Source organism: Mycolicibacterium neoaurum (assembly GCF_036946495.1).
GTDB classification, from domain to species: Bacteria; Actinomycetota; Actinomycetes; order Mycobacteriales; family Mycobacteriaceae; genus Mycobacterium; species Mycobacterium neoaurum_B.
Genome location: NZ_JAQIIX010000002.1, coordinates 1,268,518 through 1,380,339 on the forward strand (window position 1 = coordinate 1,268,518; position 111,822 = coordinate 1,380,339).

At 67.3% G+C, this 111,822-nt stretch carries 114 protein-coding genes and 1 pseudogene (2 of these 115 cut by a window edge); 42 read left to right on the forward strand and 73 right to left on the reverse strand.

Going from position 1 to position 111,822, the window contains the following annotated elements; genetic code table 11:
• A protein-coding gene (gene ipdE1 / locus PGN27_RS11475) for an acyl-CoA dehydrogenase IpdE1 (RefSeq protein ID WP_335326231.1) crosses the window boundary here: on the reverse strand, positions 1–320 show its start. The gene continues 844 nt to the left of window position 1, outside the view; the window shows 320 of its 1,164 coding nt (coding positions 1–320); its start codon is at positions 318–320; its stop codon lies beyond the left edge, outside the window.
• Between the two features lie 47 nt (positions 321–367).
• Here ipdE1 and fadD3 point away from each other — a divergent pair, with 47 nt between their 5' ends.
• From fadD3 to ipdE2, 4 genes are read left to right on the forward strand one after another with little or no spacing between them, the layout of a single operon-like run.
• Entirely contained in the window at positions 368–1,942 is a 1,575-nt protein-coding gene (gene fadD3, locus PGN27_RS11480) for a 3-((3aS,4S,7aS)-7a-methyl-1,5-dioxo-octahydro-1H-inden-4-yl)propanoate--CoA ligase FadD3 (RefSeq protein WP_335326232.1), read from the forward strand.
• Position 1,943: 1 nt separating this feature from the next.
• Positions 1,944–3,092 carry an acyl-CoA dehydrogenase family protein gene (locus PGN27_RS11485; RefSeq protein WP_335326233.1) on the forward strand — a complete coding sequence of 383 codons (1,149 nt, stop codon included), beginning with the start codon at positions 1,944–1,946 and terminating at the stop codon, positions 3,090–3,092.
• Complete coding sequence (locus tag PGN27_RS11490; protein ID WP_335326234.1) at positions 3,089–4,045, forward strand: acyl-CoA dehydrogenase family protein; 957 nt, start codon at positions 3,089–3,091, stop codon at positions 4,043–4,045. Before PGN27_RS11485 ends, PGN27_RS11490 begins: the two co-directional genes overlap by 4 nt.
• Positions 4,042–4,977: an acyl-CoA dehydrogenase IpdE2 gene (ipdE2, locus tag PGN27_RS11495; RefSeq protein WP_335326235.1), complete on the forward strand. Its 936-nt coding sequence runs from the start codon at positions 4,042–4,044 to the stop codon at positions 4,975–4,977. Before PGN27_RS11490 ends, ipdE2 begins: the two co-directional genes overlap by 4 nt.
• 10 nt (positions 4,978–4,987) lie before the next feature.
• Here the strand turns inward: ipdE2 and PGN27_RS11500 are convergent, their stop codons facing one another.
• The gene (locus tag PGN27_RS11500; protein WP_335326236.1) at positions 4,988–5,539 is read right to left on the reverse strand and encodes an isochorismatase family protein; all 552 of its coding nucleotides are present in this window, start codon (positions 5,537–5,539) and stop codon (positions 4,988–4,990) included.
• Positions 5,540–5,565: 26 nt separating this feature from the next.
• Here PGN27_RS11500 and PGN27_RS11505 point away from each other — a divergent pair, with 26 nt between their 5' ends.
• On the forward strand, positions 5,566–6,738 hold the full coding sequence (locus PGN27_RS11505) for a pyridoxal phosphate-dependent aminotransferase (protein ID WP_335326237.1): 1,173 nt from the start codon (positions 5,566–5,568) through the stop codon (positions 6,736–6,738).
• On the opposite strand, the gene PGN27_RS11510 is transcribed toward PGN27_RS11505, so the two are convergent.
• Together PGN27_RS11510 and PGN27_RS11515 are read right to left on the reverse strand one after the other, a co-directional pair.
• Positions 6,739–8,343 carry an HNH endonuclease signature motif containing protein gene (locus tag PGN27_RS11510; RefSeq protein ID WP_335326238.1) on the reverse strand — a complete coding sequence of 535 codons (1,605 nt, stop codon included), beginning with the start codon at positions 8,341–8,343 and terminating at the stop codon, positions 6,739–6,741.
• A 162-nt stretch (positions 8,344–8,505) separates the two neighbouring features.
• Positions 8,506–9,330 (reverse strand): alpha/beta fold hydrolase, encoded by an 825-nt coding sequence (locus PGN27_RS11515; RefSeq protein ID WP_335326239.1) that lies wholly within the window; start codon positions 9,328–9,330, stop codon positions 8,506–8,508.
• Between the two features lie 196 nt (positions 9,331–9,526).
• On the opposite strand from PGN27_RS11515, the gene xylB reads away from it, so the two are divergent.
• Entirely contained in the window at positions 9,527–10,921 is a 1,395-nt protein-coding gene (gene xylB / locus PGN27_RS11520; protein WP_335326240.1) for a xylulokinase, read from the forward strand.
• Here xylB and PGN27_RS11525 read toward each other — a convergent pair.
• Genes PGN27_RS11525 through PGN27_RS11535 form a run of 3 tightly spaced genes read right to left on the reverse strand, consistent with a single transcriptional unit; the run spans position 10,918 to position 14,929 of the window.
• Positions 10,918–12,834 (reverse strand): acetoacetate--CoA ligase, encoded by a 1,917-nt coding sequence (locus PGN27_RS11525; protein ID WP_418888586.1) that lies wholly within the window; start codon positions 12,832–12,834, stop codon positions 10,918–10,920. The two genes, xylB and PGN27_RS11525, sit on opposite strands and share 4 nt — an antisense overlap.
• Positions 12,831–13,577 carry a 3-hydroxybutyrate dehydrogenase gene (locus PGN27_RS11530; RefSeq protein ID WP_335326242.1) on the reverse strand — a complete coding sequence of 249 codons (747 nt, stop codon included), beginning with the start codon at positions 13,575–13,577 and terminating at the stop codon, positions 12,831–12,833. The genes PGN27_RS11525 and PGN27_RS11530 overlap by 4 nt, the downstream gene beginning before the upstream one ends.
• The gene (locus PGN27_RS11535; RefSeq protein ID WP_335326243.1) at positions 13,574–14,929 is read right to left on the reverse strand and encodes an MFS transporter; all 1,356 of its coding nucleotides are present in this window, start codon (positions 14,927–14,929) and stop codon (positions 13,574–13,576) included. Before PGN27_RS11535 ends, PGN27_RS11530 begins: the two co-directional genes overlap by 4 nt.
• 35 nt (positions 14,930–14,964) lie before the next feature.
• Between PGN27_RS11535 and PGN27_RS11540 the strand changes: the two genes are divergently transcribed.
• Together PGN27_RS11540 and PGN27_RS11545 are read left to right on the forward strand one after the other, a co-directional pair.
• Positions 14,965–15,903: a LysR family transcriptional regulator gene (locus PGN27_RS11540; protein WP_335326244.1), complete on the forward strand. Its 939-nt coding sequence runs from the start codon at positions 14,965–14,967 to the stop codon at positions 15,901–15,903.
• Positions 15,904–15,970: 67 nt separating this feature from the next.
• The gene (locus tag PGN27_RS11545; RefSeq protein WP_030137097.1) at positions 15,971–16,960 is read left to right on the forward strand and encodes a hypothetical protein; all 990 of its coding nucleotides are present in this window, start codon (positions 15,971–15,973) and stop codon (positions 16,958–16,960) included.
• 29 nt (positions 16,961–16,989) lie between these two features.
• Here PGN27_RS11545 and hsaB read toward each other — a convergent pair whose 3' ends face one another.
• From hsaB to hsaA, 4 genes are read right to left on the reverse strand one after another with little or no spacing between them, the layout of a single operon-like run.
• Entirely contained in the window at positions 16,990–17,556 is a 567-nt protein-coding gene (gene hsaB, locus PGN27_RS11550) for a 3-hydroxy-9,10-secoandrosta-1,3,5(10)-triene-9,17-dione monooxygenase reductase subunit (protein WP_335326245.1), read from the reverse strand.
• A 7-nt stretch (positions 17,557–17,563) separates the two neighbouring features.
• On the reverse strand, positions 17,564–18,463 hold the full coding sequence (gene hsaC, locus PGN27_RS11555; protein ID WP_141866502.1) for an iron-dependent extradiol dioxygenase HsaC: 900 nt from the start codon (positions 18,461–18,463) through the stop codon (positions 17,564–17,566).
• Positions 18,464–18,475: 12 nt separating this feature from the next.
• Complete coding sequence (gene hsaD / locus PGN27_RS11560) at positions 18,476–19,348, reverse strand: 4,5:9,10-diseco-3-hydroxy-5,9,17-trioxoandrosta-1(10),2-diene-4-oate hydrolase (protein WP_335326246.1); 873 nt, start codon at positions 19,346–19,348, stop codon at positions 18,476–18,478.
• Positions 19,348–20,532 carry a 3-hydroxy-9,10-secoandrosta-1,3,5(10)-triene-9,17-dione monooxygenase oxygenase subunit gene (gene hsaA / locus PGN27_RS11565; protein ID WP_141866506.1) on the reverse strand — a complete coding sequence of 395 codons (1,185 nt, stop codon included), beginning with the start codon at positions 20,530–20,532 and terminating at the stop codon, positions 19,348–19,350. Before hsaA ends, hsaD begins: the two co-directional genes overlap by 1 nt.
• A gap of 149 nt (positions 20,533–20,681) precedes the next feature.
• Here hsaA and PGN27_RS11570 point away from each other — a divergent pair, with 149 nt between their 5' ends.
• Entirely contained in the window at positions 20,682–21,737 is a 1,056-nt protein-coding gene (locus PGN27_RS11570; protein WP_335326247.1) for a 2Fe-2S iron-sulfur cluster-binding protein, read from the forward strand.
• Between the two features lie 31 nt (positions 21,738–21,768).
• Positions 21,769–22,350, forward strand: a complete 582-nt coding sequence (locus PGN27_RS11575; protein WP_335326248.1) for a hypothetical protein — start codon at positions 21,769–21,771, stop codon at positions 22,348–22,350.
• A 13-nt stretch (positions 22,351–22,363) separates the two neighbouring features.
• Here the strand turns inward: PGN27_RS11575 and PGN27_RS11580 are convergent, their stop codons facing one another.
• The gene (locus PGN27_RS11580; protein ID WP_335326249.1) at positions 22,364–22,813 is read right to left on the reverse strand and encodes an Rv1443c family protein; all 450 of its coding nucleotides are present in this window, start codon (positions 22,811–22,813) and stop codon (positions 22,364–22,366) included.
• Positions 22,814–22,874: 61 nt separating this feature from the next.
• On the opposite strand from PGN27_RS11580, the gene PGN27_RS11585 reads away from it, so the two are divergent.
• Positions 22,875–23,516 (forward strand): TetR/AcrR family transcriptional regulator, encoded by a 642-nt coding sequence (locus PGN27_RS11585; protein ID WP_335326250.1) that lies wholly within the window; start codon positions 22,875–22,877, stop codon positions 23,514–23,516.
• Here PGN27_RS11585 and PGN27_RS11590 read toward each other — a convergent pair.
• A complete protein-coding gene (locus tag PGN27_RS11590) occupies positions 23,476–25,605 on the reverse strand; it encodes an acyl-CoA dehydrogenase family protein (protein WP_335326251.1) in 2,130 nt (709 codons plus the stop codon). The genes PGN27_RS11585 and PGN27_RS11590 overlap by 41 nt on opposite strands.
• Before the next feature lie 194 nt (positions 25,606–25,799).
• Between PGN27_RS11590 and kstR the strand changes: the two genes are divergently transcribed.
• The 3 genes from kstR to PGN27_RS11605 are packed head-to-tail and all read left to right on the forward strand — an operon-like array spanning position 25,800 to position 27,924.
• Positions 25,800–26,462, forward strand: a complete 663-nt coding sequence (gene kstR / locus PGN27_RS11595; RefSeq protein WP_030137087.1) for a cholesterol catabolism transcriptional regulator KstR — start codon at positions 25,800–25,802, stop codon at positions 26,460–26,462.
• Between the two features lie 3 nt (positions 26,463–26,465).
• Positions 26,466–27,218 carry a trehalose-phosphatase gene (gene otsB / locus PGN27_RS11600; protein WP_335326252.1) on the forward strand — a complete coding sequence of 251 codons (753 nt, stop codon included), beginning with the start codon at positions 26,466–26,468 and terminating at the stop codon, positions 27,216–27,218.
• A 49-nt stretch (positions 27,219–27,267) separates the two neighbouring features.
• Positions 27,268–27,924 carry a class I SAM-dependent methyltransferase gene (locus PGN27_RS11605; RefSeq protein WP_335326253.1) on the forward strand — a complete coding sequence of 219 codons (657 nt, stop codon included), beginning with the start codon at positions 27,268–27,270 and terminating at the stop codon, positions 27,922–27,924.
• Here the strand turns inward: PGN27_RS11605 and PGN27_RS11610 are convergent.
• From PGN27_RS11610 to PGN27_RS11625, 4 genes are all read right to left on the reverse strand, one after another.
• On the reverse strand, positions 27,890–28,990 hold the full coding sequence (locus tag PGN27_RS11610) for an Rv3575c family transcriptional regulator (RefSeq protein ID WP_335326254.1): 1,101 nt from the start codon (positions 28,988–28,990) through the stop codon (positions 27,890–27,892). The two genes, PGN27_RS11605 and PGN27_RS11610, sit on opposite strands and share 35 nt — an antisense overlap.
• Positions 28,991–29,054: 64 nt before the next feature.
• A complete protein-coding gene (locus PGN27_RS11615) occupies positions 29,055–29,912 on the reverse strand; it encodes a metal ABC transporter permease (protein ID WP_335326255.1) in 858 nt (285 codons plus the stop codon).
• A complete protein-coding gene (locus PGN27_RS11620) occupies positions 29,909–30,676 on the reverse strand; it encodes a metal ABC transporter ATP-binding protein (protein ID WP_335326256.1) in 768 nt (255 codons plus the stop codon). The genes PGN27_RS11615 and PGN27_RS11620 overlap by 4 nt, the downstream gene beginning before the upstream one ends.
• Before the next feature lie 14 nt (positions 30,677–30,690).
• The gene (locus tag PGN27_RS11625) at positions 30,691–31,710 is read right to left on the reverse strand and encodes a metal ABC transporter solute-binding protein, Zn/Mn family (RefSeq protein WP_335326257.1); all 1,020 of its coding nucleotides are present in this window, start codon (positions 31,708–31,710) and stop codon (positions 30,691–30,693) included.
• Between the two features lie 57 nt (positions 31,711–31,767).
• Here PGN27_RS11625 and PGN27_RS11630 point away from each other — a divergent pair, with 57 nt between their 5' ends.
• Positions 31,768–32,904, forward strand: coding sequence for a GTP-binding protein (locus PGN27_RS11630; RefSeq protein ID WP_335326258.1), 1,137 nt, complete (start codon positions 31,768–31,770; stop codon positions 32,902–32,904).
• Between the two features lie 72 nt (positions 32,905–32,976).
• Here the strand turns inward: PGN27_RS11630 and aztD are convergent, their stop codons facing one another.
• From aztD to aztB, 3 genes are read right to left on the reverse strand one after another with little or no spacing between them, the layout of a single operon-like run.
• Entirely contained in the window at positions 32,977–34,182 is a 1,206-nt protein-coding gene (gene aztD / locus PGN27_RS11635; protein WP_335326259.1) for a zinc metallochaperone AztD, read from the reverse strand.
• Positions 34,183–34,202: 20 nt separating this feature from the next.
• Entirely contained in the window at positions 34,203–35,108 is a 906-nt protein-coding gene (gene aztC / locus PGN27_RS11640; protein ID WP_335326260.1) for a zinc ABC transporter substrate-binding protein AztC, read from the reverse strand.
• Complete coding sequence (aztB, locus tag PGN27_RS11645; RefSeq protein ID WP_335326261.1) at positions 35,105–37,093, reverse strand: zinc ABC transporter permease AztB; 1,989 nt, start codon at positions 37,091–37,093, stop codon at positions 35,105–35,107. The genes aztC and aztB overlap by 4 nt, the downstream gene beginning before the upstream one ends.
• 77 nt (positions 37,094–37,170) lie before the next feature.
• Between aztB and aztA the strand changes: the two genes are divergently transcribed.
• Together aztA and PGN27_RS11655 are read left to right on the forward strand one after the other, a co-directional pair.
• A complete protein-coding gene (gene aztA / locus PGN27_RS11650) occupies positions 37,171–37,776 on the forward strand; it encodes a zinc ABC transporter ATP-binding protein AztA (RefSeq protein WP_335326262.1) in 606 nt (201 codons plus the stop codon).
• An 11-nt stretch (positions 37,777–37,787) separates the two neighbouring features.
• On the forward strand, positions 37,788–38,546 hold the full coding sequence (locus PGN27_RS11655) for a LamB/YcsF family protein (protein WP_335328710.1): 759 nt from the start codon (positions 37,788–37,790) through the stop codon (positions 38,544–38,546).
• On the opposite strand, the gene PGN27_RS11660 is transcribed toward PGN27_RS11655, so the two are convergent.
• Both PGN27_RS11660 and PGN27_RS11665 read right to left on the reverse strand, forming a co-directional pair.
• Entirely contained in the window at positions 38,539–40,692 is a 2,154-nt protein-coding gene (locus tag PGN27_RS11660; RefSeq protein ID WP_335326263.1) for a heavy metal translocating P-type ATPase, read from the reverse strand. The genes PGN27_RS11655 and PGN27_RS11660 overlap by 8 nt on opposite strands.
• Positions 40,693–40,711: 19 nt before the next feature.
• Complete coding sequence (locus tag PGN27_RS11665; protein WP_030137073.1) at positions 40,712–40,996, reverse strand: DUF1490 family protein; 285 nt, start codon at positions 40,994–40,996, stop codon at positions 40,712–40,714.
• A gap of 104 nt (positions 40,997–41,100) precedes the next feature.
• Between PGN27_RS11665 and PGN27_RS11670 the strand changes: the two genes are divergently transcribed.
• Positions 41,101–42,054, forward strand: a complete 954-nt coding sequence (locus PGN27_RS11670) for a permease (RefSeq protein WP_335328711.1) — start codon at positions 41,101–41,103, stop codon at positions 42,052–42,054.
• Entirely contained in the window at positions 42,051–42,749 is a 699-nt protein-coding gene (locus PGN27_RS11675; protein ID WP_335326264.1) for a TIGR03943 family putative permease subunit, read from the forward strand. The genes PGN27_RS11670 and PGN27_RS11675 overlap by 4 nt, the downstream gene beginning before the upstream one ends.
• Positions 42,750–42,768: 19 nt before the next feature.
• Here PGN27_RS11675 and PGN27_RS11680 read toward each other — a convergent pair whose 3' ends face one another.
• A complete protein-coding gene (locus PGN27_RS11680; RefSeq protein WP_335326265.1) occupies positions 42,769–43,101 on the reverse strand; it encodes an ArsR/SmtB family transcription factor in 333 nt (110 codons plus the stop codon).
• Positions 43,102–43,200: 99 nt separating this feature from the next.
• Here PGN27_RS11680 and PGN27_RS11685 point away from each other — a divergent pair, with 99 nt between their 5' ends.
• Positions 43,201–44,406 carry an MFS transporter gene (locus PGN27_RS11685; RefSeq protein ID WP_335326266.1) on the forward strand — a complete coding sequence of 402 codons (1,206 nt, stop codon included), beginning with the start codon at positions 43,201–43,203 and terminating at the stop codon, positions 44,404–44,406.
• Between the two features lie 9 nt (positions 44,407–44,415).
• The gene (bluB, locus tag PGN27_RS11690) at positions 44,416–45,081 is read left to right on the forward strand and encodes a 5,6-dimethylbenzimidazole synthase (protein ID WP_335326267.1); all 666 of its coding nucleotides are present in this window, start codon (positions 44,416–44,418) and stop codon (positions 45,079–45,081) included.
• Here the strand turns inward: bluB and rpsR are convergent.
• The 4 genes from rpsR to rpmB are packed head-to-tail and all read right to left on the reverse strand — an operon-like array spanning position 45,078 to position 46,037.
• The gene (gene rpsR, locus PGN27_RS11695) at positions 45,078–45,329 is read right to left on the reverse strand and encodes a 30S ribosomal protein S18 (protein ID WP_335326268.1); all 252 of its coding nucleotides are present in this window, start codon (positions 45,327–45,329) and stop codon (positions 45,078–45,080) included. The two genes, bluB and rpsR, sit on opposite strands and share 4 nt — an antisense overlap.
• Positions 45,329–45,634: a 30S ribosomal protein S14 gene (rpsN, locus tag PGN27_RS11700; protein WP_335326269.1), complete on the reverse strand. Its 306-nt coding sequence runs from the start codon at positions 45,632–45,634 to the stop codon at positions 45,329–45,331. The genes rpsR and rpsN overlap by 1 nt, the downstream gene beginning before the upstream one ends.
• Complete coding sequence (gene rpmG, locus PGN27_RS11705) at positions 45,634–45,801, reverse strand: 50S ribosomal protein L33 (RefSeq protein ID WP_418888587.1); 168 nt, start codon at positions 45,799–45,801, stop codon at positions 45,634–45,636. The genes rpsN and rpmG overlap by 1 nt, the downstream gene beginning before the upstream one ends.
• A complete protein-coding gene (gene rpmB, locus PGN27_RS11710) occupies positions 45,801–46,037 on the reverse strand; it encodes a 50S ribosomal protein L28 (RefSeq protein WP_019512585.1) in 237 nt (78 codons plus the stop codon). The genes rpmG and rpmB overlap by 1 nt, the downstream gene beginning before the upstream one ends.
• A gap of 114 nt (positions 46,038–46,151) precedes the next feature.
• On the opposite strand from rpmB, the gene mrf reads away from it, so the two are divergent.
• Genes mrf through PGN27_RS11730 form a run of 4 tightly spaced genes read left to right on the forward strand, consistent with a single transcriptional unit; the run spans position 46,152 to position 49,753 of the window.
• The gene (gene mrf / locus PGN27_RS11715; RefSeq protein ID WP_335326270.1) at positions 46,152–47,348 is read left to right on the forward strand and encodes a ribosome hibernation factor-recruiting GTPase MRF; all 1,197 of its coding nucleotides are present in this window, start codon (positions 46,152–46,154) and stop codon (positions 47,346–47,348) included.
• The gene (locus PGN27_RS11720; protein ID WP_335326271.1) at positions 47,345–47,587 is read left to right on the forward strand and encodes a type B 50S ribosomal protein L31; all 243 of its coding nucleotides are present in this window, start codon (positions 47,345–47,347) and stop codon (positions 47,585–47,587) included. The genes mrf and PGN27_RS11720 overlap by 4 nt, the downstream gene beginning before the upstream one ends.
• 25 nt (positions 47,588–47,612) lie before the next feature.
• On the forward strand, positions 47,613–48,527 hold the full coding sequence (locus PGN27_RS11725) for an MBL fold metallo-hydrolase (protein WP_335326272.1): 915 nt from the start codon (positions 47,613–47,615) through the stop codon (positions 48,525–48,527).
• A complete protein-coding gene (locus PGN27_RS11730) occupies positions 48,518–49,753 on the forward strand; it encodes an SLC13 family permease (protein WP_335326273.1) in 1,236 nt (411 codons plus the stop codon). Before PGN27_RS11725 ends, PGN27_RS11730 begins: the two co-directional genes overlap by 10 nt.
• Here the strand turns inward: PGN27_RS11730 and rlmB are convergent.
• The 4 genes from rlmB to carD are packed head-to-tail and all read right to left on the reverse strand — an operon-like array spanning position 49,750 to position 53,107.
• Positions 49,750–50,691, reverse strand: a complete 942-nt coding sequence (gene rlmB / locus PGN27_RS11735; protein WP_335326274.1) for a 23S rRNA (guanosine(2251)-2'-O)-methyltransferase RlmB — start codon at positions 50,689–50,691, stop codon at positions 49,750–49,752. The genes PGN27_RS11730 and rlmB overlap by 4 nt on opposite strands.
• A complete protein-coding gene (cysS, locus tag PGN27_RS11740; RefSeq protein WP_335326275.1) occupies positions 50,681–52,090 on the reverse strand; it encodes a cysteine--tRNA ligase in 1,410 nt (469 codons plus the stop codon). The genes rlmB and cysS overlap by 11 nt, the downstream gene beginning before the upstream one ends.
• Positions 52,091–52,145: 55 nt before the next feature.
• A complete protein-coding gene (gene ispF, locus PGN27_RS11745) occupies positions 52,146–52,616 on the reverse strand; it encodes a 2-C-methyl-D-erythritol 2,4-cyclodiphosphate synthase (protein ID WP_335326276.1) in 471 nt (156 codons plus the stop codon).
• A gap of 2 nt (positions 52,617–52,618) precedes the next feature.
• Entirely contained in the window at positions 52,619–53,107 is a 489-nt protein-coding gene (carD, locus tag PGN27_RS11750; protein WP_019512593.1) for an RNA polymerase-binding transcription factor CarD, read from the reverse strand.
• Positions 53,108–53,343: 236 nt separating this feature from the next.
• Here carD and PGN27_RS11755 point away from each other — a divergent pair, with 236 nt between their 5' ends.
• The 3 genes from PGN27_RS11755 to disA are packed head-to-tail and all read left to right on the forward strand — an operon-like array spanning position 53,344 to position 56,489.
• Entirely contained in the window at positions 53,344–53,934 is a 591-nt protein-coding gene (locus tag PGN27_RS11755; protein WP_335326277.1) for a copper chaperone PCu(A)C domain-containing protein, read from the forward strand.
• A 39-nt stretch (positions 53,935–53,973) separates the two neighbouring features.
• A complete protein-coding gene (radA, locus tag PGN27_RS11760) occupies positions 53,974–55,386 on the forward strand; it encodes a DNA repair protein RadA (protein WP_335326278.1) in 1,413 nt (470 codons plus the stop codon).
• A complete protein-coding gene (gene disA, locus PGN27_RS11765) occupies positions 55,377–56,489 on the forward strand; it encodes a DNA integrity scanning diadenylate cyclase DisA (protein WP_030137057.1) in 1,113 nt (370 codons plus the stop codon). Before radA ends, disA begins: the two co-directional genes overlap by 10 nt.
• Before the next feature lies 1 nt (position 56,490).
• Here the strand turns inward: disA and PGN27_RS11770 are convergent, their stop codons facing one another.
• Positions 56,491–57,273: a hypothetical protein gene (locus PGN27_RS11770; protein WP_335326280.1), complete on the reverse strand. Its 783-nt coding sequence runs from the start codon at positions 57,271–57,273 to the stop codon at positions 56,491–56,493.
• 112 nt (positions 57,274–57,385) lie between these two features.
• Entirely contained in the window at positions 57,386–58,006 is a 621-nt protein-coding gene (locus PGN27_RS11775) for a carbonic anhydrase (RefSeq protein ID WP_030137055.1), read from the reverse strand.
• A 10-nt stretch (positions 58,007–58,016) separates the two neighbouring features.
• On the opposite strand from PGN27_RS11775, the gene PGN27_RS11780 reads away from it, so the two are divergent.
• The gene (locus tag PGN27_RS11780; protein ID WP_335328713.1) at positions 58,017–58,952 is read left to right on the forward strand and encodes an iron-sulfur binding domain-containing protein; all 936 of its coding nucleotides are present in this window, start codon (positions 58,017–58,019) and stop codon (positions 58,950–58,952) included.
• Positions 58,953–58,971: 19 nt separating this feature from the next.
• Here the strand turns inward: PGN27_RS11780 and PGN27_RS11785 are convergent, their stop codons facing one another.
• On the reverse strand, positions 58,972–59,943 hold the full coding sequence (locus PGN27_RS11785) for a GlxA family transcriptional regulator (protein WP_335326281.1): 972 nt from the start codon (positions 59,941–59,943) through the stop codon (positions 58,972–58,974).
• A gap of 71 nt (positions 59,944–60,014) precedes the next feature.
• On the opposite strand from PGN27_RS11785, the gene PGN27_RS11790 reads away from it, so the two are divergent.
• Positions 60,015–60,281, forward strand: a complete 267-nt coding sequence (locus tag PGN27_RS11790) for a hypothetical protein (protein ID WP_335326282.1) — start codon at positions 60,015–60,017, stop codon at positions 60,279–60,281.
• Here PGN27_RS11790 and PGN27_RS11795 read toward each other — a convergent pair.
• Positions 60,264–61,025 carry an alpha/beta fold hydrolase gene (locus PGN27_RS11795; RefSeq protein WP_335326283.1) on the reverse strand — a complete coding sequence of 254 codons (762 nt, stop codon included), beginning with the start codon at positions 61,023–61,025 and terminating at the stop codon, positions 60,264–60,266. The two genes, PGN27_RS11790 and PGN27_RS11795, sit on opposite strands and share 18 nt — an antisense overlap.
• Before the next feature lie 41 nt (positions 61,026–61,066).
• Here PGN27_RS11795 and mhuD point away from each other — a divergent pair, with 41 nt between their 5' ends.
• Positions 61,067–61,378: a mycobilin-forming heme oxygenase MhuD gene (mhuD, locus tag PGN27_RS11800; protein WP_019512603.1), complete on the forward strand. Its 312-nt coding sequence runs from the start codon at positions 61,067–61,069 to the stop codon at positions 61,376–61,378.
• A complete protein-coding gene (locus PGN27_RS11805) occupies positions 61,359–62,705 on the forward strand; it encodes a serine hydrolase (protein WP_418888588.1) in 1,347 nt (448 codons plus the stop codon). The genes mhuD and PGN27_RS11805 overlap by 20 nt, the downstream gene beginning before the upstream one ends.
• 7 nt (positions 62,706–62,712) lie before the next feature.
• On the opposite strand, the gene PGN27_RS11810 is transcribed toward PGN27_RS11805, so the two are convergent.
• The 17 genes from PGN27_RS11810 to ftsH all read right to left on the reverse strand — a co-directional run bounded on the left by PGN27_RS11810 (position 62,713) and on the right by ftsH (position 78,794).
• Positions 62,713–63,252: a histidine phosphatase family protein gene (locus PGN27_RS11810; RefSeq protein ID WP_335326284.1), complete on the reverse strand. Its 540-nt coding sequence runs from the start codon at positions 63,250–63,252 to the stop codon at positions 62,713–62,715.
• Positions 63,249–64,046 (reverse strand): CbtA family protein, encoded by a 798-nt coding sequence (locus tag PGN27_RS11815; RefSeq protein ID WP_335326285.1) that lies wholly within the window; start codon positions 64,044–64,046, stop codon positions 63,249–63,251. Before PGN27_RS11815 ends, PGN27_RS11810 begins: the two co-directional genes overlap by 4 nt.
• A gap of 24 nt (positions 64,047–64,070) precedes the next feature.
• Positions 64,071–64,286: a CbtB domain-containing protein gene (locus PGN27_RS11820; protein ID WP_335326286.1), complete on the reverse strand. Its 216-nt coding sequence runs from the start codon at positions 64,284–64,286 to the stop codon at positions 64,071–64,073.
• A gap of 209 nt (positions 64,287–64,495) precedes the next feature.
• Complete coding sequence (clpC1, locus tag PGN27_RS11825) at positions 64,496–67,021, reverse strand: ATP-dependent protease ATP-binding subunit ClpC (RefSeq protein ID WP_335326287.1); 2,526 nt, start codon at positions 67,019–67,021, stop codon at positions 64,496–64,498.
• A 231-nt stretch (positions 67,022–67,252) separates the two neighbouring features.
• A complete protein-coding gene (lsr2, locus tag PGN27_RS11830; RefSeq protein WP_019512609.1) occupies positions 67,253–67,594 on the reverse strand; it encodes a histone-like nucleoid-structuring protein Lsr2 in 342 nt (113 codons plus the stop codon).
• Positions 67,595–67,701: 107 nt separating this feature from the next.
• Positions 67,702–69,201 (reverse strand): lysine--tRNA ligase, encoded by a 1,500-nt coding sequence (lysS, locus tag PGN27_RS11835; RefSeq protein ID WP_335326288.1) that lies wholly within the window; start codon positions 69,199–69,201, stop codon positions 67,702–67,704.
• Between the two features lie 15 nt (positions 69,202–69,216).
• Entirely contained in the window at positions 69,217–70,020 is an 804-nt protein-coding gene (locus tag PGN27_RS11840) for a type III pantothenate kinase (RefSeq protein WP_030137043.1), read from the reverse strand.
• Positions 70,021–70,022: 2 nt separating this feature from the next.
• Positions 70,023–70,430 (reverse strand): aspartate 1-decarboxylase, encoded by a 408-nt coding sequence (panD, locus tag PGN27_RS11845; RefSeq protein WP_335326289.1) that lies wholly within the window; start codon positions 70,428–70,430, stop codon positions 70,023–70,025.
• Positions 70,430–71,365, reverse strand: coding sequence for a pantoate--beta-alanine ligase (gene panC / locus PGN27_RS11850; protein WP_335326290.1), 936 nt, complete (start codon positions 71,363–71,365; stop codon positions 70,430–70,432). Before panC ends, panD begins: the two co-directional genes overlap by 1 nt.
• Entirely contained in the window at positions 71,362–72,291 is a 930-nt protein-coding gene (locus tag PGN27_RS11855; RefSeq protein WP_335326291.1) for a Rossmann-like and DUF2520 domain-containing protein, read from the reverse strand. The genes panC and PGN27_RS11855 overlap by 4 nt, the downstream gene beginning before the upstream one ends.
• A gap of 84 nt (positions 72,292–72,375) precedes the next feature.
• Positions 72,376–73,569, reverse strand: coding sequence for a DUF6779 domain-containing protein (locus PGN27_RS11860; protein ID WP_335326292.1), 1,194 nt, complete (start codon positions 73,567–73,569; stop codon positions 72,376–72,378).
• A gap of 59 nt (positions 73,570–73,628) precedes the next feature.
• A complete protein-coding gene (locus PGN27_RS11865) occupies positions 73,629–74,114 on the reverse strand; it encodes a DUF3180 domain-containing protein (protein ID WP_335326293.1) in 486 nt (161 codons plus the stop codon).
• On the reverse strand, positions 74,114–74,614 hold the full coding sequence (folK, locus tag PGN27_RS11870; RefSeq protein ID WP_335326294.1) for a 2-amino-4-hydroxy-6-hydroxymethyldihydropteridine diphosphokinase: 501 nt from the start codon (positions 74,612–74,614) through the stop codon (positions 74,114–74,116). The genes PGN27_RS11865 and folK overlap by 1 nt, the downstream gene beginning before the upstream one ends.
• The gene (gene folB / locus PGN27_RS11875; protein ID WP_335326295.1) at positions 74,611–74,982 is read right to left on the reverse strand and encodes a dihydroneopterin aldolase; all 372 of its coding nucleotides are present in this window, start codon (positions 74,980–74,982) and stop codon (positions 74,611–74,613) included. The genes folK and folB overlap by 4 nt, the downstream gene beginning before the upstream one ends.
• Entirely contained in the window at positions 74,975–75,799 is an 825-nt protein-coding gene (gene folP, locus PGN27_RS11880; protein ID WP_335328715.1) for a dihydropteroate synthase, read from the reverse strand. Before folP ends, folB begins: the two co-directional genes overlap by 8 nt.
• A gap of 11 nt (positions 75,800–75,810) precedes the next feature.
• Positions 75,811–76,428, reverse strand: coding sequence for a GTP cyclohydrolase I FolE (gene folE, locus PGN27_RS11885; RefSeq protein ID WP_335326296.1), 618 nt, complete (start codon positions 76,426–76,428; stop codon positions 75,811–75,813).
• 17 nt (positions 76,429–76,445) lie between these two features.
• Positions 76,446–78,794 (reverse strand): ATP-dependent zinc metalloprotease FtsH, encoded by a 2,349-nt coding sequence (ftsH, locus tag PGN27_RS11890; protein WP_335326297.1) that lies wholly within the window; start codon positions 78,792–78,794, stop codon positions 76,446–76,448.
• A gap of 164 nt (positions 78,795–78,958) precedes the next feature.
• Here ftsH and PGN27_RS11895 point away from each other — a divergent pair, with 164 nt between their 5' ends.
• The 4 genes from PGN27_RS11895 to PGN27_RS11910 all read left to right on the forward strand — a co-directional run bounded on the left by PGN27_RS11895 (position 78,959) and on the right by PGN27_RS11910 (position 82,859).
• The gene (locus PGN27_RS11895) at positions 78,959–79,894 is read left to right on the forward strand and encodes an alpha/beta fold hydrolase (protein WP_335326298.1); all 936 of its coding nucleotides are present in this window, start codon (positions 78,959–78,961) and stop codon (positions 79,892–79,894) included.
• A complete protein-coding gene (locus tag PGN27_RS11900) occupies positions 79,891–81,084 on the forward strand; it encodes an LLM class flavin-dependent oxidoreductase (protein ID WP_335326299.1) in 1,194 nt (397 codons plus the stop codon). Before PGN27_RS11895 ends, PGN27_RS11900 begins: the two co-directional genes overlap by 4 nt.
• The gene (locus tag PGN27_RS11905) at positions 81,084–82,100 is read left to right on the forward strand and encodes a zinc-binding dehydrogenase (RefSeq protein WP_335326300.1); all 1,017 of its coding nucleotides are present in this window, start codon (positions 81,084–81,086) and stop codon (positions 82,098–82,100) included. The genes PGN27_RS11900 and PGN27_RS11905 overlap by 1 nt, the downstream gene beginning before the upstream one ends.
• Before the next feature lie 87 nt (positions 82,101–82,187).
• Entirely contained in the window at positions 82,188–82,859 is a 672-nt protein-coding gene (locus PGN27_RS11910) for an SIMPL domain-containing protein (protein WP_418888653.1), read from the forward strand.
• A 101-nt stretch (positions 82,860–82,960) separates the two neighbouring features.
• Here the strand turns inward: PGN27_RS11910 and PGN27_RS11915 are convergent, their stop codons facing one another.
• From PGN27_RS11915 to dacB, 5 genes are all read right to left on the reverse strand, one after another.
• Positions 82,961–84,283 carry an HNH endonuclease signature motif containing protein gene (locus PGN27_RS11915; protein WP_335326302.1) on the reverse strand — a complete coding sequence of 441 codons (1,323 nt, stop codon included), beginning with the start codon at positions 84,281–84,283 and terminating at the stop codon, positions 82,961–82,963.
• A gap of 317 nt (positions 84,284–84,600) precedes the next feature.
• Positions 84,601–85,176, reverse strand: a complete 576-nt coding sequence (gene hpt, locus PGN27_RS11920; protein ID WP_335326303.1) for a hypoxanthine phosphoribosyltransferase — start codon at positions 85,174–85,176, stop codon at positions 84,601–84,603.
• Positions 85,177–85,189: 13 nt separating this feature from the next.
• Complete coding sequence (tilS, locus tag PGN27_RS11925; RefSeq protein WP_335326304.1) at positions 85,190–86,146, reverse strand: tRNA lysidine(34) synthetase TilS; 957 nt, start codon at positions 86,144–86,146, stop codon at positions 85,190–85,192.
• On the reverse strand, positions 86,125–87,168 hold the full coding sequence (locus PGN27_RS11930; protein ID WP_335326305.1) for an Rv3626c family coenzyme F420 biosynthesis-associated protein: 1,044 nt from the start codon (positions 87,166–87,168) through the stop codon (positions 86,125–86,127). The genes tilS and PGN27_RS11930 overlap by 22 nt, the downstream gene beginning before the upstream one ends.
• Positions 87,165–88,544 carry a D-alanyl-D-alanine carboxypeptidase/D-alanyl-D-alanine endopeptidase gene (dacB, locus tag PGN27_RS11935; RefSeq protein WP_335326306.1) on the reverse strand — a complete coding sequence of 460 codons (1,380 nt, stop codon included), beginning with the start codon at positions 88,542–88,544 and terminating at the stop codon, positions 87,165–87,167. Before dacB ends, PGN27_RS11930 begins: the two co-directional genes overlap by 4 nt.
• Positions 88,545–88,610: 66 nt before the next feature.
• Between dacB and PGN27_RS11940 the strand changes: the two genes are divergently transcribed.
• From PGN27_RS11940 to PGN27_RS11950, 3 genes are all read left to right on the forward strand, one after another.
• Entirely contained in the window at positions 88,611–89,099 is a 489-nt protein-coding gene (locus PGN27_RS11940; RefSeq protein ID WP_335326307.1) for an inorganic diphosphatase, read from the forward strand.
• 123 nt (positions 89,100–89,222) lie between these two features.
• Complete coding sequence (locus PGN27_RS11945; protein WP_174241603.1) at positions 89,223–89,744, forward strand: 2-oxo-4-hydroxy-4-carboxy-5-ureidoimidazoline decarboxylase; 522 nt, start codon at positions 89,223–89,225, stop codon at positions 89,742–89,744.
• Between the two features lie 34 nt (positions 89,745–89,778).
• Positions 89,779–90,927: a serine hydrolase domain-containing protein gene (locus tag PGN27_RS11950; RefSeq protein ID WP_335326308.1), complete on the forward strand. Its 1,149-nt coding sequence runs from the start codon at positions 89,779–89,781 to the stop codon at positions 90,925–90,927.
• A gap of 2 nt (positions 90,928–90,929) precedes the next feature.
• Here the strand turns inward: PGN27_RS11950 and PGN27_RS11955 are convergent, their stop codons facing one another.
• From PGN27_RS11955 to PGN27_RS11995, 9 genes and pseudogenes are all read right to left on the reverse strand, one after another.
• Complete coding sequence (locus PGN27_RS11955) at positions 90,930–91,904, reverse strand: 2-hydroxyacid dehydrogenase (RefSeq protein ID WP_335326309.1); 975 nt, start codon at positions 91,902–91,904, stop codon at positions 90,930–90,932.
• Positions 91,901–93,259 (reverse strand): enolase C-terminal domain-like protein, encoded by a 1,359-nt coding sequence (locus tag PGN27_RS11960; protein WP_335326310.1) that lies wholly within the window; start codon positions 93,257–93,259, stop codon positions 91,901–91,903. The genes PGN27_RS11955 and PGN27_RS11960 overlap by 4 nt, the downstream gene beginning before the upstream one ends.
• A gap of 96 nt (positions 93,260–93,355) precedes the next feature.
• Positions 93,356–94,150 carry an IclR family transcriptional regulator gene (locus PGN27_RS11965; protein ID WP_335326311.1) on the reverse strand — a complete coding sequence of 265 codons (795 nt, stop codon included), beginning with the start codon at positions 94,148–94,150 and terminating at the stop codon, positions 93,356–93,358.
• On the reverse strand, positions 94,147–94,875 hold the full coding sequence (locus PGN27_RS11970; RefSeq protein ID WP_335326312.1) for a sulfite exporter TauE/SafE family protein: 729 nt from the start codon (positions 94,873–94,875) through the stop codon (positions 94,147–94,149). The genes PGN27_RS11965 and PGN27_RS11970 overlap by 4 nt, the downstream gene beginning before the upstream one ends.
• 40 nt (positions 94,876–94,915) lie before the next feature.
• Complete coding sequence (locus tag PGN27_RS11975) at positions 94,916–95,929, reverse strand: ABC transporter ATP-binding protein (RefSeq protein ID WP_335326313.1); 1,014 nt, start codon at positions 95,927–95,929, stop codon at positions 94,916–94,918.
• Positions 95,922–96,941 carry an ABC transporter ATP-binding protein gene (locus PGN27_RS11980; protein ID WP_418888589.1) on the reverse strand — a complete coding sequence of 340 codons (1,020 nt, stop codon included), beginning with the start codon at positions 96,939–96,941 and terminating at the stop codon, positions 95,922–95,924. Before PGN27_RS11980 ends, PGN27_RS11975 begins: the two co-directional genes overlap by 8 nt.
• Complete coding sequence (locus tag PGN27_RS11985; RefSeq protein WP_335326315.1) at positions 96,941–97,924, reverse strand: ABC transporter permease; 984 nt, start codon at positions 97,922–97,924, stop codon at positions 96,941–96,943. The genes PGN27_RS11980 and PGN27_RS11985 overlap by 1 nt, the downstream gene beginning before the upstream one ends.
• A 15-nt stretch (positions 97,925–97,939) precedes the next feature.
• A pseudogene (locus PGN27_RS11990) lies at positions 97,940–98,869 on the reverse strand (ABC transporter permease).
• 28 nt (positions 98,870–98,897) lie between these two features.
• Complete coding sequence (locus tag PGN27_RS11995) at positions 98,898–100,457, reverse strand: ABC transporter substrate-binding protein (protein ID WP_335328716.1); 1,560 nt, start codon at positions 100,455–100,457, stop codon at positions 98,898–98,900.
• 344 nt (positions 100,458–100,801) lie between these two features.
• Between PGN27_RS11995 and PGN27_RS12000 the strand changes: the two genes are divergently transcribed.
• Positions 100,802–101,782, forward strand: a complete 981-nt coding sequence (locus PGN27_RS12000; protein WP_335326316.1) for a 2-hydroxyacid dehydrogenase — start codon at positions 100,802–100,804, stop codon at positions 101,780–101,782.
• Positions 101,783–101,867: 85 nt separating this feature from the next.
• Here PGN27_RS12000 and PGN27_RS12005 read toward each other — a convergent pair whose 3' ends face one another.
• Together PGN27_RS12005 and PGN27_RS12010 are read right to left on the reverse strand one after the other, a co-directional pair.
• Positions 101,868–102,794 (reverse strand): LysR substrate-binding domain-containing protein, encoded by a 927-nt coding sequence (locus PGN27_RS12005; protein WP_335326317.1) that lies wholly within the window; start codon positions 102,792–102,794, stop codon positions 101,868–101,870.
• 53 nt (positions 102,795–102,847) lie between these two features.
• Complete coding sequence (locus tag PGN27_RS12010; RefSeq protein ID WP_335326318.1) at positions 102,848–103,801, reverse strand: oxygenase MpaB family protein; 954 nt, start codon at positions 103,799–103,801, stop codon at positions 102,848–102,850.
• Between the two features lie 86 nt (positions 103,802–103,887).
• Between PGN27_RS12010 and PGN27_RS12015 the strand changes: the two genes are divergently transcribed.
• Positions 103,888–104,526, forward strand: a complete 639-nt coding sequence (locus PGN27_RS12015) for a TetR/AcrR family transcriptional regulator (protein ID WP_335326319.1) — start codon at positions 103,888–103,890, stop codon at positions 104,524–104,526.
• Here the strand turns inward: PGN27_RS12015 and PGN27_RS12020 are convergent.
• From PGN27_RS12020 to PGN27_RS12040, 5 genes are all read right to left on the reverse strand, one after another.
• Positions 104,513–104,983, reverse strand: coding sequence for a hypothetical protein (locus PGN27_RS12020; RefSeq protein ID WP_335326320.1), 471 nt, complete (start codon positions 104,981–104,983; stop codon positions 104,513–104,515). The genes PGN27_RS12015 and PGN27_RS12020 overlap by 14 nt on opposite strands.
• Before the next feature lie 46 nt (positions 104,984–105,029).
• Positions 105,030–106,289 carry a glucarate dehydratase family protein gene (locus PGN27_RS12025; RefSeq protein WP_335326321.1) on the reverse strand — a complete coding sequence of 420 codons (1,260 nt, stop codon included), beginning with the start codon at positions 106,287–106,289 and terminating at the stop codon, positions 105,030–105,032.
• 3 nt (positions 106,290–106,292) lie between these two features.
• Positions 106,293–107,222, reverse strand: a complete 930-nt coding sequence (locus tag PGN27_RS12030; protein WP_335326322.1) for a 5-dehydro-4-deoxyglucarate dehydratase — start codon at positions 107,220–107,222, stop codon at positions 106,293–106,295.
• Positions 107,223–107,257: 35 nt separating this feature from the next.
• Positions 107,258–108,850 (reverse strand): aldehyde dehydrogenase (NADP(+)), encoded by a 1,593-nt coding sequence (locus PGN27_RS12035; RefSeq protein ID WP_335326323.1) that lies wholly within the window; start codon positions 108,848–108,850, stop codon positions 107,258–107,260.
• A gap of 90 nt (positions 108,851–108,940) precedes the next feature.
• Entirely contained in the window at positions 108,941–109,327 is a 387-nt protein-coding gene (locus PGN27_RS12040) for a hypothetical protein (RefSeq protein WP_335326324.1), read from the reverse strand.
• A 126-nt stretch (positions 109,328–109,453) separates the two neighbouring features.
• Between PGN27_RS12040 and PGN27_RS12045 the strand changes: the two genes are divergently transcribed.
• A protein-coding gene (locus PGN27_RS12045; protein ID WP_335326325.1) for a Pls/PosA family non-ribosomal peptide synthetase crosses the window boundary here: on the forward strand, positions 109,454–111,822 show its 5' portion. The gene runs 1,516 nt beyond the window's last position; only the first 2,369 of its 3,885 coding nucleotides appear in the window; it begins with the start codon at positions 109,454–109,456; the stop codon falls past the right edge of the window.

The window sequence follows — 111,822 nt, forward strand, 5'->3', positions numbered from 1 at the left end:
GGTGTGCCGTAGGCGATCAGCGTCGGGCCGAGCAGTTCCTCACCGAGGTGATTCACCTTGTCCGGTGCGTCGGCCTTGGCGTACTCCTCATAGAAGGCCACCCGATGCGCGACCGTCAGACCACGGCCACCGTGCTCCTCCGGCCAGCCCAGGCAGGTCAACCCCGCCGCGGCCAGATGCTGGTTCCATGCCCGGCGTTCCTCGAAGGCCTCATGCTCACGGCCCGGACCCCCGAGGCCCTTGAGCGCTGCATATTCGCCGACGAGGTTGTCGGCGAGCCACTGCCGGACCTCGGCCCGGAACTCCTCGACCTCAATCACCCTTGTAGGCTAACCTACCAAGCACTTGCTTTGTTAGAGGAGCGTCAATGACGAGCGACCCGCAGGCCGGTGGGCAGGAACACGGCGACCGGGGAATCAGAACCGTTCCGGCGGTCCTGGACCGGATTGCCGTGCAGTTTTCCGACCACGACGCGGTGGTGACGGCCGACCGACGCCTCACCTATCGGCAGCTCCGTGACGAGGTTCGGCGGGCGGCCGCGGCAATGATCGATCTCGGAGTGGCGCCGGGCGACCGCGTGGCCATCTGGTCGCCGAACACCTGGCATTGGGTCGTCGCCGCGCTGGCCACCCACTACGCGGGCGGCATCGTCGTCCCACTGAACACCCGTTACACCGCCTCCGAGGCGGCCGACATCCTCGGGCGCACAGCCACTCCGCTGCTGATCGCCGCCGGCGAATTCCTCGGCACCGACCGCACCGGTCAGCTCGACCGCGCAGCGCTACCCGCGCTGCGCGATATCGTGCGGATCCCCATCGACGCGCAGGACGGCACCTGGGACGACTTCATGGCCCGCGGCGACAAGGATGGCGCACTGGCCGCTGTCGACGCCCGGGCCGCCACGGTCTCCCCCGACGACGTATCCGACATCCTGTTCACCTCCGGCACCACCGGCCGCAGCAAGGGCGTGCGGTGCGCGCATCGGCAATCCCTGGACGCCTCGGCCGCCTGGGCGGGGTGCGGACAGGTCACCAGCACCGATCGCTACCTGTGCATCAACCCGTTCTTTCACAACTTCGGTTACAAGGCAGGCATTCTCGCGTGCTTGCAAACCGGGGCCACGCTGTATCCCCTGCTCACCTTCGATCCCGAGCAGGCCATAAAAGCCGTCGCCGAGCATCGGATCACCGTGCTGCCTGGTCCGCCCACGATCTACCAGACCCTGCTGGACCACCCACGCCGCGCGGACCACGACCTGTCCTCACTTCGGTTTGCGGTGACCGGGGCGGCGGTCGTGCCCGTGGTGCTGATCGAACGGATGCAATCCGAGCTCGACATCGATATCGTGCTGACCGCCTACGGCTTGACCGAGGCCGCCGGCTTCGGCACCATGTGCCGCGCCGATGACGATGCCGTCACCGTGGCCACCACCTGCGGGCGCCCCATTGCCGATTTCGAGCTTCGCATCGACGACTCCGGTGAGATCCTGCTGCGCGGTCCCAACGTCATGCTCGGCTACCTCGACGATCCGGAGGCCACCGCGGCCGCCATCGACGACGAGGGTTGGCTGCACACCGGCGATATCGGGAAGCTCGACGACGCAGGCAATCTCACCATCACCGACCGGCTCAAGGACATGTACATCTGCGGTGGGTTCAATGTCTACCCCGCCGAGATCGAACAGGTACTGGCCCGTCTGGAGGGGGTTGCCGAGTCCGCGGTGATCGGCGTCCCCGATGAACGCCTCGGCGAGGTCGGCAGGGCCTTCGTGGTGGCCAAGCCCGGAGCCGGTCTCGACGAGGAGACCGTCATCGCTCACACCCGTACACATCTGGCGAATTTCAAGGTGCCCCGTTCGGTGGTGTTCCTCGACGTGCTGCCACGTAATCCTGGAGGCAAAGTGGTCAAACCGACGCTGCGCGAACTCGACGGGAGGAGCTGAGATGGACCTGACATTCGACGAGGACAGCGAGGCTTTCCGCCACGAGGTCCGCGAATTCCTCGACGCCAACCGGGATCACTTCCCCACCAAGTCCTATGACACCCGTGAGGGATTCGACCAGCATCGGACCTGGGACAAGGTGCTCTTCGACGCCGGGTTGTCCGTGATCGCCTGGCCGCAGAAGTACGGCGGACGGGATGCCAGCCTGCTGCAATGGGTGGTCTTCGAGGAGGAGTACTTCCGCGCCGGCGCCCCCGGCCGGGCCAGCGCCAACGGCACCTCTATGCTGGCGCCGACGCTGTTCGCGCACGGTACAACGGAACAGCTGGATCGTGTGCTGCCCAAAATGGCCAGCGGCGAGGAGATCTGGGCGCAGGCGTGGTCCGAGCCCGAGTCGGGAAGTGACCTGGCATCGCTGCGCTCCACCGCCACGCGCACCGAGGGCGGCTGGCTGCTCAACGGTCAGAAGATATGGAGTTCGCGCGCCGTGTTCGGCGAGCGGGCTTTCGGCCTCTTCCGGTCCGACCCGCAGGCCCAGCGCCACAAGGGCCTGACGTACTTCATGTTCGACCTGCATGCCCAGGGTGTCACGGTGCGGCCTATCGCCCAGCTCGGCGGCGATACCGGCTTCGGTGAGATCTTCCTCGACGATGTGTTCGTTCCCGACGAGGATGTCATCGGCGAGCCCAATGACGGCTGGCGCGCGGCGATGAGCACGTCGAGCAATGAGCGCGGCATGTCCCTGCGCAGCCCGGCGCGATTCCTGGCACCGGCGGAACGACTTGTTCAGCAGTGGAAGAGCAATCCCGATCCGGCGTTCACCGATCGCGTTGCCGATGCCTGGATCAAGGCTCAGGCCTATCGCCTGCACACCTTCGGCACCGTCACCCGGTTGGCCGGTGGTGGCGAACTCGGCGCGGAATCCTCGGTGACGAAGGTCTTCTGGTCGGATCTGGATGTCGCGCTGCACCAGACCGCCCTGGATCTGCAGGGCGCCGATGCCGAGATCGTCGATCACACCACCGAGGGTCTGCTGTTCGCGCTCGGCGGCCCGATCTATGCCGGCACCAACGAGATCCAGCGCAACATCATCGCCGAGCGCCTGCTGGGCCTGCCACGTGAGATTTCTGGGGGGAAGCCCAAGTCATGAACTTCGAGATAGACGATCAGCAGCGCGATTTCGCGTCGAGTATCGATGCCGCACTCGGCGCGGCCGATGTCCCGGCCGCCATCCGGGCCTGGGCCGACGGTGACTGTGCCCCTGCCCGCAAGGTGTGGGCTCAGCTCACCGACCTCGGCGTGACCGCCCTCTCGGTGGCCGAGAAGTTCGACGGCATCGAGGCGCAACCGATCGATCTGGTGGTGGCGCTGGAACGGCTGGGTTACTGGGCCGTCCCGGGTCCGGTCACCGAATCGATTGCCGTGGCGCCCGTCCTGCTTGCCGATGATGAGCGGTCCGCAGCCCTGGCTGCCGGGGAATTGATCGCCACCGTGGCACTGCCGCCGCAGGTGCCCTACGCCGTCAACGCGGACTTCGCGGGGCTGACGCTGTCGGCCGCTGATGGTCGGGTGGCCGAGGCGACACCGGGCGCCGCGCACGATTCGGTCGATCCCACGCGGCGGCTCTTCGAGGTCGTCGCGTCCGGAGACGAGCAGTCCGCCGATACCGCACGCGCCTACGAGTTCGGGGTGCTGGCCACGGCCGCCCAGCTCGTCGGTGCCGGACAGGCCATGTTGGACCTGTCGGTGGCCTACGCCAAGCAGCGCACCCAGTTCGGCCGGGTGATCGGCTCCTACCAGGCGATCAAGCACAAGCTTGCCGATGTGCACATCGCGGTCGAGATGGCGCGCCCGCTGGTGCACGGGGCGGCGCTGTCACTTGCCGAGGGGTCACCGGACACCGCCCGCGATGTGAGCGCGGCCAAGGTGGCCGCCGCCGATGCCGCGCTGTTGGCGGCGCGTTCGTCGCTGCAGACCCACGGCGCCATCGGGTTCACCCAGGAACACGACCTGTCGCTGTTGCTCCTCCGAGCGCAGGCGCTGCGCTCTGCCTGGGGTGACCCGACCCTGCATCGTCGCCGCCTGTTGGAGGTCCTTTCGTGAGCGAAGAACGCGAACTGCTGCGGTCCACCGTTGCGGCACTGGTCGACAAACACGCCACTCCCGAGGCAGTCCGTACCGCGATGGAGTCCGACCGTGGATACGACGAGTCGCTGTGGAAACTGTTGTGCGAGCAGGTCGGTGCTGCGGCACTGATCGTCCCCGAGGACCTCGGCGGGGCCGGTGGCGAGCTCGCCGACGCCGCCGTCGTCCTGGAGGAGCTCGGCAAGGCGCTGGTACCCACGCCACTGCTGGGCACCACGCTGGCCGAGCTGGCGTTGCTGCATGTCGGGGATCACGAGCCGTTGGAGGGACTGGCCGAGGGCGCCTTGATCGGCACCGTGGTTTTCGATCCCGAGTATGTCGTCAACGGTGATATCGCCGATATCGTGATCGCCACCGACGGCTCCAAGCTGGCCCGGTGGACGGATGTCACCGCGCGGCCGCACGCGACGATGGATCTGACCCGGCGGTTGTCATCGGTGACCGCCTGCGAAACGGCCTCGCTGGGCGCCGATCCCGGGCTTTCCGATACCGCTGCTCTGTTGCTGGCCGCCGAACAGATCGGTGCCGCAGCCCGGGCGCTGGACCTCACGGTCGCCTACACCAAGGACCGGGTGCAGTTCGGCAGGCCGATCGGCAGTTTTCAGGCACTCAAGCACCGGATGGCCGATCTCTACGTCACGGTGCAATCGGCGCGGGCGGTCATCTACGACGCCATCGCCGACCCGTCACCTGCGTCGGCCTCGCTGGCACGGGTTTTCGCCAGCGAAGCGCTGACCGACGTCGCCGCCGAGGCCGTGCAGCTACACGGCGGTATCGCCATCACCTGGGAGCACGATATCCAGCTGTACTTCAAACGGGCGCATGCCAGTGCTCAGCTGCTCGGGTCGCCGCGCGAGCACCTGCGTCGGCTGGAAGCCGAGGTTTTCTAGGCGTTGTCGTCTAGGCCAGCGCGACGTCATCGGCATCGGCGACGACGGCCGTACGTCCCGGCGCACTCTGGTGCGACCAGTACAGGTTGGTGTGCGCGACAACCATTTCCGGCGGCGGGGCGCCCCATTGCGTGAGATCGACGGTGGTGTGCGCGTCCCCGACGAGCGTGACGTCATAACCGCGGACAAAGGCCCCATGGATGGTTGATCGGACGCACTGGTCGCTGCACGCACCGGCGACCACCAACCTGCCGACGCGCAGCCGATGCAGCACATCCTCGAGGTCCGTCGCCTCGAACGAGTCACCATGTTCCTTCTCGATGATCGGTTCGGTGTCCGCGGGCACCAATTCGTCGACGATGCGCCAGCCGGCGCTGCCATGCACCAGTTCGGCGTCGGAATGCTGCACCCAGACCACCGCAACGTTCTGTGCACGCGCCCGGTCGACCAGCCTGCCGATGGCGGCGACGACCTCGTCACGGCGTACCGCGTCGGCAACCACCTGGTCCTGCACGTCTACGACGAGAAGTGCGCTGTGCGGACGGTCGTTCAGCGTGGTCATGGTGCCCGCAGACTAGCCTGGATTCGATGTCTACTGAAGCTCTGCGCGCCGGGATCCCGCCGTTCTACGTGATGGACGTGTGGCTGGCCGCGGCCGAACGTCAGCGCACCCATGGCGACCTGGTGAACCTGTCTGCGGGCCAGCCCAGTGCGCAGGCCCCGGCGCCGATCCGCGCCGCCGCCGCCGAGGCGCTGACCGGGCACAACCTGGGATACACCGTCGCGCTGGGTATCCCGGAACTACGGTCAGCCATCGCGGCATCGTATGGCGCCAAGCACGGGATCGACGTGGACATGGACGCCGTGGTCATCACCACCGGGTCGACCGGTGGGTTCTTGTTGGCCTTCCTATCGTGCTTCGACGTCGGCGATCGCGTCGCGGTGACCAGTCCCGGATACCCCTGTTACCGCAACATCCTGTCGGCGCTGGGGTGCGAGGTCGTCGAGGTGCCGTGCGGGCCCGAGACCCGATTCCAGCCGACGGTGGCGATGCTCGATGCGCTCGATCCGCCGGTGAAGGGGTTGATCATCGCCAGCCCGGCGAACCCGACCGGCACGATCATCCCGGCCGCCGATCTTGCCGCCATCGTGTCGTGGTGCGACGAACGGGGCGTGCAGTTGGTCAGCGATGAGATCTACCACGGTCTTGAGTATCAGGATGCACCAGCGACCAGTTGCGCCTGGGAGACCTCACGCAATCCCATTGTCGTCAACAGCTTCTCGAAGTACTTCGCGATGACGGGTTGGCGGCTGGGTTGGTTATTGGTACCCACGCCGCTGCGTCGCGCGGTCGACCGGCTGACCGGGAACTTCTCCATCTGCCCGCCGACGCTGCCACAGCTCGCCGCGGTCGCGGCCTTCGATCCGGCGTCGCTGGCCGAGGCGGAAGCACTGGTTCGGGATTACACCGCCAACCGCGAGGTACTGCTGACGGGATTGGCTCAGATCGGTCTTGATCGACTGGCCCCGGCCGACGGTGCGTTCTACGTGTACGCAGATATCTCCGAGTACTCCACCGATTCCCTCGATTTTTGCGCCCGCCTGCTGGCCGACACCGGGGTGGCCATCGCACCGGGTGTGGACTTTGACACCGTGCATGGTGGATCGTTCGTTCGGCTGTCCTTCGCCGGAGCAGCATCGGATATCACCACCGCGCTCGAGCGGATGGGACCATGGTTGGCGGGCCAGAGCGGCCGGTAGTCAGAACGGCGGGTCGCCGTCGAGGGCGATGGCGGTGGCGTTGCGGGTGCGTTCGGCGTTGATGCGGTATTCGCGGTCGTGTTGTCGGGTGCGTTGGCGCCGTGGGATGTCGGGGTCGCGCCCGCCGGGATTGCCGTGGTCGCCGATCAGGGTGATGTGTCGCGCCCTGGGTATCGGGGTGTCGATGGTGTTGTGCGGGAGCAGGATCGGTGCGAGCGGCATCGTCGTGTAGGTGTGCCCGTTCGGGGCGGTCCATTCGGTGGTGCCGTCGGGGTGTGCTTTGGGGGTCCAGCCGGTTTTCAGGGTTTTGAGTAGGTGGTGTTCGCGGCAGAGTGGGCGCAGGTTGCCCGGGTGGGTGGCTCCGGCCGGCCACGGGGTGAGGTGGTCGAGGTCGCAGCGCTGGGCGGGCTTTCCGCAGCCGGGGAAGCAGCACATCATCGATGTCATGCGGACGAAAGCCGCGAGCGCGGTCGAGGGTCGGTAGCGGGGTTCGGAACCCAGCTCGGTGGCGCTGCTCAGAGGCCGGACTTTCGCACCGGTAGCGATGAGTTCGGCCAGTAGGTGGGCGGGGATGATCGCCCCATCCAGGGTGATCCCGGCGCCCAGGCTCGACTGAGTGCTGGCGGCCGGGGCAGCGGGTGCGGTGGGCTTCGGTTCGGCGCTGCCATCGTGCGCGGCGGGCTCCTCAGCCGGCGGCTCGGCCACCGGCTGTGTTTCGTCCTTATCGGTCCTCGGGTCCTGCGTACCGCTGCCATCTGGCGCGGGCCCCGAGGCGGGCTTGGCGCCGTGCCCGGTGTCGGGTTCTTTTCCGGTGAGCACGTAAATGGTCACCGCACCCGCGCGCGGGTCTTTCCCCGACCCCGCGCAGTCGCGGTCACCGCAGAGGCAGGTTAGCCGGTCGGCTCCGGCTAGGACGGCGGCGAGGGCGTCGGCGCGGCGTTGGGCCACGGTGCGCGGATCACCATCACAGACACCGTGGGCAAGGTCGTTGAGGCGGGCATCGCTGATCGCGGCGTCGGTGGCGCGCATCCGTCCCCAGAACGAGACGACCCCATCAGGGTCATCGCTGTCGCCGAAGTCGATATAGCGGTCTTTGGCCGCGGTCTTGGATCGGATGACCGCGATCGGGTCGAATTTGTGGACCCAGAAGTCGACCGCGGCGATCAGTGCGTTCTCCGACAGCGCGCCGTATTGGTGGGCGCTGCCGGAGATCCCGGCATCGATCAACGCCAATGCGTCGTCGTCGGTGACGAGTTGGGTGCGCCAGGTGATCGCCGCGATCACCTTCGCCGAGATCATTCCCTTCGCGAACGCCTCGGCGGTGCGGGGCAACCGATCACGCAGGGCCATCGCGATGCGCATCTGCGCACTGGCAGCGCGCGGACCGAGAGTGCACGCCGCGCTGATCTCGGCCTTCGCCAGCGCCCATCCGTCGATCAACTTCAACGCCGACGACTCGTCCTCGTCCTCACAGTGCCGGGCCGTCACCTCAGCCACCAACGCCAGCCGCCGGGCCGCGGCGGTAGCTTCGGCACGTGTGGCATCGGTGACCGCGGCAATGAGCACCTCATCACTCAGCTCCGACAACCCCGACCGTTCGAACATATGAGCGATTCTACCCGCACCCACTGACGTGACAAGGCCGATCGATGCGCCTGTGGATAACTGCATCGCCCCCGTTCAGGAAGCCAAATCAGCGAACAGAACAGCCAAAATCATCGGTTGCCGGCGCGAGTCGTTGCCTCACCAATAATGCGCGTCAGCGACTCAGGACTGAAGGAACGACAGCAGATCCGCGTTGACGACATCCGCGTGGGTCGTCGGCATTCCGTGCGGGAAGTCCTCGTAAGTGATCAGGGTGCCGTTCTGCAACAACTCGGCAGACTTCGGGCCGGACGCAACATAGGGCACGATCTGGTCATCGCGGCTGTGCATCACCAGGGTGGGCACCGTGATCTTCTTGAGGTCCTCGGTGAAGTCGGTCTGGGAGAAGGCGACGATCCCGTCGTAGTGGGAAAGCGCGTCACCCATCATGCCCTGCCGCCACCAATTGTCGATGATCGCCGGATCCGACTGCACCCCAGCACGATTGAATCCATAGAAGGGACCCGATGGCAGCGCTCGATAGAACACCGAGCGGTTGGCCGCAAGCTGCGCCTGTAGGTCGTCGAACACACTCTTGGGCAGCCCCTCGGGGTTGGCGTCGGTCTGCACCATGAGCGGCGGCACCGCGCTGATCAGCGCGGCCTTGGACACCCTGCTCTGTCCGTGGCGAGCCAGATAGCGCACCACCTCACCACCACCGGTCGAATGCCCGACGTGGACCGCGTCACGGAGGTCGAGATGTTCGGTGAGCGCGGCAAGGTCATCGGCGTAGTGGTCGAGGTCGTGCCCGTCCGGCGTCTGCGTCGAGCGCCCATGCCCACGCCGATCGTGGGCGATCACGCGGTAGCCGTGGGACAGGAAGAACAGCATCTGGTTGTCCCAGTCGTCGGAGGACAACGGCCAGCCGTGACTGAAGACGATCGGTTGCCCGGTGCCCCAGTCCTTGTAGAAGATCTGCGTTCCGTCATCTGTGCTGAGAATGCTCATGAGAGATCAGCCTGCACCTTCGCTCGCCGGAAGTCGTTACCGCTAGCCGCCATTGTGCCCGCAGGTCGGCATCCATGCCCGAGATCAGCTCAACCCTGTTGAGCGACGGTCGCCGCGCTGCCTCGGGGCAATGCTCTACCCTTTTGTTCTTTGCGTGAACACAAGATGAGACGCAGGCTCCCCGGGAGGTTCTGACATGACATTGGTCGCCGGGATCGATTCGTCCACGCAATCGACCAAGGTGGTGGTCTGCGACGCGGCGACCGGCGCGGTGCTGCGCACCGGCACAGCGTCGCATCCCCACGGTACCGAGATCGATCCGCAGCACTGGTGGCAGGCACTGCAATCCGCAGTCCGGGCCGCAGGGGGTATCGACGATGTCGAGGCCATCTCGGTGGGCGCGCAACAACACGGCATGGTCTGTCTCGATGATTCGGGCAGCGTCGTCCGGGACGCTTTGTTGTGGAACGACACTCGTTCTGCAGGTGCTGCCGAGCAGCTCGTCGCCGAGCTCGGCGGCGCGCAGGCATGGGCCCAGCGTGTCGGGGTGGTACCGGTCGCATCGTTCACCGCGGCCAAGTTGCGCTGGCTCGCCGACAACGAGCCCCGCAATGCCGATGCGACAGCGGCGGTATGTCTGCCGCACGACTGGCTCACCTGGCGACTGAGCGGATCGCAGGACATCGCCGACCTACGCACCGACCGCAGCGACGCCAGCGGAACCGGGTACTTCTCGGCCGCGACCGACAGCTACCAGCACGATCTGCTCGAATGTGCTCTTCGCGGGCGACGGCCTGCCCTTCCGGCCGTGCTCGGTCCCCATGACAGCGCGGGCACGACGCCCGGTGGCGCGGTGTTGGGCCCGGGTGCCGGCGACAACGCCGCTGCAGCACTGGGATTGACCGCCACAGTCGGTGACTGTGTGGTGTCGCTGGGCACCTCCGGAGTCGTCAGCGCCGTCGGATCGACACCCGCCCATGACGGCGAGGGGATCGTCGCCGGTTTCGCCGACGCCACCGGCAGGCACCTACCGCTGGTGTGCACCCTCAACGGCGCACCTGTGCTGGCGGCGGTCGCGGCAATGCTCGGTGTCGACTTCGACGAGTTCGACCGACTCGCGTTGTCGGCACCCGCCGGCGCCGACGGGTTGGTGCTCATTCCGTACTTCGATGGCGAACGCTCCCCCAACCTGCCCGATGCGGCGGGCGCCCTGCACGGCGTCACGACGCGAAACCTGTTACCTGCCAATATCGCTCGGGCGGCCGTCGAAGGTCTGCTCGGCTCCATGGCCTACTGCATCCAGAAGATCGCCGGCCAGGGCATTCCGACCGAGCGCACCATACTGATCGGCGGCGGGGCCCGCTCACAGGCCGTGCGGCAGATCGCCCCGGCCGTATTCGGTACCACCGTCGATGTGCCCGAGGCCGGCGAGTACGTGGCGCTGGGCGCCGCGCGTCAGGCGGCCTGGGTCCTGTCGGGCCGAGCGGAGCAGCCGGAGTGGGACAGCGTGTCGAGCCGGATCTACCGGGCGGACCCGACTCCGCAGGTTCTGGACCGCTACCTGAGCCTGCAGGAACTGACGGTGCGCTAACGACGCTGGGCGGCGTACCAATCGAGCAGGTCCGGATCATCGACGGCACTGCGCTCGACCACCTTGGCCGCATCTGCACCCTGGAACAGTTTTTTGATCGGCACCTCGAGTTTCTTACCGGTTCGCGTGTGCGGGATTCCGGGCGCCAGGATGACTTCGTCGGGTACGTGCCGGGGTGAGACCTCCGTACGGATGGTCTGCTTGATCTTGTCGACCAGCTCGTCGGTCAACGTCACGCCGTCGGCGGGTACGACGAACAACGGCATCCAGTAGCCGCCGTCGGGCTGTTCGGCGCCGATCACGAGGGCTTCGGCGATCTCGGGCAGCCGCTCGACGGACTGGTAGATATCCGCGCTACCCATCCGGATCCCGTGCCGGTTCAGCGTGGAGTCGGATCGGCCGTGCACGATGACGCTGCCGCGGTCGGTGATGGTGATCCAATCGCCGTGCCGCCAGACGCCGGGGAACATCTCGAAATACGCATCCCGATACCGCGACCCGTCGGGATCGTTCCAGAACGACACCGGCATCGACGGAAGGGGTTTGGTGATCACCAGCTCACCGACCTCACCGCGGACCGGCTGTCCCGACTCGTCCCAGGCGTCCAGCGCCGCACCCAGGAACGGTACGGACAGCTCCCCCGGCCACACGGGCACCGTGCGCACCCCACCGATGAACGCCGAGACCACATCGGTACCCCCGCTGATCGAGGCGACCTGGACGTGAGCGCCGACATTGTCACGCATCCACAGCGCGGTCGACGGCGGCAGCGATGACCCCGTGATACCGACGGTGCGCAGCGCGGAAAGATCATGATCGGTGCGGGGCACAGCTCCGGCCTTGGCGCAACCGAGCACATAACCCGGGCTTGTCCCCAGCATGGTGACACCGAGTCGGGCCGTCATCTCCCACAGCGCATCCGGGCTCGGCCAGGACGGGCTGCCGTCGTAGCAGACGATCGTGGCACCGACCAGCAGACCGGCGACCTGGAAGTTCCACATCATCCAGCTCGGGCTGGTGTACCAGAAGAAGGTGTCTGTGGGTCCGATATCACTCTGCAGCGCTACGGCTTTGAGGTGCTCGACCAGTACGCCACCATGGCCGTGCACGATCCCCTTGGGCAGCCCGGTGGTCCCCGAAGAGAACAGGATCCACAGGGGGTGGTCGAATTCGAGCTCGGCTGTTCGCAACTCGGCATCACCGGCGGTGACAGTCGCGAAATCGAGTTGGCCCTCCGGGGTCGGTGCCAGCCGGGCCACCGAGATCGTCGCTGTCAACGAGGGCAGCCCGGCGCGCAGCTCGGCCACATCGGCACTCTTGTCGTGGGTCTTACCGCCGAACCGGTAGCCGTCGGCGGTCACCAGCACCATCGGCTCCAGTTGACCGAGCCGGTCCAGCGCGGCCTTGGCCGAATAGTCCTGTCCGCAGGCGCTCCATACCGCACCGATCGCGGCGGTACCGAGGAAGGCGATGACGGCCTCGGCGATATTGGGCAGATATCCCACCACCCGGTCACCGGGGCGCACCCCGAGTTCGACGAGTGTGTTGGCGAAGGCTGCGGTACGACTGAGCAATTCGGCCCAGGAGATTTCGGTGACGGCGGATCCCTCACCGAGACTCAGGATGGCGGGCCGGTCGGTGCGGGCCTGCCGGGCGATCTGGTCGACATAGTTCAGGCGCACGCCGGGGAACCAGACCGCGCCCGGCATGGAGTCCTCGGCCAGGACCTCGCCCGGAATGTCACCGAGGTCGAAATAGCGCCACAGCGCGCCCCAGAAAGCCCCGGGTTCGTCCACCGACCACTGCCACAGGTCGTGGTAGTCACCCTCGTGACCGGCGAACCGGGCAAACGCAGTCACCTGTGCGTCGGTGATATCGGCCGTGGTCGGTTCCCACTGGGGCTCGGGAGTCACCGGGCGCTCCACCCGCCGTCCATGGTGTAGGACGCGCCGGTGACCATACCGGCCTGTTCGGAGGCCAGCCAACCCACCAGCGAGGCCACCTCCTGCGGTTCCACGAGTCGTTTGATGGCGCTCTCCTTGAGCAGGATCTGTTCGACGACCTGCTGCTCGTCGATGCCATGGGTGCGGGCCTGATCGGTGATCTGCTTGTCCACCAACGCCGTCCGCACATATCCGGGGTTGACGCAGTTGCTGGTCACTCCGTGCGGGCCGCCCTCCAACGCGGTCACCTTCGAGAGCCCCTCCAGCGCGTGCTTGGCCGTCACATACGCGACCTTATATTCGGAGGCCCGCAGTCCGTGCACCGACGACAGATTGATGATCCGGCCGAACCCCGCCTCGTACATGTGCGGTAGCGCCGCCCGGATCAGCAGGAAGGGCACTTCGGTCATCAGCGTCAGCAGGGTGCGGAAGGCTTCCGGCGGGAACTCGGCTATCGGCGCCACCCGCTGCACGCCGGCGTTGTTGACCAAGATGTCGACATCCAGACGCAGATCCTCGAGGCCGGTCACGTCGAGTAGGTCGACCGGCCATGCGGTCCCGCCGATCTCGGCGGCGAGCGCCGTTGCGCCTGCGGTGTCGCGGTCGGCGACCGTGACCTTCGCACCGCGGGCGGCCAGTTCACGGGCACACGCCGCGCCGATACCCGCCGCGGCCCCGGTGACCAGTGCGGTCTTGCCGGCCAGATCACTCATGCCCGCGCCCCCGCGATGTCACGGGCGTCGGCGTCATCGAGCGTCCTGAGGTCGATGCCCTTGGTCTCCCGGGTGACGAGCGCGGCCAGAAACGACACTCCGCACGCCAGTCCGAGATAGATCGCAATCGGCACCGACGAGTCGTAGATGTCGAGCAACTTGACCGCGATGATGGGCGCCAGCGACCCCGCGACGATCGAGGTGACCTGATAGCCCAGCGAGACACCGGAATAGCGCATCCTGGTGGGGAACATCTCGGACATGATCGCCGGTTGCGGCGCATACATCAGCGCATGGATCACCAGGCCGACGGTCACCGAGGCCGTCACCACCGCGTAGTTTCCGCTGTTCATCATCGGGAAGGCGAAGAAGCCCCAGGTGGCTCCCAGCAGCGCACCCACGATGTACACCGGCCGGCGACCGTAGCGGTCGGACAACCGGCCGACGAGCGGGATGACCGCGAAGTGCACGGCGTGTGCGAACAGCAGGTACCACAGGATGGTGCTGGTGTCCGCGCCCACCTGGGTCTTGAGATAGGTGATGGAGAAGGTGACCACCAGGTAGTACATGATGTTCTCGCCGAACCGCAGGCCCATGGCCGTGAAAACGCCACGGGGGTAACGCTTGAGCACCTCGACGACCGACAGCGAGCTGGCCTTGATGCGCTCGGCCTCCTGCTGCGCTTCGACGAAGATCGGCGCATCGGTGACCTTGGTGCGAATGTAGTAGCCGACCAGCACGACCACCGCCGACAACCAGAACGCCACCCGCCAGCCCCAGGACAGGAACGCGGCGTCGGACAATGTGGTGGTCAGTACCAGCAGCACGATGGTGGCGAGCAGATTGCCGGCGGGCACACCGGCCTGCGGCCAACTTGCCCAGAATCCACGCTGCCGGTCGGGGCTGTGCTCGGCGACCAACAGCACCGCGCCACCCCACTCGCCGCCGACCGCAAAGCCCTGGATGAACCGCAGCGTCACCAGCAGCGCCGGCGCCCAGTAGCCGATCTGGTTGAAGGTCGGCAGGCAGCCCATCGCGAAGGTGGCAGCGCCGACCAGTAGCAAGCTGAACTGCAATAGCTTCTTGCGGCCGTACTTGTCGCCGAAGTGGCCGAAGACGATGCCACCGAGCGGGCGGGCGATGAACCCCACTGCGTAGGTGACGAACGCGGCAAGGATGGCGTCGAGTTCGCTGCCCGTCTGCGCGAAGAACACCTTGCTGAATACCAGCGTCGCGGCCGTGCCGTAGAGGAAGAATTCGTACCACTCGACGACCGTGCCGGCCATCGATGCGGTGACGACCCGTTTGAGACCGGTCGTCGGCTGATGTGAATTGTGATCGGCGGCACACATAGGACTGAGTATTCATGCAGGTAACACCGGGCACAATGACCAGAAACGCACCACTTATCTGCAAAACTGCAGATATGCCCGTACCGAGCGCCGACGATCTGCTGATTCTGCTCGCAGTCGGACGGACCGGACGCTATGTCAGTGCCGCCGATCAGCTTGGGGTCAATCACACCACCATCTCGCGACGTATCGCAGCGCTCGAGCAGGCCATCGGTGCGCGCGTGCTCACCCGCGTCGGCGCCGGCTGGGAGCTGACCGACCGTGGTCGTGAGGTGCTCGCCGCCGCCGAGGCGATCGAGGCCGCGGTGCGGTCACTGGCCGACGCTGAGGGCAGACCGCGCGCCCTGGAGGGTGTCGTCCGCATCTCGGCCACCGATGGTTTCAGCGCCTATATCGCCGCCCCGGCCGCTGCGGAGGTACAACGCGAACACCCCGGTATCTCGGTCGAGATCGTGGCGGCCACCCGCCGCGCCAGTCAGCAACGGGCGAGTGTCGATATCGAGATCGTGGTGGGCGAACCCACCGTGCACCGCGCACAAGCCATCCGGCTCGGTGACTACTGCCTCGGGCTGTACGGCTCGCGGCGGTATCTGTCCGAACACGGCACTCCGCGGGAGGTCGGCGAGCTGACCGGACACCCATTGGTCTACTTCATCGACTCCATGCTGCAGGTCGACGAGCTGGATCTGGCCGCCAGCTTCGCCCCGGCGATGCGGCAATCGGTGTCCTCGACCAATGTGTTCGTGCACGTCGAAGCGACCCGGGCGGATGCGGGCCTGGGACTGCTGCCGTGCTTCATGGCCGATCGGCACGACGACCTGGTCCGGGTACTGCCCCACGAGGTGTCGGTGCGATTGACCTACTGGCTGGTGACCCGCGCCGAGACGTTGCGCAGGCCCGAAGTCGAAGCCATCGTCGAGGCGATCGGCGACCGCATGCGCGAGCACGCCGACGTGCTGCTGGGCACGGTGTGAGCCCAGACGTCGTCGTTGTGTGGGATTGCGTTCCTGCCAAGCACTCTGGGATGGCATTCTTACGGCGATGGCAATTGGGCTGAGCAAAGACACCAAGAGCACGCTGGTCAAACTCCTGGCTGCGGCCGCGCTGGTCGCTGTCCTGCTGGGCGGCTTCGCGGCCTGCCTCTACACCGTCCGGGACAGCGGGGGCGAGCAGGCGGCGAGCAAGACCGGTCCGGCGCTGGAGGGCACCTTCAAGGTCGACGTCGGCCCGACCGCGACACCGGACGGCAAGCCCGTCGCCGGGACGGCCCGTACCGAGACGTGGGTGGCGCGATCGGTCTGCAAGGGCACCGACTGCGTTGCCACGGTGGCCGTGGTGAATCCGCAGGACGCCGCCGGAGCGCCGTTGTACACCATGGTGTTCGACTACCTCGACGGTGATTGGCTGCAGGTGCGCGAGGCCCCCGACAAGTGCAAGGTCGGTGATGTCGACACCGATGTTCAAGGGTGGACCGTCATTTCGCTGACACCACAGCTCGACGGGTCGATGAACGGCGAGTACACCTGGGCCACCGCGCCCGCCCTGTGCGCGAACAAGCGCGCCATCCATCTGACCCCGACCACCGGCTCCGGGGTCAGCGTCACCGCACCCGACCCGGCCCTGGAACCGCCGTTGCGTCCGGCCCCCGGCGCGGCTCTGCGCGGCGTCTACACCTATTCGCAGACCTACCGGGAAACGGGGCAGACCTTCCCGCCGCACGATTACAAGGCGACGACCTACTGTCTTCGCACGGGCGACCGCTGCGTGAGCCTGATGTCCACGATCGACACCAACAATCTTTTCGTGATGCTGTACGGGGACGGACGTTTCAGCGCCAGCTTCCCGGAGGGCGACGCCGAATGCACCGACGGCGTGGGCAAGGTTCGGCAGACCTCGCGCGACGACCTACCCCTGCCGCAGGGCCCGCAAGACCCCATCGTCGCGCTGACGGGTACCTCGTTCCAGGAGTACATCGGTGACTGCCCGGCGAAGGTCGAACTCGACGTGAAGCTACAGCGGGTGGGCGACTAGCGGGTCACAGCGTCCCTGGCGAGTGGGCGCTACAGCCACGTATCCGACGTCGTCGTGGTCAGGAACGCCTCGAGGTCGTCACGCCACTGGGCCGGGGTGTTCTTATCGGGCTCGATCCCGGTGTACTGGCCGCGGTAGAACAACAGCGGCCGCGGTTTGAGCGCAGGCGGCTCCGACAACGAGTGCACCGCGCCGAACACCACGAAGTGATCGCCGCCGTCATGCACCGAGGCAACGGTGCAGTCGATATGGGCCAGGCTGCCGTCGATGATCGGTGAGCCCAACGGCGATGCGGTCCAGTCGATCCCGGCGAACTTGTCGGGCGCCTTCGATCCGAACTGCGCGGAGACATGCTGCTGATTCTCGTGCAGCATGTTCACACAGAACCTGCCGCTGGCCTCGATGGCCTGCCACGCCCTGGACTGCTTGGTCGGACAGAACAGCACCAACGGCGGGTCCAGCGACAATGCCGCGAACGACTGGCAGGCGAAACCGATCGGAACGTCCTCGGCCGTGGTGGTGATGACGGTGACACCGGTGCAGAACTGCCCGAGCACATTGCGGAAGGTGCGCGGATCGATGGCTTCGGCGGTCATTGGGCGACTACTTGAAGCCGACGCTGAAGTCGTGCCCCCACAGGCTGACCGCGGTGCTCTCCCGCGCCACCCAGTTCTGGTCCTCGACTTCCAATCCCTCACAGCCGAACTCGATGTCGAAACCACCGGGGGTCTTGATGTAGAAGGACAACATCTTGTCGTTGATATGCCTGCCGAGGGTCGCCGACATCTTCACGTTGCGACGCAGCGCACGGTCCAGGCACAGGCCGACGTCATCAGACTCCTCGACCTCCACCATCAGGTGCACGATGCCGGTCGGGTTGGGCATCGGCATGAATGCCAGCGCGTGGTGACGCGGGTTGCACCCGTAGAAGCGCAGCCACACCGGATCGCCGTCGGCGGGCCGGCCGGCGAGCTGGGGCGGCAGACTCATCGAGTCGCGCAGCCGGAATCCCAGCACGTCCTGATAGAACGCCTGCGCCGCGGCGTCGTCATCACAGGTGAGCACGACATGCCCGAGCCCCTGCTCGCCGGTCACGAATTTGTGGCCGTAGGGGCTGACGAAACGACGGCCGAGGTACTGGGCACCGTGGAAGGCCTCCAGGACGTTGCCCGCCGGATCGTTGAAGCGGATCAATCCCTCGACGCGCCGCTCGGCACGCTCCTCGCGGGTACCCTCGGCATACTCGACGCCGGCCTTGGACAGTGTCTCGCGCAGTGCCTGCAGCGCAGGGGCGTCGGCCACCTCCCAGCCGGAGATCAACAATCGGTCGTGCTCGCCCGGCACGATCACCAGGCGCGCGGCGACCTCGTCCATCCGCAGATAGAGGGCACCAGGGGTGGAGCCCTGTCCCTCGACCATGCCGAGCACCTTCAGGGCGAACTCACGCCACGCCGCCACATCGGTTGCCTCGATGCGCATGTACCCCAGCGACTTGATGCTCATGGAAGGGCCCTCCTAGCCCAGGAAATCAATGGTGAGCTTGTTGAATTCGTCGAACTTCTCGACCTGCGCCCAGTGTCCGCACTGCCCGAAGACGTGCAGCTGCACGCGCGGGATCTGCTTGACTGCCACCAGCGCGCCGTCGAGCGGGTTCACCCGGTCCTCTCGCCCCCAGATCAGCAGCACCGGCTGGCGCAGCTTGTACACCTCGCGCCACATCATGCCGAGCTCGAAATCGGGACCCGCGAACGACTTTCCCATCGCCCGGGTGGCCGCCAGTGACTCCGGGGTGCTGGCGATCTTGAAGCGCTCCTCGACCAGCTCCGGGGTGACCAGCTTCTGGTCGAACACCATGATCCTGATGAACGCCTCGAGGTTCTCGCGGGTCGGCTCGAAGTTGAACTTCGCCAGCGCCTTCACGCCCTCGGTCGGATCGGGGGCGAACAGGTTCACCGACAGCCCGCCGGGACCCATCAGGATGAGCTTGCCCGCGCGATCGGGATAGTCCAGCGCGAAGCGCACCGCGGTGCCACCACCGAGCGAATTGCCCAGCAGCGGAACACGTCCGGTGATCTCGAGCTTGTCGAGCAGCCCGAGCACAGCCTTGGCACTGTAGCGGTTGTACTGCTCGTGCTCGGTGTGCTTGTCCGACAGTCCGTAACCGGGCTGGTCGATGGCCAACACGTGGTAGTGCTCGGCGAGCACGGCGATGTTACGGCCGAAATTCGACCAGCTCGACGCGCCCGGTCCGCCGCCGTGCAACAGCACGATGGTCTGCGACGTCGGGTCGCCCGCCTCGTGGTAGTGCAACCGCATGGCCAGGTCGCCGGCCTGCACGTCGGCGTACCGCGACGTCGACTCGAATGTGATCTCCGAAATGGCCGTCATCAGACCATCGTGTCCGCGGGCGGCAGACCGAACTCGTTGTTACCGAAGATCAGGTAGGCACGCTCCGGCTCGTTGGCGGCGTGCACCCGGCCCGCGTGGGCGTCCCGCCAGAACCGCTGCAGCGGAGCGCCGGTGACCAGCGCGGTGGCACCGGCCGACTCGAACAGCAGGTCGATCGAGGCGATGGCGCGGGCGGTCGCCCGGACCTGGTCGCGGCGCGCACGGGCACGCAGCTCGTAGGGGATCTCCTTGCCCGCCTGCAACAGGGCGTACTCGTCACCGACATTGCCGATCAGCTGACGCCATGCCGCATCGATATCGCTGGCGGCCTCGGCGATGCGCACCTTGGCGAACGGATCGTCCTTGGACTTCTCACCGGCGAAGGCGGCCCGGACGCGCTTGCCCTGATGCTCGACATGGGCGGCGTACGCGCCATAGGCCATACCGACGATCGGGGCCGAGATGGTGGTGGGATGCATGGTGCCCCACGGCATCTTGTAGACCGGAGCGGTGTTGTTCTGGTAGCCGCCCGCGGTGCCGTCGTTCATGGCCTTGTAGGACAGGAACCGGTGTGAGGGCACGAACACGTCCTTGACGACGACGGTGTTGCTGCCGGTGCCCTTGAGTCCGACGACATGCCAGACATCGTCGATCGTGTATTCGGTGCGCGGGATCAGGAAGCTGCCGAAGTCCACCGGCCGGCCGTCCTTGATGACCGGGCCGCCGAGGAACGCCCAGGTGGCGTGTTCACTACCGGAGGACCACTGCCATGCTCCGCTGACCAGATAACCGCCGTCGACCACGGTTCCCGCACCCATCGGGGCGTAGGAGGACGAGACACGCACGGTCGGGTCGTCGCCCCACACCTCGTCCTGGGCGCGCTGGTCGAACAGCGCCAGGTGCCAGTTGTGCACGCCGATGATCGAGCTGATCCAGCCGGTCGACCCGCATGCGCTGGCCAGCCGACGGACGGCCTCGTAGAAAACGGTCGGATCGGCCTGTAGGCCGCCCCACTGCTCGGGCTGGAGCAGCTTGAAGAAGCCGACCTCATCGAGTTCGTTGATGGTCTCGTAGGGAACCTGGCGCTGGTCTTCGGCGATCTGGGCGCGTTCCCGCAGGTTCGGCAACAGATCGTCGATACCGCTCAGAACTGCCTGCACGTCACGCTGTTCAATGGACGTCACTGAATTGCCTCCTGGATCGAGATCCGTCACTAGCAAAAGATTAGAACACGTTACGATTTGTGTCGAGTAGCGCGCTCAATCAACGGCTGGACCTGCGCAACTGCAGTTTTGTAACATGTTCTAGTTATGAGGGAAATGAGGCCAGGCCTGTGACGGAGGAACCGCTCGGCAGCCATGTGCTGGAACTGGAGATCGCCGCCGTCATCGAGGAGACGGCCGATGCGCGGTCGCTCGTGTTCGACATCCCGGGCGGCAGCGATGTGCCCGCCGAGAAGTTGCGGTACTCGCCCGGCCAGTTCCTGACGCTGCGGGTGCCCAGCGAGCGGACCGGGTCGGTGGCCCGCTGCTACTCGCTGTCGAGTTCACCGGCACGTGACGAGAAGCTGACCGTGACCGTCAAGCGGACCGCCGACGGGTACGCGTCGAATTGGCTGTGCGACAACGCTCATCCCGGTATGCGCATGCACGTGCTTGCCCCATCGGGCACCTTCGTGCCCAAGACGCTGGACACCGATTTCCTGTTGTTGGCCGCGGGCAGTGGGATCACCCCGATGATGGCGATCTGCAAGTCCGCGCTGGCCGAGGGCACCGGAAAGGTCGTCCTGGTGTACGCCAACCGGGACGAGAACTCGGTCATCTTCGCCGAAACGCTGCGTGAGTTGGCCGCCGCACACCCGGACCGGTTGACGGTGATCCACTGGCTGGAGACGGTGCAGGGTCTGCCCAACACCGATGCTTTGGCGACCCTGGTGCGACCGTTCGCAGCACATGAGGCATTCATCTGCGGGCCCGGTCCCTTCATGTCCGCCGCCGAGGCGGCCTGCAAGACAGTCGACGCCAGGCATATCCACATCGAGGTGTTCAAGTCTCTGGATTCGGACCCGTTCGCTCAGGTCGTCATCGACGTGGAAGAGGACGATGATCGCGGCCCCGCGCAGGCGATCGTCGAACTGGACGGGACCACCCACGAGATCGAGTGGCCGCGCAAGGCCAAGTTGCTCGATGTCTTGCTGAACAAGGGTCTGGATGCGCCCTTCTCCTGCCGCGAGGGCCATTGCGGGGCGTGCGCGGTGCTGATGCGCAAGGGCGGTGTCGAGATGGAGATCAACGATGTCCTCGAGCCGTCCGATCTCGACGAGGGTCTCATCCTGGCCTGCCAGGCTTTGCCCACATCGGATTCGGTGGAAGTCACCTACGACGAATAGTGCTCGGGCTAACGTGCAGACGAGCGGAGGGATGGCTGTGAAGAAGATTCTTGGTGCAACCGCGGTGGCGTGTGCTGCGCTGGCCGCGCTTCCCGTCCCCACGGCATCGGCCGCCTCGAACACCGGGACGTCGTCGATACCGACGCCGCAGGGCATCGTAGAGATGCAGGTGACCGCCGACTGCCCGGGTAGCGACGGCAAGTGCTTCTTCCGGACCCAGGCCAGCCTGCTGACCCCGAGCGGGCCGATCGGTCTGCCCCAGGACACCTGGGCGCGCCAGACGATCGTCATCCGCAACATGAATCGCAGCACCTGGCAAGAGGCCTGGTACAGCGCACCGGCCGGGATGCCCAGGGAACTCAAGGGCGCCAACCACGACAATGTGCTGTCCAAGGCCTACAAGGCCGACAGCGACTACACGGTCTCGGTGACCTATTTCGGTGGCGGCCCGCTGCAACGCTTTGCCACCGACGGAGATTCGGTGCAGACCGACTGGCGCTCCGGGCGGCCCACCACCGACGGGAGTTTCGTCGTCTGCTCCGATATCCAGGTGGTGTTCGGCGGCGTCAACGTGACCACGCCGAAGGCCTGCGCGCAGACGACATTCGGCTGAGCTCCGCACACGCTCAGCTGAGGTGTTTGGCCACCAGCCGGTGCCACCGACGGTGCCGGTATCGATAGATTCCGCGGGCCACCCGGACAACGACGGGAGTCAGCACGCCCGCGTCAATATCGACCGAATCGCGGTAGCGGCAACGCTTCTCGTCAATCGGTTCCACGTGGAGTGTGTGATCCCACGCCGTGAGCACGCCGCCGTACTCATGGGTGCGGATCGTGCGGGTGTCGGGATCGGCGCTGAGCACCTCGAGGGTGTGTCGGTAGACCGGCAGCACGTGAAAGGCGAAAAGCCAGCCGCTCCCGCGTTCCCCGACCCGCAGTGGCGCGCTGCGTCCATCGAGTGCGGGAAGACTCAACAGACCCCGGCACACGTAGAGGAACGTGACCGGATACTGCATGGCGGTCCACACCCGGTCGGCGTCGGTGGGCAGTATGGTCTCGACATGTACGCGCTGCATAGGCGACGATTCTCCGGCGGCGCCATAGTGGTTGACTACTCGCTTTTTCCGCGGAGATGACATGGCGCCGACCGATCGCTTCAAGCCTCGTAAACAGCCACGTCAGGCCCGTTCGGCACAGACCCGGCGCCGCATACTCGATGCGGCTGCTCACATTTTCAGCGCACACGGATACGTGGCGGGCACCACCAATCGCGTCGCCGAAGCCGCCGAGATGTCGATCGGCTCGCTCTACCAATACTTCCCGAACAAAGACGCGATCCTGGCCGCGCTGATCGACGAACACATCGAGGCGGGTGGCGAGCTGCTGACGCAGCGATCGCGCGACGGGCTGCCGAGCTCATTGGAGAGCACGCTGCGCCTCTTCGTCAGGGCGACCATCGACAATCATCGCGGTGATCCCGCGTTGCACCGCGTGTTGTTCGAGCAGGCACCGCGCTCGGCGGCGCTGCTGGAGCGACTGCACCAGATCGAATCACGCGCGGTTGCCTGGGTGACCGAGCTGCTGCGTCACCGCCCGGAAGTCGAGGTCGCCGACCCGGACTTCGCTGCTCGTCTGACCGTCGTCACCATCGAGTCGCTTGTGCACCGGCTCATCGTGCAACAGGTCGACACCACCCAGCTGGAAGACGAGGTGGTCCGGTTGTTGCTGGGATACCTGACTACCGCGGCAACCCCAGCAGCCGCTCACCGGCGAGGGTGAGCAGGATCTGCTCGGTGCCCCCGGCGATGCTCAGGCAGCGCGTGTTGAGGAAGTACCGGACATCGGGCGAGTCGACGATGCCGCCGCCATCCTGGAACTCCATCGCCGCCTCGGCCAACCCCTGCCGGTAGCGCACGCCGATCAGCTTGCGCACGCTCGACGGTGCCCCGGGATCGTTGCCGCCCAATGCCATCCGCGCAATGAGCTGATCCAACAGCGAGCCGACCTGCGCCAGGGTGATGAGGGCGCCCAAGCGATCGGCCTCGGCGCCGTCGAGCTCGCGGTCACCGATCACGGCGAGCAGATGCTCCATACCCTTGTCCAACGCCCCACCGGTGGCGATGGCGACGCGCTCGTTGGCCAGCGTCGTGCGGGCCAACGGCCAGCCGCCGTCCACCTCCCCGACCACGCAGTCGTCGGGAACGAACAGGTCGTCGAAGAAGACCTCGTTGAACAGCGCCTCGCCGGTGATCTCGCGTAGCGGCCGAATATCGATACCCGGTGAGCTCATCTCGACCAGGAAGTAAGTGATGCCCTTGTGTTTCGGAGCGTCCGGATTGGTACGGGCCAGGCAGATACCCCAGTTGGCGCGGTGCGCGTTGGAGGTCCACACCTTCTGTCCGGTCAGCGACCAACCGGTCACCCCGTCCTTCTCGGCCCGCACCGCTTTGGTACGCAGGGCCGCCAGATCCGACCCCGCGCCGGGCTCGGAGAACAGCTGGCACCAGAAGATGTCACCGTTGAGGGTGCCCGGGATGAACCGATCGATCTGTTCGGGCGTACCGGCGGCAAGGATCGTCGGCGCGGCCCACCAACCGATCGAGATGTCCGGGCGCGCCACCTCGGCGGCCGCCAGTTCCTCATCGATCACCAACTGTTCGGCCGGGGTCGCGTCCCGCCCATAGGGTGCCGGCCAATGCGGAGCCAGCAGCCCGGACTCGGCGAGTGCGCGGCCCCGTTGATCCTCGGGCAGCGCGGCGATCCGTGCGGCGGCCGCGGCGATCTCGGGACGGATGGCATCGGCGTCGGCGGTGTCGACATGCAGTTCGCGGCGCACCCCGGCGCGGGTCAGCTCCACGACGCGCCGCAACCAACGCGACCGGCCGCCGAGGAACTGTGCGTTGGCATATGCCCGACGCAGGTACAGGTGCGCATCATGCTCCCAGGTGATCCCGATCCCGCCGAGCACCTGGATGCAATCGCGTGCGTTCAGCTTCGCGGCGTCGATACCGATGGCTGCCGCCACCGCGGCGGCGATGGACAGCTGGTCGGCATCGTCACCGGCCGCGGCCGCGATCGCGTCGGCGGCCGCGACGGTGACCTGCTGGCTGCGCAGCAGCATCTCCGCGCACATGTGCTTGACGGCCTGGAAGCTGCCGATCGGCTTGCCGAACTGCTCGCGCACCTTGGCGTACTCGTTGGCGGTGTTGAGCAGCCAACGGGCCAAACCGGCCGTCTCGGCGGCCAGCACGGTGGCCATGAGATCGGTGACCCGCTGCGCCGACGCGCTCAGCTGCTGCGCCGGTGCCGACGTCAGGGTGACCCGGGCCAGCGGCCGGGAGAAGTCGGTGGCTTCGAGCGGGTCGATGGTGACGCCGTCGGAACTCGCGTCCACCAGGATCCAGTGGCTCCCGGCCGGCAGGATGAGCACCCCGCCCGGATCGGCACCCAGCACGTAGGGCGCGGTCCCGGTGGCGGTACCGGAATCGACCGTGATGTCGGACGTCATGGCGATGCCCGCGCTGCGTTCCCCAGTGGCCAGCGCCTCCAAGACGGCCGGATCGTCGGCGACCAAGGTGGCCAGCGCGGTCCCCGCGACCGGTCCGGGGATCAGGCCGGCCGCCGCCTCGTCGATCATCGCGAGCAGATCCGCCACGGTGCTGCCCGCCCCGCCGTACTCCTCGGGCACCGCGACACCGAATACCCCTAGTTCGGCGAAGCCCGCATACGGCGCCCGCCAGGCCTGCGGATCACCGAGTTCGACATTGCGGACCGCGGTGATGGAACCGGAGCTGGGAACCCAGTCTCTGACCAGCTCACGGGCCGCGGCCTCATCCGATGTATCGGTCGGGACGGACAGCACAGACACCGGCTACTCCTCGCATAGGGTGAGAAGGCCGCGCTTCCCACTAGAACGTGTTCTAATAGTGCCAGCGTCCCAGCGTCAAGTCGACTGCCGTCGCAGCAGGACACGCCGCTGTGATCTATGCCGGGGAGGTGGTGGATCCGCATGCCGCTTGCGTATCGTTTTCCCGGCACACGCACCACGAAGGAGCCCGGCAGATGTCATCGCCAGCACAACCCGGATCGGGTTCTGATTCACCTCGACAGGTGATGGCCGTGGCCGTGCTGTCCGAATCCGAACTCGGGTCCGAGGCCCAGCGGGAACGACGTAAGCGCATCCTGGATGCCACCTTGGCCATCGCCTCCAAGGGCGGTTACGAGGCGGTCCAGATGCGCGCGGTGGCCGAACGCGCCGATGTCGCGGTCGGCACCCTGTACCGCTACTTCCCGTCGAAGGTGCACCTGCTGGTGTCGGCCCTGGGCCGGGAGTTCGAACGCATCGACGCCAAATCCGACCGGGCCACGCTCACCGGCGGAACACCCTACGAGCGGCTCAACGTGATGGTGGGCAGGCTGAACCGGTCCATGCAGCGCAACCCGCTGCTCACCGAGGCCATGACCCGCGCCTTCGTCTTCGCCGATGCCTCGGCCGCCGGTGAGGTCGATCATGTCGGCAAACTCATGGACTCGATGTTCGCCCGCGCGATGAGCGATGGAGAACCCACCGAGGACCAGTACCACATCGCCAGGGTCATCTCCGATGTCTGGCTGTCCAACCTGCTGGCCTGGTTGACCCGGCGCGCCTCGGCCACCGATGTCGCCAAACGCCTGGATCTCGCGGTGCGACTCCTGATCGGGGACGGCGAACAACCTAAGGTGTGAGAGGTGTTCGACACCGGTCTGCGGCGGGCCCTCATCGAGGCCGCCGACACCCCCCGCCTGCTCGTCACCTCCGACTTCGACGGCACACTCGCGCCGATCGTGGCCGATCCCGCTGATGCCCGACCACTCCCCGAGGCGGCAACCGCACTCGAGGCGCTGGCGGCACTTCCCGGTACCGCCGCGGCCCTGATCTCCGGACGCGAACTCGCGGTGCTGAGGGAGCTGTCCGCCGCGTCACCCGCCGTGCATGCCGTCGGTAGCCATGGCGCCGAGTTCGACACCGGATTCGTCCACGATATCGACGCCGAACTGCTGGGCGAGATCATCGCGACACTGCGCTCCATCGCAGAGAACCGCCCCGGAGTCGCAGTGGAGACCAAACCGGCCAGCGTCGCGCTGCACGTACGCAACGCATCCATCGCCGACGGCGAAGCGGCACTCGCGGCGGCCCACGAGGCGGCCGCGACGTGGGATGCGCACCTGACCGAGGGCAAGTCGGTCCTGGAGTTCGCGGTGGTGGTCACCGACAAGGGCGAGGCGCTCGACGTGCTGCGGGACCGTTGTGCCGCAACGGCTGTGGTGTTCCTCGGCGATGACGTCACCGACGAGAAGGCATTCCGGCGGATGCGCAAGGGGGATATCGGGGTCAAGGTAGGCCCAGGGGAAAGCCTGGCCGAATTCCGGGTCGACTCCCCCACCGACGTCGCCGCGGTGCTGGGAATGCTCGCCGAGGAGCGCACCCGTCGGCTTGCCTGATCAGCAATATCCTTTGCGCGATCGACGGACCACGGGCCAGCCTGGTGGTATGACCAAAACACCGCATTCCACACTGGTTTTCGACGAGTGGGACGAGCGCTACACCGCCTTCTTGGACCGGCTGCCCGCACGTCGACCCAACCCTGCCATCGTGGCCGAGACGGCCAGCCTCCCCGCCGGTACGGCTTTGGATATCGGTTGTGGACTCGGCGCCGATGCGGTGTATCTGGCGGGCAGGGGCTGGCAGGTGACCGCGCTGGACGTGTCGCGGGTGGCACTCGAACAGGCGGCCGCAGCCGCCGCCACGGCCGGCGTTCGGGTGAGCTGGGTGCGAAATCGACTGGAAGACATGGAGGTTCCTGCCGGCGGCTTCGATCTGGTGACAGCGCACTATCCCGCGCTGTTGCGCACACCGGACGGCGCGGCGGGAACGGCGTTGCTCTCGGCCGTGGCCCCAAGGGGAACGCTGCTGGTGGTCCACCACGCCGATATCGATGTCGAGTTGGCCAAATCGCACGGGTTCGATCCGGCGATGTATCTGCTCCACGACGATGTCCGCGCACTGTTCGACGACCGGTGGGAGGTGCGAGTCGAGCGTGGCCGACGCCGGGAGGTTCCTGCCGGCGCGGATGGCCAGCACACCCATGACGACATCATCGTTGCGCGACTGCTCAGCCCGGAGGACCAGACGTCCGACCGCGGATGACCTCGGTGTCGAGCAGCTCGACGACCGGCAGACCGGAGCGCGGCGGATGATGCAGCAATTCCCCGGCGCGGCGACCCTTCTCCATACCGGGCTGCGAGACCGTCGTCAGCCCACGGGCCAGCGCCTCGGGCACCCCATCGAAACCCGTCACCGTCAGCTGTCCCGGCACGAAGATTCCCCGCGCGCGCAGATGATCCATCGCCGAGAGGGCAAGCACGTCCGCGGTGCACATCAGCGCGGTGATGCGAGGGTTCGCAGCCAGCGCCACTTCGGCGGCCGCCCCGCCGGAGCCGGGAAGATGCTCGTAGCTCTCGACGACGGTGAGGCTCGCCGGATCCAGACCGGCAGCCGTCATCGCGTCGTACACGCCGTGCACGCGCTCGCACTGCACGTGGAAGTGCGGCGAATCCAGCCGTTCCGGGTCCGCGACCATCGGCGCGGTGGTCTCCAGCGGCCATTCCCGCCCCAGTCGCATTGTCAGCAGGCCGATCTCCCGGTGTCCCAGCCCGATCACATACTCGGCCAGTTGCCGCATCGCGGCGCGATCGTCGATGCCCACCCGCGATGCGCCAGGGACGTCGATCGGCTGATCGACGATGACGATGGGCAGCTGACGCTGTAGCAACACCGGCAGATACGGATCGTCATCGGATGCCGAGTAGACCACGAACCCATCGACCCCGGCCGACAGCACCGCTGCGGTACCGTCCTCGACGCTGCGGTTGGGGCCGACCGCGATCAGCAGCAGGCCCTGGCCGGCCACCTCGCACGATTCGGCAAGCCCGGCAACGAAATCCAGCGCAGCCGGGTCACTGAACGAGTAGTTCAACGGCTCGGTGATCATCAGCCCCACCGCCCCGGCGCGCCGGGTGCGCAGCGACCGCGCCACCGGGTCGGGGCCCGGGTAGCCGAGTTCCTTGGCCGCGGCGAGCACCCGCTCACGCAGATCGGCCGATAACTGGTCGGGCCGGTTGTAGGCGTTGGAGACGGTGGTGCGCGAGACATTGAGTTCGGCGGCCAGCGAAGCCAGCGTCGCCCGCCTCCGCGGACCCGGACTTCGGGACATGCCTCATGAGGCTAGCGGATGGTCCGCACCGTGACCGCCGAGAGATGCTCCACCGCGCCATCTGTCAACGGTGCGACGGTTCTCGGTTCGTTATCCGGCTACCGGCCCAGACCACCAGCCAGACCAGACAGGCGATGGTCACGATAACGAAACTGGGCGGCAGGTTGAACACCGCCGAGACGCCGAGGCCGAGCCACACCGAGCTCAGGCTGATGCCCGTCGAGATCGCCATGGCCGCCAACGGCTGCGCCGTCAGCATGATCGCGGTGGCCGCCGGTGTCACGATGAGCGCGAAGAGCAACAGCGTGCCGACGGCCTGCACTGCCATCGTCACCGCAACCCCCAACAGCGCCATGAAGAGCACCGACAGCATCCGTACCGGCACCCCCTTCGCCTCGGCCACCTGTGGATTGACCGAGGCGAACAACAGCGGTCGGTAGATGACGACCACCGCCACGGCGATCGCGGCCAGCAGGGCGGCGAAGGTGAGCAGTTGCTCGTGGGTGATGGCCAGCAGATTGCCGAACAGCACATTGGTCAACGTCGAGGAGTTCTTGGTCGCCAGCGAGTTGAAGAACAACCCGAAGGCGGTGGCCAGTGCCAGCACGGTGCCGGTGGTCACCTCACGGTCCCCCGCGCGTTTACCCATCGCGCCGATGACCAGCGCTCCGCCGACACAGAAGACTCCGAGACCAAGCCCCGCCGGAAGCCCGAGCAAGACGGCACCGGTGGCACCGGGCAAACCGATATGGGCCAGCGCGTGCGCGGCGAAGGCCGTATTGCGCACGATGATGAAGTAGCCGATCAGGCCTGCGGCCAGTGCGACGAGGGTGCCACCGATCAACGCGTTGCGCATGAACGCCGAAGTCAGGATGTCCCACCAGTTCTGCTGATAGCCCAGTGCGAGGACGCTCGTCGTCACTGCCCGCTCCGCATGTACATCCGGCCCTGCAGGGTGTTGGCCACCTGGATCCGGGTGCCGTACAGATGGGTCAGCAGGTCAGCGTCGATGACATCATCGATCGGGGCATGGTGAGCGTGCCCGTCGAGCAGGTAGATCGCACTGCTGAGCACCGAGAGCAGCGGGTTGAGGTCGTGCGCGACAACAAGAATCGTCACCGCGAAATCGGCGTTGAGCCGGGCCAGCAGGGCGACGATCTCATGCTGATTTCGCAGGTCGAGGGCGGCCAGCGGTTCATCGAGGATCAGCAATCGCGGGCGGGATACCAAGGCGTTGGCCAGCGCGATGCGTTGCCGCTGCCCTCCGGAGAGCTGTGACACCCGGCGGTCGGCGAAATCGTCGGCCTCCACGGCGGTCAGTGCTTCCTGTACGGCAGCCCGGTCCGCGCGCGTGGTGCGGTGTACACCCCAGCGCCTGCCGGTCAGGCCCAGCGTCACGGCGTCACGCGCCCGGATCGCCTCCCCGGCGCCTGCAACGTAATCCTGCGGTACATAACCGATCACGTCGTTGTTGACACCCGGCTTGGCGCCCAGCACGCGGATCGCGCCCGACGCCACGGGTAGCAACCCGAGGATCGCCGACAGCATGGTCGACTTGCCGGAGCCGTTGGGCCCGATGAGGGCGACGATGCCGCCGGCGGGGATGGCGAAGCTGCCCTCGGACCAGATGAGCCGGCCGCCGCGGACGACGCTCACATCATCGAACACGAGCGCGGGTTCGGACACCGCGGGTTCGAACACTAGGTCGAGATGCCGAGAGCCTCGGCGAGGGCGGTGAGTTGGTTCACCTGCCAAGCCTCGAACGTCTCGGCGCCCGGCGCAATCGTTTCGGTGACATTCACCACCGGCACGCCGGCGGCCTCGGCGGCCGCACGGACCTGCTCGGGCACCGAACCCTCGGTCTGGGTGTTGTAGATCAGGACATCGACACCCCGGTCGCCGAGCAACCGGAGGAAGGCGTCGAGATCGGCCGGGGACGGATCGGTCTCGTTCGACGAGGCCACCTGATAGCCCTGCGGGGTGCGGTTCTGCAGTTCGAGAGCGGCAGCCATATCGTCGAAGAGGCTTTCGGTGGCCGCGTAAGTCTTCCCCGCGGCACCGTCCTTGATCTTGTCGATGAGGGAGCGGTAAGGCTGCATCGATTGGGTGAACTCGGTCTGCTTCCCGGCGAAGTAGTCACCGGCGGCCGGGGCCAGCTCGGTGAGTTTGGCGGTGACCGCTTCCGCGACATCGGTCACTGCGACGGGGCTGTACCAGGCGTGCGGATTGGTTCCGTCGGCATGGTCATGGCCCTCATGGCCGGGCTCTTCGTGGCCCGCACCCTCGTGATCGTGCCCCTCGTGCTCACCGCCGAGAATGTCGATCGCATTCACCACGGGCGCGTCGGGCGCCGTGCTCTGCGCGAGCTTGGTGGCCCATTCGTCGTAGTGCCCGCCGTTGACGACGACCAGTTGCGCGCCCTGGAAATCCGCGGCGTCCGAGGGCGCCGGTTCGAAGTCGTGCGGATCCACCGACGAGCCGGCCAGCACGGTGGTGACCTCGGCACAGGCGCCGCCGAGGGCCGAGACGATCTGCCCCCATTGATCGACGCTGACGACCACCCGAACCGGGGTGGTCGGGCAATCCGCGGTTGCCGCTTCAGATGCGACGGGGGTCTGGTCGCCGGAACCACAGGCGGCCAGAGCGAACGGGAGTGCCAGCGCGATGGCGGCAAGCATGCGGGGCGTGTGCGTCACGGCGATAACGATAACCGTTTGCATTAATCGCCGTCGAATCGGAGGATGTCTTATTGGTAATCATTTTCATTGAGGAGTGACATGACAGCCCCGTTACCCGTCACCGTCCTGTCCGGCTTCCTCGGCGCAGGCAAGACGACCCTGCTCAACCACATCCTGGCCAACCGCGACGGACTCCGCGTGGCGGTCATCGTCAACGACATGAGCGAGGTCAACATCGATGCCGCCCTGATCGCCGGACAGGGTCACCTCGAACGATCCGAGGAAAAGCTCGTCGAACTGACCAACGGCTGCATCTGCTGCACCCTGCGCGAGGACCTGGTCGAGGCCGTCGGTGCGCTCGCCCGGCAGAACCGCTTCGACCACCTGGTCATCGAATCGACCGGGATCTCCGAACCCATGCCGGTCGCGGCCACCTTCGAGTGGGAGTTCGAGGACGGTTTCCAGCTCGGGCGGTTGGCCAAGCTCGACACCCTGGTGACCGTGGTGGACGCGTCGACCTTCCTGACCGAGGTGGTGCGCGGAGAGGCACTGGCCGAGCGTGACCTGGCCGCGGGCGAGGGCGACGCGCGCAGCATCGCCGACCTACTGACCGATCAGGTCGAGTTCGCCGATGTCATCCTGCTCAACAAGACCGATCTGGTATCCGCGGCCACCCTCGACACGGTCGAAACCCTGCTGCGCAGGCTCAATCCGAGCGCCAAGCTGATCAGGACCGATCACGGTGTGGTGGACACCTCCGAGGTGCTGGGCACCGGGCTGTTCGATCCCGAAGCCGCCGCCTCGACCCCGGGCTGGGACGAGGAGATCGCCGACGGTCACACCCCGGAGACCGAGGAGTACGGCATCAGCTCGATGACCTATCGGTCCGACCGGCCGTTCCATCCACAACGCCTGAGCGAGGCGCTGGGTCAGGTCACCAGGGTATTGCGCAGCAAGGGATTCTGTTGGATCGCGAGCCGACCCACCATCGCCGCCATCTGGTCGCAGGCGGGTCCGAACCTGGTGATCGAACCCGCCCAGTACTGGTCGGGCACCGAGATCGCAGCGGGCCAGGAGATCGTGTTCATCGGCATCAAGCTCGACCGGGACAAGGTCACCGGGCTGCTCGACGCGGCACTGCTGACCGATGCCGAACTGGCCGCCGGGCCGGATGTCTGGCGCGACTATCCGGATCCGTTGCCGACCTGGGCCGTGGCACAACAGCATTCACACTAGAAGCATTCACACTGATGACGCACAGGACGGCCCGGCGGAAATCTCCGCCGGGCCGTCTCGGTGCGCTCAGGATCAGTGGTCGTGGCCGACTGCCCCGCTCAGCTCGTTGGGCGTCTGCTCCAAGGTCACCGATTCGGTGACGGTGCCGCCCGCCAGATCCACCAGGTGGATCTGCTTGGCAGCCGGATCGGAGACGTACACGGCGTCTCCCCGGGTGAACACGGCGGGACCGGGCTGCTGCCAGTCGTCGGGCTCGGTCCAGGGTTCGCTCACCGCGATCGATTTCACCACGTCGCCGCTGACGGGGTCGAAGACGTGCAGCTTGCCGTCGGTCCCCATGATCAGTGCCTCGGCCTGCGGGCCGCGCCCGAGCGACCTGAACCAGTAGCTGACCCCGGCCGGCAACCGGACGATCTTCATCTGGTCGGTGACGGTATCGATGAGGGCGAACTGCTCGGGGCGTTCGTGTTCGGCATCGGCGTCGATCTTCATGTCTCCCAACACCACCGGTGAGTCCTCGTGACCACGGGTGTTGCCGACCCTGCCATACGGTGTCGGGCTGGCGATCTTGGTGAATCGGCCGTCGGCGAAGGTGATCACGCCGTTCTCGCAGCCCAGGATCACCACCTCGTCGGCGGCCACCGCCTCACCGTGCACACCCGGGCAATCCTGATTGACTGCGATCTCCCGATCCCCCTGCAGCGCAACGGCACCGGTCCTGGTGTCCGGGTTACCCCTGGTCTCCAGAAGTGTTCCATCCGAGAGGATCACCGCGACGCCATGGTGCGGCTCAGGAGTCTTGAAGGTGTGCGTCGGCGGCAGGCCGCCCTTTTCCAGATCGTGTGGGTCGAACGCGGTGATCTCACCGGTACCGTCGTCGAACAGGACCGTGTTCTCCCCATGCGGGGTGACATGACCGGCATCGACGGCGGGGAAGGTGTCCTCGGTCAGCCGGCCGCTCGCAGCGTCCAGGATTCGGAATCCCGCGCTGGTGGTGACCAGCACATGCGCGCTGTCCCCGGCCGGATTCACGCGCAGGAATCCGTCGAGCGGAATGTCCTGTTCGACTTCCAGTGTGCGCCCATCGAGCACATAGAGCCCGCCGTCGTAGGTCGCGACCAACGGCTCGACGATCGGCGCACCGGCAGCAGCCGAATCCGAGGCGCCGTCGGACGGGGTGGGGCTGCCTGCATTGTCACCGCCGGATGAGCATGCGGTCAGTGCAACCGCCGCGCACGTCACGGCTCCGACGCGGTACATCCACCGCGAGTGGGACATTTTCGCTCCTTTTCTGACCGCTATCGCAGGCCGGTGACGATGGCGTCGGTGTTGGCGCGCATCATGTCCAGATAGGTCGCACCCGGAGTTCCTGGTGCAGAGAGGGACTCGCTGTAGAGGCCGATGATGCGCACTCGCACGCCGGCGTCCTCGGCCAGCACGCGAGCGAGTTTGTCCGGCTGAGACGAGTCGACGAAGATCGCCGGCACCCGGGCATCCTCGATCGCACCGACCAGCGACTGCAGATCCGACGGACTGGGGGCGGCCAGGGTGGTTCCGCTGGGCACCACCGCGCCGATCACGTCGAAATCGAACCGCTGCGCCAGATATCCGAGCACATGGTGGTTGGTGACCAGCTTGCGGCGATCGGCAGGCAGCGCCGCGAATCCGTCCAACATATGCCGGTCGAGTGCACGCAGCTGCTCGCGATAGGCTTCGGCGTTGCGGGACAAGGCCACCCGGTCGATACCGGCGACATCGCGCAGCAGCGCCTGTTCGATGACGTCGACCGCCATGAGGATGCGCTGCGGATCCGTCCAGAAGTGTGGGTCCGGCGAACCTGCGTTCTCCCCGTCTGTGTAGCGGATCGGGTCGATGTGCTCACCGACCGCCAGCGTCGGAACACCGTGGGCGGCAGCACCTTCCACATTGCAAACGAGGTTCTCTTCCAGGCCCAGACCGTTGTGGATGATCAGCGAGGCGTCGTTCATGGCGGCGGCGTCCTGGGCGGAGATTCCGAAGGAGTGCGGGTCGGCACCCGCCTGCATGAGCACCCGGACGGGTGCGGTGTCGCCGACGATATGGCGGACCACATCGCCCAAGATGTTCGTGGTCACCACAATGTCACCGTCGTGAGCTGTGCCGCTGCCGCATGCTGTCATCACCGCCATGACGAGCGTCAACAGCAGCGCATGCAGGCGCCTCACCGACCGGCCTCCACCATCAGACCCGGGCTCACCTCGGTCCGCAAGGTGCGTGCGATCCGCAACCCGTCGGCATAGTCGATCTCGTACACCGCCCGGGCAGCAGCATCGTTGACATACGCGCGATCGGAATCGATCTCGATCACGGGCTGGAGCTCCGAGGTGGGAACAGGAGCCGCGAACAACGTGATCCGAGCAGTCTCGGCGCGGGTCAGGGCGTCATGCGCACTGAGGGCACCGTCGCGGTGCAACACCAGGATGGTGCCGTCACCGGCGGTGTTGGCGGCCACTGCGTCGGCAATGCGTAGCACCGTCCACGAACGCTGCCTGCTGTCGAGCATCCAGACCGTCCCATCGGCGACACCGGCGACGACATCGGCGCGGGCCCGGTGCTGCATGCGCGTGGGTCGCTGTGCCGGTGCGTCGGCGGGATACGGGGCGGCCGTCACGGTCAGGTTCTTCTCACCACCGGTGACGCGGACGGCGCCGGTGTCACATCCGAAAAGCACTGCGCGCCGGGTGGGCACGGCCCATGAGGCCTGTCGGCATCGGCCGGGGACCTCGGTACTGCCTGCCGCATCGGTGACCCGGATACGGCCGTCGGTGGTGACGGTGACCACCCGAGCGCCGTACGGTGCCGCCGCGGCGACACCGGCCGGCAGTTCCAACGGCGATCGGTGTACCGACTTCTGGCCGAGCGGCTCGCGCATCAGCAATTCCGTTGCACCGCTTTCGGAGCGGACGGCGGCCGTCGAGTTGCTTGCGGCGACAGAGGCCACCGGCACGTCCAGCGTCGCCACCTCGGCCGGCGAACTTGCGAAGTAGTGGTAGTGATCGCCATGGTCGAAAGTCCATGCACCGGAATCGATCACCGTGGTCCGCTCACCGGTGCGCAGATAGGCGAAGCGGCCGTCGCCGACCACCATGTCGACGGGTCCGTAGGTGCCGATGCGCGTCTCGGCCTCGTCGACGGCATCGTAGACCGACACCGCGCCGGTCGACGGATCGACGAGGACCAGTTTGGTGAGCGGTCCGTCGGCCTCCCTGGCGCCGTCCTCGACGCCGACTCCATCCGCTGTGGTCGCCGACGGGATGGGCTCCGACGTCGTTGTGTCCGTGGCACATCCGGCGACAACGCAACCGACCGCCGCGACGGCCGCAGCCGTCACCCAGCGGTCGCGCAACCGGGTGAGCAATGCCGAGGCGAAGAATAGCAGGACCGCGGCCCCGGCGATGGTGGCGCCGCCCGCGGTACCTGCGTGCCAGGAGATCAGCAGGCCCAGGTAGACCGCGACCGTGCCGAGCACGGCAGAGAGCGCCATCACGCGCGGGATCGAGCTCGCCCACAACAGGGCGGCGGCCGGTGGCGCCACCAGCAGTCCGAGTACCAGCAATGTGCCCACGACGTGGAAGGAGGCCACCATCGCCACCGCCATCAGCACGGTCAGCACCGGAATCGCCAGGTTCGGGCGCAGTCCCAGCGTCGCGGCCTTACGCGGATCGAAGGTGACCGCCACGAAGGCGCGGTGGCCGATGACCACCGCGATGAGCGTCAGCACCAGCGCGGCACCCAGGATCAGCAGATCCGTTGTTCGCACGGCGAACACATCACCGAACAGGAAACCGGTGAGGTCGACGGCGAAACTCTGTGATCGCGAAACCACGATCACACCGAGTGCGAGCATGCCGACCAGCAGCAGTCCGATGCCGGTATCCGAGGACAACTTCGCGGATCGGCCGATCGCGGCCACCCCCAATGCCATGACAAGTGCCGCGACCAATCCGCCGGCCAACAGGCTGACACCGAGCAGCGCTGCGATGGCCACCCCCGGCAGCATGCCGTGCGTCATGGCCTCGCCCAGGAAGACGCTGCGCCGCAACAGTACCCAGCATCCGACCAGCGAACACAGCCACGCGGCGATGACGCCGGCGACCAGCGCCCGCAATACCATCTCCGCCTGGAAGGGATCTGTGAACCAGGACGTCATGGCGTACACTACTATCAGTAATGACTATCATTTTCAATAAGACGGGTCCGGTCAGCTCTCCTATCACCGTGTCCGCGATGGGTTTCAGTTACTCGGGCACAACGGTTTTCCGCGATCTCACGTTGTCCATCCCGCCGGCAAAGGTCACCGTGATCGTCGGTTCCAACGGGTCCGGGAAATCGACGCTGCTCGCGTTGCTCGCCGGTATACACGCCCCGGACAGCGGCACGGTGGACGTCACTGCGGCCGATATCGCGTTCGCGGTCCAACGCAGCGCGGTCACCGATTCGTTCCCCCTCACGGCGGCCGAAGCCGTGATGATGGGCCGCTGGCGCCGACTCGGGCTGCTGCGCCGTCCTCGCCCCCCCGACCGGGCGATCGTCGAGCATTGCCTGACCGAGCTCGGCCTCGCCGACCTGCGCAACCGCACGCTGGGCGAGTTGTCCGGCGGCCAGCGCCAGCGCGTCCTGCTCGCCCAGGCCTTCGCACAGCAGGCTCCCCTGGTGTTGCTCGACGAACCGACCACCGGGCTCGACGCGGACTCGGCCACCGCGGTGGTCGGGCACCTCACCGAGCTGGCCGCGGCGGGCTCGACGATCATCGCGGCATCCCACGACCCGGTGGTGATCGCGGCGGCGCATCATCGCATCGATCTCGACGAGCATCGGCGCACATTAGGCTGAGGGCCGTGACCGTGGCACATGTCGATCTCAACGCCGACCTCGGTGAGGGATTCGGGGTATGGACGCTCGGCGATGACGACGCCATGCTCGACATCGTCACCTCGGCCAATGTGGCGTGCGGCTTCCACGCCGGCGACCCGGCCGGCCTGCTGAAGGTCTGCCGGGCCGCCGCCGATCGCGGAGTCCGTATCGGCGCCCAGGTCGGTTACCGAGACCTGGCCGGGTTCGGGCGCCGGTTCATCGATGTCGATCCGGGCGAGCTGACGGCCGAGATCATCTATCAGATCGGTGCGTTGTCCGCACTGGCTGCCGCAGCGGGGAGTTCGGTGTCCTATGTCAAACCCCATGGGGCGTTGTACAACTCGATCGTCCACCACGAAGCGCAGGCAGATGCGGTCGCACAGGCCGTCCATGCGGTGAACCCTGAGCTGCCGGTGCTCGGACTGGCGGGCTCGGTGTTCTTCGACGCCGCCGGGCAGCTGGGTCTGCGCACCGTGGCCGAGGCCTTCGCCGACCGTGCCTATCAGCCCGACGGCCGGTTGCTATCCCGGCGGGAACCGGGTGCCGTGCTACACGATGCCGCCGCGATCGCCGAGCGGGTGCACACCATGGTCGTTGCGGGGACGGTGACCGCGGTCGACGGTACCGATATCGCTGTCACCGCGGAATCGGTATGTGTACACGGTGATTCACCCGGCGCGGTGTACATCGCCACCGCGGTACGGGACCGCCTTGTCGACGCCGGCGTCCGGCCGGCACCGTTCAGCTAGCCGACTCGCGTTCCAACTCGTAACGAATCAGCCGAGAGCTGTTGGCCACCACAGCAACCGACGAGGCATTGTGCAGAACAGCGGCCAGCACCGGCGACAGCGCGCCACCGGCGCCGATCAGCAGACCGATGGCGTTGACCGCAATCGACATCGCGTAGTTCTGCCGGATGACGTCCACGGCGCGGCCCCCGAGGCTGCGCACGTCGAGCAGCCGGTTCAGATCGTCGCTGGCCAGCGCCACGTCGGCGGTCTCGACCGCCACATCGGTGCCGCCGAGACCCATCGCGATGCCGATATCGGCCTCGGCCAACGCCGGAGCGTCGTTGACGCCGTCGCCGACCATGGCCACCGTGTAACCCTCGTCGCGCAACCGGCGCACGACGGCGAGCTTGTCCTCGGGCAGCACCTCGGCCTGCCACTCGTCGATGCCCAGCTCCGCGGCCACCACGGCGGCGGTGTCGGGATGGTCACCGGTCAACATGACGATGCGGCTGACACCGTTGGCGCGCAACTGCTGCAGCACCGCGGCCGACTCCGGGCGGATCTCGTCGCGCAGACTGATCAAACCGACCAACTGCCCGTCGACGGCCAGCAGCAGCGGTGTCTCGGACTGCTTACGCAAGGTGTCCACCCACTCGGCGGCCTTGGCGCTCACCTCGACCTGTTCGCGGCGCAACAGCGACGGGCTGCCGAGCAGCAGTGTGCGACCGTCGGCGATGGTCCGCATGCCCAGCCCGACGAGCACCTCACACTCTTCGTGCGGAGGGATCTCGATATGCCGCTCCTGGGTGGACCGGATGACCGCCTCGGCCAGCGGATGCCTGGAGTGGATCTCGGAGCTCGCCGCGTAGGCCAGCACCTGTTCGGGCTGCCAATCCTGATGGAAGGCAACGAGGTTGGTGACCACCGGACGGCCAACCGTCAACGTCCCGGTCTTGTCGAACACCACCGCGTCGACCCGGCCGGCCTCCTCCAGGTGCGAACCGCCCTTGATCAGGATCCCGCGCCGTGCGCCGTTGCCGATGGCCGCGCTGATCGCCGTCGGGGTCGACAATCCCACCGCACACGGACAGGCCACCAGCAGCATCGTCATGGCCCGACGCACATCTCTGGTCACCACCAGGGTGAGCGCGGACAACAGGAAGGATGCCGGCACGAAACGGCGCGAGAAGCTCTCCCCGACGGTCTGGATCGGGGCGCGGTGCTGGTGGGCCTCCTCGACCCTGGCGATGATGCGCCCGATGGTGGTCTCGTTGCCCACCGCCTCGGCGCGGACCACCAGCCGTCCGCGGACCACCACCGATCCGGCGAAGACACGCGCCGGGGCGGTGACCGCCACCGGAAGGTTCTCCCCCGTGATCGCCGACTGGTCGATGATGGCCTCCCCGTCGACCACCACTCCGTCGATCGGCAGCGCCACCTGGTCGTGGATCACGACCTCGTCGCCGATCCGCAGCTCGGCGGTGGCGATCTCGACCTCGGTACCGTCGTCCAAGCGCACCCATGCGGTGTCCTGGTTGCCCTGCAGCAGGTTGGCGATCGCGCGCCGGGTTCGGCGCAGGGTCAGGTCCTGCAGGTACTCACCGATGTTCAACAGCCACAGCACGGTGAGGGCGACGACGTTCTCCCGCAGCACCAGACTTGCCAACGTTGCCGCACTGACCAATACGTCGGTGCCCGCGGTGCGTCCACCGCGCAGCGTCCGCAGCGCACCGCGCAGGAACGGGTAGCCGGTGAAGATGGTGACACCGGTGGCCGCCAGCCTGCTTGTCGGGCCGAGCAGCGGCGGGCGGGCGAAAACGTAGCGCCGTACCCCGAGCAGCACGAGCGCGACACCGCCGACCGTCATGCGCAGCACATCGGCATTGGTGACATCGGCCGAGCGAGGCAACCGGGCGGGTAGCAGATCCGTTGCGGCCGCGCTGGCGGCGTCGATGGCGGCGAATACGGACGCCTTGTCACACCGCTTCGGGGAGTACCAGACGACGATCGACGCCGTCCGCGGGTAGGCATGCACGGCCCGGACACCGGGCACCTGCTCCACCGCGTCCTCGATGGCCACCGCACGTCGGGTGTCACCGCGAAACCAGTCTGCGCGCAACCGGATTCGTCCGGCGGCATCGGAGACGACGGTCAAAGCCGCCATATCGGTCAGCAGCTCGCGATCAGTGTTCGTGATCGTGCTGGTGGTCGGAGACCGCCGGCGGCGGCACCTCCTCACCGATGCGTTCGCGAGCCTCTGCCACCACATCGGAGACCGTCAGACGCGCGGACTCGGCACCCTCCTCGGCCTTGCGCACCCCGCGCAGCGCCCAGGTGGTTGCCGTGACGGAGGCCTCCCGGATCGGCGCCTTGGCAACCGCTTTTTTCACGCCCTCGTAAGCGGCAACGCCGACGGCGCCCGTCACCACCGTGGAAGCCGCCTTGACCAGAAACGCAGAGAAGACCATTCGACGATCTTAACCGCAATTCGACTGCGGCCGGCGTCCAAGTTGTGCTGGCAGAATGGCCGACCGTGACGGTGGGTACCCCGGCCGGGCGCCGGATCGGCTCGATGCCGATCCTGGTGGTGGTCATCCTCGGCCTGGCACTGGTCGGGACGACGGCGCGCGACGCCGTGGCCGGCCATCCCGCGGTCGCGACCGCGGCCACTGTGTTCTGCGGAATCTTCGTGCAGGCCTTGCCGTTTCTGGCATTGGGAGTGTTGGTCAGCGGGGTGATCGCCGCCACGGTGACACCGCACAAGCTGGCGCGCCTGCTGCCCCGCAGACCGGGCGTGGCGATTCTGACCGCTGGTGTGGGTGCCGCGGCGTTGCCCGGCTGTGAATGCGGATCGGTTCCCATCGCCCGTCGCCTGTTCGGCGACGGGACCGTCGGCGCCGCCGCCCTGACGTTCATGCTGGCCGCGCCCGCCATCAACCCGGTGGTCCTGGTGGCCACGGCCGTTGCGTTTCCCGGCGAGCCGCTGCTTGTGCTGGCGCGATGCGTGGCATCGCTGCTCACCGCGGTGGTGATGGGATTGCTGTGGATTCGCTTGGGTAAGCCTGGGTGGATCACCAGGGCGTTGCCCGCCTCCGCATCCGCGTCCGAAGACGATTCCCGCTGGACGGTGTTCACCGAGGCCGCCCGGCACGACTTCCTGCAGGCGGCATCGTTTCTGGTGCTCGGCGCCGCCGCGGCGGCGTTGTTGCACGTGGTGGTGCCGGCGTGGGTCTACGAACACCTGGCCGGACAGCTCGTACTGAGCATCCTGGTGATGGCCATCTTGGCCGTGGTGTTGTCCCTGTGTTCGGAGGCCGATGCGTTCGTGGCCGCCAGTCTGTCGATGCTCCCGCTGCTGCCGCGGCTGGTCTTTCTCGTGGTGGGGCCGGCCGTCGACATCAAGCTGTTCGCCATGCAGGCCGGAATGTTCGGGCGGGCGTTCGCCATTCGCTTCGCGCCGCTCACCTTCGTGGTGGCCGTGCTAGCCGGCACGGGCGTCGGCCTACTGCTGCTGGGTAACCGATGAGCCGCGAGACCGAGAACACGCTGCTGCTGCTCGTCGGCCTGAGTACCGCGATCATCGCGGCCACCGGCTCCTACATGCGGTACGTGAAACCCACGCTGCTGCCGTGGTTGTGGATCACCGCCGTGGTGCTGATCGCTTTGGCGCTGGCAGCCATCGTCGGTGATATTCGCCGCGGCCCCCGCCGGCACGCCGATCACGCGCACCGCTCCGGTATCGGATGGCTGCTGATCATCCCGATTGCACTGCTGGCCTTCGTGGTTCCCCCGGCACTGAGCCCTCAGTCGGCTCGCCCAGCGGTATCCGATACCTCTCAGACGACCCCGCGACGGCCATTCCCGCCGCTCCCGGCAGGCGACGCGCCCGAGCTGTCCCTGCCCGCCCTGTTGATCCGAATCGCCCAGGACTCCACGGAGACCCTGCGTGATCGCGAGATCACCGTCACCGGTTTCACCATGCGTGACGGCGAGCGAACCTATCTGGGTCGCATCGTGATCCTGTGTTGTGCCGCCGATGCGCAGTTGGCGCGCGCCGCGCTGACCGGCCCCGCGGCGCGTGCCGCGGCTGATCTGCCGGATGGCTCCTGGGTTCGGGTCCGCGGCGAGGTGAAGGATCTGTTCCAGCATGTCGCGGTGCCCGAGTTCAGCGTCGACGAGGTGGAGGCGATCGCGCAGCCGGCGAACACCTACGCTTTTTGATGGCTACCGCTTCTGATGGCTACGCGTTCTGGTGTTCCAACGCGTCGCGGTTGGCGCCGTTGACGACGCTGCCCAGTAGGCCGGGCAGTGCGGCGTCCACATCGGAGAGGCGCAGGCGTTGATAGGTGAGGCCGTCGATCACCAGCCGCTCGGTGACACCGGCCTCACGCAGAATCTTGAAGTGGTGGGTGGCCGTCGACTTGTTGATGCCTTCGTAGAGCGCACCGCACTGGATCGGGGCGCCCGCGTTGTACAAACGTCGGACCACTTCCAGGCGTACCGGATCGTGGATGGCGCCAAGTACCTGCTGCACGGTCCCCACCCGGGGTACTTCCGCGGTTCGCTCGGGCATAAATCCGTCCTGATGCGGGTTTGGTATCTATCGAACCGAGCGTACTCTCGACAGGGTTCGATAACCATCATACTCGTCGGACCGGAGGTGTCAGCGCGAATGGTCGCCATCGATCACACAGTTCAGACGCAGCGCTGGGCGTACCCGTTGTTGCTGATCCTCAGCGGTGTAGCGCTCGGTGTGTCGGGGATTCCGGCCCCGCTGTACGGCATCTACGAGGCGAACTGGCACCTGTCACCGCTGGCCACCACCATCGTCTTCGCGGTGTACGCCGTCGCCGCGCTCGGTGCGGTGCTGGTGTCCGGCCGGATCTCCGATGTCGTCGGGCGCAAACCCGTGCTGATCGGCGCCCTGATCGCGCTGCTGGTCGGTCTCGCCGTGTTCCTCCTGGCCGACAACATGGCCATGCTGCTGTTGGCGCGCAGCATCCACGGAGCTGCGGTCGGCTCGATCGTGGTGGCCGGCGCGGCTGCGCTGCTGGACCTCAAGCCCGATCACGGCGTGCGGTCCGGGCAACTCAGCGGGGTGGCGTTCAACATCGGCATGACGATCGCCATCCTCGGTTCGGCACTGCTGGCGCAGTATGCGCCGCATCCGCTACGCACCCCGTACGCCGTCGTCGCAGTGGTTTGCCTGGTCGTCGGGGTCGGTGTGATCGCGCTGCGCGAGCCGCACACCGCCCGCGCCAGCGGGCCCATCCGGATCGCCAAACCGGCGGTGCCCGAACAGATCCGATCCGACTTCTGGTTCTCCGCGCTGGGCGCCATGGCGTCCTGGTCGGTGCTGGGCGTGCTGCTCTCGCTCTACCCGTCGTTGGCCGCCCAGCAGACCCACATCGACAATCTGGTCTTCGGCGGTGCCGTCGTGGGCACCACCGCCTTCGCCGCCGCGTTGGCCCAGCTGGCCGCCACCCGGTTGCCAGCCAAGTACTCGGCCATCATCGGCGACATCGGCATGGCCGTGTCACTGTTGCTCACCATCCCGGTGCTGCTGACACACCGCTGGGAACTGGTGTTCGTCGCCGCCGTGCTGTTGGGCGCCACCTTCGGACTCGGATTCGGCGGCTCGTTGCGCCACCTGTCCGATGTGGTGCCCGCCGACCGCAGGGGCGAGACCATGTCGGCGTTCTACCTGCTCGCATACACCGCGATGGCGGTCCCGACGCTGGTCGCCGGGTGGGCAGCCACCCGCTGGAACCTGGCTTCGGTATTCCCCTGGTTTGCCGGCGCGGTGGCGGCGGCCTGCCTCGGTGCTGCGGTGGCCGGTCTGCTCTCCACCCGCCACCGCCGGGCCGCCATCGCCTAGGCTGCCGGTGTGACCGAGCACGCGTTCAGCACGCAGGAACGCCAGGCCGTCTACCGCGCCATCGCCGAGCGTCGAGATATGCGCCGCTTCGTCGCAGGCGCCACCATCGAGCCCGAGGTGCTGGCCCGACTGCTGCAAGCAGCGCACGCCGCCCCGAGCGTCGGTTTGATGCAACCATGGCGGTTCATCCGGATCACCGATGTCGCACTGCGCGAGGCGATGCACGCACTGGTCGACCAGGAGCGGCTGCGCACCGCCGATGCCCTCGGCGCGCGTGGTGACGAGTTCCTGGCCCTCAAGGTCGAGGGCATCCGGGACTGCGCCGAACTGCTCGTCGTCGCCCTCGGCGAGGGACGGCGCCGGCACATCTTCGGTCGTCGCACCATGCCGCAGATGGACCTGGCTTCGGTGTCGTGTGCCATCCAGAACCTGTGGCTGGCCGCCCGGGCCGAGGGGCTCGGCATGGGCTGGGTGTCGATATTCGAACCCGCCACACTGGCCACCCTGCTCGGTATGCCCGACGAGGCCGAGCCGGTGGCCATCCTGTGCCTGGGGCCGGTGCCCGAGTTCCCGGATCGGCCGGCGCTGGAGATCGACCAGTGGACCTACGGTCGGCCGCTGTCGGATTTCGTTTCCGAGAACGGCTGGGACACTAACGCTTCGGCGCGACCCTAGGGCCCGTAGGGCAACAGCGCCATCTCGCGTGCGTTCTTGATCGCGGTGGCAACGCGGCGTTGCTGCTGTGGGGTCAGGCCGGTGACCCGGCGGGACCGGATCTTGCCGCGGTCGGAGATGAACGTGCGCAAGACCGCGACATCCTTGTAGTCGACATCGGTGATCCCGAGGGCCTTGAACTTGTTCACCCGAGGCCGCTTGATCTCGACCGGCGCCGGTCGCCGCTTCTTGGCCGGACTTCCCGCCATCACCAACTCGCCTTCCGCACCCCGGGCAGTTCACCACGGTGTGCCAACTCTCGAACCTTCACCCGGGACAGGCCGAACTTTCGCAGATGTCCGCGGGGCCTGCCGTCCACGGAATCCCGATTACGCAACCGCACCGGACTGGAATCCCGCGGAAGCCGCTGCAGCGCGGCCTGCGCCGCGGCACGCTGCTCGGCCGTGCTGGCGGGCCTGCGGATGATCTCCTTGAGTTCGGCACGGCGCTCGGCATACCGTGCGACGGTCTGCTTGCGCCGTTCGTTGGCGACGATCTTGGATGCCTTGGCCATCAACGCTCCTCACGGAAATCGACATGCTTGCGAATGACCGGGTCGTACTTGCGCAGCACGATGCGGTCGGGATCGTTACGGCGGTTCTTGCGGGTCACGTAGGTGTAACCGGTGCCCGCCGTGGACTTCAGCCGGATGACCGGCCGGATATCGGTGTTCTTGGCCATCAGAGCTTCTGCCCCGCTGCCCGCAGCCTGCCCACCACGGCCTCGATACCGTCGCGGTCGATCACCTTGATGCCTTTGGCACTGACCCGCAACGTGATTCGCCGACCTTCCGAGGGCAGATAGTAGGTCTTGTTCTGGATGTTGGGATTCCAGCGGCGACGGGTTCGACGGTTCGAGTGCGACACCCGGTTACCGAAACCCGGTGCGCGACCGGTGACCTGGCAGGTCTGGGACATCGGACACCTTTTCATGCACGATCGTTAATGAAAACGATTTTCGACAAGTGGACCTCGACACGGTAGCGTACGGTCCGAGTTAATGACAATCGTTACCAATAAGGGTGTGATGACATGCGGACGCCGGTGTTGCTGGTTGCCGGGCAAGGCGCGCGAAACGACGTGGTGGATCTGCTGATCCGAACGCCGGGAACCCTGGCCGTCGGTTACGCCACCGACGGCCACGTCGTGATCAGGAACGTCACCGAGATGCGCGGCGAGCGGCGGATCATCTCGCAGTGGCCGATCGAGTTGGCCGGCGGCTGCGTCACCTGCACCATCCGCAACGATCTGTTGATCCTGCTGCGCCGGCTACACCGCCGCGAGGACGTTGCGCGCATCGTCGTCGAACTCATGGATTGGATTGACCCCGAACCGATCTGCACCGCCATCAACGAGGTTCCGGTGGTTGTCGGCCCGGGTTACATCGATGGTCCTGCCAGTCGCGACGTCGTGATCTCAGGGGTAACCACCACCGTCGACTGCTCGCACTGGTTGACACAGGCGCTCGGCGACGACGACCTCGACGGTTCGCGCACCGTGGCACAGGTCGTGGTCGGTCAGGCCGCCTTCGCCGACGTGCTGGTGCTCACCGAACCGGAGAGCACCACCTGCGCGGTATTGCGCAGGCTCGCACCGCGCAGCCGCATCACGGTGGGCACGGACCACGTCGAGACCGCACTGGCCAACCTGGACCCCCAGGCCCGCCGCGGCTTCGGCGACGACCCGCACGATTCGCTGCTGGCCGGACAACCGCCGCTACAGCCCGCCGGCGAGGTTGCGCTCGTAGAGTTCAATGCGCGCAGGCCTTTTCACCCAGATCGGCTGCACCAGGCCATCGACGATCTGCTCGACGGGGTGATACGGGTGCGCGGCCGCGCCTGGTTGGCCAGCCAACCCGATGCCGTGGTGTGGATCGAATCGGCAGGCGGCGGACTGGGTGTCGGTGACGCCGGTCGCTGGCTGGCGGCGATGTCCGAAAGCGAACGTGCCTACGTCGACCCCGAGCGGATCGCCCTGGCCGCCCCCGGTTGGGACGAGCAGTTCGGTGACCGGCACATCGCGCTGACCGCACTGGTGTGCGGCGCCCCGCCCGAGGTGATCACTCGCGCGCTGAATCGAGCACTTCTCACCGACGCCGAGATGGCCGACCCTGCCTCCTGGGCGGCCTACCCCGATCCGTTCGGCGAATGGCATAGCGACCCATGCACCGAGCTGACCGACGAGGTGTCGGTCACCGACGAACACCGCAGCCGAAAGGGCGAAGCATGAAACCCGATATCCATCCCGACTATCACCCCGTGGTGTTCCAGGACGCCGGCACCGGCAAGCAATTCCTGATCCGTTCGACGATCACCAGCGACCGCACCATCGACTACCAGGGCACCACCTATCCGCTGGTGGTGGTCGACGTCACCGCCGATTCGCACCCGTTCTGGACCGGGACCAACCGCCACCTGGACACCGCGGGCCAGGTGGAGAAGTTCCGCCGCCGCTACGGAACCCGGTAAACCGGCGCGCTCTAGGCTTTGGGCCATGCGCCTCAAAGCCGGCAGGCCCGATCTGGACGCCTACGACCGGTACGTCGATCTACCCGCCGCACCGCCGGATGCACCGCTGACCGTGACCTGGGCCGGCGTCACCACCTTGTTGGTCGACGACGGCGCGGGCGCCGTGCTGACCGACGGATTCTTCAGCCGTCCGTCACTACTGCGGGTGGGGCTCGGGAGGATTGCGCCATCTCAGCCCCGCATCGACGGCTGTCTCGGCCGATTGGGGGTGCGTCGACTGGACGCCGTCCTGCCCGTGCACACCCATTTCGACCACGCCATGGATTCGTCCGTCGTGGCCCAACGCACCGGTGCCCGGCTGATCGGTGGCGCCTCGGCCGCCCATATCGGCCATCAGCTGCCCGCGGCACAGGTTGTCGTCGTCACCCCCGGTGAGCCGGTGGCGGCCGGACCGTTCGAAATCACCCTCGTCGTCGGGGACCACTGCCCACCGGATCGCTTCCCCGGCACCATCAGCGCCCCGGTGACACCACCGGTGCGGGCCTCGGCGTACCGCTGCGGTGAAGCCTGGTCGACGCTGATCGCCCACCGGCCCAGCGGGCGCACCCTGCTGGTGGTGGGTAGCGCGGGTTTCGTCGCGGGTGCGCTGGCCGGACATCGCGCCGAGGTCGTGTACCTCGGCGTCGGACAGCTGGGGCTGCAACCGGAGCGCTATCTGGTGGACTACTGGAACGAGACGGTGCGCACCGTCGGCGCCCGCCGCGTGGTGCTGATCCATTGGGACGATTTCTTCCGGCCGCTGGACCGTCCGCTGCGCGCCCTGCCCTACGCCGCCGACGACCTCGATGTGTCGATGCGGGTGCTGTCGCGGCTGGCCGCCGATGACAACGTCGACCTGCACTTGCCGACCCTGTGGCAGCCGACGGACCCATGGCGCTGACACTGGCGATCGCCGCGCTGGCCGCGGTGCTGGGCGCCGCCCTGTTCGCGCCACGGTGGCAGGCGCCCGTCGCGCTGGCCGCCGCTGGCCTGGTGGTCGGTACCGGCGCGGTGTCCTGGGCCGCGGCGACCGAGGAGGTGACCGAACTGGCGCCGGTGGTCGGGTTCCTGGCCGCGGTACTGGTGCTGGCCCGGCTCTGCGATGACGTCGGGCTGTTCCACGCCGCGGGGGTGATGATGGCCCGGGCGACCGCGGGTGGTCAGAACCGGCTGCTGGCATCGGTTTTCGGAATATCGGCGCTGGTGACCGCGGTACTGAGCCTGGACGCCACCGTGGTGCTGCTGACACCGGTGGTCCTGGCCACCGCGCGGGCGCTCACGGTGCCCGCGCGTCCGCACGCGTACGCCACCGCGCACCTGGCCAACAGCGCGTCGCTGCTGTTGCCGGTCTCCAATCTGACGAATCTGCTGGCCTTCAGCGCCGCGGGCCTGACCTTCCTGCATTTCGCGGCCGCGATGACGCTGCCGTGGATAGCGGCGATCGCCGTCGAGTTCGTGCTGCTGCGTTGGCTTTTCGCCAAGGATCTGGGTGTGGTCGCGCAGCACGATGCTCCCGACGAACCGCTCGAGGTGCCGATCTTCGCCATCGTCGTGGTGGGACTGACCCTCGCCGGGTTCGCGGTCACCTCACTGCTCGGGTTGTCGCCCGCGTGGGCTGCGCTGGCCGGCGCCGTGATCCTCGGCGCGCGGGCGCTTCTCACCCACCGCACCACGTTGCGCAAGATCCTGGTGGCGCTGGACATCCCATTCCTGGCATTCGTGCTGTGCCTGGGCATCGTGGTCGCCGCAGTGATGCACAACGGGCTGGAATCGGCGATGCATCACATCATGCCGAGCGGCCAGGGATTGCCGGCACTGCTGGCCATCGCGGCGGTGGCCGCGGTGCTGTCCAACATCGTCAACAACCTGCCCGCCGTGCTGGTGATGCTGCCATTGGCCGCGCCGATCGGACCGGCAGCGGTGCTGGCGGTGCTGATCGGGGTGAATGTCGGACCCAATCTCACCTATGTCGGCTCATTGGCGAACCTGTTGTGGCGCAGCGTGGTCCGCCGCGATATGAAGGCGGGGTTCGGGGAGTTCAGCCGCATCGGTCTGGTGACCACACCCGCGGTCCTGATCGCCGCGGTGCTGGGTCTGTGGGGCTGGATCCAGCTCTTCGGGCTCTAACCGCGCCGCTGGCGCGCGATCTCGGCGAGCACGACACCGGCGGCCACCGAGGCGTTGAGCGATTCGGTGGGTCCTGCCATCGGGATCGAGACGATGGCATCACAGTTCTCGCGCACCAGTCTGGACAGCCCCTTGCCCTCCGAACCGACCACCACCACGGTCGGGCCCGAAGCATCCAGCTCGTCGAGCGTGGTGTCCCCCTCGGCGTCCAACCCGACGATCTGCAGGCCGGTGTCGGCCCAGCTCTTGAGGGTGCGGTTGAGGTTGGTCGCCCGCGACACCGGCAGCCGGGCGGCCGCACCGGCACTGGTGCGCCAGGCCACCGCCGTCACCGAGGCCGACCGACGCTGCGGGATCACCACGCCATGGCCACCGAAGGCCGCCGTCGACCGGACGATGGCGCCCAGGTTGCGCGGATCGGAGATGTTGTCCAGCGCCACCAGCAGGGCTGCCTGGCTGTCACGCTGCGCCGACTTCAACAGGTCGTCGGGATGGGTGTACACGTACGGCGGCACCTGCAGGGCCATTCCCTGGTGCAACCCGTTGCTCGACATCCGGTCCAGATCGTGCTTCTGCACCTCCAGAATGGCGATGCCGGAATCAGCGGCGCGCTGCACCGATTCGGTGATGCGCTCGTCGGCATCGACGCCGAGCATCACGTACAGCGCGGTGGCGGGTACCCCGGCGCGCAGGCACTCGACCACCGGATTACGCCCGAGGACGTATTCGGTCTCGTCTGTCTTGCGGTGGCGCCCCTGTTGCGCCCGCGCGGCCTTGGCCGCCCGCTTACCGGCCGGGTGGTGGGGCCGGTCCTTGGCCGCGGGGGTGGCGCCCTTGCCCTCGAGCCCGCGCCTGCGAACACCGCCAGAACCGACCGTCGGGCCCTTCTTGGTGCCTTCTTTGCGGACCGCGCCGCGGCGCTGTGAATTACCCGCCATGGGTGCCGTCCCCTTCCAGCAGCGACCACTGCGGGCCGTCTGCGGTGTCGGTGACCTCGATACCGGCTTCCTTGAGCCGGTCGCGGATGGCGTCTGCGGCCGCCCAGTCACGTTTCTCGCGAGCCTCGGCACGCCCGGCGAGCGCCCAATGCACCAGCACATCGACGGCGGCCAGCGCCGCCGACGTCTCGTCGCGGGTCTCCCAGCGTTCGTCGAGCGGATCGCAGCCCAGGATCGCCATCATCGACCGGATCGACCGGGCGGCGGCCATCGCGCCCTCATGATCGCCGGAGTCCAACGCACGGTTGCCCTCGGCACGGGCGTTGTGCACCTCGGCCAGCGCGATCGGCACCGAGAGATCGTCATCGAGTGCCGCTTCGAATTTGTCGGTCCAGGTGCTCGGTTCGATCACGCCGACGCGGTGGCGCACCCGGTGCAGGAAATCCTCGATACCGGAATAAGCCTTGGCCGCATCCTGCAGCGCGTTCTCGGAGAACTCGAGCATGGAGCGGTAATGCGCGCTGCCCAGGTAATAGCGCAGTTCGGCAGCCCGAACACGTTGCAGCACAGCGGGAATCGCGAGCACGTTACCGAGCGACTTGCTCATCTTCTCGCCGCCCATGGTGACCCAACCATTGTGCAACCAGAATCGGGCGAACCCGTCGCCGGCCGCCTCGGCCTGGGCGATCTCGTTCTCGTGGTGCGGGAACACCAGATCCATCCCACCGGCATGGATGTCGAACTGCGCCCCCAGATACTCCTGGCACATCGCCACACATTCGGTGTGCCAGCCCGGGCGTCCGCGCCCCCAGGGGGTCGGCCACGACGGTTCCCCCGGCTTGGCACCCTTCCACAGGGTGAAATCACGCTGATCCCGTTTACCGGTGGCGACGCCCTCACCCTGGTGGACATCGTCGACCTTGTGGCCGGAGAGCTTGCCGTAGTCGGGCAGGCTCGCGACATCGAAGTACACGTCGCCATCGCCGACATAGGCGTGGCCCCGGTCGATGAGACGTTCGATGAGCTCGACCATCTGGGTGATGTGTCCGGTGGCGCGCGGTTCCGCCGAGGGCGGCAGCACCCCGAGCGCCTCGTAGGCCGCGGTGAAGGCGCGCTCGTAGGTCGCCGCCCATTCCCACCACGGCCGGCCGGCATCGGCGGCCTTGTTGAGGATCTTGTCGTCGATATCGGTGACATTGCGGATGAACGCGACATCGAGACCCTTGGCGGTCAGCCAGCGCCGGAGCACGTCGAATGCCACACCGCTGCGCACGTGACCGATGTGGGGCAGCCCCTGAACCGTGGCACCGCAGAGATAGATCGAGACGTGGCCAGGACGCAGCGGCTCGAAATCACGAACGGCACCGGCAAGGGTGTCATACAGCCGTAGACCAGTCATCCCGGCCAACCGTTCGCTCTGCTCACGACGGGCCAGCTTACCGGCCTGCCGCGGGCTATCTGACCACAAGGGCCGTGGCGACGGCCGCCAGGCCCTCCCCGCGGCCGGTGAGGCCGAGCCCGTCGGTGGTGGTCGCCGACACCGATACCGGCGCCCCGATCAGATCGGAAAGCACCCCCTGCGCCTCGACCCGGCGCGGACCGACCTTGGGCCGATTACCGATGACCTGAACCGCGGCATTGGCCACCCGGAAACCCTCGGCATCGAGAAGTCCCCGGACGTGGCGCAGCATGTCGGCGCCGCTGACGCCGTGCCACTGGGGTTGATCGGTGCCGAAGACGGCACCGAGATCACCGAGTCCGGCGGCACTGAGCAACGCATCGCACAAAGCGTGCGCCGCGACATCGCCATCGGAATGGCCCGCGCAGCCGTCGGCCTCGGTGAACATCAGGCACAGCAACCAGCAGGGTCGCCCGGCCTCGATGGGATGAACGTCGGTACCAAGACCGACGCGCAGATCCGTCACGTTCAGGACGCGGCGGCCAACGCCTCGTCGAGAATGATGGTGGCCTTCTCGTCATCGGTGTTCTCGGCCAAGGCCAATTCACCGACCAGAATCTGACGGGCCTTCGCCAGCATGCGCTTCTCACCCGCGGACAGACCGCGTTCCTGATCCCGGCGCCACAGGTCGCGAACCACCTCGGCGACCTTGTTCACGTCACCGGAGGCCAGCTTCTCCAGATTTGCCTTGTACCGCCGCGACCAGTTGGTCGGCTCCTCGGTGTGCGGCGCGCGCAGCACCTGGAAAACCTTGTCGAGGCCCTCCTGGCCGACGACGTCACGGACCCCCACGTACTCGGCGTTGTCCGCCGGAACGCGAACCGTCAGATCCCCCTGCGAAACCTTGAGGACGAGGTATTCCTTCTGCTCACCCTTGATGGTGCGGGTTTCGATAGCCTCGATCAACGCAGCACCGTGGTGTGGATAGACGACGGTGTCTCCGACCTTGAAAATCATCAGTTTCGAGCCCCTTTCACCAGTCGATCTTATCACGGGCTCGACCGGGGCGCGGATCAACAATGCAGGTCAGGGGCACCGCAGCTGAATACTAGGGGTTGACACAGCGCGGGATACATGCAGTTGGACTGCTGTCCAGGTAGGCCGCGTGCGCCATCGGAAGCCCTCGGCTACCGCCGCGAATCGCGACCTACTACAGTGCATAGTCGAATCCGTCCGGTTAGCAGGAGGCTCAAGTGGTCGCAGTGAACCGCTCCAACACGCGTGCGTCCCGCCTGGCCGCCGGCGCCCTGATCGCCGGCCTGGCGCTCACCGGCTGCAGTGCGGGCCAGATCTCGCAGAGCGCGAACCAGCAACCCGCCGTCAACGGCACGGTGCACAACGTCGGCGCCATCGCGCTGCGCAACGTGTTCCTGCGTGCGCCGCAGACCACCGATTATGTCCGCCCGGGCACCCCGGTGGAGCTGCTCTTCGCCGCGGCCAACAACTCGGCCGATGTGACCGACAAGTTGGTCTCCATCACCTCCGACATCGGCACCGTCACCCTCAGCGGGCCGACCACGGTCCCGGCCGGCGGCATCCTCATGGCGGGCCGGCCCGACGATCCGATGGAACTGGCCATGGTGGAACGTGCCGACGAGACCCAGGCCGAGGTCACCCTGACCGAGCCGATCTCCAATGGTCTGACCTACGACTTCACCTTCAACTTCGAGAAGGCCGGCGCCACGACGTTCGCGGTGCCCATCTCGGCCGGTGAGGTGCCCCGCCGCGACGGCGAGCCCAACGAGGGTATGGGACCGATCGGCGGACACGGCGAGGGCCACTGAATCTGACGTTCTGTCAGAGGTGACGGCTACCGTCGTCACGTGGCTTCGAAAGTACGTTCGCAATACCGGTGCTCGGAATGTCATCACGTCACCCCCAAATGGGTGGGGCGCTGCTCTGACTGCGGTACCTGGGGAACGGTCGACGAAGTCGTCGCACTGAGCGCGGTGAACGGCGGGTCCGCTCGCCGCGCGGTCGCCCCATCGTCACCTGCCGTGCCGATCACCTCCATCGACCCCGGCGTCACCAGGCACCTGCCCACCGGGGTCGAGGAGTTGGACCGGGTCCTCGGCGGCGGTCTGGTGCCCGGGTCGGTATGCCTGCTCGCCGGCGATCCGGGGGTGGGGAAATCCACGCTGCTGCTGGAGGTCGTGCATCGCTGGGCACGCAGCGGCAGGCGGGCGCTGTACCTGTCCGGTGAGGAATCGGCCGGCCAGATCCGGCTGCGAGCCGAACGCACGGGGTGCACCCATGACCAGATGTACCTCGCCGCCGAGTCCGATCTGCAGACCGCGCTCGGTCATATCGAACAGGTGCGACCCACCCTCGTCGTGGTCGACTCGGTGCAGACGATGTCGAGCGCCGAGGCCGACGGTGTCACCGGTGGTGTCACCCAGGTCCGCGCCGTCACTACCGCGCTCACCTCGTACGCCAAATCGGCGGGCCCCGACGGTGTCGCGCTGCTGCTCGTCGGGCACGTCACCAAGGACGGCGCCATCGCGGGCCCCCGATCGCTGGAACACCTCGTCGACGTGGTGTTGCACTTCGAGGGTGATCGCAGCTCCGCGCTGCGGATGGTGCGCGGGGTGAAGAACCGGTTCGGCGCGGCGGATGAGGTCGGCTGTTTCCTGATGCACGACAACGGGATCGAATGCGTCGCCGACCCGTCCGGGTTGTTCAGGGATCAGCGGCCCGCACCGGTGTCGGGCACCGCGGTGACGGTGACCCTGGACGGTAAGCGGCCGCTGATCGGTGAGGTCCAGGCGCTCATCGGCGCCGAGAAGACCGGCAGTCCGCGGCGCGCGGTCAGCGGTATCGACTCCGCCCGCGCCGCCATGATCACCGCCGTGCTGGAGAAACGTGCCAAACTGCCGCTCGGCCAGCACGATATCTACGTGTCCACCGTCGGTGGCATGCGCCTGACCGACCCGTCGTCGGATCTGGCGGTGGCCATGGCCATCGCGTCGGCCTACACCGATATCGCGATGCCAGCGACCGCGATCGCCATCGGCGAGGTCGGATTGGCCGGCGATCTGCGCCGGGTGAACGGGATGGACCGCAGGCTCGCCGAGGCCGCCCGGCTCGGCTTCACCCACGCCGTCGTGCCGCCCGGGGTCAACGATGTGCCCGCCGGTCTGACGCTGACGGTCACCGACGATATCGGGGCGGCATTGCGGCGGTTGCGATCGATCGACCACAATGGCTCCCGATCCAAGGAGGAGCGATGGCGGTGACATCCAGGGGTAACCGCAACGTGGTGCATCTGGCCCGGCCGACCATGCGCGAAACATTGGGTCGGCTGGCGCCCGGCACCGCGCTGCGCGACGGTCTGGAACGCATCCTGCGTGGCCGCACGGGCGCGCTGATCGTGCTGGGTTACGACGACAGCGTCGAGGCGATCTGTGATGGCGGGTTCTCCCTCGACGTGTTGTACGCGCCGACCAGACTGCGCGAGCTTTCCAAGATGGACGGCGCCGTGGTGCTGTCCACCGACGGAAGCCGGATCCTGCGGGCCAACGTCCAGCTCGTCCCGGATGCCTCCATCCCGACCGATGAGTCGGGCACCAGGCACCGTTCGGCCGAGCGCACCGCGGTGCAGACCGGGTTCCCGGTCATCTCGGTGAGCCACTCGATGAGCATCGTGACGGTGTACGCGGCCGGTGAGCGCCACGTGGTGCCCGACACCCCGACCATCCTCTCGCGTGCCAATCAGACCGTCGCCACCCTGGAGCGGTACAAATCCCGGCTCGACGAGGTGAACCGGCAGCTGTCCACCGCCGAGATCGAGGATTTCGTGACGCTGCGCGATGTCATGACGGTGGCCCAACGGCTCGAGATGGTGCGCCGAATCAGCCTGGAGATCGACGCCGATGTGGTCGAGCTGGGGACCGACGGTCGCCAGCTCAAGCTGCAGCTGGAGGAGCTCGTCGGCGACAACGACACCGCCCGCGAGCTGATCGTGCGCGACTACCACGCCAATCCGGATCCGCCGAGCGCGGCGCAGGTGAGTGCGACGCTGGAGGAGCTGGACGCGCTGTCGGACAACGAACTGCTCGACTTCACTGCGCTGGCAAGGGTTTTCGGGTACCCGACCACGCTCGAGGCGCAAGATTCGGCGATGAGCTCACGCGGCTACCGGGCGATGGCCGGCATTCCGCGCCTGCAGTTCGCCCATGTCGACCTGCTGGTGCGCTCGTTCGGTTCATTGCAGGGCGTGCTGGCCGCCAGCGCGACCGATCTGCAGTCGGTGGACGGTATCGGTTCGATGTGGGCACGCCACATCCGTGAGGGCCTCTCACAGCTGGCCGAGTCGACGATCGCCGACCAGCTGAGCTGACTCAGTTGCCCGGGGGCTGACCGGTGCCGTCGTGCGGGGCGTCTGCGGGCGGCGGGGCGGGAGCGCCCGGCGGGGCCGCCTCGGCGAGGATGAACGGCACCGTCGCCGAGCGCAGATTGCCCAGCTGTACCACCAGGTTGTAGGTCCCGGGGCCGATCGGTTCACGCGGCAGCGGGCAGTTGGGCGCCGAGCCCATTCCGGTCCAGGTGACCTCGGTGGTGACCTGCTCACCGGGGGCGAACTCCTTGACCAGCGTCTCATTGGACGGCGCGCAGTCCAGGTTGGACCACAACCGCTTGTTGTCCAGTGAGTACACGTAGGCGGCCAGGACGGCGGCGCCGACGTCGCGCTTGCAGGCCACGAGACCGATATTGGTGACCACCATGGTGAACTTCGGCTGATCGCCCATCACGTAGTTGGGCGCGCTGGTGATGCCCTTGACCGCAAGGGTCGAGTCCGGACAGTCCTCACCGGCCTGCAGCACCGGCGGCGGCACGACCGCGGTGGTCGGCGTCGGCGTCGGGGGCGGCGCCGCCTGGGCCGGCGGGACGACCGGGGTCTTCACGCCTGGCTCCTCCCCCGGCAACGGGGTCGGGGCGGCGGGGGGAGCCTGCTCGGCCGACTGCTCGGCAGCGGTCGGTTCGGTGCTGGTGCTGTTGGAGGCGACGATCGCGATGATGCCGGCGACGATCGCGATGACGACGACCGCAACCCCTATTGCCAGCGCTCTGCGGCGCCGGTAGATCTCCGGTGGCAGCGGGCGGTGCGGTTCGGTGTCTAGCACGACCTCAACGGTAAGCCGGGGTCAGGTCAGGTTGGCCGAGGCGGATCGGCGTGTCTCCTGTGACCTTACAAAGATCGTTTCGTGACAACCGGGCCCGCGTCGAGCGGCCCGCTCACTCCTCGCCGATGTCTCCGAGGTGATTGCGCAGCTGGACCCGGCCGTCGGAGAGGTGATAGGTCAGACCCACGATGGCCAGGTCACCCGAGCGCACCCGATCGGCGATCACGGTGGAGCGGGCCAGCAACTGCGCGGCGGTCTCCTCGACGTGGCGCGCCTCGAACTCGTCGACCCGGCCCAGACCGTCCCGGCGGCCCGCCAGGATCGAGGGCATCACGCGCTCGACGATGTCGCGGATGTAGCCGCCGGGGATCTCCCCGGCGTCCAGCGCGTTCAGGGTCGCCTTCACCGCGCCGCAGCTGTCATGGCCGAGGACGGCGATCAGCGGCACGTTGAGCACCGCGACGGCGTACTCGATCGAGCCCAGCACGGCGGTGTCGATGACGTGGCCCGCGGTGCGCACCACGAACATGTCACCGAGGCCCTGATCGAAGATCAGCTCGGCGGCGACGCGGCTGTCACCGCAGCCGAACAGCACCGCGGTGGGCGTCTGCGCCTCGGTCAGGCGCGCCCGGTCCTCGATCCCCTGACTGGGATGTTCGGGACGGCCCGCGACGAAGCGCTCGTTACCCTCCTTGAGTGCCTTCCACGCGGAGATCGGATTCGAGTTCGGCATGAGCAGAAGTATGCCCCAGGCCGAATACGGCATCGACCCCGGCGAGCTTCTGGGATGGTTCGACATTGCCGAGCGCGACCTGCCGTGGCGTCGACCGGGGGTCACCGCCTGGCAGATCCTGGTCAGTGAATTCATGCTCCAGCAGACGCCGGTGAACCGGGTCGAACCGATCTGGCTGGACTGGATTGCGCGGTGGCCGACACCATCTGCCACCGCTGCCGCGTCCGCCGCCGATGTGCTGCGCGCGTGGGGAAAGCTGGGCTATCCGCGCCGGGCCAAGCGGTTACACGAGTGCGCGGCCGTCGTCGCGTCCGAACATGATGACGTGGTGCCCGCCGATGTGGAGACGCTGCTCGGCCTGCCCGGAGTCGGCGCCTATACCGCCCGGGCCATCGCATGCTTCGCCTACCGCCAGCAGGTCCCCGTCGTCGACACCAATGTCCGACGGGTGGTCGCCAGGGTGGTGCACGGCGTGGCGGAAACCCCTGCGCGCGCGGGCGACCTCGCCGAGGTGGCCGCATTGCTGCCGGAAGGCGCTGCTGCTGCGCGCTTTTCAGCCGCGCTGATGGAACTCGGGGCGATCGTGTGCACGGCACGTAACCCTCGCTGCGGGATCTGCCCGCTGAGCGCGTGTCGATGGAAGTCCGCCGGTTATCCGCCGGCGAGCACCCCGGCCCGCCGGGTCCAGCGCTATGCCGGTACCGACCGGCAGGTCCGTGGCAGGCTGCTCGACGTGCTGAGGGCCGGCACCGGACCGGTGACGCGGGCCGAGCTGGACGTCGCATGGCTCACCGATACCGCCCAGCGCGACCGGGCGCTGGATTCGCTGTTGACCGACGGTCTCGTGGAGCAGACCGCGGCGGGGCTGTTCGCCCTGGCCGGCGAAGGTGACGATGCGGGCGAGGACGAGCCCGCTGAGGAACCGAGCATCCCAACCCGAAGGTGACTGACCGGACCCTGCCGGACTAGGCACTCTCTTCGCAGGCGTCGTCGCAGGAGAAGCTGCGCCGATAGTCCGATGGCGTGACCCCGATGATCCGGCGGAAGTGGTGGCGCAGCAGCGTCGCGGTGCCGAATCCGCAGCGGTCGGCGACGCGATCGATGTCGAGGTCGGTCTCCTCGAGCAAGCGCCGCGCGTAGAGCACCCGCTGGTCGGTGATCCACTGCATGGGGGTGCGCCCGGTCTCCTCGACGAACCTGCGGGCGAATGTCCGCGCAGACATGTTGGCCCGCGCCGCCAATGCCGCCACCGTGTGTTGCTTGTCCAGATTCGCCAACATCCAATCAAGCTGCGGGGCAAAACCTTCCGAGTACCGGACCGGGATCGGCTGGTCGATGTACTGGCGTTGCCCGCCATCGCGCTGCGGGGGGACGACCATCCTGCGGGCGATCTTGTTGGTTACCTCCGCACCCAGTTCCCGGCGCACCAGATGCAGGCAGGCATCGATGCCTGCGGCGGTGCCCGCACTGGTGATCAGATTCCCGTCGTCGACGAACAGCACGTTGCGGTCCACCCGAGCGGTGGGGTTGGCGGCGGCCAGATCGTCGGCGTGCATCCAGTGCGTGGTACACGGCCTGCCGTCGAGCAGACCGGCGGCACCGGCCAGAAATGCACCCGAACACACCGTCAGCACGGTCGACCCGGAATCCTGGGCCCGGCGCACCGCCGTCAGCGCCTCGGGCAGGTAGTCGGATCCGGCGATCGCCGGGATGGCGACCAGATCGGCACCGATCAGATCATCGAGCCCGTGATCGGGGGTCAGGGTGGCGCCCACCGAGGTGCGGACCGGCTCGCCGGCACGGGGACCGCACACCTTGAAGTCGAAGTTCGGGACACCGTCGGCGGAGCGGTCGATACCGAAGACCTCGCAGATCACACCGAACTCGAAAATCGCTAGACCGTCCAGCACCAGCACCGATACGCTCGTTATCGCCATGGCAGCATTTTATCCCCATGTGTCATTCCTGCCACTGTTGGCCGGATCTTTATCAACGGAGCATTACTGCCATGACCACTGCACTGACCTACCTCGCCCTCATCGCCGTCCTGCTCACACCCTTTGCGCTCACCCTCGCGCTCGGCCGCGCCGCCCGGCGCTCGGGCATCCTGCGCTTGCATCTCGACCAGTTCCGCATGGCCGCACCACTGGCGGGCAGCTTCCACGCCGAGGACCGGGATGGACTACGCACCCGACACGACATCGACGCAATCCGCAGCAGATGGGAGGACGCGCCTGCATGGCCGACCTCCAGCGCCTCAGGTGAGCGCCGTTAAGAACCCCACGACGGCCTCGCGATACACCTCCGGCGCATCGTCGTGAATCAGATGGCCAGCCCCGGGGACCAGACGATACGTTGTCCGATAACCGGTTTCGTGCATCCGCCGCATCTGACCGGGCGGCGCGACGGTGCCGCCGGCCTCCAGGAGCAGCGCCGGTGCCCGCACCGCCTCCCACTGCGGCCAGTAATCGCGCAGCCCCCACTGGCCGGCGATCTCTATCCAGCGCTCGACATGCCCGTGCAATCGCCAACCCGTCGCCGTGCGATCGAACGCCTCCAAGAAGTACTGCCCGGCCACCGGTCCGAATTCCCGGTAGACCTGCTCGGCGGTCTCGAACTCCACCGGCAGCGCCTGCACCCACGGTTCCCACGGACCGGTGGTGCGGCCGCGGAAATCCGGGGCCATGTCCTCGACCACGACGGCGGTCACCAGATCCGGGCGTTCGGCGGCCAGACACCACGAGTGCAACCCGCCCATCGAATGGCCGATCAGCGTCACCGGGGTGCCCAGCACGGCCACCGCGTCGGCCAGATCCTGCACGAACCGCTCGGTGCTGATCGGATGCGGATCGTCGACATCGCGGCCGCGATGCCACGGGGCGTCGTAGGTGTAGACCGCACCCAGTTCGGTCAACCACGGCAGCTGACGCGACCAGGTACTCCCCCTGCCCATCAGGCCGTGCACCAGAACCAGCGGGGCCCCGGCGCCACCACGCACAGTCAGAAGTTCGGTCCGCATGCCGACATCCTGCCCGTGTCGGACACAGGTAACCTCATGCCATGCCCGTCGTGAAGATCAACGCCATCGAGGTCCCGGCCGACGCAGGCCCGGAGCTGGAGAAGCGGTTCGCCCACCGCGCCCACGCCGTCGACAACCAGCCCGGCTTCCTGGGCTTCCAGCTGCTGCGCCCGGTCAAGGGCGAAGACCGCTACTTCGTGGTGACCCAGTGGGAGTCCGAAGAGGCCTTCCAGGCGTGGGCCAGCGGCCCCGCCGTCGAGGCGCATGCCGGACAGCAGACCAAGCCCGTCGCCACCGGTGCGTCATTGCTGGAGTTCGAGGTTGTGTTGGACGTTGCGGGGACCGGCAAGTAACGCGCCGCGGCGCGTAATCGCTTTCACCGCGCTGGCCGCCGCCGTGGCCGTGATCGGCTCGGGGTGCGCGCACACCGGGCCACCGGTGGCCGAGGCCGCCTACGGCATGCACATCGAGACCAACACGCCGCAGGGACTGCGCGCCAAGCAACTGCTCGACATGGTCAACTCCGACTGGCCGATCGGTGTGGTGCCCGTGGCGACGCTTGCCGCCCCGCAACAGGTCGAGTTCGTCGCCGGTGCGATGGATCGGTTGTGGGCGGACCGCCCGATCACCGTCACCGCACTGTCCCTCGGTGCCGGAGAAGCCACCCTGCATGTGCGTAACTCCTACAACGTCGAGCAGAAGATCGAGATGCGCACCGGTGACGGCGGCCTGGTCGACCGGTTCGAAGTCACCGTGGAACCACCCAAGATCACCGGGTGGTCCGATATCGACTCCGCGATCCAGAAGTCCGGCGCCACTTACGCCTACCAGGTGTCCAAGGTGTCCGACGGCCGGTGCGTGACGGTGGCGGGAACCGATGTCGACACCCCCATGCCATTGGCCTCGATCTTCAAGCTCTACGTCCTGCTGGCACTGGCCGAGGCCGTCAACGCGGGCACGGTCTCCTGGGACGAGCAGCTGACCATCACCAAAGAAGACAAGGCCGTCGGCTCGGCGGGCTTCAACGATCTGGACCCGGGATCCCGGGTATCGGTGAAAGCCGCTGCCCAGCAGATGATCTCGGCCAGCGACAACATGGCCACCGATATGTTGATGGCACGCCTCGGCCCCGGCGCGGTAGAACGGGCGCTGGTCGCGGCCGGACACCACGACCCGTCGTCGATGACCCCCTTTCCCACGGCGCACCAACTGTTCTCGATCGGCTGGGGTAAACCCGATGTCCGCGAGGAATGGAAGAGCGCGTCACCGCAACGGCGTGCCGCCATGCTGGCCCGCACCGGAACGTTGCCCTACGAACCGGATCCGATGCTGACCCGGGTGCCGGCATCGCCATACGGTATCGAGTGGTACGGCACGCCGATGGACATCTGCCGGGTACACGCCGCGCTGCAGGCCGCGGCCACCGGGGCGGCGGCACCCGTGCGCGACATCCTCTCGGCCACACCCGGTATCGAACTGGACAAGACCCGATGGCGTTATGTCGGGGCCAAGGGCGGAAACCTGCCCGGTGACCTGAGCTTCAGCTGGTACGCCGAGGACCGCAGCGGACAGGGCTGGGTGGTCAGCTACCAGCTCAACTGGCCGGAGTACCGCAGCCTGACCGCCGCCACCTGGCTGCTGTCGATCGCGACCCAGTCATTCGGGTTGATCCCGAACTGACCAACCGTCACAGCCGCAGCGTCCAGGCACCGCGGAAGTGCAAGCTCACGCGGGCAACAGGAGCGATATCGATGCGCCAGAAGGATGTCGGTGCCGCGCTCAGCGCGGTCAGAATGGCGGCCCTGATGACGGCGGGATGGGTGACCGCGGTGTGCCGCCCACCGCGCGCGGCCACTCCGTCGAGCCAGTTCCGCACCCGGTCGCACAGCGCCGCGATCGACTCGCCGCCGTGCGGGGCCGCCGTCGGATCCGTCAGCCAGCTCGCCAGCCCATCCGGGTCCAGATCCGCCAGTGCCATTCCCCGCCACCGGCCGCAGTCGAGGTCGGCCAACGCCGGCTCGATGGTCGCAGGGCCGCCCAGCGCCTGCGCCGTCTGGCCGGTCCGCAGCTCGGGAGCGCACCACAGCATGCCGCGATCGGCGTTCGCCAGCTCGGCGACCTGACGGGCGCCCAGCGCGTTGAGGGGTTCGTCGGCGGGGAATCGTCCGGCTGCCATCGCCTCGGTCATACCGTGCGAGACGAGGGTCAGCCGGACGACCTCACTCACGCCGTGACGAACTCGCGCTTGTTCTCCAGCAGCCGGGACACCAGAGCGGCGAACACCAGCCCGATCGTCGTCCACATCACCAGCTGCGTGCCAAGCGAGTAGAGCCGGAACTGGTAGAGGTCATCGGCGGGGAACGCACCGAAGACGATCGTGCCGGCAGCATCGCGGATCGGGCCGGGTGTCTCGTCGATGGTCGGCATGACCAGGAACACCACGGCGACCGCCACCAGATAGCCGGCACCGGCGAGCAGTGCGGCATTCCAGGCACCGAACCTGGCGGCAAGTCGCCGCCCCACCAGCACCGCGCCCACCAGCAGCGCCGCCGACAGCACGGTCAACAGCAGATACAGCAGGGTACGCTGCTGGATCGTCTCGTCCAGGCTGACCGCCGGCGGGTTCGGCGGATACTTCAGCGACGGCACAATCCACAGTGCGATCAGCATGCCTCCGGCGAGCAGGACCGCGGTGGCCCTGGCCGACAACGCGCCGATCCGTCCGTACGCGACACAGAACAGGACGGCCAGCAGCGCGCCCATCGCCACGCTGAAGGCGACCAGTCCGAACCCGAGCCCGATCGTCGACTGGACGGTCCGGGTGATCTCGATCCCGCCTTCGGCACCGTGCTCATGGGCGTGGCCGCCGTGCTCGATCGCCTGATGCGCGGCGCTGACGCCGTCCTCGAATTCGATGGCACGGTCGATGACCGGCTCGATGAAGATCCAGGACCAGACGAATGCGAGCACACCGCCGAGGGCGCCGGCCAGGAGGCCGCGCCCGATGATTGCCTTTTCCATCGGTTGTGATTCTGCTTTCGGCGTCTAGTGGCAGGGGAAGCCGAGCAGATGGCGGGCGTCATGCACGAACTCGTGGATGACGGTGTTGGCGCCGAACACGGAGGTGGCGCCCTGATCCATACCGACGAAGTAGAGCACCAGCAGGGCGAAGAACGCCGTCAGCGACAGCCAGGCCACCGCGCTCGCGGCGGACAGGTCCACCGCACGTGCACCGGCCTTGGGGGTTTCAGCAGAAGTCATATCCGATCCTTTCGGGAGTTCGCGTCCCAGATTCATATCGTTGGGACGGACACCGGGTCTGACTTTCACAGTGGCGCGACCGTTCTGGGATTGCACCAGATTCCGTCATCCGTCGAGAGCAGTTCGGATACTACGCCCGTTGTCCACATGCGGATACACGAAGCCCCCCGTCCGGATCACTCCGGACGGGGGGCGTCGTGCAGGTGTCGCTACTCGGCCGCGGTGGCCGCCAGATCAGCGTCCTCCGTGGAACCGGCCGACTTGGGTCGTCCCGAGAACGTGAACTTTGCGTTCTCGCCTGCGCCCTCGCCGTCCCAGCCCTCGACATCGACGGTGACGATCTGACCCGGTCCGACCTCCTCGAACAGGATCTTCTCCGACAGCTGGTCCTCGATCTCGCGCTGGATGGTGCGACGCAGCGGCCGCGCACCCAGCACCGGATCGAAACCACGCTTGGCCAGCAGCGCCTTGGCCTGGTCGGTCAGCTCCATCTCCATATCCTTGGCACGCAGCTGGTTGCCGACCCGGCCGATCATCAGATCGACCATCTGGATGATCTCGTTCTGCGTCAGCTGGTGGAACACGATGATGTCGTCGATACGGTTCAAGAACTCCGGGCGGAAGTGCTTCTTCAGCTCGTCGTGCACCTTGAGCTTCATCCGCTCGTAGTTGTTCTCGCCGCCGCCCTGGGTGAAGCCCAGACCCACCGCCTTGGAGATGTCCGAGGTGCCCAGGTTGGACGTGAAGATCAGCACGGTGTTCTTGAAGTCGACCGTGCGCCCCTGACCGTCGGTCAGCCGGCCGTCCTCGAGCACCTGCAACAGGGTGTTGTAGATCTCCTGATGCGCCTTCTCGATCTCGTCGAACAGCACCACCGAGAACGGCTTGCGACGCACCTTCTCGGTGAGCTGGCCGCCCTCCTCGTAGCCGACGTAGCCCGGAGGGGCACCGAACAGCCGCGACGCGGTGAAGCGATCGTGGAACTCGCCCATGTCGATCTGGATGAGCGCATCGTCGTCGCCGAACAGGAAGTTCGCCAGCGCCTTGGACAGCTCGGTCTTACCGACACCGGACGGGCCGGCGAAGATGAACGAACCCGACGGGCGCTTGGGATCCTTCAACCCGGCACGGGTGCGGCGGATCGCCTTGGAGACCGCCTTGACGGCGTCCTCCTGGCCGATGATCCGCTTGTGCAGCTCGTCCTCCATGCGCAGCAGACGGGTGGTCTCGGCCTCGGTGAGCTTGAACACGGGGATACCGGTCCAGTTACCGAGCACCTCGGCGATCTGCTCATCGTCGACCTCGGCAACCACGTCGAGATCACCGGAGCGCCACTGCTTCTCACGCTCGGCACGCTGCGCGACCAGCTGCTTCTCCTTGTCGCGCAGGCTGGCGGCCTTCTCGAAGTCCTGCGCGTCGATCGCGGACTCCTTCTCCCGGCGGGCGTCGGCGATCTTCTCGTCGAACTCGCGCAGGTCCGGCGGAGCGGTCATCCGGCGGATGCGCATCCTGGCACCGGCCTCGTCGATCAGGTCGATCGCCTTGTCCGGCAGGAACCGGTCGTTGATGTAGCGGTCGGCCAAGGTGGCCGCGGCCACCAGCGCACCGTCGGTGATGGACACCCGGTGGTGCGCCTCGTAACGGTCACGCAGACCCTTGAGGATCTCGATGGTGTGCTCGACGGTCGGTTCGCCGACCTGCACCGGCTGGAAGCGACGTTCCAGGGCGGCGTCCTTCTCGATGTACTTGCGGTACTCGTCGAGCGTGGTGGCGCCGATGGTCTGCAGCTCGCCACGGGCCAGCTTGGGCTTGAGGATGCTCGCGGCGTCGATGGCGCCCTCGGCGGCACCTGCGCCGACCAGCGTGTGCAGCTCGTCGATGAACAGGATGATGTCACCGCGGGTGTTGATCTCCTTGAGCACCTTCTTCAGGCGTTCCTCGAAGTCACCGCGGTAGCGGCTGCCCGCCACCAGCGAACCCAGGTCCAGGGTGTAGAGCTGCTTGTCCTTGAGCGTCTCGGGGACCTCACCGTGCACGATGGCCTGGGCCAGACCCTCCACGACGGCGGTCTTGCCGACACCGGGCTCGCCGATCAGCACCGGGTTGTTCTTGGTGCGCCGGCTCAGCACCTGCATGACCCGCTCGATTTCCTTCTCACGGCCGATGACCGGATCGAGCTTGCCCTCCATGGCGGCGGCGGTCAGGTTGCGGCCGAACTGGTCGAGCACCAGCGAGGTCGACGGGTTGCCGGATTCGCCTCCACGGCCTCCGGTGCCGGCCTCGGCGGCCTCCTTGCCCTGGTAGCCGCTCAGCAGCTGGATGACCTGCTGGCGGACCCTGGTCAGTTCGGCGCCGAGCTTGACCAGCACCTGGGCGGCCACGCCCTCGCCCTCACGGATCAGGCCGAGCAGGATGTGCTCGGTACCGATGTAGTTGTGGCCGAGCTGCAGGGCTTCGCGCAGCGACAGTTCCAGCACCTTCTTGGCCCGCGGCGTGAAGGGGATGTGACCCGAGGGGGCCTGCTGGCCCTGGCCGATGATCTCTTCGACCTGGCTGCGCACCCCCTCCAGGGAAATACCCAGCGACTCCAGAGACTTGGCCGCTACGCCTTCACCTTCGTGGATGAGACCCAGCAGGATGTGCTCGGTGCCGATGTAATTGTGGTTGAGCATCCTGGCCTCTTCTTGGGCCAGGACGACGACCCGACGGGCACGGTCGGTGAATCTTTCGAACATCCGTGGTTACCTGCTCTTCCTCACGTGGGTCGGCAACGTGCGCTGAACTACTCGCCGCTCCTTGCGTCCACTGTAGTGGGCACGCGACACGGGTGCTTTTCTCGGTGCCGCGGTTGAAGACATAACGCGCGGCGAAGCCGGAACGTTTCCCGAAAAGGGGTGCACAGAGTTCGCCGTCAGCGAAGTGGATTACCCGGCTGACCGTGGCGCAATCGGGACGTTTCCGCGAGATCAGGTCGCGGCGTGGAATGCGTCGATGACCTCGGCCGGGATGCGGCCTCTGGTCGAGACGTTGTGTCCGTTGCGCCGAGCCCAATCGCGGATCGCCGCACTCTGCTCACGGTCGATGGCCGCCCGGCCACGGCCGGTACCCGCCGAGCGTCCGCGGCGTCGACCGCCGACCCGCCGGCCCGCCTCGACCCACTGCTTGAGGTCACCGCGGAGTTTTGCGGCGTTCTTGGAAGAAAGGTCGATCTCGTAACTCACACCGTCCAACGCGAATTCCACGGTTTCGTCTGCGGCAGCTTCGCCGTCGAAATCGTCAACCAGCGTGACGGTAACTTTCTTCGCCATTCAGCTCACACTGACCCTTCTGTGGCCACACATAGATTTGTCCCGAATCCCTGCGGCAATGCTTACATATGTGCCGAAGTCATTCAACAACCGCACCGTTAATACGCTCAGATTGAGTGCCTGCGCACAATCGGGAACAAAACTGTCTCCCTAATCGTCAGCCCCGTCAATGCCATCAGCAGACGGTCAATACCCATTCCGGTGCCGGTGGTCGGCGGCATCGCGTACTCCAGTGCGGCCAGGAAATCCTCGTCCAGGCGCATCGCCTCGTCGTCACCGGCGGCGGCGGCCCTGGCTTGGGCGGCAAAACGCTCGCGTTGGATCACGGGATCGATGAGTTCGGAATATCCGGTCGCCAGTTCGAACTTGCGCACGTAGAGATCCCACTTCTCGGTGACACCGGGAATGCTGCGGTGGGCGCGGGTCAGCGGGCTGGTCTCGACCGGGAAATCACGCACGAACGTGGGTTCCCACAAGGTCTCACCGACGGTGTGTTCCCATAGTTCCTCGACCAATTTCCCGTGCCCGTAACCGCGATCGGACGGAATCTCGACCCCGAGGCGGTCGGCAATGGACAACAGGTGTTGCAGTTCGGTGTCCGGGGTGATCTCTTCGCCCAAAGCGGCCGACAGCGACGGATACATTTCCAGCGTCTGCCATTCGCCATCAAGATCATAGATTGTGCCATCGGCGAGTGGCACCTGGCGAGTTCCCAGCGCCTCATCGGCGACTTCCTGAATTAGTTCACGAGTGACGATCGCGGAATCGTCATATGTCCCGTAAGCCTGATAAGTCTCCAACATCGCGAATTCCGGGGAATGCGTGGAATCGGCACCTTCGTTTCGAAAGTTCCGATTCAGCTCGAAGACCTTCTCGAAACCGCCGACGAGGCATCTCTTCAGGAACAGCTCCGGGGCGATCCGCAGGTAGAGGTCGGTGTCGAGGGCATTCGAATGCGTGACGAACGGCCGTGCCGCGGCACCGCCGGGCAGCGTCTGCAGCATCGGCGTCTCGACCTCGAGGAAGCCGCGGCGCTCCAGTGCCGAACGGACCGCGCGCACCACCGCAATACGCTGTCTGGCGATGCTGCGCGCCTCGGGACGCACGATCAGGTCGACATAACGCTGCCGGACCCGGGATTCCTCACTCATCTCTTTATGCGCGACCGGTAGCGGTCGCAGCGCCTTGGAGACTATCTGCCAGGAATCGGCGAGCACCGACAGCTCGCCGCGGCGCGAGCTGATCACCTGGCCGTGGGCGAAGACGATGTCACCGAGGTCGACGTCGGCCTTCCAGGCGTCCAGCGATTCCTGGCCCACCTCCGCCAGGCTGATCATGAGCTGCAATTGGGTGCCGTCACCGTCTTGCAGCGTCGCGAAGCACAGCTTGCCCGAATTGCGGGCGAAGACGACGCGGGCGGCCACCCCGACCAGATCACCGGTCTGGGTGTCGGCAGCCAGCTCCGGGTACGCGGCCCGCAGCTCGCTCAGGCTGTGGGTACGCGCCACCTGCACCGGGTAGGGGTCACGACCCTCAGCGAGCAGCCGCTCACGCTTGGCCTGACGGATCCGGTACTGCTCGGGGATGTCGTCTTCATCAGAACTCACGACATGCCAGCTTAATCAGCGTCGACCACGCTGGTTGTCGCGGTTGCGCTCGAACACCAAGCGCAACCCCTCCAGGGTGAGGTGCTGGTCGTAGTGACCGACGGTGCGCAGGTCCGGTAACACCAGCGGCGCCGAGTTTCCGGTGGCCACCACGGCAACATCGGTTCCACCGAAACCGGAGACATCGGCGCGGATGCGGTCGACCAGTCCGTCCACCAACGCCGCGAATCCGAACACCGCCCCGGACTGCATGCATTCCACGGTGTTCTTGCCGATCACCGAGCGCGGTCGGGTGAGCTCGACCCGACGCAATGCCGCCGACCGCGCGGCGGCGGCATCGGAGGACACCTGCACGCCCGGGGCGATGGCCCCTCCGAGGAACTCCCCTTTGGCCGAGACCACGTCGACACAGATCGACGAGCCGAAGTCGACGACGATGGCCGGTGAGTTGTACTTGCTGTAGGCCGCCAGGCAGTTGACGATCCGGTCTGCGCCGACCTCCTTGGGATTGTCGACCAGCAGCGGGATCCCGGTGCGCACACCGGGTTCGATGAGCACCTGGGGAATCGATGGCCAGTACTGGTCGAGCATCAACCGGATCTCGTGCAGCACCGAGGGCACCGTCGACAGGGCGGTGGCACCGGTGAGCCGTTCGGAATCGTCACCGATGAGACCGTCGATGGTCAGCGCCAACTCGTCGGCGGTGACCTCGGACTCGGTCCGAATACGCCAGTGCTGCACCACTTTTCCATGCGTCCCCGGGCCGGCGATGAGCCCGACCACGGTGTGGGTGTTGCGGACGTCGATGGCGAGCAGCACGGCTAGCGGGGCGACATCAGGCCGGCGGCATCGGCCGGCACGTGGGCGGGATCGGAACCGAGATCGATCTGCTTGTTCTCGGCGTCGACGAACACGATCCGGGGACGATAGGAGCGCGCCTGGGAATCATCCATGGTCGCGTAGGCGATCAGGATGACGAGATCACCGGGATGGATCAGATGTGCTGCCGCACCGTTGATCCCGATCACGCCGGTACCGCGCTGCCCGGTGATGGCGTAGGTGACCAATCGGTTGCCGTTGTCGATGTCGACGATGGTCACCTGCTCGCCTTCGAGGATGTCGGCGGCGTCCATCAGGTCGGCGTCGATGGTGACCGAACCGACATAGTGCAGGTCGGCCTGGGTCACCGTGGCACGGTGGATCTTGGATTTGAGCATCGTGCGTAACATCAATTCCTCCAAGGCAATTCGTGCTCGTCAAAGGGCACGTCCGGACCGGGGCCGGACGGCACCCCTAGGTCGATCGCGATATTGTCCAGCAGCCGGGTGCGGCCGAGCCGAACGGCCAACAGCATGCGTGCCCGGCCGGTGGCCGGCGCAGGCCCCAACCAGGTGTCGCGGATCTCCAGGTAGTCGACGCTGATGGCGGGGACCTCCTCCAAAACCGCTCGCGCGGCATCCAGCGCGGCATCTGCGCCCTCACCGGCGGCGTACGCCCCGGCCAGCAACGCCGACGGAATGGCCAGTGCCTGTTCACGTTCGAGTTCGTCGAGGTAACGGTTGCGCGAAGACATCGCCAACCCGTCGGATTCCCGCACGGTGGGCACGGCGACAATCCGGGTGTCCAGGTTCAGGTCGTCGGCCATCTGTCGGATCAGCACCAGCTGCTGATAATCCTTCTCGCCGAAGAAGGCCTGGTCGGGTCGCACGATCTGGAGCAGCTTCATGACGACGGTCAGCATGCCCGCGAAGTGCGTCGGCCGGACCGCGCCCTCCAACTGGGAACCGAGCTCACCGGCGTGTACCGAGGTACGCGGCCCCGCCGGGTACATATCGGCCGCGGAAGGAACGAACGCGATCTGCACGCCCTCGGCGCGCAGCGCGGCCAGATCCTCGTCGAGCGTGCGCGGGTAGGCATCGAGATCCTCACCGGCGCCGAACTGGGTGGGGTTGACGAAGATCGACACCACCACCACCGACCCCGGCACCTGTTGCGCGCGGCGGATCAGGGTGAGATGACCGTCGTGCAGGGCGCCCATCGTCGGCACCAGCATGACGCGCCTGCCGGTGCTGCGCAGCGCCCTGGTGACCTCGGCGATCTCGCCGGGCCGTCGATAGATGTTGAGTTCCCCGGCCTTGAACGCCGGCGGTCGGCGGTCGGTCACGATGTCTCCTTCGCAGCGCCGTTGTCGAGCAGTACGTCGAACACGTCCGCAGGCGCGTGGGCACGCTGGGCCGTCCGCAGTGAGTTGGCCCGATAGGCCTGCGCCAGCGCCGGGTCCGTCTCGGTGAGCGCACCGAGGTGGCGCGCCACCGCGGCCGCGTCACCGCGGGCGACCGGCCCGGTCAGCGCGGCCTGCCCGCGCTGCAGCGCGTTCTCCAAGGACGCGCGGGCCAACGGCGCGACGATCCGCTCGGCCAGCCCGCCTGGGGCATCGCCGATGAGTTCCTGCCCGAGCAGTTCCTGGCCACGCAACGCATCGCGCAGTGCCTCGATGGCGTCGAGTACCACTGTGATCAGGTGGTTTCCGGCATGGGCCAGCGCGGCGTGATAAAGCGTACGGGCGTCCTCGCGGACCCGGAACGGTTCGCCGCCGATCTCAAGGACGAGCGACTGGCCGATGGCGTAGCCGATCTCGTCGGCCGCGGTGACCCCGAAACAGGCTTCGGACAGCCGCACGATGTCCTCGTCCGAACCGGTGAACGTCATGGCCGGGTGGATGGCCAGCGGCAGGCAGCCCAGTTCGGTCAGCGGCGCCAGGATGCCGATCCCGTTGGCACCGGAGGTGTGCACCACGATGGTGCCCGGTCGCACCGCGCCGGTGCTGGCGAGACCGCCGATCAGTGCCGCAAGCTCGGCATCGGGCACGGCCAGCAGCAGCAGTTCGGCGCGGGCGGCGACCTCGTGCACCGGCACGATAGCGGTGTCGGGCAGGCGGCGAGCTGCGCGTTCGCGCGACGGCACCGAGATGGCGCTGCAGGCGACGACGACATGCTCGGCGCGTTCCAGGGCGACCCCGAGCGCGGTGCCGACCCGGCCTGCCGAGATGATGCCGACGCTGAGTCGGGCCGGACGCAGTCCGTCGACCATGACAGACGACCTCGCAGATTCGCTGGTACTGAAACGTTGCGGTCCTGCCGTCGCAGGTACCGCACGGGCTGCGGTGAGCCTAGCTCACTCCTCGCGGCGCCTGCGTCGGCCGCCTCCGGTGGGGTTGGCCTGCAACCGGGACAGCAACTCGGAAACCGGTTGGCCGCCGCTGTGCTGGCCGCCGGGCTCGGGCTCTGGTGCTGCGGCAGCGACCTCGGGTCCGCGATGCCGCGGTGTGGGGGCCGGGGGCGTCGGGTCTACCGGCGGTTCTACCGGCGGTGGCGTCTGATCGGCCTCCGGGGGCACCGCGTGCCGGGACCGGCGTGGCGCCTCAGCCAGATCGGGGGCGATATCGGGGTTGGCATGGCGGCCGCGGCGCGCCTCCCGGTCGGCCACGGCATCGGGCGCGGGAGCCGGGGTCGGGCTGGGCGGGGTCTGCGGTGCCGGTTCCGGCGGACTCCAGTTGCTGCCCGGGGCACCTGCCGGAATCCACTGTCCGTCGGCCGGGGCCGGGTTCCACTGTGCCACCAGCGGTTCGGCGGGTTCGACCGGTTCCACCCGCGGGGGGACCACGGGTGGAGCGGGGGTCGGAGTCGTGGTGCGCCGCTGCCACGGCGGCGCGGACTGCTCGCCCCCCTGCGGATTCTCCGATGCCCGCCGATGCGCACCCCGCGCCGGCTCGGCCGGCGGCACCCATCCGAACTCGGGTGGATGCGGTTCGGCCGGGACGTCGATGATCGGGCTCTCCTCGGTGCGCGGTTCGGCCTCGCTGCGCACGGGGGCATCGATCCGGCTGGCTATGACCCGGCCGGCCGGACGTTCGGTTTCCAGGGCCGGTCGCTCGTCGAGATCGGCATCGAACAGGATCTCAAGGTTGGCCCGCAACGCCGCGAGTTCGGCACGCAACGCGGCCACCTCATCGGAGGACTGAGCGCGCAGCTCAGCGGACAGCTCGCGGCGCAACTGTGTCTCGACGGCCAGTTCGTATTCCCGACGGGCCGAGATCTCGCGGTCGAGCTGCAGGTCGTACACGTACTTCAGGTCGCGCACCTTGGCCTGATCCAGATCGCTCTGTCTGCGATAGATGAAGGACGCGAAGGCAGCCGCCACGGCGGCCCACAGAGCCAGTACCACAGCAAGTTTGAGCAACTCGACACGGTTGGTGAAGACCAGCACGGTGCTCGAGACGATGGCCAGGACCAGCAGGATGGTCAGCAGGACCCAACCCGGCCTGCGGTTGACGCGCCGAACGCGCATGCCGCGGGAGGGGTCGGTCATGGGCTCCGACTGTACCGGTCGCAGGTCGCATCGCGTGTCGACCGGTGCGGCGATTCGCCCTAGTCGGCCGCACCTGGAAGCGGGTCGGCGGTCTCATTCTGGTCGTCCGGGGATTTGCAGCAGTGCTGCAGCCACAACCCCGCCGCCACCAATGCGAGCGCACACACCGCGGCAACCACGGCGCCACCGGTGTCCTCACCGGCGACCCGCACGGTGTCCCGGCGCGGCAGCAGGTAACCGAGAACGCCGGCCCACCAGCCCAGCACCAATGCCCCAACCCAGGCCGATGCCTTCGCGATGAGCACCGATCGGGCCACCGCGAGCGGATGCAACCGTCCCGCACCCACACCGACCTTGCCCTCGGCGATCCGCCGGCGCACGAACTGACCCCAGACCGCGATCGCGACGGCGACGGCCAACAGCGAGATCCCGCTCCACGCGGTGATCGGCGGGAACCATCGGTACAGGCCGGTGACCAGCAGATAACCGAGAACTGCGGTCACGGCGGTGGCCGCTGCCAGATCGCGGACGCGGGTCGGTCCCATCAGAGCGCCAGGATCAGATCGGTCCGGCGCACACCCGCGCGCTCCTCGGCGGTCAGGCCGGCCAACAGGTCGGCGACCGGCGTTGCGGACAGAACCGCGTCCGGGTCGGCGGCCAGCCACGGGACCAGGACGAAGGCCCGCTCGTGGGCGTGGGGATGCGGCAGCGTCAGATCGGTTTCGCTGCAGAGTAATTCGACGCCGTTGTCGCAGCAGCAGATGACGTCGACATCGAGGGTACGCGGCCCCCAGTGCACCTCACGGACGCGGCAGGCCGCGGCCTCCAATGCCTGCCCGCGCCGCAACCAGCCGTAGCCGTCGAGCGCGGGGTCCTCGGCGATGAGCACTGCGTTGAGGAAGGCGTCCTGTTCGACTCCGCCCCAGGCGTCGGTCTCGTAGACCGGCGAGACCGCACGGACGCGAGCACCCAGATCGTCGACGACCGATTGCAGGTGGGCGAGCCGGTCGCCCAGGTTGGAGCCGATCGACAGCACCGCCCTCACCGGGCACCGCGCCGGGACCGCCGCGCGACCACCGCCACATCGTCGAAGGCCAGCGGGATGGGCGCCGACGGTTTGTGCACGACGACCTCGACGGCATGGATCCGTTCGTCGGTCATCACGTCCTCGGCGATCTCTGCCGAGACCGTTTCGATCAGGTTGCGCGGTGGACCACCGACGATATCGGCGGCCCGCTGCGCCAACCCGCCGTAGTCGACGGTGTCGGCCAGGTCGTCGCTGGCCGCGGCCGCGGCCAGGTCCACCCAGACGGTGATGTCGATGATGAAGTCCTGGCCGTCTCGGCGCTCGTGGTCGAAGACGCCGTGGTGGCCGCGTACCTTCAACCCGCGCAGTTCGATGCGGTCAGCCATGCTCCTCCTCTTGTCCGCCCGACCAGGCCGCGAGAACCTTGAGCGCGTCGACCGAGGCCTGCACATCGTGGACCCGCACGCCCCAGGCACCGTGCTGGGCGGCCAGGACCGACACCACGGCGGTGGCGGTCTCGCGTCCCGCCGGTGGTCGGGCCGTCCCGTCCGGTCCGGCCAGCAACGCGCCGAGGAAACGTTTGCGAGAGGCACCCACCAGCACCGGTATCCCGGTGCCGACGAACTCGGGCAGGGCGCGCAGCAGTTGCCAATTGTGTTGGGCGGTCTTGGCGAATCCGAGGCCCGGATCGATGATGATGTTGGCCGGGTCGACCCCCGCGGCCACGGCGGCATCCACGCTGCGCAGCAGTTCCGCGCGCACCTCGGCGACGACGTCGGTGTAGGCGGGAACATCGTGCGGGTCATCGGCGCGTACCGACCGCCAGTGCATCAGCATCCAGGGCACCCCGGCCTCGGCCAGCAGCGCGGCCATGTTGGGGTCGGCGCGTCCGCCGGAAACGTCGTTGACGATCGCGGCGCCGTGTTCGAGCGCGGCGCGTGCCACCGCCTCGTGCATGGTGTCGATGCTGACGGTCACGCCGGCGGCAGCCAGCTCACGCACGACCGGCACGACACGGGCGGTTTCCACGGCGGGGTCAACGCGGACCGCCCCCGGACGGGTCGACTCACCGCCGACGTCGATGATGGCGGCGCCGGCGGCGACCATGGCGTGGGCGTGTTCGAGGGCGCGGTCCCGATCGAGGAACAGGCCGCCGTCGGAGAACGAATCGTCGGTGACGTTGAGGACACCCATCACCCGCATGCGCGTGGAGCTCACCGGCGCAGGATCAGTTCCAGTGCCTCGGCCCGGGACGCACTGTCGGTCTTGAACTGACCGCGCACCGCTGACGTGGTCGTCACGGCACCGGGTTTGCGAATACCCCGCATCGCCATGCAGAGGTGCTCGGCCTCCATCACCACGATGACACCGCGCGGATCGAGTTTGCGCATCAGTGCGTCGGCAACCTGCGCGGTCAGTCGTTCCTGCACCTGCGGACGCTTGGCGTAAAGATCGACCAATCGGGCGATCTTGGAGAGCCCGGTGACGCGCCCGTCGCGGCCGGGGATGTAGCCGACATGGGCGACACCATGAAAGGACACCAGGTGGTGCTCGCAGGTCGAGTACATCGGAATCTGCTTCACCAGCACCAACTCGTCGTGCTGTTCGTCGAAGGTGGTGTTGAGCACCGCGTCGGGATCGGTGTAGAGCCCCGCGAAGATCTCCTTGTACGCCCTGGCCACCCGCGCGGGGGTGTCGATCAGGCCGTGCCGGTCCGGGTCCTCGCCGACGGCCAGCAGCAGTTCCCGGACCGCCGCTTCCGCGCGCGCCTGATCGAACTCCGCCTGGACGAATCCGCTGGTGCTCTCGCCGTTCTTGCCCGACGTCGTCATCGACGCTCCGTTTCTGGTCAGCCTCGTGGAGGTGGCGGATTCTCCGGCGGGGGCCCGTAGTGGCCCGGCGGCGAACCGTGTCGTGGGCCACCGTACTGCCCGTGCTGCGGATCGGGCTGCCCAGGCTGCGGGGGCCCGTACTGCTGCTGGGGCGGGGGCCCGTACTGCTGCTGGGGTGGCGGACCGTACTGCGGCGGCGGGGCGCCCTCGCGCGGCGGCCAGCCCGGTGCATGCCAGCCTGCGGGCGCGCCGTAGTCGGGTTGGGCGTGGCCGTTGGGAGCGCCGTGCGCACCGTGGGAGCCACCGAATCCGTTGGCACCGGATCCATTGGCACCCGATCCGTTGACACCGGAGCCGCCGTCGGCGGGCCGGTTGGCCTCCGCCGCGCGGCTGGCCTCCAGGATCGCGGCCTTATAGGCGGGTTCTTTCACCGGCGGCGGCCACGGCTCGCCGCGTTCGATCGCGATCTCGCCCGGGGTCTTGATTGGCGGCTTGTCCGAGGGCACCCGGCCACCGAAGTCGTCGAACATCGTCAATCGGGGCCGCTTCTTGACCTGACCGAAGATCGCCTCCAGCTCGACTCGGTGCAGCGTTTCCTTCTCCAGCAGCTCTCCGGCAAGGATATCCAGCACGTCGCGGTACTCGGTGAGGATCTCCCAGGCCTCGGTGTGCGCGGCCTCGATGAGCTTGCGCACCTCCTCGTCGATCTCGCGAGCCACCTCATGACCGAAATCGGATTGGGTACCCATGGAGCGGCCGAGGAAGGGATCGCCGTGCTCGCTGCCATAACGGACCGCACCCAATTTGGCGCTCATGCCGTATTCGGTGACCATGGCGCGGGCGATCTTGGTGGCCTGCTCGATATCGGACACCGCACCGGTGGTGGGCTCGCGGAACACGAGTTCCTCGGCGGCGCGACCACCCATCGCGAACACCAGTCGAGCGATCATCTCGGAGCGGGTCATCAGACCCTTGTCGTCCTCGGGCACCGCCACGGCATGCCCGCCGGTGCGGCCGCGAGCCAGGATGGTCACCTTGTAGATCGGCTCGATATCGGGCATCGCCCAGGCCGCCAGCGTGTGGCCGCCCTCGTGGTAGGCGGTGATCTTCTTCTCGTGCTCGCTGATGATGCGGCTCTTGCGGCGCGGACCGCCGACGACCCGGTCGACCGCCTCTTCCAGTGCCGCGCCGGTGATGACGGTGCCGTTCTCGCGGGCGGTCAGCAGCGCCGCCTCGTTGATGACGTTGGCCAGATCGGCGCCGGACATGCCGACGGTCCGCTTGGCCAGCCCGTCCAGATCCGCATCGGGTGCGATCGGTTTGCCCGCCGAGTGCACCTTGAGGACGGCGCGACGACCGGCCAGATCCGGGTTCGAGACCGGGATCTGGCGGTCGAATCGGCCGGGGCGCAGGAGCGCGGGATCCAGGATGTCCGGGCGGTTGGTCGCGGCGATCAGGATGACGCCCTGGCGATCGCCGAATCCGTCCATCTCGACGAGCAGCTGGTTCAGCGTCTGCTCACGTTCGTCGTGGCCACCGCCGAGGCCGGCGCCGCGCTGACGGCCGACGGCGTCGATCTCGTCGACGAAGATGATGCAGGGGCTGTTCTGCTTGGCCTGTTCGAACAGGTCACGCACGCGAGAGGCGCCGACACCGACGAACATCTCGACGAAGTCCGAACCCGAGATGGTGAAGAAGGGCACCCCCGCCTCCCCGGCGACCGCCCGTGCCAGCAGGGTCTTGCCGGTGCCGGGAGGACCGAACAGCAGCACACCGCGCGGGATCTTCGCGCCGAGAGCCTGGTAGCGGCTCGGATTCTGCAGGAAGTCCTTGATCTCGTAGAGCTCCTCGACGGCCTCGTCGGCGCCGGCCACGTCGGCGAAGGTGGTCTTGGGCATGTCCTTCGAAAGCTGCTTGGCCTTGGACTTGCCGAAGCCGAAGCCCATCCGGCCGCCGGACTGCATCCGGGAGAACATGACGAACAGGCCGACCAGCAGCAGCAGCGGGAGCATGTAGATGAGCAGGGTGCCCAGGACGCTGCCCTGGTTGACGACCGTGTTGATCTTGGCGTTCTTGGCGCTGAGGTCGTCGAACAGCTGCACACCCACGCCGGTGGGGTACTTGGTGAGGATCTTGTCGCTGTTCTCGGTGTCACCGTTGCCGGATTTCAGATCGAGGCGTAGCTGCTGCTCGCGATCGTCGATCTGGGCGCTGTTGACGTTGCCCGCCTCGATCTGGGCCATCGCCACCGAGGTATCCACCGGCTTGTAGCCGCGGGTGTCGTCACTGAAGTAGAAGAAGGACCAGCCAAGCAGCAGCACCACGGCGATCGCCGTGAGCGTGCGAACGACATTCTTACGGTTCATACGTCAGTTCGGTTCATCGATATCTGCGGCCGCGCGGGTGCGCCGGCCGACCCGGTCCTTCCGATATACGCAGTTGGGAAACTAAAGGCTACCGCTTGAACAACGATCGGAAGTTCCCGGCCGGGATGCTCGTCACGGCCAGGAACGTGTGCTTGGGTGAGACGATGCTCACACCAACCGAACGGTTAGTCGATACCAACGGCGTGACGCTTCGCGTGACGGAGGCAGGTGAGCGCGGCAACCCGGTGGTGGTGCTGGCTCACGGCTTTCCCGAGCTCGCGTATTCCTGGCGCCACCAGATCCCTGAGCTGGCGGCTGCCGGCTACCACGTTTTGGCCCCTGACCAGCGTGGATACGGTGGCTCGTCACGACCCGAGGCGATCGAGGCCTACGACATCATCGAGCTGACCAACGACATCGCCGGACTGCTCGACGATGTGGGCGCCGAGCGCGCGGTGCTGATCGGTCACGATTGGGGCTCCCCGGTGGTAACCAACTTCCCGCTGTTCCACCCCGATCGGGTTCGCGCGATCGCCGCGCTGAGCGTGCCGCCGATCCCGCGGGCATCGGCCCCGCCCACCCAGATCTGGCGCGGGATCTTCGGCGACAATTTCTTCTACATCCTGTATTTCCAGGAACCCGGCGTCGCCGATGCCGCGCTGGGCGCCGATCCGCGGGCCTCGCTGCAGCGGATGGTCGCCTTGGAGGGCTTCGGCGGCCCGGTCGACGAGATGGCCGACAATCCGCTGCCCCCGCTGCCCGAGTGGATGAACGCCGATGAGTTCGACGAGTACGCCCGGGCTTTCGAGGCGACCGGCTTCACCGGCCCGTTGAACTGGTACCGCAATTTCGACCGCAACTGGGAGCTCACCGATCCGGCTGCCGGCCGGGTGGTCACCACCACCATCACCGCGCCCGTGCTCTTCCTGGCCGGCAGCGTAGATCCCGTGCTGAGCTTCACCCCACGCGACCATGTCCGGGAGGTGGCCACCGGCGAGTACTACGAGGTTCTGCTCGACGGCGCCGGCCACTGGTTGCAACAGGAGCGCCCCACCGAGGTCAACGCCGTGCTGCTGGAGTTCCTCGGGGGGCTGGCGTGAGCGCCCCGCTGAACTTCGGGGTGTTCGTCACCCCGTTCCATCCGCCCGGCCAATCCCCCACCCTGGCTCTGCAATACGACATGGACCGGGTCGAGGAGCTGGACCGGTTGGGTTACGACGAGGCCTGGTTCGGCGAACACCATTCCGGCGGTTACGAACTGATCTCCTGCCCCGAGGTGTTCATCGCGGCGGCCGCCGAGCGCACCCGCCACATCCGCCTCGGCACCGGGGTGGTGTCACTGCCCTATCACCATCCGCTGATGGTGGCCGACCGCTGGGTGTTGCTGGACCATCTGACCCGTGGCCGGGTGATGTTCGGGACCGGCCCCGGCGCGCTGCCCTCGGACGCCTACATGATGGGCATCGATCCGGTCGACCAGCGCCGGATGATGCAGGAGTCCCTCGAGGCGATCCTGGCGCTGTTCCGCGCGGCGCCCGACGAGCGCATCGATCGCCAGACCGATTGGTTCACGCTACGCGATGCCGCGCTCCAGGTTCGGCCATACACCTGGCCATATCCGGAAATATCGACCGCTGCAATGGTTTCCCCGTCCGGCCCGCGACTGGCCGGCCAGCTGGGAACCTCTCTGCTGTCGCTGTCGATGTCGGTGCCCGGCGGTGCGGCAGCGGTGGAGACAACCTGGGATATCGTCACCGACCAGGCCCAGCGGTCCGGCCGCGATGCCCCCGACCGCAAGGATTGGCGGGTGCTGGGCATAGTCCACGTCGCCGACACCAAGGAGCAGGCCATCGAGGACTGCACCTACGGGTTGCAGGATTTCGCGAACTATTTCGGCGCGGCCGGTTTCGTCCCACTGTCCAACGCGACCGACGGCGGCGCCGATGATGCCCGCGCGTTCGTCGAAGACTATGCGGCCAAGGGTAATTGCTGTATCGGCACCACCAACGAGGCCATCGCCTACATCCAGGATCTACTGGACCGCTCGGGCGGATTCGGCACGTTCCTGATGCTGGGGCACGATTGGGCCTCGCCGGCGGCGACGTATCACTCCTACGAACTGTTCGCCAGGGAGGTGATCCCGCATTTCAAGGGACAGCTGACCGCTCCGCACGCCTCCCACGAGTGGGCGAAGGGTATGCGAAATCAGTTGCTCGGCCGCGCGGGACAGGCGATTGTCAACGCGATCACCGAGGCTGCCGACGACTCCGCCGCCAAGGCGACGAGCTGATGCGCGCCGCCGTTCTCCGCGATGGCGCGATGGTCGTCCGCGACGACATCCCCGAACCCATCCCCGGCCCAGGTCAGGTGCTGGTGGCGGTCAAGGCCTGCGGGATCTGCGGTTCGGACCTGCATTTCGCATCCCATGGCGACGAGATGCTGGCGGCCGGCGCGGAGATGGAGGGCATGCCCGACACGCTGGCAGGCATCGATCTGGCCGCCGATGTCTACATGGGCCACGAGTTCAGCGCCGAGGTACTGGACGCGGGCCCTGGGACCGACGCGCCCGCCGCCGGCACGATTGTCACATCGGTGCCGGTGCTGGTGTCAGCGTCCGGTCTGGAGATGATCGTCTACAGCAACTCGACCGTCGGCGGTTACGCCGAACGGATGCTCCTGTCGGCGCCGCTGCTGCTGCCGGTGCCCAACGGCCTGGACCCGCGCCACGCCGCGCTGACCGAACCGATGGCCGTCGGTCTGCACGCGGTGAACACCTCGCAGGTCCAACGCCGGGAGACCGCACTGGTCATCGGGTGTGGGCCGATCGGGATCGCCATCATCGCCGCACTACGCTACCGCGGCGTAGAAACCATTGTGGCGTCTGACTTCTCACCCACCCGGCGTGAGTTGGCCGCACGGATGGGTGCGCACGTGACGGTCGATCCGAGCCAAGGGTCACCGTTTCACCGCAGCGCGCCGGCAGTGGTGTTCGAAGCCGTGGGTGCTCCGGGCATCCTCGACGACGTCATGCGCAGGGCACCGGCCGGTGCTCGGGTGGTGATCGCCGGGGTCTGCATGCAACCCGATACGGTGCACCCGTTCTTCGCCAGCGCCAAACAGCTCAGCCTGCATTTCGTGTTCGGCTATGACCCGGCAGAGTTCGCCGAGTCGCTGCGAGCTATCGCCGAGGGGGATATCGATGTCGCCCCGATGATCACCGGCGAGGTCGGACTGGACGGTGTGGCGGGGGCTTTCGCCGATCTGTCCGATCCCGAGCGGCATTGCAAGATCCTCGTCACGCCGTGAACGGTTAGGGTGCGAAACATGACCTTCGCGCAACGATTGCCGGTCCGTGTCAGCCTCGCAGCCCTCGCAGGCGTCCTCACCATCGGGATGACCGCCTGTGATTCGAACTCCGGTCCGGTCGCGACGGGTCAGCCCGCCGCGGAGACGGGCCGACAGGTCACTGTCGTGGGCTCCGGCGAGGTCCAGGGCACCCCGGACACGTTGACGGTTTCGGCGGCGATGGAGGCGATCGCCCCAGACGTCTCCGGCGCGCTGAACCAGACCAGTCAACGCCAGCGAGCCGTGATTGACGCGTTGACCGGGGCCGGCATCGAGGAACGCGATATCAGTACCAGCCAGGTGTCGCTGCAGCCGCAGTACAACACCGACGGGAGCCGTATCGACTCCTACCGCGCGAGCAACGGGGTGGACGTGAAGATCCGCGACGCGGGCCAGGCCTCCGACATTCTGGCGCTGATAGTCGACACCGGTGGCGACGCGACACGGATCAACTCCGTGAGCTACTCGATTGCTGACGACTCGCAGTTGGTGCGTGACGCGCGCGCCCGCGCCTTCGACGATGCCAAGGCTCGCGCCCAGCAATACGCCGAACTGTCGGGCCTGAACCTGGGTGACGTGGTGTCGATCTCGGAGGCTTCCGGGTCGACTCCCCCGCCACCGATGCCGATGCCGCGCGGTGCGATGGCCGAGGCGGTTCCGCTGTCTCCGGGACAGCAGACCGTCGGGTTCACCGTGACGGCGGTGTGGGAACTGAGCTGACCCCAGCCGTCTGGCGGCAGGGCCGGGGCCAACCCAATCCCTGGTTGCGCGCTGTTCTCTGTTCAGTTGTCAAGGTGCGCTGTGGCTTTGGGCGCTTTGGGTTATGCGGCGGTCGGTAGGTCGGTCATGGTGCGTCGGGCGTGCGATCGCAGATGCTCCGGTTCGGGCCCGCCGGGTGTGTGCGGTGGGATGAACCAGGGATGGCGATCCCTACCGAGATAGACCCGCCAGCCACCGTGATGGATGAGACTGTGGTGCAGCCGGCACAGCAGCACCCCGTTGTCCACACTGGTTGCGCCACCGGCGCTCCAGGGTTGGATGTGGTGGGCATCGCACCAGGACACCGGCCGCCCACACCCAGGATGGGCACACCCACCATCACGCACGCCGAGTGCTTTGCGGATCGCCGGGGTGAACAGCCGTTCGGCCCGGCCAACGTCCAGCGGTACTCCGGTGTGATCGACGACCACCGAGGTCAACGTCGAGTCACAGGCGATCAGGTCCGCGGTCGCGGCGCTGACCGGTCCGGCGAACCCGAGCCGATCCACCGCGCCCCCACTCACCCCCGGGTGCACCGGACGGATGAGGGTGACGTGTGGGAGCACCCCGCCGGACATCGGACGCCGCGACTGCGACAAATAGGTGCGCAGCACCTGCCCGATCGCCTCCGCCCGCCGGGTGTTGATCGGCCGCGGGTCCGGAGAGCCGTCCGGCAGCGGGACCGGTCGGCACAACGGATCCAACGCCGCACACAGCTCGTCCCCGGTCCCGACATCCAGGTCGAGAATGGCCTCGAAGCGGCCCTCGCCGTTCTGGACCAAGGTCATCACATTCAGCGCGGTGTCCTCGGCGACCGGCACCACCCGCTCCTCGGGCGGAAGACTCGCGGCGCGGTCGAGGGCGATCGCGCGGGCCTTCGCCGCCACCTCGGCCGGGGTGGTCTGCACCATCAACGCGCGCACCACCGTCGCCCGATCGTCGTCGGATAAGGGCGTCCGCGCGTCGATGTGGGTGACACCTTTGCCGACGGCGTCGGCGAACTCGATACCGATCCCACCCAACCGCTGCGCGGTCGTCAGCGCCCCCAAAGACGGGGCCATCCGCCCGACCCGTACCGCGCGGGTCGCCGCACCCGGGGCCATACCCAACAACCTCAACAAATCGGTGCCGGTGCGCAGGTGCCGCCGCCCCGGCACACCCGCCCGCTCAGCCGCCGCCACCGCCGAGGCGATCACAAAATCCAACAGATTCCGCGCCGACACCGCCGCAGCCAACACCGCCAACAACGGCTCGTCATCGACCACCGGCCGAGCACACCGCACCAACCGACCCAAGCTCGACCCGACATCATCCTCAGGACAGATTCCCGGCGTCAGCTCATCGATCAACGCATCAACAAACAAATCCAGACAGGTGGAGTCCATAACGGAGACCGGCTTTCCCCACAGCACCCAACCAAGGGCACCATCAAACACACACAGCCCGCACGACCCCCGGACAGGGACCGTCGAACCTCGCGGCGACCGAAGTCGCGGTCTGCGGCTCACCAGATCCGAGGATCGGGAACCACGGCGCATTCGAACTTGTGTTCGAGTCTACGCCGAGAGATCCGCGGCGGCAAGGGGTTCTGGGGCGCAAAAGACAGTCATTGGACCGATCGGGCTGACAGCGCCACGCTGGACTGTTCCGAAGCATCTAACCCGACGGACAACATGAGTCCCCGAAGGGCATGCCGGCACCGCTACGACGACTGGTAAACCTTGGGCTCCAGCGTGCCGATATAGGGCAGGTCGCGGTACCGCTCGGCGTAGTCGAGGCCGTAACCAACCACGAACTCGTTGGGGATGTCGAACCCGATATAGGTGACATCGACGTCGGCACGCACCGCATCGGGCTTGCGCAACAGCGTGCAGACGCGCAGCGAACGGGGGTTGCGCGTCGCGAGATTGCGCAACAGCCACGACAGCGTCAGGCCCGAATCGATGATGTCTTCGACGATCAGCACGTCGCGGTCGTGGATATCGCGGTCCAAGTCCTTCAGGATGCGCACCACGCCAGAGGAGGACGTCGAGGATCCGTAGGAGCTGACCGCCATGAACTCCAACTGGGTAGGCACCGCGATGGCACGTGCCAGGTCTGTCACGAACATGACGGCACCCTTCAACACCGTGATCAGGAGCAGATCCTGGTCACCGGCGCCCGCACGATAATCGGCGGCGATCTGGGCGGCGAGTTCGGCAGTCTTGGCCTTGATCTCGTCTTCGGATAGCAAGACCGACTTGATATCGCCGGGATACAACTCCGCAGTCACGCCCACAGCGTAGCGGTGCTCACCCGACGGGTTCACGGTAGAGCGTCAGCAGCCCGCCCCGGCGGGCCACGAACAACCGCTCACCGGGCACGCCATTGGGCACCGCCACCCCGCCCTGACCGCGCCAATCGGTGATCAGGGCCTCCACGCCGCGCAACTGACCGTCGTTGAGATCACAGGCGCCGCTGCCCAGCAACCAGCGACGGATCACCCGGCGGCGGACCGCACTGGGCAGAACCGCCAGAGCAGAGACGTCCAGGGCGTCGCCGTCGGTGGCGTGGGTGTCGGCCAACGCGTCCAACGCCTCGCTGTCCTCCCGCAGCGCGGTGGCGGTCCGGGCCAGCGCCGCCGCGACGCCACCGCCGAGCACCTCCTCCAGCAGTGGGAGCACCTCGGTACGCAACCGGACCCTGGTGAAGCGCGGATCGGTGTTGTGCGGATCGTGCCACGGTGTCAGGCCAAGCTCGGCACAGGCTGCCATCGTGGTGGCGCGGCGCTGCCCGAGAAGCGGCCGACACCACGGATCATCGAAAGGACGCATTCCGGCGATAGAGCGGGCTCCCGAACCACGCCCGAGGCCGAGCAGCACCGTCTCGGCCTGGTCATCGAGTGTGTGCCCGAGCAGCACCGGCATACCGTCTCGCCCACCGCCGAGCGCGCGGTAACGCGCGGTCCGCGCGGCCGCTTCCGGGCCGCCGGTTGCGCCGACCTCGACCCGGAGAACCTGTGCGTCAACACATCCGAGCTGCATCGCGTGGTCACGCGCGGTGGCGGCCACCCGATCCGAACCGTCTTGCAGTCCATGGTCGACGATCAGCGCTGTGGTCGGCCGCAGCATCGCGGCCACCGCCGCAAGCGCCAGCGAATCGGCACCACCGGACAACGCCACCGCCCATGGCCGAACATCACCAAGATATCTCCCGGCGAAAGTCGCCACGGCCGAGCGTAATTGCGCTACAGCACCCGATCGATCCATCGCTGCGGTTCCTCGATCTCCTCCGGCCTTGGCAGCGTCTGCGCATCGGTCCAGATGGCATTGAAGCGATCCATACCAACTCGGGACACCACGTCGTCGACGAAGGACTTGCCGCGAGTGTACTGATTGAGCTTGGCATCGAACCCCAGCAGCGTACGGATAATCCGTTGCAGTGGAGGCTGTTTGCGTTGACGCCGTTCATCGAATCGATGCCGGATGGTGGCTACCGTCGGCACCACGGCAGGCCCAACGGCATCCATGACGTGCTCGGCGTGTCCTTCCAACAACGTGCCGAGCACCAGCAGCCTGTCCAGCGCCTCGCGCTGCGGTGCGGCCTGAACCGCCCGCAGCAATCCCAGCACACCGGTCGAATTCGGCTCGTCGGCGGAGCCGCTGCGTTGCTTGCGCACGTATTCGGCGAGCCGACCCACCAGGTCACCGATCTGATCGGCACCGTCACCGGTCAGCGTGTCCAGCGACGATGACATGTGCTCGGCCAGCCAGGGATTGGCGCGGAACTGAACCCGATGGGTGACCTCGTGCAGACACACCCACAACCGGAAATCCGCCGGATCGACCCGCAACTGCCGCTCGACAGCAATGACATTGGGATAGACCAACAGTAATTCGCCGCCGTTCGAGAAGGGGTCGTACTGCCCCAGGATTCCGCTGGAGATGAACGCCAGCACCGCACCCGTCTGGGCACCGGTGACCTTGGCGGCCAACGCTGCCGCCACGCCGCGGGACTGTTCGTCCGAGCCACCGGTCATCGCTTGCATGGACTGGGTGGCCGCCTGCACCCACTGCGGACGGTCGACCACACGTGCTTCGGGGACCTCGGCACCCTCGTTGAGATGCGTCACCTCGCGGACCGGCAACTCGGCGGTGCGGGCCGCCTCGGCCAGCTGAGCAATGGCCTGATCACGGGTGTAATCGGTGGTCGCCGGCGCAGGACGGGACAGTTTGGCGCCGACGGTTGCGGCGACCGCCCAGTCCACGGCGGCGCCGACCGACTGACTCATCCGCCGCACCCACACAATCGCAACTTGGCGGCCAAGGCGTCGAGTGAGGTGCGACCGGTGGGACCGGCATTGTTGGACAACAACGCGAAGGTGAGCACCCGGCCGCTGCTGTCGGTGACGATGCCGGCCAGGCTGTTGGTGCCGGTCAGCGAACCGGTCTTGGCGCGCAACCAGCCCGCCGATGCCTTCCCCTCATCGGTGTCGAGATACCGATTCGACAGCGTCCCACTGCCACCAGCGATCGGCAACAGGTCGACCAGTGGGCGCAATTTTGGTTGGTCGTCTCCGACAGCGACAGCGATCACCTCGTCCAGCGTAAGCGCGGTCAGCCGGTCGTCGACCGAAAGGCCACTGGAATCAAGCAATTTGGCCCCGGTGGTGTCGATGCCGGCCGCACGCAACTGCCCGAGAACCGCTTGTGCCGCACCATCGAAACTCTGCGGACGATTCAGCGCGGCGGCCACCTCACGACCGATGGATTCGGCCATCACGTTGTCGGACTCGTACATCATCTGGCGCAACCGCTCGATCAGCGGCGGCGACTGCACCGACGCGATCTCGTCGGCGTCGGCACTGGACCGGGTGCTGATCGTCACCGATGCCGGGTCGACGCCCAACGCCACGGCCAAGGCACGGCCGGCGTCCAGACCGGGGGTGCGCGAACGGCGCGAGTCATAGGACACCGGCTGGGTACGGCCGCCATCGAGCATCACCGATTCCATCGGCGCGATATCACCGCCGTCGATGTCCAGCGGATCCCAACCGATCGCCATCGTCGGCCCGCTGTAGGCGCTCAGGTCGACTTGCACCGACGTGACCCGCACACCGGTCTTCTTGACCTGGTCGGCGAGATCGCTGATCCGCGCGGCACCCTTGTACCAGGTGCGCTTGTCACCGCCGAAGGCCGACAGTGTCGGGTCGCCGCCGCCGCGCAGCACCACCACCCCGGGCCGGTCACCCTCGCGCACCGTGGTGGTCAGCCGGGCATCCCGATCCAGCGTCAGCAGCGCCGCCGCGGTGGTCAGCGTCTTATTCGTCGACGCCGGCTGCATGGGGATGTCCTCCCCTTGGGACCACAGTTCCTGCCCGGTGACCGCATCGGTGACCCGGCCGGTGAGCATCCCCAGATTCGGGTCGGCCAGTGCGGTGGCCAACATCGCCGCCATGCCCTTGGGCGTCGGCTCGGTGATCGCATCGCCCAACGGCGCCACACCCGGGGCAGCTGTCACTGCCGCCGGCTGGGCCGGCAGGTCGTTTCTCGCCGCGGTCCGCGACGAGGTGACGACGGCGGCCACCCCCACGACGGCGGCGACGAGCACGAGAACCACCAGACCGATCACCAGGTGGGTTGATCGGCGCCATCGACCGGGCCGCATAACGTGCAGCGTATCGCTCCTCTAAGGTGGACCCGCCAGACCAACGGAGGCGAAGGAGCTGTTCGGGTGTCGTTCGACGTCGTCATCGAGATCCCCAAGGGGTCCCGCAACAAGTACGAAGTGGACCATGAGACCGGGCGGGTCAAGTTGGACCGCTACCTCTACACCTCGTTCGGCTACCCCGCTGACTACGGGTTCTTCGAGAACACCCTCGGCGAGGACGGCGATCCGCTGGACGCCCTGGTGCTGCTGCCCGAGTCGGTCTTCCCAGGTTGCACGGTCGAGGCGCGGCCGGTCGCGATGTTCAAGATGACCGATGAGGCCGGCGGCGACGACAAGCTGCTCTGCGTGCTCGCCGACGACCCGCGCTGGGAGCACATCCAGGACGTCGGTGATGTCTCCCAGTTCGAGCTGGATGCCATCAAGCATTTCTTCGTGCACTACAAGGACCTGGAGCCGGGCAAGTTCGTCAAGACGGCCGACTGGGTCGGCCGCGAGGAAGCCGAGGCGGAGCTGCAGCGTTCGATCGAGCGGTTCAAGGCTCAAGGCCACTGATCGGCCCGCCGATCGAAGGCCACTGATCGGCCCGCCGATCGAAGGCCACTGATCGGCTCGTGATTTTGCACCGCCGTAACACGCGGTAACCCGGCCGTGTCCTGGCCCTCTGATGATTGATGCGTGTTGCTGCATCAAGGAATCGGCCTGGACGTGTTCAACGCGTTGCCCGAACGCAAGGCCGTGCACGCGCTCTACGAGTGCTGTAACAGCTACGTGCTGGCCCGCGAACTCGTCCGCGGCCGCCCTTATCCAGATCACGACGCGCTGTTTCGCCGCGCCGACGCCGCACTGTTCGAGCTGCCCGAATCCGCCGTGGATCAGATCCTGGACGCCTGCCCCGACATCGGCAGGCGTCCGCGCAGCGCGAAGTCGCAGGCCGAACCCTGTGCGGTCTGGGATGACGATGCCGAACTGATGGCAGCTCTCAGCGCGGCCTCGCGGCAGTACGCGCAACGCTACGGGTTCACCTTCGTGATGTTCGTCGACGGACACTGCGCACGCGATGTCCTCGCCGCCGTCACCGACCGGATGCACCATGACACCGAGACCGAACGCAAGATCCTGCGCAACGAACTGGCCAAGATAGGTCGCAGCAGGTTGGAACGGATGCTCGGCCCCGAGGGCGGTTACCAGAACTGGTAGGTGCGCCCGGCGGCGATCGGCCATGATGGCTGCCATGACCGTCGACGGTGTGTGCGACCCCCGGTTCGAGCAGGTGGCCGACGCGCTCGGCCGAGCCATCGACGATGGTGAGGAGTGCGGCGCCGCGATCGCGATCGATATCGGTGGCGAACTGCTCGTCGACATCTGGGGCGGTTACGCCGATGCCGCCCGCACGTCGCCGTGGACCGCGGACACCATCGTCAACGTGTGGTCGTCGACCAAGAACGTCACCGCGCTGGCCGGGCTGATGCTGATCGACCGCGGGCTGCTGAGCGCACACACCCCGGTCGCCGAGGTGTGGCCAGAATTCGGCGCAAAGGGCAAGGACCGCGTCGAGTTCCGGCATCTGCTGACGCACTCCTCGGGAGTCTCCGGCTGGGATCAGCCGGTGACGCCCGAGGACATCCTGGACCGGGACCGCTCGACCGCCATGCTCGCGGCGCAGGCACCCTGGTGGGAGCCGGGCACGGCCACCGGCTATCACGCCCTCACCCACGGCCACCTGATCGGCGAGGTTGTCCGCCGGGTCACCGGAAAACCGTTGAAGCAGTTCATCGCCGAGGAGATCGCCGGACCGCTGGGTGCGGACTTCCAGATCGGCGCCCGGCCCGAGGACGAACAGCGGATCGCCGAGATCATCGCGCCGGCAGACCCTTTCGAGGGAATTCCGCCGATGGACCAGTGGACCGAGCAGATGCTCAAAACGTTCACCGGGCCGGCCCCGGACCCGCTCATTGCGAACACACCGCAGTGGCGGGCCGCCGAGATCGGCGCAGCAAACGGGCACACCAACGCCCGCGGCCTGGCCAAGATAATGTCGGCGATCTCGCTTGGCGGCATCGTCGACGGTGTCGAACTGCTCAGGCCGCAGACCGTGGACTCCATCTTCGAGACCCAGCTGGCGGGACCTGATCTAGTGTTGGCGCAGCACCAGATCAGGATGGGCCTGGGCTTCGGTTTACCCAGTCCCGCAATCGGTTACATCCCGGAAGGCAAGATCTGCTTCTGGGGTGGCTGGGGCGGATCCTGGGAGTCGATGAACCCCGACTCACGCACCACGATCGCCTACGTGATGAACAAGATGGGTCCCGGCATCGAGGGATCCGCGCGGACCGACCGCTACTTCCGGCTGATCTATCAGGCGCTCGACGCTATCGGCTGACGTCAGCGCGCCACCACATTGTGCAGCGGCTCGCCGCGCAACAGGCGACCGATGTTGGCGGCGATATCGTCGACCCGGCCCTGGAAAGTGTCGGTGGTGATTCCCGACGAGTGCGGGGTCATCAGCAGGTTCGGCAGCTCGTGGAACGGCAGGTCCGCCGGAGCGCCGGCCGCACCGCGGCCGGTGGCCTCCGGGTAGCGGTACCAGACGTCGATCGCGGCGGCGCCGACGCGACCGGTGAGCAGCGCGTCGTAGAGAGCGTGCTGGTCGACCAGCGGGCCGCGACCCACGTTGATGAGGACACCGTCGGGGCCCAGGGCTGTGAGCTGGGTTCGGTCGATCATCCCGGTCGTCGCGGGGGTCAGCGGCGCCGACACCACCAGCACGTCGGAGGCTTCGGCCAGCTCGTCGAGCCGGCTCACATCGTCCACCCGGTCGAGTCCGTGATCTCCTGTCACGCGCCCGGACCCGGTGACTGCCGCTCCACGACAACCCAACTGGCGCAGTAATTTCCACGACTGCTGACCGATGTGCCCGAACCCGACGAAACCGATCCGCGCGTCACCGAGGGTCGGCGGCTGGGCGATGGTGTCATCGTAGACCGCGCTGGCCCACACGTCCCGGCGCAGCGCCGCGTCCTGGGCCAGGAACCGTCGACGCAGCATGATGGCGGCCGCCAGGACGTACTCGGCGATCGACCGTTCATGGTGGAACGTGTTGGCCACCAGCACATCAGGGCCCAGCGCATCGAACGCGACACGGTCGGTGCCCGCGCCGGCCACATGCACCAGCTGCAGCTTCTCGGCGACGGCGGCCATGTCGGCGGTGAACCGACCGCCGACATGCACCGCGGCGTCGCGCAGACGCTCGCTCGAACGGTCCGCACCCGCCCAGAGCAGTTCGACACCGGCCGGTACCGCCGCCTCGAAGCGTTCCCGGTGCGGGACCAGATTCCGATCTGCCACATAAACTTTCATGCGCGCTGCAGGCAGGGACGCTTGCTGTCGAACGTCCAGCCCGGGATCAGATACTGCATGGCGGTGGCGTCATCGCGGGCACCGAGGCCCTCGGCGAGGTACAGCTCGTGGGCGGCCGCCACCCGGTCCTCGTCGAGTTCGATCCCGAGTCCGGGCGCGGCCGGTACGTCGAGGTAACCGTCGACGATCTCGTACGGCGCCTTGGTGATGCGTTGACCGTCCTGCCAGATCCAGTGCGTGTCGATGGCGGTGATCTCCCCCGGTGCCGCGGCGGCGACCTGGGTGAACATCGCCAGTGACACGTCGAAATGGTTGTTGGAGTGCGATCCCCAGGTCAGGCCCCAGGCCTCGCACAGCTGCGCGACGCGTACCGAGCCGTTCATCGTCCAGAAGTGCGGGTCGGCCAGCGGGATGTCGACGGCACTGGCCCGGATGGCGTGGCCCATCTCGCGCCAGTCGGTGGCGATCATGTTGGTGGCGGTCGGCAGGCCGGTGGCACGCTTGAACTCGGCCATCACCTCGCGCCCGGAGAACCCACCCTCGGGCCCCACCGGGTCCTCCGCGTACGCCAACACGTCGGTCAGCCCCCGACACGTCGCGATGGCGTCCTTGAGCAACCATCCGCCGTTGGGGTCCAACGTGATCCGCGCCGCCGGGAAGCGGTGCGCCAATGCGGTGACGGCGGCGGCCTCCTCGGCGGCCGGCAGCACACCACCCTTGAGTTTGAAGTCGGCGAAACCGTACCGGGCGTGGGCGGCCTCGGCCAGCCGGACGACACCCTCGGGCGTCATGGCCTCGCGGTGTCGAACCCGCAGCCATTCGTCGGCCGGGTCGCCGGAGGTGGCCTCGTCGGCGGCCGTGCGGTAGGGCAGGTCGGTTCTGGCGCTGTCCCCGACGAAGAACAGATATCCCAAGGCCTGCACCCGATCTCGCTGCTGCCCCTCCCCCAGCAGCGCGGCCACCGACACGCCGAGGTGCTGGCCGAGCAGGTCGAGCATGGCCGATTCGACCGCGGTGACGGCGTGCACGGTGACACGCAGATCGAAGGTCTGGGCGCCGCGGCCGCCGGCGTCACGGTCGGCGAAGGTGCGGCGGATGTCGCCGAGCACTGTGTTGTACGCACCGATGCCGCGGCCCTCGACCAACGACCTGGCCTCGGTGAGGGTCTGCTCGATCGCGGCACCGCCGGGCACCTCGCCGACGCCGGTGTTGCCGTCGGAATCCTTGAGGATCACCAGGTTCCGGGTGAAGTACGGGGCGTGTGCCCCGCTGAGGTTCAGCAGCATGCTGTCGTGTCCGGCGATGGGGACCACCCGCATCTCGGTGACGATCGGGGTGCGCTTCGACGAGCTCATGTCACCAGCCTATAAACGTTCGTTGATGCACGTCCAACACTGATGTGGCATCAACTGATCCAGGAATTGAATGCGTTACCAGGCAATCTGCCGCCATCACGCGAACCACTTGTCACCGTTGGCAACCGGCCGCAGTACCCGGCCGACCTTGTCACCGACCGCGCACAGCGCCTCGACGATGCCGCGCTCACGTTCGGCGGTCAGCCGCACCAACGGCACCGACGCGCTGATCGCGTCCTGCGCCGGCCAGCAGTAGCGCAGCGCCACCGCGAAACACCGCACCCCGGGGGTGTTCTCCTCGTCATCGGTGGCGTATCCGCGGATGCGGACGGTGTCCAGCGCCTCGGTCAGCTCATCGTGTGAGGTGATGGTCGCCGGCGTGAGTGCCGCCAACTCGGCGGGCAGGTGCCCGCGGCGCTCGACGCCGGTGCGTTCGGCCAACAACGCCTTGCCCAGTGCGGTGGCATGCGCGGGCAGCCGGCGGCCCACCCGGTTGGTGGCGCGGCGGTACTGCTGGGATTCGCGGGTGGCCAGGTAGACGATGTCGGTGCCGTCGAGGCGGCCCAGGTGGAACGTCTCATCCCAGTCGCTACGCAGATCGTCCAGAAACGGCAGGATCATCGGCAGGTACGGGTCGCCGTCGAGGTAGCTGGTGCCGACCAGCAGCGCCCGGATCCCGATGCCGTACAGCGTGCCGGTCTCGTCCGCGCGCACCCAGCCCTGTGCCATCAGGGTGCGCAACAACGCGTGCGCGCTGCTGCGCGGCATGCCGAGATCCTCGCTGATCTCGCGGATGCGGGAGGGTTTGTCCTGACGCGCGGCCAGGTATTCCAGCAGCTCGACGGTGCGGACGGCCGACTTGACCCCCGCGCGTGCAGTCGATTCGGTCATAGCAGGCCTGTCTGTTGGACGACGAGAACCACCGCACCCGCGGTGGATGCGGCGATGGCGGTCCACCGCTGACGCAGCGGAGTCAGGACGCGGTTGGCGTAGCGCGACAACACATATCCCAGGACCGCCGCCGGTATCAGCAGTGCGAACATCTGCACGGTGTGGTGATCCACGGCGCCGGTCACCGCCAGCATCGCGATCGACATGAGCGAGCCCACCAGGAAGAACCCGGCCATGGTGGCCCGCAACCGGGCGCCACTGCTGCGCTGCCACACCAGCGCCATCGGCGGTCCACCGATCGATGTCGCCGTGCCCAGCACCCCGGAGGTCGCGCCGGCCAGCATCAGGTTGCGCCGCCGGGGTTCAGGAATCCAGCCCAGGCTGGTGACGGCCACGCCGAACAGCACCACGGCAGCGATCAGGATCGCCAGGGCGCGTTCCGGAATGGCCGCCAGCAGCAGTGCCCCGGCGATGGTTCCGGGGACCCGGCCGAGCAGCGCCCACCCGGTCCCACGCATGTCGATGGACGTGCCCTCGCGCAGCACGACCAGCAGCGTGAGCAGGGTGGCCAGCATGATCAACGTGCCGGGCACCAGCCCAGGATCGATGACGGCGACCACCGGTGCGGCCAGCATGCCCATGCCGAAACCGATGGAACCCTGCAGACAGGACGCCAACATCACCGCAATCATGATGACCGCGAATCCGGGCACGCTGGGATTCATGTCCCGCACCGCCCGGGGCTCGAAGGCGCCGTTGCGGTGCTCATGCGCTGTGCGACAACGCCGATGCCTCGTGCTGAACCGGGTGGTGGCATTCGGCGGTGTGTCCGGCAACCACGGGGTCGACGGCCAACGGCGGACGCTGCTGGGCGCAGATGGCGGTCGCATGCGCGCAGCGGGTCCGGAAGCGACAGCCCGAGGGCGGGTTCAGTGGCGAGGGAACCTCGCCCTTGAGCAGGATCCGCTCCCCGCGCGCCGCGTCGTGCAGTTTGGGGGCGGCCGACATGAGAGCCGATGTGTAGTGGTGTTCGGGCCGGTCGAAAACCGCTTCGGTGGGCCCGGTCTCGATGATCCGACCCAGGTACATCACGGCCACCCTGTCGGCGACATGGCGCACCACCGACAGATCGTGGGAGATGAAGACGTAGGAGATCTTCAGCTCCTGCTGCAGCTCGTTGAGCAGGTTGAGCACCTGCGCCTGTACTGACAGGTCGAGCGCCGACACCGGCTCGTCGCAGATGATGACCTCGGGGTTGAGCGCGAGCGCCCGGGCGATGCCGATGCGCTGGCGCTGGCCGCCGGAGAACTCCTGCGGGTACTTGCCGAAGGCCTTCGCGCCCAGACCGACCAGGTCGAGCAGGCCGCGCACCCGCATGTCGCGGTCGGCTCGGGTCTTGTACAGACCCTTGTGCGTGCGCCACGGTTCGGCGATGATCTCGGCCGCCGTCATCCGGGAGTTCAGCGAGGCGTAGGGATCCTGGAACACCATCTGGACCCGGCGCCGGAACGTCAGCAGTTCCTTGCCCTTCAGCGCGAACGGGTCGATCCCGTCGAAGCGCACTGCTCCGGCGTCGGGGCGCTCCAGCATCATCAGGGTGCGGGCGAGGGTGGATTTGCCGCAACCGGATTCACCGACCAGGCCCAGCGTCTCACCCCGGGCGAGATCGAGGTTGATGCCGTCGAGCGCGGTCAGTGTCTTGCCGCCGGACACCCGGAACGTCTTGGTCAGATCGCGGACCTTGAGCACCTGATCGGCCGCCGTTGTTGAATCAGGCATTGGAGACCTCCGTGGGGAAGTGGCAGGCGGCCGCGCGTCGGCCACCGACGGCCTGCAGGGTCGGACGGGTGCTGCGGCAGATGTCGGCGACCAGCGGGCAGCGATCCTGGTACACACATCCGCTCGGGATGGAGTGCAGGTCGGGCGGTGAGCCACCGATCGACTTGAGCTCGGCGCCGCGCTCGGCGTCGACGGGTACCGAGTCCAGCAGCCCCTTGGTGTACGGGTGCTTAGGCTCGGCGAAAACCTCGGATACCGGGCCGGTTTCGACGATACTGCCCGCGTACATGATGGCGACGCGGTCGGCCTCCTCGGCGACCAGGGCCAGATCGTGGGTGATCAGCACGACCGCCATGTCGTACTCGGCACGCAGACTCTTGAGCAGGGCCATGATCTGGGCCTGCACCGTCACATCGAGTGCCGTCGTCGGCTCGTCGGCGATCAGCACCTTGGGGTTCAACGCCACGGCCATCGCGATGAGCAGACGCTGGCGCATACCCCCGGAGAACTGGTGCGGATAGGCCTTCATTCGGTCTTCGGGCTGCGGGATGCCCACGCGCGCCATCAATTCCACCGCCTTGGCCTTGGCCTGCTTGGCCTTCATGCCGTGGTGGATGCGGAACGGCTCGGCCAGCTGAGTGCCGACGGTGTAGAGCGGGTTGAGCGCGGTGAGCGCGTCCTGGAAGACGATGGCCAGTTCGGGGCCGGCCATCTCGCGGCGTTTCTTCCGGTCGACCGCGAGGATGTCCACATCGCCGATGCGCGCGGTGCCGTCGGCGATCTGGGCCACCGGTTCCAGCAGGCCGACCAGCGCCGTGGCGGTCATCGACTTGCCGCAACCGGATTCACCGAGCAGTGCCAGCGTCTCGCCGCTGCGGGCGGCGAAGCTGACGTGGTCGACGGCCCGGACGGTGCCGGTGATGGTGCGGATGTCGACGGTCAGCCCCTCGACCCGCAGCGCGGGATCGGCGTCCACCTGGTCCATGGGGAGATGTTCTGCGACAGCAGTCATTAGATGGCCTTTCCGGACTTGGTGAAGCGGGACAGTCGCTTCTGCGGGACGGTGAGCCGCCAGCGCTGGGCGGGGTCGGTGGCGATGCGGGCCCAGGCGGCCAGGATGGTCGCCGAGACGGTGGTGATGACGATGGCCAGACCCGGCAGGAAGGACAGCCACCACGCGGTGTGCAGGTAGGTGCGGCCCTGGGAGACCATCAGGCCCCAGCTGACGTCGGGCGGCTGGATACCGATGCCCAGGAAGCTCAGCGAACTCTCGGCCAGCATCACGTAGCAGAAGTCCAGGGTCGCGACGGTGAGCAGGGTGGGCAGCACGATCGGTACCACATGCCGGGTGATGATGGACCGTCCGCTGGCCCCGAACGTCCGGGCGGCGTCGACGAACACCCGGCTGGACAGTTCGGCGGATTCGGCGCGGGCGGTGCGCAGGTACACCGGGATTCGGGTGATGGCCAGTACCGCAACGATGTTGGCGGCGCTCGGGGAGAACACGTAGAGCACCACCACCGCCAGCAGCAGCGACGGGAAGCTCATGATGACATCGGCCACGCGCATCGCGACGGTCTCGCGCCAGCCGCGGTAGTAGCCGGCCCACATCCCGATGATGGAGCCGACGGCCGCCGAGATGACCACGGCGGGGATGGCCACCGACAGGGTGGTCTGACAGGCCACGATCAACCGGGCCAGCATGCTGCGGCCCAGCGGGTCGGTGCCCAGCACATTGGCCCAGCCGTGCGCCAGGGTGAACGGTGCCTGATTGGAGTTGTCCAGGTCGATGCGGGTGGCCAGATCACCGACGAGCAGAGGGCCGAAGATCGCGGTGAGGAAGACCAGGCTCAGCACCACCGCGGCGGCGGCGGCGACGCGGTCGTTGACCAGCAGGCGGAACCAGACGGAGCCGGCGGAGCGCTTCTTGGTGACCGGTTCGCCGACGATGGCGGTGGTCGGCTTGACCGGGACGAGATCGATCTGAGTGCTCATCTTTGGTTGGCTCCCTTAGACCTTGGCGGGTTCGCGGACGCGAGCGTCGAGCAGCGCGTAGCAGGCGTCGATGGCGATGTTGAGGATGAAGATGCTGACCGCGGTGAGCAGTACCGCCGCCTACAGCACCGCGAAATCGCGTTGCAGGATCGCGTCGATCATGAGCTTGCCGATACCGGGCCAGCCGAAGATGGCCTCGACCACGACCGCGCCGTTGATCAGGCCGACGGCCAGGTCGCCAGCCACGGTCAGCGCGGGGGCGGCGGCGTTGCGCAGCGCGTGGTGGGTGACGACCCGCATATCGCCGGCACCCTTGCTGCGCGCCAGCCGGACATACGGCGCCGAGAGCGCGGAAACCATTGCGCCGCGGACCACCTGGGTGAGCACTCCGAGTGGACGGATCATCAGGGTGGCGATCGGCAGGATCCAGGACAGCACACCCGCGTCGGTACCGGAGGTGGGCAGCCAGCCCATCAGCACCGCGAACAGCCAGACGCCGGTGATGGCGAACCAGAAGTCCGGGATGGAGGCCGCGGTCATGGACAGCAGGCTGGAGAACCGGTCGGCCAGTGAGTTGGGCCGGTAGGCCGCCCAGCAGCCGATCACCACAGCGCCGATGATGGCCAGCAGCATGGTGACGAACGCCAGTTGCAGGGTGGCCGGGAAGGCCCGCAACGCCATCTCGGCGGCCGATTCACCGGTGCGCAGCGAAGTACCGAAGTCGAGGTGGATGACGCCCTTGAAATAGTCCAGCAGCTGGACGATCAGCGGATCGTTGAAACCGTTGGACTCGGCGAACGCGGCGCGCTGCTCGGCGGTGGCCGATTCAGGCAGATACAGATTGGTGGGGTCACCGGTGAGTCGGGCGAGCAGGAATACACCGAGCAGCACGATGACCAAAGGAATTGTGCTGGTGTACATCCGGCGTCGGAGGAAGGCGAACATGGCGTGTCCTCTTTCGGGAGCGGTCGGGTCAGGACTGGTCGGTGCGGTCGCTGGTCGCGGGCGTCATCGCGGCCAGGCGCATCTCGTCGCCGGTCGCCGGGTCGGGGGTGTAGTCGATGCGCGGCGATTTGCCCAGGATGCCCTGCATGTGGGCCAGATAGGCCATCTGCATGATCTCCTGCGGTTCCTCGGCGAACAGTTCGGCGAAGGCATCCTGGCGGGCCTCGTCGGTCAGCGCTTCCGCGGCGCGGATCTTGGCATCGAATTCCGCTGTGCCGTAGGCAGCCTGCGGGCCGTCGGAGAGCATGTACTGGTCGAGGGTGAAGGCGGCGTCACCGGCCTGGTTGCCGTGCATGATCATCAGCAGATACGGCCCGGTGTTCGCCGGGAACGGTCGCAACTGGTACTGCAACTGGCTTGCGGTGTCCATCATCTCGATCTTGACGTTGAGGCCGATCTCGGTGAACTCGCTCTGCAGCACCTCGATGGTCTCGGTGATCTTCGGGAACTGGGCGGTTCGCCCGATCAGCCGGATCTGGCGGTCGACGGGGACCCCGTCGGCCTTGGCCTGCGCGATCAGCTCCTTGGCCTTGTCAAGATCGTGCGGCCACAGCGGCAGGTCGGCGTTGTACCCGACGACACCCGAGGGGATCAGTTGGGCGGCAGGCTCACCGAGGTCGCGGAACAGCGCCTTGACGATGCCGGTCCGGTTGACGGCGTAGTTGACCGCCTGGCGCACCCGGATGTCGTCCAACGGTGGCTCGGTGGCCTGCATCCGTAGGGCGGTGGTCTCGTTGTTCTGGAACGGCACGCCGAGATCACCGGCGCCGTCCTCGGGCCCGAGTCCGACGGCGATATCGGCCTCGTCGTTGGTGATCATCGCCGCACGCACGCTGCCCTCACTGCGCCACTGGTATTCGGCCTTGCCGAACGCCGGAGCCGCTCCCCAGTAGGTGGGATTGCGGGTCAGGGTCAGCTTCTGTCCGTACTCCCAGCGCTCGATCGCATAGGGTCCGGTGCCTATCGGTTCGCGCACCTTCTCGCCGACACTGGTGGTCCGCGGCACCATTTCGACGAACGAAATACGCAGCGGCAGGATCGGATCCGGTTCCGTGGTACCGATGACGACGGTTTCGGCATCCGGGGTACGCAGGGCCAGGGTCTCGTCGCCGAAGACGTAACCGTCGACGTTGCACTGTAGGTCGGAATTCACGGCGCGGTCGATGGAGAAGGCGGCATCCTCGGAGGTGAAGGGCGCGCCGTCGGAGAAGGTGACGCCGTCGCGCAACCGAAAGGTCCACTCGGTCGGGGCGGTCTGCTCCCATTCGGTGGCCAGCAGCGGCTGCAGATCACCGGTGGTGGCGTCGCGCTCCAGCAGCGGTTCGGTGATGTTGGAGCGCACGACGATCCCGGTCGACGTCAGCGAGCTCTCGCAGGGTTCCAGCGTGGGCGGCTCCTGCTGCAACACGATGCGCAGGGTATCGGGGTCATAACCGCCGCCCCCGGAGTTGGCGACGGTGCAGCCGGCGGCCAGCACGGCCGTGCCGGTGATGACGAGCAGCCGGGGCACGGGCACTCTCGCGGCCATCGGGACCTCCAGATCAGGATGTGGGCTGTACCGAGCCAACAGAGTGATGTCCATGTATGTAGACGTCATCTGTGACGGTAGACACACCGTAGGAGCGCGATTCCGACAGCGTCAACCGTCCGAAACGTGCACATCTGCTGCCATTCGGCAGCTGCCCGACGCCGGCACTACACTCCATAAATTGCCAATGAGCTGCGGTTACGCCCCTGCCGTCCGATGTTTGATACCTCGAAGCAGTGGGCAAAACGCCAATCATGCATGTTCTGTATCAACCCATGCTATTTCCGTGTTGGACAGGTATCCGCAGGTCTCCTTACCGTGACACCGAGGAATGAAGGAGCCACATGGGAACATCAGCGCGATCCATCGACCGTGTCCTGCAGGTCGGTCCACTCAAACCGTCACTGGCCGACACCCTCGCCACCCGGTACGACGCCCTGGTCCTGCCCGAGGAGAACGCCGCCCGCGAGGCGTTACTGGCCGAGCATGCCGACGCGGTGACCGTCGTGGTGACATCGGGCCGCACCGGCGTGGACGCCGCTCTGATGAGCGCGCTGCCGCGACTGGGCGCCGTCATCAACTTCGGTGTCGGATACGACACGACCGATGTGGAGGCCGCCGAACTTCGGGGCGTCGGGGTGAGTAACACCCCCGACGTCCTGACCGACTGTGTCGCCGACACCGCCGTCGGACTGTTGATCGACACCATGCGCCAGTTCTCGGCATCCGACCGCTATGTGCGCGCGGGCCGCTGGCCGGCCGAGGGAAGCTACCCATTGACCCGGCAGGTCAGCAACACCCGCGTCGGCATCATCGGGCTCGGCCGTATCGGTGGCGCAATCGCCAAGCGTCTCAGCGCCTTCGGTTGCACCATCAGCTACCACAATCGCCGCCAGGTGGCGGATTCGCCGTACCGCTACGTCGACACGCCTGTGAACCTGGCCCGCGATGTCGACGTGCTGGTGATCGCTGCCGCCGGCGGCAGCGCGACCAGCAAGCTGGTCGACGCCGCCGTCCTCGATGCGCTCGGCGCGCAGGGATACCTGATCAACATCGCCCGGGGCAGCGTCGTCGACGAGCAGGCACTCGTGAGCGCCCTGCGCGAGGGACGGTTGGCCGGTGCCGGTCTGGACGTCTTCGCGGCCGAACCGCAGGTCCCCGCCGAGTTGTTCGAGATGGACAACGTCGTACTGCTCCCCCATGTCGGCAGCGCGACCGTGCAGACCCGCGCCGCCATGGAGGCGCTCACCCTGCGCAACCTCGACGAGTTCCTCTCGACCGGTCAGCTGGTCACGCCGGTAGTGCAGCCCGCCGCCAGGGTGTAGCGGTCGATCGCAATGTGCCCCTGACAGCGCCACCGTGGATATATATCCATGACGACGCTCTCAGGGTCACATTGCGTTGTGCGAGTCAGCCTCCGAAGCCATCCAGCAGGTCGTCAGTGGTCCACTCCCGCGCCGGGAGCACATCACGCAACAGTCGCAGCAGCGCCGGGTTCGTGCTGTCCTGGCGCCAGCAGGCATCGAGCTCGACGGGCCGTTCCCGGAATGCGCCGATGGTGCGGAACACCACTCCCTCGGGATGCAGCGTGGCGGCCGACGCCGGTACCAGCGCAATTCCGATCCCCGAGCGCACCAGCACCAGCATCGTGTGTACTTGCGTGACGAACTGGACGTAGCGCGGCGTGGCCCCGGCGATGGTGAACGTGCTGATCAACAGCTCGTTGAAGTAACGCGCCTCGACCGGTGAGTACATCACGACGTCCTGGCCGTCGAGATCGTTGAGGGTGAGCTGGCGGGCCTGCCCGACCAGTGGGTGGCCGGCGGGAAGTGCGGCCACGAGCTGCTCGTGCAGCAGCGGGCGGGAGACGATGCCGGGGCGTTTGAGCGGCGGCCGGGCCATCCCCAGGTCGATGTCACCACTCATCAGCGCCTCCACTTGCACGGAGGAAACCATCTCGCGCAGTTCGAGTTTGACGTCCGGCAGGTTCTGGCGAGTGTGCTCGAGCAGGCGCGGCAACACGGCGTGCGCCGATGCCGCGGTGAAGCCGACCACCACGGTGCCCAGATCTCCGGCCGGTACCCGCTTCACGGTGAGCGCCGCGCTCTCGGCAAGCTGGAGGATGCGGCGGGCATCCGGCAGGAAGGCCACCCCGGCCGGGGTGAGCGTGACCGTGCGGGTGGTGCGGTCGATGAGCTGAACTCCGAGTTCGGCCTCCAGCTGCTGGATCTGGCGACTGAGCGGGGGCTGGGTCATGTGTAACCGCTCAGCAGCGCGCCCGAAATGCAATTCCTCGGCCACCGCGATGAAGCAGGACAATCGGGCCAGCGAGAACATCGATGCACTCCTCGTATCACCGCGCCCCTGCGGGACGTCGGTGGTGCATCAGTTTAGCGTGCGGCGAAACTCTCCAGTTCGTACCGATTGTGGAAGTCACGCAACTTCTCGTAGCGATAGCGGTTGTAGGCCATCGGCTCCAACACCAGCCGCTTGGGCAACCGCCGGGCGGCGCGGATCGCCACCCGGTACAGCGCGAACTCCAGCCGCTTGGACGAATTCCATTCACTGCCAAGCAGTTCCATCATCACCGGATGGGTCGCCGATTCGGCGCAGATGCGGGCCGGGCGTGCCAGCACCGGCATTGTCAGCCGCCAGGCGGGCTCGATGAGTCGGCGCAGCCATGCCGGGCCGAACAACGTCGGCACCGGCGGACCGGAGAACTGATCGGCGGCCCACAGCAGGAACGGGTTGCTCGCCAGTTCGGTGGTGGCGACCTCGTCGTAGTAGGCGCGCATCTCGGCCACGGTGGCAGGCACATCGGCAGCGTCACTGGGCAGTCCGACGTCGGCCATCGCACACACCGTGCGCCACACCACCTCGCGCTGCTCATCGGTGAAGTGCTCGCCGTAGACCGCGGTGTATCCGGCGTAGAAGATGTTCAGCGAGGTGGTGCCGACCCACTTCCACAACGCGGGATCCAGCGCGCTGAAACGTTCACCGGCGAAATCCCCCTTGCCGACCCCGTGTACCGCGCCATGCTTGGTCTTCAGTCGTTCGGCGGTGGCGCGCCGGTCGGCCTCGTCGGCGAACGCGAGTGGTCCGTTCCACAGGTAGCTGTTGATCCCACGGTCGGTGAAGTTCGCCGCGAACCGACCGCTGGCGTCGACGGCGGCCGCAACCTTGCGGTAGGCCACCTGGTCCAGGGCGAGCCTGCCGAACAGACCGAAGGCCAGCGGTGTGCCCATCCACCAGCGCACGTCGGCGGCCAGCTCGTGGTGTGGTTGGCCGGGATCCCAGGGTCTGGGCGACGTGTCCGCGTCTACCCGTTGCGCCGTGCTCGTCATCGCCGGAACCCCCATCCGAGAAAACAGGAAACATCTGTGTGCAGATTGAGAAAACCAGCGTAGAGCCGCTGTGTCAAGATGGTCCGATGGCGGTCTCGCGGCGCTACGGCGGACAAACCGCCGTTGACCGGGTCGCCGAACGGCGTGCCAAGTTGCTCGCCGCCGGCCTGGAGTTGATGGGAACGCGCGGTGTCGCCGGCACGACGGTGCGCGGTGTCACCGAGGCCTCTGGTGTGGCGGCTCGGTACTTCTACGAGAGCTTCGCCGATATCGAGGCGCTGCATCTTGCCGTCTACACCGAGGTCATCGAGGAGGCGGCACGCCGGTCGGTCGCCGCGCTGGAGCAGGCACCCGATGATGCCGTGGCGCGCACCAGGGCGGTGCTCGGCGAACTGGTCGACCTGATCCTCGGCGACCGGCGCAAGGGCCGGATCTTGGTGTTGGAAGCAACAGCCACACCGGAGCTGGGTCGGCGCAGCCTCGCCGAGTCGAGCAGGTTTGCCGGCATGCTGGCCGCGACCGCGGCCGGTGGTGATCCGGCTCTGGCGGCTGACGGGCTGCCGACAAATCTGCGGCTGGTGTCGCAGTTTCTTGTCGGCGGGGTCACCGCGACCATCGGCGCGGTTCTGCTCGGTGACGTCGAGGTCGACCGCGAACACCTGGTCGACGTGCTGGTATCGCTGTTCGAGGCGATCCGTACGGCCGCTCCGGCTAACTCAACTTGATGGCGGCTAGCTTCACGTCCCTTGCCGCCTTTTCCCATTGCGCGACCGTGGGCAGTCGATCATCGGCGAACACCAGTCCCATCTGACGCTGCGCCTTCTTCGGTCCGTATGAGGTGGCGATCCGTTCGGCCAACGCCGCCACCGCAGCGGGGTCGCTGATCAGCTCGCCGCGCATGGTGGTGGTCTTGCCTCGGTAGGACACCTGCGCGTCGGCACCGTCGCGGAAGTTGTACTTCCACTGCGCTTCCAGCAGCACGTAGAGCACACCGTCGAGGTGGTGGGCGCTGACGGGCGTGGCATATCGCCTGCCCGTCTTGCGGCCGGTGAAGGACACCAGCATGAAGTCACCGATCAGCCCGCCCAGTGGGGTCCGGAGGGCGAACTTCAGTGTCGGATTGATGATCCGCAGCAGTAGTTCGGGCGGGTGGGCGGCATCGACGGCCGGCTGGTCTGACACCCACCCACGGTAGCGGGGAAGGGATCGAGCTGAGATGAGATCCGGTTTACCAGCGCGGACTGGCGAGTGTGAAACTCGGATCGACGGTCTGCATGTAACCGGTGTCATCCCGGTCACGGATGCCGCAGGTGAGGTACTGCTCGTGCAGCGCCGCCAGCGAATCCTCGTCGATCTCGACACCCAGGCCCGGTCCGGTCGGTACCGGGACGGAACCGTCGACGAAGCGCAGCACACCGTCTTTGACGACATCTTCGGTCTTCCACGGCCAGTGCGTGTCGCATGCGTAGGTGAGGTTCGGTGTGGCGCCTGCCAGATGGACCATGGCCGCCAGGCTGATGCCCAGGTGCGAGTTGGAATGCATGGACAGGCCCAGTCCGAAGGTCTCGCAGATCCCGGCCAGCAACCGAGAGCGCTGTAGCCCACCCCAGTAATGGTGATCGGAGAGAACGACTTTCACCGAATCCTTCGCGACGGCCGGTTTGAGCTGATCGAAGGCGACGACACACATGTTGGTGGCCAGCGGCAGGGGGGACTCCCTGGCGACCTCGGCCATCCCGTCCAGTCCGGGTGTCGGATCCTCCAGATACTCCAGAATGCCTGCCAGCCCGGCGGCCACCTTGATCGAGGTCTGCGGCGTCCACGCGGCGTTGGGGTCAAGCCGCAGCGGGACACCGGGGAAGGCCTTGGCCAACGCCTCGATACCGGCCATCTCCTCTTCCGGAGCGAACACGCCACCCTTGACCTTGATGGCCGTGAAACCGTATTCGTCGATGATGCGGCGCGCCTGGGCGACCAGGCCGTCGGGGTCCAGCGTCTCGCCGAACTGGTCGGGCTCGGCACCGGGATGGCCTGCCCACTTGTAGAACAGGTAGGCACTGAACGGTACGGCGTCACGCACCTTGCCGCCCAACAGATCCGACACAGGTCTACCCAATGCTCGGCCCTGCACGTCCAGGCAAGCCACCTCGAACGGAGAGAGCACCTGGTCGACCGCGCTTGCGGTGGTGATCATGCCCGCGGTCCCCACCGCCGCATCATCTCCGGCCAGCGCCACCGCGATCGCGGCGCGGATCTCATTGAGCGCGAACACGTCCAGACCGGTGATGGCCGCGCCGGCGGCGTTCAACCGGGCCAGATGGCGGGTGTCGGCATAGGTCTCGCCGAGACCGACCAGACCCACATCGGTGTCCAGTTGGATGATTGCCCGCAGCGCGTAGGGCTGGTGCACCCCAACGGTGTTCAGCAGCGGGGGGTCGACGAAGGCGACCGGGGTGATCCGCGTGCCGGTGATGCGGATGGCGCTCACGAGTTACACGGCTCCGCTCAGCGCATCGGCCAGCACGGCGCGACCGGCTGCGACGATCGAGGCCAGTGCCGCGACATCCTCGGCGCTGGGCATCACCAGCGGCGGGCGGACCGATCCGGCCGGCACACCTTCCATCGTGACGCCGGCCTTGACCAGCGAGACGGCATATCCCGGGACCGTGTCGCGCAGTTGAACCAGCGGGATGAAGAACGCGTTGAGCAGCGCACTCGTCAACTCGATATTGCCCGACTCCAGCGAGTTGTAGAACGCCAGCGCCAGATCCGGGGCGAACGCGAACGTCGCCGAGGAGTACAGCGGCACCCCGATGGCGCGGAACGCCAACTGGGTCGTCTCGGCGGTGGGGAGACCGTTGAAGAACAGGAAGTCCGGGTCGACCTGGGCCTTGACGGCGGCCACGATCCGCGCCACCCGATCGAAATTACCGGTGCCATCCTTGAATCCGACGACATTGTCGATCTTGGCGACGGCGACAGCGGATTCCTCGGTGAACTTCGCGTTGTTGCGGTTGTAGACGATGACCGGCAGCGTGGTGGCGCCGGCGACCGCGGCGACATAATCCACCAGTCCGGGCTGGGGCACCTCGACCAGGTAGGGCGGTAGCAGCAGGATGCCGTCGGCCCCCTCTTCCTGTGCGGCCAGCGCGAACGCCTTGGCCTGGGCCACCGACCCGCCGGCTCCGGCGTACACCGGAACACGTCCGGCGATCACCTCGACGGCGGTGCGCACCACGGTGCGGAACTCGCCGAGTTCGAGAGCGTGGAATTCACCTGTGCCGCAGGCGATGAACACACCGCCGGGGCCGGCCTCGATACCTTTGGTCAGGTGCGCCGAGAGCGCGTCGATGTCGACGGCACCGGCGGCGGTGAAGGGGGTGACGGGAAAGAACAGCACGCCGTGGAACGTGGGACGCATTGTGGAAAGCTCCTTGAAATGGTGGTGGGGGTATGTCAGTCCTGCGTGAGACGCCCGTCGACGCGCCGCCACAGGCGATCGGGGTTGTGGTCGGCAACAGCACTGGGCAGCAGCGATTTCGGGACGTTCTGATAGGCCACGGGACGCAGGAACCGTTCGATCGCACGGGCACCGACCGATGTGGTGCGCGAGTCCGAGGTTGCCGGAAACGGGCCGCCGTGCACCATCGCGTGGCACACCTCGACACCGGTGGGCCAGCCGTTGAACAGGATCCGGCCCGCCTTGAGCTCCAGCAGCGGGAGCAGTTCGCGTGCGGCCTGTTCATCAGAGGTGTCGGCATGCACGGTCGCGGTGAGCTGCCCCTCGACACCGGCGGCAACGGTGTGCATCTCCGCGGAGTCGGCACACCGCACGATCAGGCTTGCCGAGCCGAACACCTCGGCCTGCAGGTCTTCGCTACCCAGGAAGCTCTGCGCATCCGTGCTGAACAGCGCCGCCTGCCCGCAGGTCTCGATGGCGCCGACCTGGCCACGCGCAACCAATTCGGCTGCGCTGCTGAGCATCTCGACACCGGATGCGTAGTTTCCCGCGATGGTCGGCGTCAGCATCGGGGTGGCCGGCGCCGCAGAGATGGCCTCGCCTGCCGCGGTGACGAAAGCATCGAGCCCTGGGCCGTCGACGCCGATGATCAGACCCGGATTGGTGCAGAACTGCCCCGATCCCATGGTGAGCGAACCGACGAAGGCCCTGCCCAGCTCCGTACCACGAGCGGCCAGCGCACCCTCGAGCAGGAACACCGGATTGATGGAGCTCATCTCGGCATAGACCGGGATGGGCTCGAGGCGTGCGGCGGCGGCCGCCATCAACGCCGTTCCCCCGGAACGGGATCCGGTGAACCCGACGGCCTTGATATGCGGGTTGGTGACCAACGCGACGCCGAGACCGGGTCCGCTCCCGAACAACAGCGAGAACACGCCGGCGGGTAGCCCCGACTCGGCGACGGCGGCGGTGACCGCACGCGCCACGATCTCCGAGGTTCCCGGATGTGCGTCATGCCCCTTCACCACGACCGGGCAACCGGCGGCCAGGGCCGAGGCGGTGTCGCCGCCGGCGACCGAGAAGGCCAGCGGGAAGTTGGAGGCGCTGAACACCGCGACCGGGCCCAGCGGTACGAAACGCTGCCGGATGTCGGGACGTGGCAGCGGAGTGCGGTCGGGCTGGGCGGTGTCGATACGGGCACCGTTCCAACTGCCTTCCCGCAGTACCTCGGCGAACAATCGCAACTGGCCGGTGGTGCGGCCGACCTCCCCGGTGATACGCGCGGTCGGCAGCCCACTCTCGGCGACCGCGCGGGCGATCAGCGCCTCGGCGACCGCCTCGATATGGGACGCGATCGATTCCAGGAAGCGGGCACGCTGTTCAGCGGTGGTGGCGCGGTAGGCCGGGAACGCATCGGCTGCAGCCGCCGCGGCGGCCTCGACATCCGCGGTGTCACCGTAGTGGTAGCTCGGTTCCAGCGGCTGACCCGATGCCGGATCGAATGCCCGGACCTCTTGGCCGGTGCCCGTGACGGGCGTCCCGGCGATGATCATCTGGCCGGTCAGCTGAGTGGGAAGAGTCGCAGTCACACCAGCAACGGTATGGAGAGAATCCATACATGTCCAAGACCATTTCGGTGGCTACTGATACCGATCTTGGATAGGTCTGCGCTCCGTGATTCAGGCGACGGCGCGGTGCCGCTGTGACAACAGATCCAGCACCGTGCGGCCCAGTTCGGCCAGATCGGGATCGGCCCCCGAAGCGTCGACCAACGTCACCCCGTCGGCGACCCCGGCGGTCTCGATATCGGCGATCAGCCCGGCCAGACCCTGCACCGTTCCGGCATAGCGCACACCATCGGCAGCGGCCAGCGAGGCAAAGGCGGAGCGGACATCCGGAGCGACCGCGACCTGGACGTCGAGGATCACCGCGACGTCACCGTCGTCATGACGCAGACGGGTGCGCGCCCGCTGCGCCTGCTGCAGGTCACGGGCCGACACCCGCACCACGGGGTCCACCCCGGAGGTCAGTTCACTCCACGTCTCATCTGCCACGAATAGCCGCACGTGGGCCACGTTAGGAGCGGTGCACACCATCGGCCAATGGTTGCGATCAGCACGACCAGAACGGAACAATCCGGCAGCCGTGCGCCGCGTGTGGACGGGTCACCGGGCTTCAGTAGTTTTATAGCCGTGACAGCAGCGGAAGCCGGGCAGGCCATCCCTTCCCAGTACCTACTCGCAGAAGCCGCTGCTCCCCCGCGGACCCTGGTCGACATCCTCTACGAGACGGCCCGCCGGTTCCCGGATGCGCCGGCGATCGACGACGGCGAGGTCCAGCTCACCTATGCCGAACTGATCGGCGATATCGAGGAGAGCGTCCAGTGGCTGGCCGCCCGAGGTATCGGCCGCGGCGACCGGATCGGCATCCGGATGCCCTCGGGCAGCTATGCCCTCTACACGGCCATCCTGGCCACCCTGGCCACCGGCGCCGCCTACGTGCCGGTCGACGCCGACGATCCCGAGGAACGGGCCGCGCTGGTCTTCGGCGAGGCCCAGGTGGTCGCGATCATCACCGAGGCGGGTCTGGTACGTGGTCCCGGATCATCGCGCGGCTGGCGCGCGGCGGCCCCGCTGACCCGTGACGACGCCTGGATCATTTTCACTTCCGGATCGACCGGGACACCCAAAGGCGTGGCGGTCACCCACCGCAATGCGGCCGCCTTCGTCGACGCAGAAGCACAGATGTTCCTGAGGTCGGCGCCGATAGGTCCCGGCGACCGGGTGCTGGCCGGGCTGTCGGTGGCATTCGATGCCTCCTGCGAGGAGATGTGGCTGGCCTGGCGTAACGGCGCCTGCCTGGTGCCCGCCCCGCGGTCGCTGGTGCGCAGCGGGATGGATCTGGGCCCGTGGCTGGTCAGCCGTGACGTCACGGTCGTCTCCACGGTCCCCACACTTGCCGCGCTGTGGCCCGCCGAGGCGCTGGAGGCGGTACGGCTGCTGATCTTCGGCGGTGAGGCGTGCCCGCCGGAACTCGCCGAGCGGCTGGCCGTGGACGGCCGCGAGGTCTGGAACACCTATGGCCCCACCGAGGCCACCGTTGTGGCATGCGCCGCCCCGCTGGATGGGCGCTCCGCGGTCAGTATCGGATTGCCCTTGCCGGGTTGGGATCTGGCGGTCGTCGACAAGCAGGGTTGCCCGGTCGGCCTCGGGGAGGTCGGCGAACTGGTGATCGGCGGTGTCGGCCTGGCCCGATACCTCGACCCCGAGAAGGACGCCGAGAAGTACGCCCCGATGGGAACCCTGGGTTGGGCCCGCGCCTACCGCAGCGGCGACCTGGTGCGACTGGAGGCCGACGGACTCTACTTTCAGGGCCGCGCCGACGATCAGGTGAAGGTCGGCGGACGACGGATCGAACTCGGCGAGGTCGACGCCGCGCTGGTCAACCTGCCCGGGGTCAGCGGCGGGGCAGCCGCGGTCCGCAAGACGACCAGCAGCACCCCGCTGCTGGTGGGCTACATCGCCAGTGCGGACCCGGCCTTCGATCTGGTCGCCGCGCGCGCGGCACTGTCCGAGGCGCTGCCCGCCGCGCTGATACCGCGGCTGGTTCTGCTCGACGATTTGCCGACCCGCACCTCGGGCAAGGTCGACCGCAACGCGTTGCCCTGGCCGCCGCCGGGCGCCGCACCGGAGGACGAGCCCGATCTCGGCGGCACCATGGGCTGGTTGGCCGGGCTATGGCGCGATGTGCTGGCCGCGCCCGTCGACGGGCCGGAAGCGGACTTCTTCGCCCTCGGCGGCGGCTCATTGTCGGCGGCGCAGCTGGTCACGGCGGTGCGCGGTCGTTATCCGCAGGTCACCGTCGCCGATCTCTACGACCACCCGCGACTCGGCTCGCTGGCCGGCTATCTCGACGAGCTGGCCCCGCCACCGGAGGTGGTGCGCCGCGATGTGCGCCCGACTCCGGTATCGACCCAGCTCGCCCAGGTCGCATTGTCGGTTCCGTTGGCCACGCTGACCGGATTGCAGTGGGTCATCTGGCTGGCCGTCCTGAACAACATCGCCGCCGCGCTCGACCTGGTGCCGTGGGCGAACACGCTGAACTGGTGGTGGGTGCTGGCCGGCTTCATCATCTTCATCACCCCGCCCGGCCGGATGGGCATCGCGGTGCTCGGCGCGCGGACCCTGCTGTCGAATCTGCAACCCGGCAGCTACCGCCGGGGCGGATCGGAGCACCTGCGGGTGTGGTTCGCCGAACGACTCGCCGAGGCCAGCGGGGCGGAGAACCAGGCAGGCGCCCCATGGCTGGTGTATTACGGTCGTGCCCTTGGCAACTCGATCGGCAAGGGAGTCGACCTGCATTCGGCCCCGCCGGTCACCGGCATGCTGACCATCGGGCACCGCGCGTCCGTCGAACCCGAGGTGGACCTGACCGGGCATTGGATCGACGGGGACATCTTCCACGTCGGACCGATCAGCATCGGCACCGACGCCACCATCGGCGCGCGCACCACGTTGTTCCCCGGTGCGACGGTCGGCAAGAACGCCGACGTCGCGCCGGG

What these genes read in the sequence shown, in the direction of transcription:
- fadD3 (WP_335326232.1), top strand. Translation starts at nt 368, where the DNA reads ATGACGAGCGACCCGCAGGCCGGTGGGCAGGAACACGGCGACCGGGGA.
- PGN27_RS11485 (WP_335326233.1), top strand. Translation starts at nt 1,944, where the DNA reads ATGGACCTGACATTCGACGAGGACAGCGAGGCTTTCCGCCACGAGGTC.
- PGN27_RS11490 (WP_335326234.1), top strand. Translation starts at nt 3,089, where the DNA reads ATGAACTTCGAGATAGACGATCAGCAGCGCGATTTCGCGTCGAGTATC.
- PGN27_RS11500 (WP_335326236.1), bottom strand. Translation starts at nt 5,539, where the DNA reads ATGACCACGCTGAACGACCGTCCGCACAGCGCACTTCTCGTCGTAGAC.
- PGN27_RS11505 (WP_335326237.1), top strand. Translation starts at nt 5,566, where the DNA reads ATGTCTACTGAAGCTCTGCGCGCCGGGATCCCGCCGTTCTACGTGATG.
- PGN27_RS11510 (WP_335326238.1), bottom strand. Translation starts at nt 8,343, where the DNA reads ATGTTCGAACGGTCGGGGTTGTCGGAGCTGAGTGATGAGGTGCTCATT.
- PGN27_RS11515 (WP_335326239.1), bottom strand. Translation starts at nt 9,330, where the DNA reads ATGAGCATTCTCAGCACAGATGACGGAACGCAGATCTTCTACAAGGAC.
- xylB (WP_335326240.1), top strand. Translation starts at nt 9,527, where the DNA reads ATGACATTGGTCGCCGGGATCGATTCGTCCACGCAATCGACCAAGGTG.
- PGN27_RS11530 (WP_335326242.1), bottom strand. Translation starts at nt 13,577, where the DNA reads ATGAGTGATCTGGCCGGCAAGACCGCACTGGTCACCGGGGCCGCGGCG.
- PGN27_RS11535 (WP_335326243.1), bottom strand. Translation starts at nt 14,929, where the DNA reads ATGTGTGCCGCCGATCACAATTCACATCAGCCGACGACCGGTCTCAAA.
- PGN27_RS11540 (WP_335326244.1), top strand. Translation starts at nt 14,965, where the DNA reads ATGACCAGAAACGCACCACTTATCTGCAAAACTGCAGATATGCCCGTA.
- PGN27_RS11545 (WP_030137097.1), top strand. Translation starts at nt 15,971, where the DNA reads ATGGCAATTGGGCTGAGCAAAGACACCAAGAGCACGCTGGTCAAACTC.
- hsaB (WP_335326245.1), bottom strand. Translation starts at nt 17,556, where the DNA reads ATGACCGCCGAAGCCATCGATCCGCGCACCTTCCGCAATGTGCTCGGG.
- hsaC (WP_141866502.1), bottom strand. Translation starts at nt 18,463, where the DNA reads ATGAGCATCAAGTCGCTGGGGTACATGCGCATCGAGGCAACCGATGTG.
- hsaD (WP_335326246.1), bottom strand. Translation starts at nt 19,348, where the DNA reads ATGACGGCCATTTCGGAGATCACATTCGAGTCGACGTCGCGGTACGCC.
- PGN27_RS11575 (WP_335326248.1), top strand. Translation starts at nt 21,769, where the DNA reads ATGGCTGTGAAGAAGATTCTTGGTGCAACCGCGGTGGCGTGTGCTGCG.
- PGN27_RS11580 (WP_335326249.1), bottom strand. Translation starts at nt 22,813, where the DNA reads ATGCAGCGCGTACATGTCGAGACCATACTGCCCACCGACGCCGACCGG.
- PGN27_RS11585 (WP_335326250.1), top strand. Translation starts at nt 22,875, where the DNA reads ATGGCGCCGACCGATCGCTTCAAGCCTCGTAAACAGCCACGTCAGGCC.
- kstR (WP_030137087.1), top strand. Translation starts at nt 25,800, where the DNA reads ATGTCATCGCCAGCACAACCCGGATCGGGTTCTGATTCACCTCGACAG.
- PGN27_RS11605 (WP_335326253.1), top strand. Translation starts at nt 27,268, where the DNA reads ATGACCAAAACACCGCATTCCACACTGGTTTTCGACGAGTGGGACGAG.
- PGN27_RS11610 (WP_335326254.1), bottom strand. Translation starts at nt 28,990, where the DNA reads ATGTCCCGAAGTCCGGGTCCGCGGAGGCGGGCGACGCTGGCTTCGCTG.
- PGN27_RS11625 (WP_335326257.1), bottom strand. Translation starts at nt 31,710, where the DNA reads ATGCAAACGGTTATCGTTATCGCCGTGACGCACACGCCCCGCATGCTT.
- PGN27_RS11630 (WP_335326258.1), top strand. Translation starts at nt 31,768, where the DNA reads ATGACAGCCCCGTTACCCGTCACCGTCCTGTCCGGCTTCCTCGGCGCA.
- aztD (WP_335326259.1), bottom strand. Translation starts at nt 34,182, where the DNA reads ATGTCCCACTCGCGGTGGATGTACCGCGTCGGAGCCGTGACGTGCGCG.
- aztB (WP_335326261.1), bottom strand. Translation starts at nt 37,093, where the DNA reads ATGACGTCCTGGTTCACAGATCCCTTCCAGGCGGAGATGGTATTGCGG.
- aztA (WP_335326262.1), top strand. Translation starts at nt 37,171, where the DNA reads ATGGGTTTCAGTTACTCGGGCACAACGGTTTTCCGCGATCTCACGTTG.
- PGN27_RS11660 (WP_335326263.1), bottom strand. Translation starts at nt 40,692, where the DNA reads ATGGCGGCTTTGACCGTCGTCTCCGATGCCGCCGGACGAATCCGGTTG.
- PGN27_RS11665 (WP_030137073.1), bottom strand. Translation starts at nt 40,996, where the DNA reads ATGGTCTTCTCTGCGTTTCTGGTCAAGGCGGCTTCCACGGTGGTGACG.
- PGN27_RS11670 (WP_335328711.1), top strand. Translation starts at nt 41,101, where the DNA reads ATGCCGATCCTGGTGGTGGTCATCCTCGGCCTGGCACTGGTCGGGACG.
- PGN27_RS11675 (WP_335326264.1), top strand. Translation starts at nt 42,051, where the DNA reads ATGAGCCGCGAGACCGAGAACACGCTGCTGCTGCTCGTCGGCCTGAGT.
- PGN27_RS11680 (WP_335326265.1), bottom strand. Translation starts at nt 43,101, where the DNA reads ATGCCCGAGCGAACCGCGGAAGTACCCCGGGTGGGGACCGTGCAGCAG.
- PGN27_RS11685 (WP_335326266.1), top strand. Translation starts at nt 43,201, where the DNA reads ATGGTCGCCATCGATCACACAGTTCAGACGCAGCGCTGGGCGTACCCG.
- rpsR (WP_335326268.1), bottom strand. Translation starts at nt 45,329, where the DNA reads ATGGCGGGAAGTCCGGCCAAGAAGCGGCGACCGGCGCCGGTCGAGATC.
- rpsN (WP_335326269.1), bottom strand. Translation starts at nt 45,634, where the DNA reads ATGGCCAAGGCATCCAAGATCGTCGCCAACGAACGGCGCAAGCAGACC.
- rpmG (WP_418888587.1), bottom strand. Translation starts at nt 45,801, where the DNA reads ATGGCCAAGAACACCGATATCCGGCCGGTCATCCGGCTGAAGTCCACG.
- rpmB (WP_019512585.1), bottom strand. Translation starts at nt 46,037, where the DNA reads ATGTCCCAGACCTGCCAGGTCACCGGTCGCGCACCGGGTTTCGGTAAC.
- mrf (WP_335326270.1), top strand. Translation starts at nt 46,152, where the DNA reads ATGCGGACGCCGGTGTTGCTGGTTGCCGGGCAAGGCGCGCGAAACGAC.
- PGN27_RS11720 (WP_335326271.1), top strand. Translation starts at nt 47,345, where the DNA reads ATGAAACCCGATATCCATCCCGACTATCACCCCGTGGTGTTCCAGGAC.
- PGN27_RS11725 (WP_335326272.1), top strand. Translation starts at nt 47,613, where the DNA reads ATGCGCCTCAAAGCCGGCAGGCCCGATCTGGACGCCTACGACCGGTAC.
- PGN27_RS11730 (WP_335326273.1), top strand. Translation starts at nt 48,518, where the DNA reads ATGGCGCTGACACTGGCGATCGCCGCGCTGGCCGCGGTGCTGGGCGCC.
- rlmB (WP_335326274.1), bottom strand. Translation starts at nt 50,691, where the DNA reads ATGGCGGGTAATTCACAGCGCCGCGGCGCGGTCCGCAAAGAAGGCACC.
- cysS (WP_335326275.1), bottom strand. Translation starts at nt 52,090, where the DNA reads ATGACTGGTCTACGGCTGTATGACACCCTTGCCGGTGCCGTTCGTGAT.
- carD (WP_019512593.1), bottom strand. Translation starts at nt 53,107, where the DNA reads ATGATTTTCAAGGTCGGAGACACCGTCGTCTATCCACACCACGGTGCT.
- disA (WP_030137057.1), top strand. Translation starts at nt 55,377, where the DNA reads ATGGCGGTGACATCCAGGGGTAACCGCAACGTGGTGCATCTGGCCCGG.
- PGN27_RS11775 (WP_030137055.1), bottom strand. Translation starts at nt 58,006, where the DNA reads ATGCCGAACTCGAATCCGATCTCCGCGTGGAAGGCACTCAAGGAGGGT.
- PGN27_RS11780 (WP_335328713.1), top strand. Translation starts at nt 58,017, where the DNA reads ATGCCCCAGGCCGAATACGGCATCGACCCCGGCGAGCTTCTGGGATGG.
- PGN27_RS11785 (WP_335326281.1), bottom strand. Translation starts at nt 59,943, where the DNA reads ATGGCGATAACGAGCGTATCGGTGCTGGTGCTGGACGGTCTAGCGATT.
- PGN27_RS11790 (WP_335326282.1), top strand. Translation starts at nt 60,015, where the DNA reads ATGACCACTGCACTGACCTACCTCGCCCTCATCGCCGTCCTGCTCACA.
- PGN27_RS11795 (WP_335326283.1), bottom strand. Translation starts at nt 61,025, where the DNA reads ATGCGGACCGAACTTCTGACTGTGCGTGGTGGCGCCGGGGCCCCGCTG.
- mhuD (WP_019512603.1), top strand. Translation starts at nt 61,067, where the DNA reads ATGCCCGTCGTGAAGATCAACGCCATCGAGGTCCCGGCCGACGCAGGC.
- PGN27_RS11815 (WP_335326285.1), bottom strand. Translation starts at nt 64,046, where the DNA reads ATGGAAAAGGCAATCATCGGGCGCGGCCTCCTGGCCGGCGCCCTCGGC.
- PGN27_RS11820 (WP_335326286.1), bottom strand. Translation starts at nt 64,286, where the DNA reads ATGACTTCTGCTGAAACCCCCAAGGCCGGTGCACGTGCGGTGGACCTG.
- clpC1 (WP_335326287.1), bottom strand. Translation starts at nt 67,021, where the DNA reads ATGTTCGAAAGATTCACCGACCGTGCCCGTCGGGTCGTCGTCCTGGCC.
- lsr2 (WP_019512609.1), bottom strand. Translation starts at nt 67,594, where the DNA reads ATGGCGAAGAAAGTTACCGTCACGCTGGTTGACGATTTCGACGGCGAA.
- panD (WP_335326289.1), bottom strand. Translation starts at nt 70,430, where the DNA reads ATGTTACGCACGATGCTCAAATCCAAGATCCACCGTGCCACGGTGACC.
- PGN27_RS11855 (WP_335326291.1), bottom strand. Translation starts at nt 72,291, where the DNA reads ATGGTCGACGGACTGCGTCCGGCCCGACTCAGCGTCGGCATCATCTCG.
- PGN27_RS11860 (WP_335326292.1), bottom strand. Translation starts at nt 73,569, where the DNA reads ATGACCGACCCCTCCCGCGGCATGCGCGTTCGGCGCGTCAACCGCAGG.
- PGN27_RS11865 (WP_335326293.1), bottom strand. Translation starts at nt 74,114, where the DNA reads ATGGGACCGACCCGCGTCCGCGATCTGGCAGCGGCCACCGCCGTGACC.
- folB (WP_335326295.1), bottom strand. Translation starts at nt 74,982, where the DNA reads ATGGCTGACCGCATCGAACTGCGCGGGTTGAAGGTACGCGGCCACCAC.
- folP (WP_335328715.1), bottom strand. Translation starts at nt 75,799, where the DNA reads ATGCGGGTGATGGGTGTCCTCAACGTCACCGACGATTCGTTCTCCGAC.
- folE (WP_335326296.1), bottom strand. Translation starts at nt 76,428, where the DNA reads ATGACGACGTCGGGCAAGAACGGCGAGAGCACCAGCGGATTCGTCCAG.
- ftsH (WP_335326297.1), bottom strand. Translation starts at nt 78,794, where the DNA reads ATGAACCGTAAGAATGTCGTTCGCACGCTCACGGCGATCGCCGTGGTG.
- PGN27_RS11895 (WP_335326298.1), top strand. Translation starts at nt 78,959, where the DNA reads ATGCTCACACCAACCGAACGGTTAGTCGATACCAACGGCGTGACGCTT.
- PGN27_RS11905 (WP_335326300.1), top strand. Translation starts at nt 81,084, where the DNA reads ATGCGCGCCGCCGTTCTCCGCGATGGCGCGATGGTCGTCCGCGACGAC.
- PGN27_RS11910 (WP_418888653.1), top strand. Translation starts at nt 82,188, where the DNA reads ATGACCGCCTGTGATTCGAACTCCGGTCCGGTCGCGACGGGTCAGCCC.
- PGN27_RS11915 (WP_335326302.1), bottom strand. Translation starts at nt 84,283, where the DNA reads ATGGACTCCACCTGTCTGGATTTGTTTGTTGATGCGTTGATCGATGAG.
- tilS (WP_335326304.1), bottom strand. Translation starts at nt 86,146, where the DNA reads ATGGATCGATCGGGTGCTGTAGCGCAATTACGCTCGGCCGTGGCGACT.
- PGN27_RS11930 (WP_335326305.1), bottom strand. Translation starts at nt 87,168, where the DNA reads ATGAGTCAGTCGGTCGGCGCCGCCGTGGACTGGGCGGTCGCCGCAACC.
- dacB (WP_335326306.1), bottom strand. Translation starts at nt 88,544, where the DNA reads ATGCGGCCCGGTCGATGGCGCCGATCAACCCACCTGGTGATCGGTCTG.
- PGN27_RS11950 (WP_335326308.1), top strand. Translation starts at nt 89,779, where the DNA reads ATGACCGTCGACGGTGTGTGCGACCCCCGGTTCGAGCAGGTGGCCGAC.
- PGN27_RS11955 (WP_335326309.1), bottom strand. Translation starts at nt 91,904, where the DNA reads ATGAAAGTTTATGTGGCAGATCGGAATCTGGTCCCGCACCGGGAACGC.
- PGN27_RS11960 (WP_335326310.1), bottom strand. Translation starts at nt 93,259, where the DNA reads ATGAGCTCGTCGAAGCGCACCCCGATCGTCACCGAGATGCGGGTGGTC.
- PGN27_RS11965 (WP_335326311.1), bottom strand. Translation starts at nt 94,150, where the DNA reads ATGACCGAATCGACTGCACGCGCGGGGGTCAAGTCGGCCGTCCGCACC.
- PGN27_RS11970 (WP_335326312.1), bottom strand. Translation starts at nt 94,875, where the DNA reads ATGAATCCCAGCGTGCCCGGATTCGCGGTCATCATGATTGCGGTGATG.
- PGN27_RS11975 (WP_335326313.1), bottom strand. Translation starts at nt 95,929, where the DNA reads ATGCCTGATTCAACAACGGCGGCCGATCAGGTGCTCAAGGTCCGCGAT.
- PGN27_RS11980 (WP_418888589.1), bottom strand. Translation starts at nt 96,941, where the DNA reads ATGACTGCTGTCGCAGAACATCTCCCCATGGACCAGGTGGACGCCGAT.
- PGN27_RS11985 (WP_335326315.1), bottom strand. Translation starts at nt 97,924, where the DNA reads ATGAGCACTCAGATCGATCTCGTCCCGGTCAAGCCGACCACCGCCATC.
- PGN27_RS11995 (WP_335328716.1), bottom strand. Translation starts at nt 100,457, where the DNA reads ATGGCCGCGAGAGTGCCCGTGCCCCGGCTGCTCGTCATCACCGGCACG.
- PGN27_RS12000 (WP_335326316.1), top strand. Translation starts at nt 100,802, where the DNA reads ATGGGAACATCAGCGCGATCCATCGACCGTGTCCTGCAGGTCGGTCCA.
- PGN27_RS12005 (WP_335326317.1), bottom strand. Translation starts at nt 102,794, where the DNA reads ATGTTCTCGCTGGCCCGATTGTCCTGCTTCATCGCGGTGGCCGAGGAA.
- PGN27_RS12010 (WP_335326318.1), bottom strand. Translation starts at nt 103,801, where the DNA reads ATGACGAGCACGGCGCAACGGGTAGACGCGGACACGTCGCCCAGACCC.
- PGN27_RS12015 (WP_335326319.1), top strand. Translation starts at nt 103,888, where the DNA reads ATGGCGGTCTCGCGGCGCTACGGCGGACAAACCGCCGTTGACCGGGTC.
- PGN27_RS12030 (WP_335326322.1), bottom strand. Translation starts at nt 107,222, where the DNA reads ATGCGTCCCACGTTCCACGGCGTGCTGTTCTTTCCCGTCACCCCCTTC.